We start from the raw sequence: 114029 nt of genomic DNA, 5'->3' as shown, positions 1-114029 counted from the left end.
AGGCGGCGGCCACCCGGGCACTGCCGCCACCACGCTAGGCCGAAGGTCCTTCGAGTGGTCCCTGACAGCGCCGCACGGCCACCGGACTCGACCGCGAACGGGTTAAGCCGGCGAACGGGCAGAGCCCACTGGCCTCGCCCCGACGAGTACGGACGGCCAGTTGGCGCCATACGTCCAGGCCTGCCCGCGCAGCGGGACCGGGACTCCTCCAGGACGGGCGGGTCTCCCAGGCGATTCGGCTCGGGTTCAGCGCTGTGGGAACCGGTGCTGTTCGATCAGGCGGACGAAGTCGTCCCAGTACAAGGGGCCGGGCTGCCGGTCCGGGCCACCGAGGGCAACTCCGGCGATGTGCTCCGCGCCGGGGGCCCCTGCGGCCCGCACGAGCGCCGCGCCGGTGCCGAGCGCGGCCACCGGTTTGCCGTGCCGCAGTGCCTCGTTGACGAACCGGACGGCGTCCGGATTCACGACGAGCGCGTCCTCTGTGCCGTCCGGGACGACCACGGCGTCGTACAGCACCGAGGCAGTGGTCGCCAACGCCCGGTCGACCTCCACGTCTTGGCCGTTGCTGCCGCCCACGCTCCCGCCGTGCCGGGCCAGAGTCTCCACCGTGGCACCCTCGGCCTGCAGGCCGGTGCGCGCGGCACGCACCTGGGCGGCGTCCACGCCCTGCGCCACCAGGACGGCGACCTTGCGGGTTCGGATGCCCGTACCGCGCAGGTTCTCCAGGCTCAGCGCGGGCGAGACCCGCTCCCCTGCTGCTGTTTCGGCCTCGCCCTTCTCGCGGGACCGATCGGGCGCGGGCTCGCCGATACGGCAGGCGACCTCCACAGCAAGCTCCTCGTCCACGCGGGTCAGATTCGCAACCATCCGGCGCCGCACGACCTGGTCCCCGACCTTGCCGAGCTCGAAGGAGAACACGGCGATGATGTGCTCCCGCTCCCAGTCGGCCATACTGCGCCAGAACAGCGCGGCCTGACTGTAGTGGTCGGCGAAGCTGGGGCTGCGGCGACGGATCGCACGGCCGTCGACCTGCTCCTGGTAGTGCTCGAACACACCCTCGGACAGTCGGCTGCCACCCAGGGTGGCCGGGCATCCACCGCCGACCGAGTTCGGCGCGTAGCTCGTCCCGGGGTGGATCACCTGCTGGCCGTAGCCGTCGCGCTGGTTGGTGTGCACCTCGGTAGTGCGCCGAACCCGGGAGTCGCGCCATCGCGGCTGATATCCCGCCCCCAAACCGGGCACCCGCGAAAGCAAGTGCAGCATTTCCTCCGCATCGGCGAAGGACCGCATCGGAGGAGGGGGAAGAAACGGAGGTCATGGTGATCGTCCTCGGAGTCATCCTCCTTGTCATCGGATTCGTCACCGGAATCGGCATCCTGTGGACCATCGGCATCGTCCTGGCCCTCATCGGCCTCATCCTGTGGATCATGGGCGCGGTCGGCCACGAGGTCGGCGGCCGCCGCCACTACTGGTAGGCACCAGCGAACCAGCCACTGGCCCTGTGGAGGCAGCGCAGCCCTGCTGGGCCACGACACCAGCCATACGCCGCACACGTGGACGGTTCGGTTCAGGCCGTGTGCCTGCACCGGTTCTCCGTTGGTCAATGACCTGGCGTCGACGCCGGCCGTGCCGACTCCGGTCGCCTTGCTGCCGGTGACACGAGCCTTTCCGCATCCGTCAGGGGCGCAGGCAGGACGATGCCGCCGCAGGCAGGACGATGCCGCCGGGACTCGCCAGCGGCACCGTCGCTGCTGCAGCGTGCGGGTGAGGCGGATCACAACGGGCTCAGTGACCGGGTGCGAGCGTGGCGGCGGCTTCGAGCATCAACCCGTGAACGAACGCTTGGGGCAGGTTGCCGCGCAGCTGGCGTTGGGCGACGTCGAACTCCTCCGCATAGAGGCCGGGCGGACCGCAGGCTGCACGGTTGCGTTCGAACCAGCGCACCGCATCCACGTCGTTGTGCTGCTGATGCTCCGCCAGGGCCATGACGAATCCGCACAGCAGGAAGGCGCCCTCGGCGTCCTGAAGAGGCCTCCTGTCGTGGCGGAACCGGTAGACGTAGTGGTCCTGCACGAGATCGGCGCGCACCGCTCGCAGGGTAGCGACGGTGCGCGGGTCTTCGGGAGGCAGGGCGCCGCGGATGGCGGGCAGCAGCAGGGCCGCGTCCACGCCCGTCCGGGTCGGGGAGCGCTGCCACCGGCCGGTGGGATGCAGGCAGTCGGCGGAGGTCTCCGCGAGGATCGCATCCGCCAGCGCCTGCCAGCCGGCGGCGCGCCCGCTGCCGGCCCGGGGTGCTGCGGCGGCGATCGCTCGAAGGGCGGCCGCGCAGATCAGGCGGCTGTGCGCCCACCGGTCGTCGTGCAGTTCCCAGATCCCGGCGTCCGGCTCGCGATGCCGGGTGGCGATCACGTCGGCGGCGGTGAGCGCGGCGTGCCAGCCGTCGGGGTCGAGCCGGTCGTGGCGGGCGGCGGCGGCAAGCAGCAGCAGGCTCTCCCCGAACACGTCGAGCTGGAACTGGCGGTTGACGTGGTTGCCGACGACGTCGAAGCCACCTGGGTAGCCGGGCAGGTCGAGGGTGCGCTGGTCGGGTACCGCCGCACCGGTCACGGTGTAGGCGGGCGCGAGAGCCGGACCGTGTTCGAGCAGACGGGCGGTGACGAACCGTACGGACTCGTCCAGCAGCGCGTGCGGCCCCGCGGCGGCGACGGCCTGGCCGATGTAGGCCTGGTCGCGGATCCACACGTACCGGTAGTCGTAGTTGCGGCCCGTCTCGGCGCGTTCGGGCAGGCTGGTGGTGGCCGCTGCCACCGTGCCGCCTCCGGGACCTGTGAGGCCGGCCAGGACGCTGTAGGCGTGCCGGGCGTCGCGCCGGCCCAGCGTGTTCGCTAGGTCGGGCACGCGCGCGGTCCAGGCCGCTTCGGTGGACCGCCACAGCACGTCGGCCGCCTCCGGTTCGGGCAGGGGCCGATCGGAGATCTCCAGGACGAGGTCGTGGTGCTCACCGGTCTCCAGACGCATCATGGCGGACAGCGCCGCATCGCCCGGCCGGGCGTCGGGCGCTCCGCTCCAGCGCACATACAGTTTTCCGGCCCGTGCCGTCCAACGCCCCTGCCCGTCCCGGCGCACCTTGCGCAGCCGGTGTGTGCCGAATCCGGGGGCCGGGTGCAGGTGGACGTCGAGGCGGGCGTCGCCGTCGACCGCCAGGATCCGGCGCAGCACCACCGCACGGTGCCGGTCGCCGGGGTAGGCGAGGGCTTCGCGGCATTCGACGACGCCGGTGATGGTGATCCAGCGGCTGCGCCAGATGAGGCTGCCGCTCTCGTAGTAGCCGCCCCAGACGAACGGGTCCGTGGGGGTGACGGTGTACCAGCCCGGGCCACCGATCAGGGTGGCGAAGACGGCGTCGCTGTCCCAGGTGGGTGCGCACATCCACACGATGTCACCGCGCGGTCCGACCAGGGCGCCGCGCTCGCCGTCCGCGAGCAGGGCGTAGTCACGCAGGGCGTGAGGGGCGGGAGAGCCCTCGATGGGGGCGGTCACGTTCTCGTCTCCTGGGGTACAGCGGTGCGGGCCGCGTGTCCGCGGCCGGATGGACGCGGAGCGCCGGGAACGTGCACGGTCTGCGGAGGCCGGCGGCCGTCGTCGAGAGCGAGCCGGGTCTCCTCAGGCGCGGACACGGTAGCGCTCCGCCACCTCGGTGCGGAGGGCCAGGCCGAGGCCTGGCTCCCCGCTGTGGCCCGGGCGGACCAGTCCCCCGTCCGGGCTGAGGGTTCCCTCGAAGAGGAGGTTCTCGATCCGGACGTGGTCGTGGAACCATTCCAGGTGCCGCAGGTTCGGCACGGCGGCCGCAGCGTGTGCGTGGACGTGCGGGGCGCAGTGTCCGGACAGTTGGAGTCCGTGGGCCTGGGCCAGGGCCGCTGCGCGCAGCCAAACGGTGATGCCGCCGCAGCGGGTGACATCCGCCTGCAGGCAGTCCACGGCCGAGGCCATGCGGGCGAAGTAGGGCAGGTCGTATCCGTACTCGCCGGCCGCGACGTCGCAGGTGACGGCGTCGCGGACGTGGGCGAGGCCGGTGAGGTCATCGGAGGAGACGGGCTCCTCGAACCAGCTCGCCCCCAGGCCGGCCAGCGCCCGTCCGACGCGGACGGCCTGTTTGCGGGTGTAGGCGCCGTTCGCGTCCACGTACAGGGCGGCGTCGTCGCCGACCGCCTGCCGGGCCTGCTCGGTGCGTTCCAGGTCGCGCCGTTCCCGGCGACCCCAGCTCTCGCCGATCTTGATCTTGAATCGGTGGAAGCCCTGTTCGACCCAGCCCGCGAGCTGCTCGGCGAGTTGCCGGTCGGTGTAGGTGGTGAAGCCACCGCTGCCGTAGAGGGGAACCTCGCGGCGGGCGGCGCCGAGCAGGTCGACCAGGGGCAGGCCGAGCAGGCGGGCCTTGAGGTCCCAGAGGGCGATGTCGACGGCTGAGATCGCGCCGGCGACCAGCCCCGGGCGGCCGACGTTGCGCACCGTGCGGCTCATCGCCTCGTTGGCGGCCGGGACGTCGAACGCCGGGCGGCCGATGACCGTGTCCCGGAGGTGCCCGGTGATCACCTGGGCGGTGGCGGGGGCGCCGTAGGTCCAGCCCAGGCCAGTGGTGTCCCCGCTGCGGGCACCGACGAGGATCATGGTGGTGGAGTCCCAGGCGAGAGTGCCGTCGGCTTCCGGAGTGTCGGTGGGGACGTCGAGGACCTGCACGTGCAGGGCCTCCACGGTGTCGGCGACGGTCATGGCGTCTCGTCGGCCGCGTGCTGGGCGGCGGCGCGGGCGAACTGCAGGAAGTCGGCGCCGGCCAGGGCGGCCAGGGTGGCGGTGGCGAGCCTGGTGGCGCGCGGGGCGAAGACGGACCCGGCAGTGCCTGCGGTGGCGACCCACAGGCCGGTGCAGAACGGGCAGGTGACCAGCTCGCCGACGGCCTTACGGGCTCCGGTGCCGCGCACGTCCTCCTCCAACTCGGCCGGGCCGGATGTGCCTTCGAAGCGGGTGAACGGCGCGCGCAGCGGGCTGGTGACCGGGTCCTTGGCGATCAGGCGGGAGAGCTGATGGGTGGCCAGCGCGTTCAGGGCGACGTCCCACGGAGTCGGGCAGGGCAGCTCTCGGCGAAAGACCCGGGCGGCTGCGGCGGTGCCGAGCACCGCGGTGGCGTAAAGGGCCATGAGACCGGTGTAGGCCGCGAGCGGGCGGTCGTTGTCGCCGGTGTAGGCGCGGGCTTCGCGGTGGAGCCGCTCGTGCAGGGACCGCATGGTCTACCTCCTCCTGGCGCGATGGCGCCGCACGGCGGCAGCACCGGCCGCCGCCAGGCCTGTCATCGCGCCCGCGACACCTGCGGTCAGCAGGCCGGCCACCGCGTCGCGGGGTTGCGGGCGCGGGATCGTCTTCTCGGGATGGTCGGCGGGCAGCGGCCCGTCCAGCGCCAGGGCGAGGGCCTCGGCCACGTGCACGGCCAGCCGTCCGGTTGAGGACTGTTCGATCTGGGTGCGGCAGCTGAAGCCGTCGGCCAGGACGAAGGCGCCGGGGGCGGTGTCGCGCACGGCCGGGAGGACGCCTTGCTCGGCAATGGCCTGGGACAGGTCGTAGTGACCTTGCTCAAAGCCGAAGTTGCCGGCCAGGCCGCAGCAGCCCGCGTCGAGCACATTCGCGTCCAGGCTCGCGCGGCGCATCAGCTCCCGGTCGGGGTCGGTGCCGAGGACGGCGTGCTGGTGGCAGTGGGTCTGCACGGTCGCCGCCCGGCCGATCCGGGGCGGTTGCCAGCCGTGGGGGGTGTGGTTGACGAGGTGTTCGGCGAAGGTGCGCGTCTGCGCGGCCAGGCGGGCGATGTCCTGGTCGCCGTCGAGCAGGTCGGGGGCGTCCGCGCGGAAGACCGCGGTGCAGGAGGGTTCGAGCCCGATGATCGGGGTGCCGGCCTCCAGCCATGGGCGCAGGGTCCGGATGGTGCGTTCGAGGACGCGACGGGCGGTGGCGAGCTGCCCGGTGGAGATCCAGGTCAGGCCGCAGCACACCGGCCCCTCGGGTACGGCGACGTGGAAGCCGGCGTCCTCCAGGACGCGGACGGCGGCGTCGGCCACGTGCGGCTGGAAGTGGTTGGTGAAGGTGTCCGGCCAGAGCAGGACGGTGCGCGGATCGCGCGGATCGGGCTCCGCCCAGCCCTGCCGATGCCGGATTTCCTGGAACGATTCGGCGGCGAAGAGAGGTGCGGCGCGGCGCGGGTCGATGCCGGCCATCCGCTTTCCCAACCGTGCGAGGCCGGGGGCGTGCAGGGCGGCATTGGCCAGGCCCGGCGCCGTGCGGGCCAGCCGTGCCCACAGCGGGAGCCAGCCCATCGCGTAGTGGGCGGCCGGGCGCACGCGGCCCTGGTAGTGGTGGGCGAGGAACTCGGCCTTGTAGGTGGCCATGTCGACGCCGACCGGGCAGTCGGACTTGCAGCCCTTGCAGGCCAGGCACAGGTCCAGTGCGTCGCGGACCTCGGTGGAGCGCCATGCGCCGGTGACCGGGGAGTCGTCGTGGCCGCCGAGCATCTCGAACAGCAGCCGTGCCCGGCCGCGGGTGGAGTGCTCCTCCTCGCCCGTCGCCCGGTAGGAGGGGCACATCACCCCGCCCTGGTGGGTGCGGCAGTTGCCGATGCCCACGCAGCGCAGTACCGCGCGGGTGAAGTCGTGGCCGTCATCGGGATACGCGAAGTGCGTCCGCTGCGGTTGGGGCCGCCAGCCGGCGCCCAGGCGCAGGTTCTCGTCGACGCGGTGGGGGTGGACCACCTTGCCGGGGTTCATCCGGTCGCCCGGGTCGAACAGGGCCTTGACCTCGCCCATCGCCTCCACGAGCGCGGGGCCGAACATGCGGGGCAGGAGTTCGCCGCGGGCCTGCCCGTCACCGTGCTCACCCGACAAGGAACCGCCGTAGGAGGCGACCAGGTCGGCCGCGTCGAACAGGAACGCCCGGAACGCCTCGATGCCCTTGCCCTCGCGCAGCTCGAACGGGATCCGGGTGTGGACGCAGCCCTGCCCGAAGTGCCCGTACAGGGAGGCCTGCTGGTAGCCGTACCGGTCGAACAGCCGCTCCAGGTCGCGCAGGTAGTCACCGAGCTTCTCCGGGGCGACGGCGGAGTCCTCCCAGCCCTCCCACGTCTCGGAGCCGTCCGGCGGGCGGGCGGTCACGCCCAGACCCGCCTCGCGGGCCCTGAGCATCTCCTGCTCCCGCGGGGGATCGTCGGACAGCGCCACCGACGGGTCGCCCTCGTCGCGGCCGATCGCCCCCAGCAGCTCGTACGCCCGCGCGTCCGCCTCCTGCTTCGTGTCGCCGGTGAACTGGACCAGCAGCCAGCTGTCGCCCTCGGGCAGGCTCTCCAGCGAGTCCAGGTAGGCGTGCTCCTCGCGCATCAGCTGCGCCATGCGCCCGTCGATGGCCTCCAGCTGGGTGGGGCGGCTGTGCTCGAGCAGGTCGGGGACGGCGTCGGCGGCCTTGTAGATGTCGTCGAAGCCCAGGACCAGCAGGGCCTCCGCCGCCGGCACCTCGACCAGGTGCAGTTCGGCGTGCAGGAGCGTCACCAGGGTTCCCTCGCTGCCGACCAAGGCGCGGGCCACGTCGAAACCGTGCTCCGGTAGCAGGGCGTCCAGGTTGTAGCCGGAGACCCGGCGCGGGATCTTCGGGTACCCACGCCGGATCTCGGCCAGGTGGCGCCCGGTGATGTCCCGCAGCCCTTGGTAGAGCCGGGCGCGCGGTCCGGCTTCGGCCGCGATCCGCGCGTACTCGTCCTCGCTGGTGGGGCCGGCCCAGAACCGGGTGCCTTCGTAGGTGAGGACTTCCAGGCGGTGGACGTTATCGGCGGTCTTGCCGTAGGCCTGGGCGGACGCCCCGCAGCTGTTGTTGCCGATCATGCCGCCCAGCGCGCAGTGGCTGTGCGTGGACGGCTTCGGCCCGAACATGAGCCCGTGCGGAGCGAGTTGGAGGTTGAGTTCGTCCAGGACGATGCCCGGCTCGACCACACAGGTCCGTGCTGTGGGGTCCACCGAGACCAGGCGGTTGCAGTACTTGGTCCAGTCGATGACCACCGCCTCGTTGGTGCACTGCCCCCCGAGACTGGTACCGCCTCCGCGGGACAGCACCGGGGCGGCGAACCGGGAGCAGACACCCACTGCGGCAGCGCCGGCCTCGACCGTGCGGGGCACGACCACGCCGAGCGGGACCTGGCGGTAGTTGGAGCCGTCGGTGGCGTACGCGCCGCGGCTGCCCGCGTCGAAGCGGACCTCGCCGTCCACCTCGGTCCGCAGGGCCCGCTCGAGTGCGGCCAGATCCACCTCCTGGCGCCCGGACACCGGTCAGCTCCGTCCGCTGCCGGGCAGAAACTCCTGGACCTTCGCCTTGACGCCCTGCTGGACCACCGATCCCCGGTCACTGTCGCCCCTGAGCACCGACAGGGCGGCAGCCTTGATCTGGTCCCAGGTGGCGTGCGGCGGGATCGGTGGCACCGCCGGGTCGGTGCGGAAGTCGATGACGAACGGCCGGTCCGCAGCCAGTGCCTGGCGCCACGCCGGCTCCACGTCCTCCGGCTTCTCCACCCGTACGCCGCCCAGACCGAACGTCCGGGCGATGTCGGCGTAGCGCACGTCCGGAAGGCTCTGCGAGGGTTCGAACTGCGGCGCGCCCTGCATCGCCCGCATCTCCCAGGTGACCTGGTTCAGGTCGTGGTTGTTCAGCACCGCGACGACCATGCGCGGGTCGGCCCACTCCCGGTAGTACTTCGCTGCGGTGATCAGCTCCGCGAGGCCGTTCATCTGCATGGCGCCGTCGCCGACGATCGCGATCGCGGGCCGGTCCGGGTGGGCGAACTTCGCGCCGATCACGTAGGGCACCCCCGGCCCCATGGTCGCCAGCGTGCCCGACAGCGAGCCGCGCATGCCGCCGCGCATCCTCAGGTGGCGGGCGTACCAGTTCGCCGCGGACCCCGAATCCGCGGCAAGGAGCGCGTTGTCGGGCAGCAGCGCGTCGAGGGTGTGGACGACGTATTCGGGGTTGATCGGGTCGGCGGACACATCGGCTCGGCGCTGCATGACCTCCCACCAGCGCGCCGTGTTGTCCTCCACCGTCTTGCGCCATGTGCCGTCCGACTTGCGCTCCAGCAGCGGAAGCAGCCGGCGCAGCGTCGAGCCGGCGTCGCCGACGAGGTTGACCTCGAACGGGTAGCGCAGCCCGATCATGGACGGGTCCAGGTCGATCTGCACCGCGCGTGCCTGGTCGAACTCGGGCAGGAACTGGGTGTAGGGGAAGCTGGAGCCGACCACGAGGAGGGTGTCGCAGTCGCGCATCATCTCGTAGGACGGGCGGGTGCCGAGCAAGCCGATCGAGCCGGTGACGTACGGCAGGGTGTCGGGCAGCGCGTCCTTGCCGAGCAGGGCCTTCGCCACCCCGGCGTCGAGCAGGTCGGCGACCTGCTCGACCTCGGCCCGGGCCGAGCGGGCGCCCTGCCCGATCAGCATCGCGACCTTCTCCCCGGCGTTGAGGATCTCCGCCGCCCGGGCGAGGTCCGCCTCGGCCGGTACCGGGGCGTAGTGCGGGACGCCGAGGCTGGAGGGGACCTGCTTGAACGCGTGCGCCGGCGCCTCGTAGTCGAGTTCCTGGACGTCGGCAGGGATGATCACCGCGGTGACCGTGCGGCGGGTCGCCGCGATGCGCATGGCGCGGTCCAGCACGTTGGGCAGCTGAGCCGGCACGGTGACCATCTCGCAGAACTCCGAGGCCACGTCCTTGTACAGGCTGAGCAGGTCGACCTCCTGCTGGTACGAGCCGCCCATGGCGCTGCGGTCCGTCTGCCCGACGATCGCGACGACCGGGACGTGGTCGAGCTTGGCGTCGTAGAGGCCGTTGAGCAGGTGGATCGCACCCGGCCCGGAGGTGGCTACGCACACCCCGGTGCGGCCGGAGAACTTCGCGTACCCGACGGCCTGGAAAGCGGCCATCTCCTCGTGCCTGGCCTGGATGAACCGCGGCCGGTCCTCCGCCCGGCCCCAGGCCGCGAGCAGCCCGTTGATGCCGTCCCCGGGATAGGCGAAGACGTACTCCACCTCCCAGTCGCGCAGTCGCTCCAGCACGTAGTCGGAAACCTTCATCACCGAACTCCTCCACAGCGCGGGCTGGCTCCTGGTGGGCGGACGAGCCCCGGAGAGCGGCTAACCGCTCGCGCCGCGATGAAACCGCCGTGGGTGAACCGCCCGGTGTCCCGCGCAGTATCACCTGCCGGCCCGCAGGCCGCGGGCAGGCATGCCGGGCACAGCACAGTCGCTGCCCCGGACGGGGGCCCGGCGGCGACCGGTCGAGGTTCCGGTGGAACGGATGGCCCAGCCCCACGGCCGAGAACAGGCGGCTGCGAGTGTCGCGTTCAGGGCCATTCGCCGGGTATGCGCCTTTTTGAGATACGGGTGGTCCGTCAGGGACCGGACACGAGGAGGCGAAGCCGATGGCTGTGAGACACGTCCTGATCGAGCGGGCTCCGCAGGCGGTGTGGAGCGTCTTGGGCGATCCGACCGCGTACGGCCGGTGGGTGCCCGGCACGGAGCGAACCCGCCCGGGTGAAGGCCGATGGCCTGCAGTCGGGTCGAGCCTGCGCTACACCGTCAGCGCCGGCCCGTTCCGCTTCGAAGGCCACACCGCCGTACGTGTGTGCGACAGTGGGCACCGGCTGGAACTGGAGGCTTTCGCCGGACGGCTCGGCACCGTCCGGATCGCCATCGAGCTGATCGCGTGGGGCGACGCCACCCTGGTGATCGTCGACGAGCACCCGCTGCGGGGCCTGGGCGGGAGCCTCCACACGGCCCCCGCGGACCTGGTGCTGGATCTGCGCCACCGTCGGCTGCTCGCCCGCCTCGCCCGCACGGTCGAGCAGGCGCCCCGGGCGGCCGACCTGGAAACGTCCGCGCCGGGGGGAGGTCCGTCATGGCCGACGCCGTCGTGATCGGGGCCGGGCCGAACGGTCTGGTCGCCGCGAACGTGCTGGCCGACGCCGGCTGGAAAGTAGAGGTGCTGGAGGCCCAGGATCAGGCCGGCGGCGCTGTCCGCAGCGACCGCGGCGTCCACTCCGACTACGTCAGCGACCTGTTCAGCTCGTTCTACCCGCTGGCGGCCGCCTCGCCGGTGATCGCGGCCCTGCGCCTCGAAGAGCACGGCCTCGCCTGGAGCCACGCGCCGATCGTGCTCGCCCATCCCCTGCCCGACGGCCGCTGCGCCCTGCTGCAGCGCGGGCCGGAGGCCAACAGCGACGACATCGGGCGGAACTTCGGCCGGCCGGACGCACTCGCCTGGCGACGGCTGTCACAGCTCTGGCAGGACCTGGACCCGTACCTGGTGAGGGCGATGTTCGCGCCGTTCCCGCCGGTACGCGCCGGCCTGGCGCTGGCCTCGCGTCTCCGGGCGCCGGGCCTGCTGCGGCTGGCCCGCTTCGCGGCGCTGCCCGTACGGCGACTGGCCGAGGAGGAGTTCGACCGGGACGGCCCGGGGCTGCTGCTGGCTGGCTGCGCGCTGCACGCCGATCTGCTGCCCGAATCGCCGGGCAGCGCCGCCTTCGGCTGGCTCATGGCCATGCTCGGCGAGCAGTACGGCTGGCCGGTACCGGTCGGCGGAGCACGCGCCCTCAGCGGCGCGCTGGTGCGGCGTCTGGAATCGCGCGGAGGCACGATCCGCTGCGGTACCCCGGTCAGCGAGGTCGTCGTCCGCGCCGGCCGCGCGCTGGGCGTCCGCACCGCCCAGGGGGACTACGTCCGCGCGCGCCAAGCCGTGCTCGCCGACGTGCCCGCCCCGCACCTGTACGGCCGCCTGGTCCAGGAAGGGCACCTGCCGCCCGGATTCCGCGACGCCGTACGCCGCTTCCAGTGGGACTTCGCGACCGTCAAAGTCGACTGGGCCCTCGACGCGCCGATCCCCTGGACCGCCGAGCAGGCGCACCGGGCCGGCACCGTCCACCTCGGCGCCGACTGGACGGAACTGAGCGACTACGCACTCCAGGTCAGCACCGGCCGTCTGCCGGCCCGCCCCTTCGGGCTGCTCGGCCAGATGACCACCGCCGACCCGTCCCGCTCACCCGCGGGCACCGAGTCGGCCTGGATCTACACCCACGTCCCCCAGCACATCGCCGACGACCTCGGGCCCGACGGCATCACCGGGTCCTGGGACGACAGGGAAAGCGAAGCCATCGCCTGGCGCCTGGAAGCACAGGTCGAACGCTTCGCCCCCGGCTTCACCGACCGGATCCAGGCCCGGCGCGTACTCACCCCGCCGGTACTGGAACACCTGGACCAGAACCTGGTCGGCGGGGCGATCAACGGCGGCACCACGGCCCTCCACCAGCAGGCACTCCTGCGCCCGGTACCCGGCACGGGGCGGCCCGAGACCCCCATCCAGCGCCTCTACCTCGCTTCCGCCTCGGCCCACCCGGGCGGTGGCGTGCACGGCGCCTGCGGCGCGAACGCCGCCCGCGCCGCGCTGCGCGCCCAGGGAGCCCTGACTGGCCGGCTGCTGCGACCCGTCCTGGCCGGCGCCCAGCGGGCCCTGGCCGATACGGGCGGGAGGTGAGGCCGCGCGACGCCGTCGGCCGGACGGGACGCCGAGACGGGACCCGCAGCCCGGGCAGGCCGGGATTGCAGGGGCTGTCATCGCGGGGGGCGGCCACCGCCGCCGAGGTCACCCTGCCCGGACACGGCAGCCCGGCGCGCGGCGGCCGTGCGGCGCAGCACGACCTGGGGCAGGACGAGCCAGCTGGTGGCGAACCAGACCAGACAGGCCGCGCTGAGGCCCCAGGCGGCGGCCGGGTTGCCGGTGGCGGTGCGCAGCAGGAGCAGCAGCGCGGCGGCGATGGTCAAGGCCAGGGTGGTGAGTCCGATGGCGATGAGGCGACTGGCGACGTGGACCAGTTCGGGTTTCATGCCGTGGCCGGTGAGGAGGCGGTGGAAGGCCACGGGCGCGATCAGGGCTCCGGTGGCGACGGCGCCGAGGACGACGGTGGCGACGTAGAGGTTCTTGTCGAAGTCGGGCAGGGCGGCGAAGCGCGGGGTGAAGGCCACGCCGATGAGGAATCCGAAGAGGATCTGTGCGCCGGTCTGGCACACACGGACTTCCTGGAGCATTTCGCTCCAGAGCCGGTCGGCCCGCTGCTGGGGCGTCTCGTCCCGGCCCGGTGCGCCGTCGTTCTTCGTCAACGAATCCTCCCCGCCTACGGGCGGTGCTTGTAGCGGCTGGCCCGGACCCGTACGCGCAGCAGTTACTCGCCATGGGGCGGGGCGATGGAGCGGGGTGAAGGCGGCGGCGGCCAGGACCGGCGCTGGTTACTGAGAGACGCAGGTCAGGGGCGGTCCTCGTGGTGGCCGCACAGCCACGCCAGCGCCTGGTAGGTACCCAGGGCGTACGCGGCGTCCGTACGTTCCTCCAGGGCATCGCGAAGACGGACCGCGGCGGCCTGGCATTCGGCCAGCAGCTGCGCCCGGCACGGCCCGGTGGCCCCGAGCGCGGCAACAGCGGTGACCGGTGCCGCAATCTGGGCTCCGGTGGCCCACCGGTAGGCCCCCAGGACCCCGTGGTCGAACCCGCCCCAGGGCTGGGGGCGCCGACTGGCGGTCTCGATCGCGTCGAACACCTCGTCCAGCAGGCGCACCCCCACGGCCGGGATCGTTGTCTCATCACTGGTCATGCCCGCAACCTACGACGACTCGCGGCCACCCGCCGCCGGGCCCAACAGCCGGATAGTGGACCGACAAGGTTCCGAGCTATCGGAAGCGGCGCAACCGGGTGAACCGCCCTGCCAGCCAGCGGCCCAAAAGCCGAACGCGGCATCGCCTCGGCGGTCCCGCGCCAAGCCCTCGAACGCTCCGCGGCCCCACTCTGAACGGCGCTTTCGCGCTGCGGCGGCGCCGGACCACAACCGCGCGCTGCCCCCGCCGGATCGCTCAGTCGCTTTCCGCAGGCAACACGATCCGGCGTACCTGCCCGGCCTCCAGCTCGACGATGACGGCCAGCACCGGATGCAACCAGCGCACCATCGACCGCGCGCCCGGATGCGGCTGCCGAAGCAGCCCGGCGACCAGCGCCCCGAGCTCCACCCGCTCCCACTCGGAGATCTCCCCGGTCACCAGCCGCCGACCGTCGGTGAGCACCACCAGCAACCGCTTCCACTCACCCGGTTCGCCGACAGCCCCAGTCACCCAGCCCTTCACCGTGACCCGCCCGGGCGCCGCTCCAGCGCGGACGGCACGAGCATCAGCAAACTCCCTCCGTACACGAGACGCGATCATCCGAGCATGCCACCACACATCGTCGGAGACGATCCGCGCGGCGGCTCTGGCCCGCCGTTTCTCACAGGTCCGTGATGAGCAGCAGTTCGCCGGAGGACCTGCCCCGCCCGGTGTGCATACCTGCCGGACAGGGCCGGTGGTCCGCTCCGGCCGTGTGCTCTTGGCGCTACCGGCAGGCGGAGAAGCACCGTTGCAGATGGCTTCGGCGCGCGCGGCCCTGTCCGGCCTTCCGAGCTCCGCCTACGTGACAGCGACATGCAACACACCTCGAAAGCAAGGGAGTTGTGCAGATATCCGGCCTGCCGACTGGCGCGTGGGCGCTGGGGTAGGCGCGTTGGCATGCGTTGGCCCACCGGAGGCCGACGCACACAGCCGTCGCAGGAGGGTGATCCGATGCAGAAGTCCGCTGTCCGCCCGATGCCCGTCACGTTCCCCGACAGCCCGCTGCCCGACGTCCCGGTCGACGTGGAGCTCCGCTTCGACACGACCCTTCCGTATGCGGCATGCCTGGTGTTCCCGCTGACCCCGTGCAGCTGTACCGGCTCCGACGCCGAGTTGTGCTGGTACTTCAGCCGGGACCTGCTGGACGAGGGGCGCCACGTCCCCACCGGCACCGGGGACGTCAAGATCAGCCCCGGATCGGCCGGCGAAGTCCTCATCACCCTGCAGGGCCCAGACGGTCGGGCAGTGCTCAGCGCCCCGGAGGACGCCGTGGCCGCCTTCCTCACAGACTCGTTCACCCTGGTGCCCGCCGGATCGGAAGCCGACCACCTTGATATCGACTCCGCCATCGCCCGGCTGCGCGCCGCCGACTGATCGCACCCCACCGAGGTCGTCTCCGTCCTGCGCCGCATCGCCACCACACCGTCCACTGCAGCGCGTGAGGCGGCGCGCCCGCCAGCCACGGCGCACCGAGGAACCGTGAGCACCCCCGCCCTCGACACCCTGCCGTTCTACTGCCCCGTCCCGGCCGCCATCCATCCGGAGGCCGACGCCGTCGAGCAACGGGCCCAAGCCTGGGTCGACGCGCCCGCGGCCGACTGCTCGGCCTAACGGGGCTTGCCGCCATCTCGGGCGGCGGCGTCCTCGGCGGCCACCTGGCCTACGGACAGGCCGCCGGCCCCAACCGGGCTGCCACCGCTCCCCGACTCGCGCCCACCGACTGGGGCCGACTCGGCCCGGTCGACGACTTCCCACCGGGCGAACCCGTCCGCAGGATAGCCGGCGACCTGCCCGTGGTCGTCGTCCGCGAGGGCGAGCGCTGCCACGTGCTCGCGGAGCGCTGCGCCCACCTGTCCGGCCCGCTCGCGGACGGCACAGTGGCCGACGGCTGCCTGCGCTGCCCGTGGCACGGCAGCGAGTTCCGCCTGCGTGACGGCGAGGTCGCGAGCGGCCCTGCCACCTCGCCGCAGCCAGTGTTCGAGACCCGATTGCTCTCCGGGCACCTGGAGGCACGACTGCCCGGCGCCGGCTGACCAGCCGTCCACGTCCACACGGTGTACGGACCGGCCCAATGGGCAGACGCATCCACGCGGGCCCGATCCGTGGCCGATCCGCGCGCCCGCCACGCGGAGGAGGACGACATGAACCCGGTCGAACGCGCACTGCGCTCGGTGGACGGCTACCAGCAGCGCCACCGGCCCACCGCCATGATCCTCGGCGTGATCAAGAAGTACGGCGACGACCGCGGCGGACTACTCGCCGCGCTCATCACCTACTACGGCTTCCTCTCCCTGATCCCGCTGCTCCTCCTGCTCAGCACCGTCCTCGGATTCGTCCTGCACGGCAGCCCCGGCGCACAGCAGTCCGTCCTCAACTCCGCCCTGGCCGACTTCCCGATCATCGGCGACCAACTCCGCCAGAACGTCCACTCCCTCCAGGGAAGTGGGTTCGCCCTGGCCGTCGGCATGCTGTTCATGCTCTACGGAGCACTCGGCATCGCGCAGGTGCTCCAGCACGCCATGGCCGAGATCTGGAACGTCCCCGGCGTGCGCCGGCCGGGCTACTGGCCGCGCCTGGTCCGCAGCCTCCTGCTCCTGCTCGTGCTCGGCTCCGGCCTGGTAGTCGGCACCGGGGCCGCATCGGTCGTCGCTGCCTCCCTCGGCGGGCCCGCCGCCCGCATCGGCGGTCTGATCGTCTCCGCGCTCCTGAACGCCGCCCTGTGCCTGGCCTGCTTCCGCGTGCTCACCCCCCGGGTGATCCCCACGCGCGCGCTATGGCCGGGCTGCGCGGTCGCGGGCCCGCTGTTCACCGTCCTCCAGGCCTTCGGCTCCCTGCTCGTCGTGCACGAGCTGCGCCACGCCGGGCAGGTCTACGGCTTCTTCGCCACCGTGATCGGCCTGCTCTCCTGGCTCTTCCTGGCTGCGGAGATCACCGTGTACGCCGCCGAGACCAACGTCGTCCTCGCCCGCCGCCTGTGGCCGCGCAGCCTGCTCCAGCCGCCGCTCACCGACGCCGACGAACAGGTGCTGAGCGCGATCGCCCACCAAGAGGAACGCCGCCCCGAACAGCAAGTCGACGTCGCCTTCAACGACGACGACCCACGACCGGGCGCCAACGACGACGGAACCGCGGGTCGACCCCACGGAGGATGACGACCCCCGCCGCCCTGCCGGATGCGAGGATCCGGGGATCGCACGGTCAGAACCGTGCTGGCCGACGATTGACCTCATACCAGGAACAGCCGGGGACGATCCGTACACAAGATCGAGCCCGCCATCACGCAGAGCCGGGGCAGCGGCCAAGGGGGCAGTGTGCTGGCGCTCGCGGCCTGACCGCCAGCCGACCCGCTCGCCTCACACGTGGCGGGTATCGGTGACGGTGTCAGCGGCGGGGGTGGCCGGCCGCGCCGAAGGCGGGCTACCGTCCCGCGCCCAGGGCGCGGATCCCGCCCGTCCGCCACCCGGACCCGCTCGCGCAGTGACTCGTGGACCCGGTTCCACATGCCGTCGGCCGTCCAGGCGCGGAACCACCGGTAGGCCACGTCCCACGGGGCGAGGTCGTGCGGCACCAGCCGCCACGCACACCCGCTGACCAACACGTACAACACGGTGTCCACGACCAGCCTGCGCGGGAACTTCAACGACCGCCCTCCCCGACGCGGATCCCGCTCCGGCAGCAGAGGCTCGATCACCAGCCACTGGGCATCCGCCAACGACGAGTCGCAGGAAGGCTTGCACGCGCAGACACGCATGGCGGTGATCGTCGCGGACGCCTCGCCCGCGACGATCACCGCCAGTGCATCACGCCACGAAGTTGATCAATTACCCAACGCTTTCTCAGGCCCGAAGGTCCGCACGCCCCGGTGGGCGTGCGGACCTTGTTCGGCGTCTGGTTGCTCAGCGAAGGTCGACGAGGCGGTGCTCGGTTCCCTTCGGGTCGGCGGGCATGGACCACAGCGGGCAGACCGGGATGGTGGTGCGGTCGCAGTCGCTGCTGGTCAGGGTCTTCTGCAGGTGGTCGTACGCCGCGCAGCCGCCTCCGCAGGTGGAGCTGTGCGAACAGGTGCGACAGTTGGCGGAGATGGTGTTCACGAGGGTGAGTTCGCTGATCCCGTCCTGGAGGCGGGGGTGGATCGCTCCGTCGCGGAATTCGCCGTAATGGAGTTCGGTGTCGAAGAACGCCGAGCAGATGTACACCCTGCCGTCGGGGAAGATCGCGAGGCGTTCGAGGTTTCGGGCGGTGCAGCCGCCGTAGCCGGCGGCCCGCAGGGCGGGGAGCTGGTCGGCGGTGGCGAACGCGGGCGGGTAGAAGACGCGCACGCGGCGGCCGGCCGAGGCTTCGCGGATCTGGCCGCACAGCTGCACCCACTCGTCCGGGGGGATCTGGAGGTGGGGCTTGTCCAGGCCCAGACCGGTGGGGGTGAAGTAGTGGAAGGAGAGCATCTCCAGGCCGATGGAGTCGGCGAGGTCGATGGCGTCGAACACGTCAGCCCGGTTCGCAGTGGTGACGGTGAAGATGGCGCGGGTCTGGAAGCCGTCGGCGACGGCGCGTTTCATGCTGGTGAGCAGGGGCCGCCAGGTCTTCTCGCCGCGCATCTGCTCGTGGGTCTCCTGGCGGGCGCCGTCCATGGAGAAGGAGAAGGAGTCGAGGCAGCCCTGCAGCAGGGGCCAGGTCTTCGGGGGGATGAGGCCGTTGGAGGTCAGGACCACCTTGTAGCCCTGCTTCTTGCAGATGTCGAGGATGTCGCCGAACCGGGGGTGGGTGGTGGGCTCACCGCCCAGGAGGTAGACCTTGTACTGGCCGTAGGCGACGCGCAGGCTGGAGAGGATGTCCTCGACCATGGCGGGGGTCATGCGCCGCTCGGCGTCGAGTCGGGTCCCCATGTAGCAGTGCTTGCAGCGCAGTTGGCATTTCTCGGTGATGTAGAGGAACAGGAACGGTTCCTTGGCCGCGGTGGCATGCGCGGCGGCGTGTACGAGGGTGTCGGTCACGGTCTCGTCTCCCTTGTCAGCGCAGGACGTGCAGCGAGTCGGCTTCGCGGGCGCCCCAGGCGGAGACCGTCCACAGGATGCACAGCGGGGTGGTGTCGCGGTCGCAGGAGTAGAAGTCCTCATCCTTGTAGGCGGGGATCTGGGAGTAGGCGGGGCAGCCGCCGCCGCAGGTCTCCGTGTTGGGGCAGCCGGTGCACACCGGGTCGGCGATGAGGTAGGCGTTGAGTTCGTTGTTCGGGTCGGGGTTGAGGACGAGCCGGTCGCCGTCGAAGGTGGCGTAGTGCCAGCCGTCGTCCATGAAGACGGGGCAGGCGAAGACGGTGCCGTCCGGGTAGACGTGCGGGCGGTCGAGGGTGCGGGCGGGGCAGCCCGGGTATCCGCGGTCGAACCACGCCTCCTGGTCGTCCGCCTTCACGAAGGTCGGCGGATAGTAGACCGCCAGGCGCGGCTCGGGCGGGAAGGCTTCGATCTCGGCGCAGAATTCCATCCACTCGGTGGGGCTGAGCGGTTGGAGGAAGCGGCCTCCGTTGCCGGTCTTGCCGAGGTTGTGGAAGCTGAGGGTGTGGGCGCCGAGTTCGGCGAGGAAGGGGACGAGGTCGAGGGCACGCTCGCGGTTGGTCTGCGAGACGGTGCACATCACGCGGACCTGGTAGCCGAGTTCGCGGGCCTGGGCGATGTGGCGAACGACCTTGTCGTAGTTGGTGGGGTTGCCGCGGATCTTGCGGTGGATGAGCGGGTCGGCGGACTCCAGGGAGAAGTTGAAGCTGTTCAGGGTGCCCGGGGGGATCTTGTCGAACAGGTCGTCGTCGAAGTCGCCGTTGCTGCTGATGGTGACCTGGTAGCCGCGATTGCGGCCCTCGGTGACGATCGTGGGCAGCTCGGGGTGCATGGTGGGCTCGCCGCCGAGGAGGTAGAGCTTGTCGTGGCCTCCGGTGATCCGGAAGTAATCCATGATCTTGACGGCCTGCTCGACGCTCATGGTGTTGGCGGCGTTGAGGCGGTCGTTGCCCACGTAGCAGGTCTTGCACCGCAGGCTGCAGGCGGTGGTGGGGTAGAGGAAGACGAACCGTTCGCGGGTCTGCCGGTAGATCGGCAGGCGGGTGGTGGGCATGCCGAGGGAGACGGCGGTCATCGGTGTCCTTCCGGTTCAAAGTGGAGGAAGGCGAGGCACTGAGCGGTCAGGGGTGCCGTGAGGGTGTCGGCGGCGGGCAGCGGGCAGCCGATGCCGTCAAGAGCCGGGGAGGTGACGGGGCCGGCATGGTGCAGGGCTTCGAACCGGGCGGGCAGCTCGGTGCCGAACCAGCGTTCCAGGCCGATGCCGACAGGTGTGTCGGTCCAGGCCACGGTGGCGGCACGGGACTGCCACAGGTCGGCGAGCCGCTGTTGGGGGCTGCCGGGAGGCAGTCGCAGCCGGCCTTTGTGTTCCTGGATCCGGGGCATCGGCCAAGCGGAAAAGTAGGCCGCAGCCCGGGCTTCGAGCGCCGGCAGGAGGCCCGCCGGGTCGTGGACGGCGATCTTCGGGTCGGCGAGGAACTTGAGAACCACGTCGCCCTTGCGGAACACCGACAGGGGGCAGTCGGCGAGGTAACAGGCGGACCGCTGAACCGCCGGCACGGCTGCGATGCAGTCTTCCGTGAAGGCCAGCAGGGTGTTCAGGGTTCCGAGGGTGAGGATTTCTCCGCAGTGGTCGAAGTCGAGGCCGGCGGCCTGGTGGACCTGGCGCAGGCGTTCGGCGAAGAGCCGTTCCCGCTCGTGGTCGCTGCGGACGGTGATGACGAATTGGTCGATGTCGCTGGTCGGCTTGTTGGTGCCGCGTGCGTACGAGCCGCCGACGAAGGAGCACAGGAGGTTGTCGCCGAAGGTCTCGACGGCGGCTCGGCTGGCCTCCGTGACGGCGAGGAGGGCGGTCACGCGGCCAGCCCGGTGGAACGGCCAGGACGGCCCGTGATCGCTTCGGCTGCAGCAAGCCCGCCGACCGCGGCCTGGAGGATGCCCTGGGCAAGGCCGGTGCAGTCGCCGGCCGCGTACAGACCGGGGGCCGTGGTCTCCAGGCCGTCGGTGAGCTTCAGCTCGTCCCAGAGGTTCTCCAGTTCGAGGCCGATCACCGCGACCTGGGAGGCGATGCGGCCGGGCAGTGCGCCGCCGGTGAAGTAGGCCATCAGGTCTTCGAAGGCATCGCACAGAGCGGTGTGGATGTCCTGGGGCAGGATGCCCGCGAGGTCGGCGACCTGGTAGTCGCGCAGCGAGGGGTGGAAGCCGCTGAGTCTGGCGAACTGCTCAAGTTCCTTGCAGGCGAGGGAACGGCTGCGGAAGTCGGGATACCACTGGAGGACGGGCTTGCCCGGCCGGTCGGTCCTCAGTGCCCGGTACGGGACGAGGAGGTTCTCGTCGACCCAGGCGGTGGTGCGCGGGCTGCCGTCAGAGGCTCGAAGCTGCGCGAGGAGGGCGAAGTTCGCCGTACTGCCCCTCTTCGCCTCGGGGATGACGTGGCCGTCGAGGAGAGTGTGCTCGCCGTAGTCCGTGAACTTGATCCGGCCGCCCCCCGGACCGGCGCAGAAGCAGAACGTCTTGATTTTCACGCCGTTGGTGACGATGGTGGTCTTGAAGTCCTCGTGGATGTCGGACCCGCGCTGCAGCAGTGCGGTCGGGGCCTCGAAGCGGACTCCCACGGAGGGAGCGGGTGCGGAGAACGAAACTCCGAGGCCGCGGAGGGTCTGCTGCCACCAGCGCTGGCCCCGCCGCCCGACCGCGACCACGACCGAACTCGCGTGCACAAACTCGCTGCTGCCGGACCGGCCGACGACTTCGGCCCGCCACGCTTGTCCGAGCGGCTGGAGGCAGCTGACCTGTGTCTGCATCCGTAACTCGGTGCCAGGAGCGGTGGTGATCCGACGGTGGAGCCGTTCGATCAGCGTCCGGACGTGCGCCGCGCTGAGCGAGGCCACCGGGTAGTCCTTGACCGTGAACGGTCCGAGGGCGGGGAGGGCTCCGTGGAAGGCGGGCAGGTCCTCCTCGCCGCACAGCCTCCGCAGCGCCCGATCGGCGAGTTCTTCGGCTCGGTCAGCACCGAGGAGTTCGGCCAGCCGCCGGCCGCTGGGGAACCGCGAGAGCTTGACCCCGTCTCCGTAGTGGATCGAGCCGCCGAAGCCGGAGATCACGTTGCAGATGCCCTGGCAGCCATTGCAGGAGCGCAGGAGATCCACCGGGCAGGTGCGACGCAGGTGGGTGCGGCCGGCATCGACCAGCAACACCCGGGACCCGTTCTCAGTGAGGCGATCGGCGGCGATCAGCCCAGCGGGGCCGGCGCCGATCACCAGCGTGTCGACGATCGTGGTCAACTGTGCCCTCCGTACTGGTTCTCGATCCAGAAGGAAGCAGCGCGAGCTGCCTCGACAGCCGGCCGGTTGGCGTCCTCGATGAGGTCGGTCACGGCCGGGTGGTGCAGGTGCTGGTAGTTCGAGCGGTCGTGCAGGACGGGCGTCGCGCACAGGTCGATGACCAGCGATCGGGCTGCGGAATCCGCGAGGCGCGCGATGTGGTCGCGATACTGGGGCGTGAGCCCGGAGGTCGCGAGCACCAGGTCGAAGCCGCTGTCCCGTACGGTGTCGGGTAGTTCTGTGATCCGCAGAACGGTCGCCTTGGCGGCGCCGGACCGCAGGAGTCGGCGAAGCTTCTTGGGGCTTCGGGTCAAGACGAAGACTCGGCGGTCGTCGCCGAGTTCATGTGCGACGGCTTGGGCGAGCATGCCGCCGCCGACGATGACCAGGTTGCGCGAGTGGGTGGCCGACGCGTCCAGCAGCGTTCGGACAAGGTCGCGGTAGTCGAGCCGGGCCCGGAGTCCGAACCGGCGCCGTGCCTGACTGGCCAGCAGGAGTACCTCTGCCCCCACCGGTCGAAGAGGGTGGCCAGCGGGCAGCCGGTCGAAGGCCGAGTGAACCTGCTGGAAGACGAACTGCTCCCCGAGGATCAGGGACATCGCGCCAGCGGCGATCCGGGCCAACCGGGAAGCTGCGGCCTCGTGGCCGGCGATCCGTCGGCTGAGCCGGATCGAGAACGGCGCGGTGACCGCTTTCGCGGGCTCGGCCTCGTACCACTCGACGCGGTGGCAGGTATGCAACAAGAGCCCGGTTGGCGAGTCCGTGCCGACCACGCCGTCCAACCGCGGAATTGATGCTCCCAGTTCCTCCAGCGAATGGGTAGTGACGTCGTTGAAGGCGCACCACGCGATCCGACTTATGGTGCCTGCCGAGCCGATCCTGTCGTCACGCGTGGGATCAGCAATCTGGGCCATGAGTACCTCCTCAGTTCCAGTGGTCCGGCGCAGGCGAGTCTGCTCCGCGTCAGCCGTTCCGTACGGAGGCCGGAACCGGTCAGCCGCTTCAGCACAGCGCAGGAGATGACGGGGGTTTCGGGCGACCAGCCGTGCACCTCGTCGGGAATGTGCGGTGAGCGGTGGACCGGCCGCTGCCCGGATTTGCCGCGCGGCTGACCAGAGCGCTTTCAGGTGGGTCGCTGACTCGAAGGGGCCAGGACCAAGGCATGCCGAAGTGGAGGTGCGCCACTGGCCAAGGCGGCCTGCGCCGAGCAGACACTGACCGCATCACGATGATGGCGCTGCGTCAGATTGATGGCAAGTCTTCGTGATTGGAAAATTTTTCCTACTCGACAGGCTGCATGAGAGCTGAGGGGCTTACCCACTACGATCAACCTGACCCTGGAGGTGCTGATGGCCGACCAACCCAACCCCCGACGTCGGCGGCTCGGCGCGGAGGTGCGCCACCGGCGGCAGGAACTCGGATGGTCGCTGGACGCGGCCGCCACGCAGCTCGGCTACAGATCAGCGAGCACCGTCCACAAGATCGAGTCCGGCGACCAGCAGATCACCCTCCAGAAGCTCCCGCACCTCTTGGCCGTCCTCGGGATCACCGACCCGGCTGCCCAGGCGTTCTGGAACGAGCTGGTCCTCAGCGCAAACAGCAGCGACTGGAAGGAACGGTTCCCAGGCGACGCCGATGACCCTTTCGGGAACTACTACACCGACATTGAACTCGCCTCGTCGGCCTTCCTCTGGTCACCGACAGCACCACACGGACTACTCCAGGAAACGCTTACCGAGCGCACGATCATCGAGGCCGGCCGCGCCTGGGACAACGAGTCCGACGTCGATCGCTTCGTCGCCGTGCGCTCCGAACTCCGCAAGCGGGTTCTCTCCCGACAGCCACCACTGGTGATCACGTCAGTGCTCACCGAAGGCCAACTCCGGCAAGAGATCGGAGGACGCGCCGGGCTGCACCAACAGATCAAACACCTCGCCACGCTGGCCAGAAGCAGCCCTGTGATCACCATCCTGGTGATCCCGTTCTCTGTCGGGGCGCACGCCGGGATAGACGGGCCGTTCATGTTGATGACGTTTCCGACCGGCCGCACGAGCGTCACCATCGAGGGCAGGCGCGCCGCCCTGCACATCCACGAGACCGATGTCGTCAGCGAGTACCAGCGCGTTAGCGAACACCTCACAGACGACGCGCTGTCGCCCGAGAAGTCACTCGCCTTCCTAGATCAACTCGCCGAGGAATACGCATGACCCCCCACCACCCCGACTCCGTCACGGCAAATCTCACCGCTGGTTGGCTGGCCCAACAACTCGCAGCAGCCCACTGGCAATCCGCAAGCACCGGCGGCTCCAACTGCGTTGAGGTTGCCCGGCTGCCCCAGGCGATCACAGCGATCCGCGACTCGCTCAACCCACAGCAAGAGCCCCTCGTTCTCTCTGACCAGAAGTTCGAGGATTTCGCCCACACCATCATCAACGGCAAGCTCCGCATGGCTACTCATCTGTGCGCTGACCCCATCACGGCAGACACCAAAAACGAGCTTCCGCGAGGCTGGCTGGCTCAGCAACTTGCGGGAGCACAGTGGCAATCGGCGAGCACCAACGACTCCGACTGCATCGAGACCGCCTTCCTGCCCCGCGCAATCACCGCTTTCCGTGACCGGCGCAAAAATTCCTTGATCTTCGCAGCCTCCGAAATCAACGACTTCGCCGACGGCCTCGCTAACGGAAGATTCCACAGATAGCCCCCTGCCGCGGGCTTTTCTCCAACGGGCCTCGTCGCCCTGTGGTTGGACTGGGCCCGCGGGTCGTCGCTGTTGCGGTAGGCCGGTCCGATGATGTCCAGGACAGCGGCGTGCCACTCGGTGACTCTCTCCCGCTTCGTAGGCGGCGTCGATGGGCGTCAGCTCGCGCCAGCCTCGCTCCTTCGCGCTGGCGATGTCCTCGGCGTCGTGCCTACGCGGAGGGCGCACAGTGGGCTCCATGCCTACTCCTTCCGACGGTGCGGGTGGCGTTCAACCTGCTTGAAGAGCGTGGACCACCCGCGCGGCCTCCCGGCGCGCGGGCCCCGCTCGCGGGTCGTGCGGGCCCGCGTGCGGCCCAACGATCTTCGCCATCGCACAGAGCTGCATCAGCATTCCGTCCCGGCTCTCAAGGTCTGCCCGGCGCTACCGCCTGACTCGCTCCGCGAGTGCCGGTACGGCGAGAGAGGCGGCGTACAGCGACGCCGCGTCGAGTCCGCGTGGCGCCATTCCCCAGTCCTCTCAGTCGAACAGGCAGAACTCGTCGGGGCCGGTGATGTTCGCCCAGTTCAAGTCCGCGTGGGCAAGGCACCACAGTTCCGCCCTGGTGTCGTGCTCTCCGGGGAAGGCAGCCCCGATCGTGTCGGCGATCAGCTTCCGGGTGATCTGCTCGGTGTCCGGAGTCGCCGTCCGGGCCGTGCGCCGCTCGGCAAGTGCGTTCAGCGAGGCGTTCAGCGAGCACCACCACCCCTCCGGCAGCTCCGGGTCGACGGTCACCACCGCGGCCCCGACCGGGCCGTCCGGCAGCAGCGAGGTCTCGTCCACCCGCCAGATCGCCTGGTCTCGTGGGTCATGCCACGTTGCCGACCCGGACCAGCGGGGCATCGCAACGCCGACCAGTGCTGCGGCGGCTTCTGCTCCGCCCCAGCCCTGTTCGAGGGCTCGCGCCCACGGCCGCCGTTCCACCCGGACCCAGCTGCCTCGGTCGGTGGGCACTCCGACCGTCCGGCGCTTGCGCACCATACCGGTTCGGTCCAGCCGCGTGTCGAGGTGCTGCTCGGCCTGGACCAGTACGTGCTCGACAGGGTCGTGCCGTAGGTCCACGGCCTACCGGACGGGTCCGGGGGTGGCGGCCTGCGGCGGGGTGATCCCGGTCAGCTCGCGTGCCTGGTCGGCGAGCAGGGGTGTCAGGTCGGGGTAGTAGCCGCGGTCGGCGGCCTGGAGCATCTCCGCGAGGGCGATCAGCTGGCCGACACGTCCGGCGGGGGTGTCGAGAATGTCGGCGAACTCCTCGCGGGTCCGCTCGGCGGCCTCGGGGACGAGAAGGCTGCTGACCCACAGGACGGCGGGGTCGTAGCCGACCGGGACCAGGCCCCAGCGTTCCCAGTCGAGGATCATGAGCGGCCTGGCGGTCAGGTTGGCCCACTGCAGGTCGCCGTGGCCGGTGACCCGCTCGATGCTCGCGGGGGCCGGGATGCCGAGGTACTTCGGGAAGGCCTCTTCGACCCATGCCTGGCGCGGGGTGGTCTTCGTGCCGGGTGCCTGTGCGAGGCCAGCCAGCGCGTCTTTCAGCGCGGTCCACCAGCCGTTGTCCAGGCCGGGGTCGTGGCGAAGGTCCTGGGTGGTGGAGACCGCAGGGTCTACCAGGTCGAAGACGTCAGCCTGGTAGAACCAGCCGGCTTCGGTCCAGTCCGTGGTGTCGTGGAGCCGGGGTCGGGGAACGGAGGCGGGGACGAGCTGTTCCGCGCCGAGGGCGCCCTGGCCGGTCGGCCGGGGCGCCCGGTGGCGGCTGCTTCTGGAGACGCGGAGCCAGGTGTTCTCGGCCCGGCGGCCGACGGTGGTGCCGGAGGTGCCGAAGGTCGGCGGTCCGGTGCACACGAGGCCGAGGAACGCGGCGGCCTTCTGGTGTGCTGCTGTAAGGCTGTGCCGGATTTCGTCATCCGGTTGAAAGGACATCGAGCACCGTCCTGAGTCGCTCGTCGGGGATCGGTTCGGCTAGAGCCGCCCTGGCATCGTCCCAGTGGCGCCGGGTGCTGGTCGAGGCGAGGACCACGTCCAGTGCTGGGCACGCTCCGACGACCTGGAACGCGGCGGCGTGTGGAGTCGATCCCTGAGCGATCAGGTTCACCAGTTCGGGTGTCATCAGGCTCGGCAGTTCGCCGCCGTGCAGTGGGGCGGACCCGAAGGTGGTGACCCCGGCGTCGCGCGCGTGGATCAGCGGCCCGTCACCGTCAAGGGCCAAAGCGAGAGGCTCGGCCATGACGAGGCTGACCGGCATCTGCACACCGGCGAGGTGGTGGTCCGTCGATCCGGCGGCGTCCCGGGCCAACCCGGTCAGCTCGGCGACGGTGAACGCCTGCTCGGTGAAGCCGGACCAGGTGGCCACGCCGTAGCCCCCGATGCGGCCAGCGGCCGCGAACTCTTCCAGCACCGCGAAGGCGGCCCGGAGGGTGTGGTGCAACTGCTTCCGGTTGTGGCTCAACCGCTCGGGGTTGTGGACGAAGACGAGGTCGGCGCGGCCGAGGACGGCGAGCGATTCCTCGGTCTGGGTGCGGACGTCCTCTGGGGCGAGGCTGTGGCGGCTGTCCGGGTGGAATCCGGTCTTCGTCGTCACCCTGGCGTCCGGGTGGTCGGCGAGGGCGGAAGCGAGGTCGTGATGGGCCTGGCCGTGGGCGTAGTTGGGGGCGGTGTCGATCCATCGGGCTCCGGCCCTGAGGGCGGTGCGCGCCGCCTCGCCGGCGGCGCGCACCCGGTAGGTCCCCAGGCCGAGGACGGGGCTCATCGGCTGGCCTCGACGACGGCGAGGGCCTGGCCCCGGACGAGGGCATTCAGCAGGTCGGCCATGTCCGCGGCCTTCAGGCCGGCGGCGTCCGCGAGTTCGCCGATGGTGGAGGCTTCCCCGGTCAGCAGGATCTGCAGAGCGGGGGCAGCGCGCTCGGCGAAGTCCCACGCTGTACCGGCGGCGGACAGGGTGACGGTTCCGGTTCCCGGGTTGCCGGTGAGTTCGGCGCGCGCGGCGGTGATCCGGACCGTGATCGACCTGTCCGGGGGAAGCGAGTTCACGTAGGGCAGGGACGGGGCCGGGCGGCCGAAGTGGGTGGTGCCGGTGGACCTGGCCCAGTGGTCGATCAGGTCGGGATCCGACAGTGCGGTGAGCACCGCGGTCCGTAGATCGGTCAGGTAGGCGGCCTTCTCGGTCGGCGAGGCGTGGAGCGGGACGTCCGTCCGTACGGCCGAGCTCTCGTGCAGCTCGTCCACCAGCCAACCGAGGAGGATGGCGCCGGTCTGGGCGACGAGTCCGAAGGTGAGGTGGAGCGATTCGGTCCCTTGGTCGGCGGTGACGCTGTGCCACCATCCGCGCGGCAGGTACAGGACGTCGCCCGGGTGGAGGACGAAGTCCGCGACCGGCTCGCCCTCGGGTTCCTGCGGGGCTTCCACGTCGCGGAAGGTTGGGGCCTGCCGGGTGGGTTCCCACAGCCGCCAGTGCTTCGCCCCATACTGCTGGACTACGACCACCGCGTGGTCGTCCCAGTGCCGGCCGAAGCCCTCCTGCTCGGTCCACGAGGCGTACACGTTGGTCTGCACCGGCGTGCCGATGAAGCGCTCCAGCGCTTCGGCAGCGGCGCGGATTGGCGGGTGGATCTCGTCGATCGCGTCCACGACGAGGGAGGCGCCTTCGGCGAGCTGGGCGTGGAGCTGGGCGGGGTGCAGCCGGTTCCAGGTCGCCCCGCGCCGGTTGGTGCTCGGGGTCGAGTACCGGCCGACCGGGACGGCCTGCCCGTCCATCGACAGCCGTAGCCTCGGCGGGTCGAGACGATGGGTGGCGAGGATCGAGTTCAGATCGTCCCACGACAGGAGTGGAGCGGTGTCGGCGTCTTCTGCGGGGAAGACGGCGTAGGAGCGGTGCAGCGCCTGGGTGAGGAACCGGTCCCCACCCAGGCGCGCCGCCCACGAGGCGGTCTCAGGCATCGTGGGCGGTCTCTCAGGTGTCGTTCTGGTCGGACCGGCCGCCGGTGTTGTCGGACGGTACGTCGGCCCGGGAACGCGCGGCCCTGATGCCGCGGACGGCGACCAGCAGGCCGCCTTCCTCCTTCGGCTGAACCGTGGGTGCGGTGCTCTCCATCGGGTCTCCTCTCGCTGAATCGTGCTCGGCCTTCCGGGGAATCGGAAGGGAGCGCGGCGGTCCTCACGGACGACGTGTCCGGCACCGTCTCAGGGCGCCGGAGAGCGCCTTGCTCCGATCGGGCCGCCGAGCGCCCCAGTCTTCCGAGCTGCTCGTGACAGGGCCATGCCCTCTGCCTGTCATCTCGGCGGTCTGTTCGCACGGGAGTGTCACCGGGGTGTCATCTTCGCCACGATCATGCTCGCGACCTGCGGTGTCTCGACTACGTCGCAGTGGTGGACTGGCCAACGGACGCCTGTTCTCGGCAGGATTCCGGGCATGAATATCTTGGTGGTCGGCGGTGGCTGGTTTCTGGGCAAGGCCGTTGTCGAGGAGGCGCTAGCACGCGGCTGGGCCGTGACGACGTTCAACCGGGGCCGGTCCGGTGTGGTGCTACCCGGTGTGCGGCAGGTGCTCGGCGACCGTACGTCGTCCGAGGATCTGGCCCGACTCGCGGCACAGGGCCCGTGGGACGCAGTGATCGACACCTCTGCCGCTGAGCAGCCGCCGCGGGTGGTGTTGGCGGGGGCGAGGGCGCTGGAGAGCGCGACCGAGCGCTACGTCTACATCTCGACGGTGTCGGTGTACGCCGGTTGGCCGGACCACCCGCTGGCGGTGGGCGATCGGCTGATGGACGGCCCTGCCGACGCCGACAGCGAGTACGGCAAGGACCCGGAGGGTTGGCTGGGCCCGAATCTTCACTACGGGCGCCAGAAGGCGGGCGGCGAGCGGGCGGTGCTCGCAGCTTTCGGTGAACAGCGGTCGTGGCTGCTTCGTCCCGGGGTGATCCTCGGCCCCGGCGAGTATGTCGGCCGGCTCCCGTGGTGGCTTCGGCGCGCCGAGCGCGGCGGGCAGATCCTGGCTCCCGGGTCGGCAGGCAAGGGAATCCAGCCGGTCGACGTCCGCGATGTCGCGCACTTCGCCGTCGAGCTTGCCGAGCGCCCTGGCGGCGGGGTCCACAACGTGACCGCACCGATCGGACGGGACACGATGGACAGCTTCCTTCAGGCGTGCGTAGAGGCCACGGGCGGCCGGGGTGAGCTGCGCTGGGTTACGGACAGGGTCCTGCTGGAGCACGGCGTCCGGCAGTGGACGGAGCTGCCGCTGTGGCGGACGAACGATGGCGTCTGGCTTGTCGACTCCAGCTCGGCGTACGCCGCAGGATTCGTTTGCCGTCCCCTTGAGGAGACGGTGCGGGACACCTGGGAGTGGCTCCAGGCCGGCAATGTGCCGGTTCCGCATCCCCGGGCATCCGCCCACGGAATTGACGCGGACCGGGAACGAACGATCCTTGCCGCTGCCAGTTCCTTGCGGTGAAGGAAAGCGGGGTGGGGCGGACCGGCACATGGCGGTGCGCCCCACCCCGCGGGGGTAGCCGTGTCCAAAACCATGGCCCGGGGGCCGCAGCGGGCGGCCAAAAGCCGCCCCCACCCGACCAAGCGCGCGGGGTGGGGGGGGGGGGGCGCCCGGCCCGGGGCGGGCCCCCCCCACCCCGCTGGGGTAGCCGTGACCTACTCGATGGCCAGTCGCCCGACGCTGCCGCCGAACTGCCTCGGCGCAGCGACTCGGGTGTACTCCTCCAGCACCTCCCGAAGCTCCCTGGCCACCTGCGACGTCCCGATGGACTCCGTGGTCAGCAGCTTGCCGACGTGGACCACTCGTTCGACGAGGCCTGCAGCGCGCCGGTCCGGAGCAAGCGCCGCGATGGGCTCCAGGACGTCGGCGGCTTCCTCCACTTCTCCGTCGAGGATCAGCGCCGACGCGAGGTCCGCCCGCGCCTCGGCCTCGATCCGGGGAGTCCTCTGCCCGGCGGGCAGCCCCGCCTGCAGTTCCAGCACCAGCCGTGCGTGCCGCTGCGCACCGGCGCCATCGCGCAGGAGAAGGAGCGTCGTACCGTGCGAACGGGCGATCCGCTCGGGACGGTGGAGGAACTCCCCCGCAACCTCGTCGTGGAGATCGTCGCGCTCGACGGTGTCGACGTCGCGGAAGCGCTCGACGGCTTCCGCGGCTCGTCGCTGATCTCCAAGGTGGCCATAGGCCCTGGCTTCGATGGCGGCGATTCGAACGCGGCCGGCCGTACCGACACCGGGAAAGGAATGCGCCTGACGGATGAAGCGGATCGCTTCGCTCGGCCGGCCTTCCCAGTAGGAGAGCATGCCGAGTGTGCCGGCCGCGAAGGCGGCGAGCGGAGTGAAGCGGGTGATCTCGGCGTACATGCCTGCGGAGCGGGCCAGTCGACCGGCTTCGCCGAATGCCCCGAGGTCGAAGGCGGTCATGGCCAGCAGCGCCGTCGTCTGGCCGAGGGCGATCAGCAGGTGCTGCTTCTGCTCGGGGATGTGGGTGCGGTCCAGCAGGGCTTCGGTGTCCGTCCGAAGCTGCCGGGCCTCACGAAGCACGTCGAACGGCGGCCGATTGTTGTAGGTACGGGCGAGTCGGCGGACATCTTCCTGGACCTGCTCTATGGAGAGGTCGGAGAGGAAGGCGGACGCCACGGAAGCAGCGTGGTCGGATGCTTCGCGTGCGGTCATCGCGAGCTCCCTTTCGAGGTCTTGCCGGGATAGTGCGGTGGGGCCTCCCTCAGGCGGCGGCGCCAGGAGTTCGGCGATCGGCTTGTTGAACATGCGCTGAATCGTCTGGGAGAACACGCCGGTCGGCCGGCTGACCGTTCCGGCGACCCAACGCCTGTACGTCGCCTGCGACATATCCAGGTCGCGGAACCGGTGGTCCTTGAGGGTTCGCGCCAACTCGTTGCCAGCACCTCGAAGTTCACGATGGAAGTCGGAAAACTCCCACCCCGAACTCTCTATCAGGACCCCCAGTAGCGTCTTGCTCGACATGTCGCGCCTCCGCCCCGTGGTGTCGGTCACAGCCCAGCCGCCGCCGATTCGGGGAGAGCCTGAATCTAGCAATACCCGCTGATGAGCCATCGCGTTGCCGGTTCTGACGAGATGACACTCCGATGACATGTCACTGCCTCACCGCCCGATCAGATGACACCTCGGTGTCGTGGCGCTGCTCCAACCGGAGCGGGACAGTTGGTGGCCGATCGCCGAGTCACATTTCGTCACGCGACCCGGTCGTCTCATCTTCTTCAGCCCCTCGGCCGATCCGGTTGAGCCGGCCGTGCTTCTTGGCGCCCTCGGTCTACCGGGCGACGGGGAGTGCGGCGCCAACGGACCGGCATTCCTCGAAAGGACCCGGCAATGGATGCTCCGGTCGCCCTTGACCCGGGCCGATTCGTCCGGCACCCCGCGGGCCACGACAGCGACCTCCGGGTCGCCGTGGAGGAGTTTCGGCAGGGTCGATGGATAACTGCCCGCGCGCTGCTTGCCAGTTCATGGGGCGACTGGCCCGCGTGGACGGCCCGGACCCAGGTCCTGGCCGCCGTCGCTGCACGGAGTGACGTGCTCGACCACATGCGGCGCGAGGCTCCGGACAGCAGCGGGTTGTCGACGCTCCTCGCGCGGACGGCTGTCGCACGAGCCCTCCAGGCCGTCAGCAACCGGGCGGACCCACGAACAGTCGTGGGCCTGGAGCGGTCGGCACGGGAACTGTGCTGGGAGGCCGCCTCCACCCTCGCCGACGATCCGGTGCCGTGGATCTGCCTACTGGAACTGGCACGGTTGGATCCCTCCCTGTCCCGTCCGGAGCACCGGGCCGCAGCGCCCGACCAGATGCTCCCGCGCGGTCCATGGGGCCTTCTCGCACAGGTCCGACGCGCGGACCCGTGGAGCAGGGAGGCTTGGCACCAGATGCTCCGCTTCTGGCTCGCCCGCGGCACCCCCGGCACCGCGAACGATTTCTTGGCAGCCTTCCTCCCGAGCGCACCGACGGGCTCGCCCCTTCACGCTCTGCCGCTGTACGTGTACGTCGACCGCTATCAGCGGGCGGAGCGCAAGGGCACAGCCCAACTGCAGTGGACGAAGGACGAAGGAGTCCGTGCTGCGGTGCTGCGGGCGTACGAGCACTGGTCTGCGGCATCCGGCGGCCAGGGCCGGTGGCCCGTGGCGGACGAGAGCCACCTCGCGCACGCACTCTGGGCAAGCCGACTCCCTGTCCAGGCTGCGGAGGTGTTCACGGCGATGGCGCCGTTCGTCTCCTCCCACCCCTGGGTGAGCGTCGGCGACCGCCCGGACGACCTCTTCCGCCAGGCCCTGGCCCAGTCGTTCGCCGCCACCCGCTGAACTCTCCGCCCCAGCCCGTCCGACGGCCGGGCCGACCCCGCCGACCTTGCTCCGGAGGCCTCCACGTGCCACGTTCTGAACACAACCCCCTCTCCCCCGAGGACGACAACCACCTGCAACTTCTCGGGATCACGCCCGAACTGACCCGTCGGATGGGCCCCTTCGGGAACTTCGCGGTCTCCTTCTCGATCATCTCCGTCCTCAGCGGCTGCATGACCCTCTACGGATACGGTCTGGTCACAGGCGGGCCGGCGGTGATGATGTGGGGCTGGCTCGGGGTCGGGCTCGCCGTGCTGCTGGTCGGCATGTCACTGGCCGAGGTCACCTCCGCCTACCCCACCAGCGGCGGCCTCTACTTCATGGCCCTGAGACTGGGCGGCCCTCGATGGGCCTGGGGGACCGGCTGGTTGAACCTGCTCGGCCTGTTGGGAGCCATCGCCGGCATCGACTACGGCGCCGCCTCGTTCATCGCAGCATTCGCCGGACTCCAGTGGGGCACCGAACCGAATCCGGAGCTGGTCCTTTCGATCTTCGCCGTCATTCTGCTGCTCCACGCCCTGCTGAACGTCGTCGCCGTCCGTGTGGTGAGCCTGCTCAACAGCATCTCGGTGTGGTGGCACGTGCTGGGCGTGCTGGTGATCGTCGGCGTGCTCGCAGTCGTCCCCTCCCACCATCAGTCCCCCTCCTGGGTGTTCACGCACTTCGAGAACGGCACTGGCTGGTCGAACCCGGTCTATGTGAGCGCGACCGGGTTGCTCCTGGCCGGCTACACGTTCTGCGGGTACGACGCCAGCCTTCACATGTCGGAGGAGACGACGAACGCGCGGGTGGCCGCGCCTCAGGGCATGGTCCGCTCGATCGGGATCTCCCTGGTCGTCGGATTCGTGCTGCTGGCAGGCCTGCTGTTCGCCGTCCGGGACTACTCGGGGGCCGCCGCGGCTGGCGTTCCACCGGCACAGGTCTTCCTGGACGCGCTCGGGCCGAACGGCGCCAAGAGCTTGCTGCTCGTCGTGATCGGGGCCCAGCTCTTCTGCGGTTCGGCTGCGGTCACCGCCTGTTCGCGGATGATCTACGCGTTCTCGCGCGACAACGCGCTTCCGGGTGCCGGCACTTGGCGCCGGATCTCGTCCCGCAAGGTGCCGGTGCCGGCGGTGTGGCTGTCGGTCGTGGTGGCGTTCCTACTGGCACTGCCGTCGTTGTGGTCGACGACGGCCTACGGAGCGGTCACCGCCGTCAATGTGATCGGCATGACGCCCAGCTACATCATCCCCGTCTACCTGCGACTGCGGCAGCGAGACGGGTTCATCCCGGGACCGTGGCACCTGGGCCGGTGGAGCAGGCCGGTGGGTACCGCCGCGGTGGCGTGGGTGGTGGTGCTGATGGTGCTGGTGTGCCTACCGCAGCGCTACCCCGTGACGGTGGAGACGTTCAACTACGCTCCGTTGACTCTGCTGATCGTCCTCGGGCTGGCGGCCCTCTGGTGGCGGATGGCCGGCCAGCGGTTCTCCGCGCCGGTCGTCGAGGACCCGCACCTGGCCGAGATCGAGGAGCAGATCGTATGAGGGCGACGATACGGGCCGCCCGCATCCGCGCGGCCAAGCCCCCGGCCCCGTCGGCAATTTCGCCGGCCGGGCCGCTGGAGCAGCTGGTTGCCGACTTCGGTGTCGACACCGTGCTGCTGGCGATGGTCGACGTGCAGGGCCGGCTCAAGGGCAAGGAGTACTCCGCGAGGACGGTGGTGGAGCGGCTGCGGTCGGGTGCGCTGTCCCCGGAGATGTGTGGGTATGTGCTGGGAACCGACCTGGCTATGACTCCGCCGAGCAGCGGGCCGTTCACCTGGGCGAGCGGCTTCGGCGACATCGGTCTGCTGCCCGACACGAAGCGGGCCCGATTGCTGCCGTGGCTGCCGGGCACCGCGCTGGTGCTCGCCGAGCCGATCAGCGGCGGGTGGCCCCACCCACTGGGCCCGGGCACGGTGCTGAGCGAGCAGCTGCACCGGCTCGCCGGGCTTGGTGTGGTACCGGCGGTGGGGATCGAGACGGAGTTCGTGCTGTACGAGGGAACCACCCGGGATGCTGCGGCCGCAGGCTGGCGAGAGCTTCGCCCCGTCGTCTGGGACAACCGCGACTACGCCCTGGACCAGCCGTCGACGGTGCGGGAGTTCGGCCGCCGGCTCCGGGAGGTCCTCGCGGGCTCGGACATGCCGGTCGAGGCCGTCAAAGGCGAGGGCGGTGCCGGCCAGATCGAGGTCACCTTCCCGTACGGGGAGGCCCTGGCAGCGTGCGAGCAGCACGTGCTGTTCAAGCACGCCGCGAAGACGATCGCGGACGAAGCCGGTTTGATGGCGTCGTTCATGGCAGCCCCGTCCACCGGGGTCGGCAGCGGCCTACACCTGCATGTGTCGCTGGCCGACTTCGACGGCCGGACGGTGTTGGCCGCCGACCCGGCCGACGGGACCGAACTATCGGAACTGGGCGAGCAGGCGGTGGCCGGGCTGCTGACGGTGCTGCCCGAGGTCGCTCCGTTGTGGGCGCCGTACGTGAACAGCTACAAGCGCTTCGCCGACCACTCTTTCGCTCCGGCCCGGCTCGCCTGGGGCCGGGACAACCGCTCGTGCGCGGTGCGGGTGGTCGGGCACGGCCGCAGCCTGCGACTGGAGGTCCGCCTGCCGGGCGCGGACGCCACCCCGATGCTCGCCCTGGCGGCGGTGATCGCCGGTATCCGGCACGGCATCGAGGCCAGCCTCAAGCCCCCGCCCGCCACCAGCGGCGACGCTTACCAGCATCCTGACGCGCCGCTGGTGCCGCAGTCCCTGGCCGAGGCGCTCGACGCCTTCGAGACCAGCGAACTGGCCGGGGACCTCTTCGGCGAGCCGGTCGTCGCGCACCTGGCGCGCGTCGCTCAGATGGACCTGGACCATCACGCCGCCCGCGTCACCGACGCGGAGCTGGAGCGCGGTCTCGCCCAGGCATGAGCCCCGGGCCGCTCACGGCGCCACACCCCCGGACCCGCGACCGGCCCGGTCCACCCCACCCCTCACCCTGCTGGAGGACTCCATGGAAAGCATGGACGCCGTTTCCGTCCGACCCCGCGCGAAGGGTATGGCGAAGCCCGCCCCCGACCTGCTGGCCAAGGCGCACCTGGTCGACGTCACCGCGCCCGGCCAGGAGGGTCTGGCGTTGTGGCTGGCCGACCGCGGCCTGGACGTCACCGGCAGCATCGGCCCCGCCGACCAGGACAGCGCCGCCGCCGGCCGGCTGCGCGAGGCCGGCGTGGGCGTGGTGGTCGGCTTCGACGCGTGCAACGTCCAGGCGGGCCGGACCTGTGTGGTGTGGTCGGGGGTGGTGGCCGCTGCGCACCCCGAACTCGACCGGGCTCAGGAGCTGAAGCTGCCGGTGCTCGCCCGCGCGCACGCGCTCGCGGTGCTGACCGCCGGGTTCGGCGGTCAGCTCGTGGCCGTCGGCGGCAGCCACGACACCGCGACGGCGGCGGCGGTGCTCGCCGTCGCGCTGGACGACGGCCACACGGGCTGGATCCTCAACGCCCCCGCCCGCAAAGGCCTGCCGGGGCACAGCGGCGACCGGCGGCTGGTGGTGGACCTGTGCCCGGACACCACCACTCACGAGGCCTCTCCCCTCGGGTCCTGGAGCTACGGCCCCGGCGCCGCGACCTTGTACCGGCGGCCGCGACCAGCGGTCACGCTGATCACCAGCGCCACCCGGAACGCGCCGCATTTCGAGGACACCATCGAGGCGCTGAACGACGCCACCAGCCTCGCCCGTTCGTCGGGCACGGTGGTGCTGCCGCTGTGGGACAAGGGCGCCAAGATCGTGCACGAGAGACTCACGGACCGGCCCGAGCCCAACGTGGCGGTGGTGACCGTCGGGCTCGCCGAGGACTGCGACGTGTGGGTCCTCACGCCCCGGTGGCTCGGCGGTGACAACCTCCTCACCCTCCACTATCGGGGCACCCGGCAGCAGTTCACGGTTCCGGTCGTCGGCCGCCACCACGCCCTGGCGGCATGCGCCGCCATCGCCACCGCCCTCGTGGCCGGCGAGGACCCGCAGACGGTGGCGGACCGCCTCGCCGCCTTCCGCGGCGTCGAGCGCTCGCTGGCCGTGCTCGGCACACGGGACGGGATCACCGTCGTGGACTCCCGCGCCCGGCACCCGCGCGAGGTCGCCCAGGATGTCACGGCCGCCCGGATGCTCTCCGAGGGGGACGTGCTCGTCGTCCTGGAGCCGGACGGCGTCGCCCGCACCACCGCCCATGCCGTCGAACTCGGAGCCGCCCTCGGCGACGCCGATCATGTCCTGCTCCTGCCGGTCAGCACGCCGCTGGCCGGACACGACGGGCCCGACCCGCTGGACGCCGTCGAGCGGGCCGCTGTCAGGGCCCTCGGCCCGGGTACGGTCCACCGCGTCCGCTCCGGCCCCTGCGAACCGGGCCCCGAGCAGCGGGTCTTCGAGATGACCGCGGAGGGCGATGTCGTCCTGGTCGTCGGGACCGGCCCCCATGCCGAGCGGCTCGGCCCCCGCCTGCTGGACCGCCTCGCCCAGACCGATGCCCTGGGCGCCAGCCGCCCGTGAGCCGCCCAACATTCACCGGAGACACCACCATGACCGCCACAGCTCTTCCCGCCCACACCCTGACCGGGCAGCAGATGCACCTGCTCGGCCACATCGCCGCCGAGTCCAACCTCCGCACGATCGCGGCCGACCCCGAACTCACCCTGGAGCGCGCCGAGGTCGACGCCACCGTCACAGAGCTGCTGACGGCCACCGGCACCCGCACCGCGCCCCAGCTCGTCGCCTGGGGCACCGCGCACCGTCTGATCACCGACACCGCGCAGCCCTGCGTCGCCCTCTGCGCCGACATCCAACTGCCCCGGCGCCTCGACCTGGTCCTGGTGGGCTGGGTCGGGGGGCGCACCGCCCCGGAGCTCGCGGCCGACTTCGACGTCACCGCCGCCACCGTGCGCGGTTACGGCAAGGACCTGCGTGCCTGGCTGGGCGTGCGCACCCAGATCCAGGCGAGCATCGCCGCCGTCCTCGCCGGCCTGGTCCGCCTCAGCGACATCGACCCCACGTGGCCCGCCGAGCCTCTGTACCACGCCGCGCCACGCGGCCAGGCCGCGTGAACTCCCGCCCCACCGGCGGCCGGGCCGCGATCGGAGCCGTCTGCTTCCTCCTCGGGGTCCAGGTCGGCTTCGCTGTCCTCTACCTCGTTCAGCACCGCACCCGGCTCACCCAGCCGCTCTACCTGGCGGTCTTCGCCGTCGCCGCCTTCGGCACCCTGGCCGTCACCGACCGGCTGATCGCCGCTCGTTCCACGCCGAAGCGCCGGACCAGTTCCTCCCAGAAGGACCCGCCTCGGCCGACCGGTTGAGCACCCGTTCCACCGCACCACCCCATGGCGGCCGTTTCGGGCCAGGGCCGCACCCCGACAACCTTAGACAGTAGATGAGCACCAGCACCTTACGACCTGCCGACGGACTGGCGGCCCGCGATCTGGACCGCCACCTGATCAACCGCGCGGGCGTCATCGTCGATGCCAACGCCCTCATCCAGCTGCCCTCCGACCGCCTGTCCGGCGCCGAGCCGTTCCTCCTGGCCACAGGCGCCCCCGTGTCGGCCACCGTTCCCGCCCCGCTGCTGCGGCTGCTGATGCGCGCGGGCTCCATCGCCGTCCCCTGCGCCCTGGTCACCGAGCGGCTCGGCCGACACGTGAGCACCATGCTCGCCGCCAAACGCGTCACCAACGTGTGGTCCGCCTCCGTGTCCGCGGCAGAACACCGCGATCAGGGAACCAACCCCTACCGGGCGGCGGCCGGCGCCCTCGGGCTCCCGGTCGAGACCTGTCTGATCATCGCCACCGATCCGACGCTGCACGAGGCCCGGACCAGCAGCGCAGGCCGCCTCCTCACCAGCGGCTCCGGAACCCTCCGCTTGGCCGCCAAGAGCACCGACAAGCTCAGCCAGTTCGAGCGCGACGTCGCCGTGCAGCTCGCCCTCGGGCACACCTACGACGGTGTAGCCGAGCAGCTCGGCTGCTCCTCCAGCGGCGCTGCCAACCTCATGTCGCGGATGATGCGCCGCCGTGGTCTCACCGACCGCACCCGTACCATCGTCGACCTCATCAACTCCGGCCTCCTCGACACCGCCGAACTGCGCGCGGCACTGCCCGACACGCTCCCGAGAATCACTGCGCGGGAGCACGAGGTACTCACCCTGCTTGCCGCCCACGAGCTGTCCACCGTCGCGAGGTTGACCGGCATCGGCCAAGCCACGATCGGCAGCGTCATCACCCGAGCCGCCAACGCCATCGGGGCCAAGACTCGCACCCAGGCCGTCATCATGGTCCTCCTGCTCGGCAACAGCAGCCCGGCAGCCGTCTCCGGCAGTGCCCGATGAGGCTGGTCGAGTACCCGCAGCACTACACCCTTGACGGCAACCCGACGCTGTACCTGGACCGTTCGGGCGCCGGCCGTCCGGGCTGGCAGAGAGAGGCCATCGCCCTCCTGGAAGCGGCCGGCTTCACCGGCACCGTCCTCAACCCCCGACCCGCCGCCCACGCGGAAGCGCCGTCCGGCTGGCAGGAGCACAACCTGCGGCGCTTCGGCGCCGTCCTCCTGTGGTGCCCCACCGGCGGGCAGCAGGTGCGCGACGTCCGGCAGCGGCTCCTTCGCCTCTCGCGCACCGCGCTGGTCGTCGGCTGCGACCACACGGAGCGCGGGCAGCGTTTCGTCCACGCCGAACTGCTCCGCACGATGCCGCGGTTGGCTGTCGCCGCCGACCTCGCCGCCGCCGTACGGGCGGCTCTCGACCATCTCAGCGCCCCGGACGCGCCCCAGACCTGAAATCCCCTTCGACCCACCCCCGTCAGGAACACCATGCCCACCGCCGCACTGCCCCGCCGTTCCCGGCCCCTCATCGAGGACCACGGCCTGATCGGCAGCACCGCCACCGGCGCCCTCATCCGCAACGACGGCACCATCACCTGGGCGTGCCTGCCCCGGTTCGACTCCTCCGCCGTCTTCGCCACCCTGCTCGGCACCGAGGAGCACGGCTTCTGGCGCCTCGGCCCCACCACCGCCGGCGAGCCCGCGGCGGCCGACCGGCGCCGCTACCGCGACGACACCATGTCGCTGGAACACGAATGGGACACCCCCACCGGCAGCGTCAGGGTCACCGACCTCATGCCGCTGGGCACCAAGACGCCCCAGATCATCCGCAGCGTCGAGGGCCTGAGCGGCACCGTGACGATGACTTCGACGTTCCGGGCCCGCCCCGGCTACGGCGCCCACGCCCCCCTCTACACCCGCACTTCGCGAGGCGCCACCGCGCGCCTGGGCGCCACCGTCCACCCCGACTCCTACTGGCTCGACGGCCCCCACCACGCCATCACCAACGCCGGTGCAAGCTCCGACTTCACCATCACCGCCGGCGAGCGCATCGCCTTCACCCTCACCTGGTCCCCCTCCTCCCACCCGACCCCCGACCCGCACAGCCCCCGCTCGGCGCGCACCCGCACCGAGGTGTCCTGGCACGAATGGGCGTCCCGCTGCGCCTACCAAGGCCCCCACCGGGAAGCGGTCGTCCGCTCCGCCCTCGTCCTCAAGTCCCTATGCCACCCGGGCGGCGGGATCGTCGCCGCCCCCACCACCTCCCTGCCCGAGCAGATCGGCGGCGAACGCAACTGGGACTACCGGTACGTGTGGCTGCGCGACTCCGCCCTGACCGTCATCACCCTCGCCCGCCTCGGCCACACCGGGGAAGCCGAAGCCTGGCGCGACTGGCTGCTCGCCGTCCTGGACCCCGACGTCTCGAACTTCCAGATCCTGTACGGCATCCACGGTGAGAACAACCTGCCCGAAAACGAGTTGGACCACCTGCCCGGCTACGAGAACTCCCGGCCCGTGCGGGTTGGCAACGGCGCCGCCGGACAGCTCCAGCTCGATGTCCCCGGCGAAATCGCCGACGCCCTCCTCGCCGCCGAGGACGCCGGCCTTCTTCCCGCGCGCGACGCCGACGCGATGCTGCGCGCCCTCGCCCGCTGGACAGAGGACCGATGGGCCGAGCCGGACGAGGGCATCTGGGAGGTCCGCGGCCCGCGCCGGCACTTCGTCCACTCCAAGGTCATGGCCTGGGTCGCGATCGACCGCACCATCACCCTCCTGCGCCGCCGCGCCTCCACCACCGCCGACCAACTCGCCCACTGGCGTCGGCTGCGCGCGCTGATCCACGCGGACGTCTGCGAGAAGGGCTACGACCCGGAGCGCAACACCTTCACCCAGTACTACGGCGGCAAGGAGCTGGACGCCTCGCTGCTGCTGATCCCCCAGGTCGGCTTCCTGCCCCCGGACGACAAGCGCGTCATCGGCACCATCGAGGCGATCCAGCGCGAACTGTCCACCGAGGACGGCTTCGTCCTGCGCTACCCCACCCACGACGAGAGCGGCAACAACGTCGACGGCCTCTCCGGCCACGAGGGCGCCTTCCTCGCCTGCTCGTTCTGGCTCGCCGACGACCTCGCCATGATCGGCCGGGTGCAGGAGGCCCACGAACTGTTCGACCGGCTGCTGGCGCTGCGCAACGACCTGGGCCTGCTCGCCGAGGAATGGGACCCCCGGCTCAAGCGCCAGGTCGGCAACTACCCGCAAGGCTTCAGCCACCTCGCCCTGGTCAGCGCGGCCCTGCGGCTGACCGCCAGCGACGCCGCGCACCTGCCGGCCCAGCGTGCCCAGCCCGCCGGGGCGCTCCCCGAGCGGGAGCAGGGCACACTCACGGTCGTGGGTGTCCGGCAGGGGTGCGGCTGATGACCGTCCCCGTGCCGTCCGTGTCCAACCGCATCACCGGCACCCGGAGCGGTCCCGTCGTCCAGGCCGGCCGGGTCGGCGACGTCCACTTCCACCCCTCCGCGCCGCCGCGGCAGGTTCCCCGGCAACTCACCGCGGTCACCCGGGTGTTCACCGACCGCGAGCACGACGAGGCCGCCCTGGACGGGCTGCTCACCGGCCTGCCGGAGGGCACCGCCCCGGTGATCGTGATCACCGGGGCCTGCGGGATCGGCAAGCGCGCCCTCGCCACCCGCTGGAGCCACCGGCACGCCGAGCGGTACCCGGACGGACAACTCCTCGTCCGGCTGCGCGCCGACAGCGTCGGCGGCCCGGCCCCGGCCGCCGAGATCGCCCGCTCACTGCTGCTCGGCCTCGGCGAAGGTCAAGGAGGGCACCTTCCCTGGCAGGCAGCCGACTTGCAGGCGTTGTGGCGCTCCACCGCGGCGACCCGGCGGCTGCTCGTGATGCTGGAGGACGCCGCCGACGCCGACCAGGTCCTGCCGCTGGTCCCCGCCAACGCCGACTGCCTGGTCGTCGTCACCAGCCGCTCGCCGATGCCCGCGCTCGCCGCCCACGGCGCGCACCACCACCATCTGGCCCCGCTCACGCCCGTCCACGCCGTCCGGCTGCTCGCTCGGATCCTCGGCGAGGACCGGGTGCGCGCGGAGCCCGCCGCCACCGAAGCCCTCGCCCGTGCCTGCGACGGCAACCCGTTGGCCCTGAGCCTGGCCGCCGGCGAGGCCGTCCTCGTCCCCGCGCGCCCGCTCGTCCACCACCCCGCCCTCATCGCACCCGACTTGGAGAGCATCCCGATGACCACCGCCCTCGCCCTCACCTCACTGCCCGAGCCCGAGGCACGCCTGCTGCGACTCGCCACCCTGATCCCCGCGCCCGACCTCGACCACTTGGCCGTGGCCGCCGCCACGGCCACCCCCGCCGCCCAAACCCTGAACCTGCTGCACGAACTCTCGGCCCGCCACCTGCTGGAGCACACCGGCCGCCAGAGCGCGCGCGGCGACGTCTACCGCATCCGCCCCGAGGTCCGGGAACTGCTCCGCAACCCGGCCGACGCCCGCCGGCGCGTCGTGCAGTGCTACCTCGACCACCTGATCGCCACCGCCCAGGACACCGTCCAGCGCCTCACCCCGCACCACCGCATCCTGCCGCGCCAGCACCGCCACCACCCCGCCGAGCCGGTCCCCATCACCGACGACCGCACCGCGCAGGACTGGCTGGAGACGATCGCCCCCGCGGTCCTGCCCGCCCTCGCCGCCGCCCACGAACTCGGCGAGCACCAGGCGGCCACGGTCCTGGTCCACGACCTGTGGCCGCTCTTCCACCGCCTGCGGCGCACCGACCTGAGCGTCACCTGCCACAAGCTGGGGCTGAACTTCGCCCGGCTCTGGGGCCACCGCCTGGCCATCTACGAGATGACCACCACCCTCGCCATCTCGCACAAGCGCGCCGGAACACACCAGGACGCACTCCGGCTCTACGAGGAGGGCCGCGCCCTCGCCACCGAGGACCAGGACCCCAGCCGCATCGCCCAGTGCACGGCCGGCATCGGCGCCACCCTCTACGAGACCGAGCAGTACCCCGCCGCAGAACCCGAACTCGCCCGCGCGATCGAGCTCTACACCGACCTCATAGACCGGCGCGGCGCCGGCCTCGCCGAGATCCTCCTCGGCTCCGCCGCCGCCCGCCAGAGCAACACCGACCTCGCCCTCCCGCTGCTCCAGCAGGCCCTCACCGACCTCGAATCGCTCACCCCGCCCGACCCTCTGAACGTCGCCCGGGCGAAGGTCTTCCTGGGCGAGGCACAGTCCCTCGCCGGCCAGCACGACCTCGCGACCACCACCATCACTGAAGCACTGCGGGCGTTCGCGGACCTCGGCCACCGCCACTGGACGGCCCACGCCACCGAGTACCTCGGGCAGGCCGCCGAACGCACCGGACAGACCGAATCCGCCGCCGACTGGTACAGCTCCAGCCAGGACCAGTACCGGAACCTGGGCGCCACCCGCGACGTGAAACGCCTGCACGACCGGCTCCTCGCACTTCTGAACCGGTGACCTGTGCCCACCCACCGCGCCGAGCAAGTACCGGCCTCCGCACACTTCCCAGGATGACGAATGATCCTCCGCCCCATGGCAGCAGCCGCGCTCCTCGCCTACTTCGCAACGATCGGCTCCTCGGCACCCGCTCGGGCCGCCGAACCGGACATCCCGACCGCCACCGGCGTGGTCGGCCACGGACCCGACGGCGAGCTGCTCGTCGCCAGCTGCGCCACCCTGCGCCGACCACCTGAAGCCCGAAGGAGCACCATCTCCCAGTCCCCGCCCGGCCAGCGCCGAGACGAAGCCGACCCCGCGGCCGAAACGGACCAGCCCACGGAGGCAGCGGCCCACGAAGAGGAGTCCGCCGTCGATGGCGGAGCTGGGCCTGGACCCCGCGCCGTCCGCTCCGCATACGCGGAGGTCCGACGATCGCCATCGCGCTGACAGTCTCGTCCACGATCAGGCCATCCGCCTATTGGAGTTCGGGCAGACAGCGGTGCAGCCCTGTCCTCGCGGAGGAGGCCACGGACCTTGGGCGGGCGCCCGGTCACCGCTAAGCGACCGGGCGCCGATGAACATCAACCGCAGGTCACGACGCGCGGTTGCCCGGCCGGCGGCGCTGCCTGGTCCGGCGCCGCTCGATACCGTGCCGGCCGCTCACCGGCGGCCGCGGCTTCGGCGCGCGGTCGAGCCGGGCCTTCGCCCGCTTCAGTTCGCCCAGCCGCCGGGACGACCGCCGGGACCGGCGCTGACGCCGCACCGCCGTCCCCGATGGCTCGCTGGGCGGGAGCTGCGCGGCCCCTCGGAACCGGCCCTTGACGATCTGCAACAACCACTCCGATACCGCGGTCACGAGGAACACGATCACCTTGACGGTGACCTCCTCCGACCACGGCAGCTCCATGAACTGCATGATTTCCTCCAGTAGACGACAAGCTGGAGGGGTGGAATCACGCGGCCAGGCTGACGTCCAACTCGCAGACGCCCACCCCGAAGCGGCTGGCCGCGCCGGTGCGCCCGGGTGCCCTGGGGATCAGCGGTCTCCGGAGGCGGGTGATTCCGCAGGCAATGGCCAGCGGCTCCGGCAAGCCCTCGGCATCCAGCCGCAGCGTCGTCGGCGCGACCTCCCGGAGAGGAATCCGACGGGCTTCCAGCGCGGCTGCGAGTTCGTAGCCGGATTGCAGAACGGCCAAAGCGCTGGAGTATGCCTTGGCCTCCACCACCCACGGCACTGCGGCGTCCGAATAGGTAGTGGCGGGATGGATGCCATGAAGCGCGTAATCGTGCAGCGCGCCGAGGAAGGTCAGCGGGACACGGCGCCACCTACCGGGCTCCAGCAGCGTGCTGACGCTGGAGCTCCGATGCTGCCCATCGACCACCACGAGGTCGACTACTCGATGCACTGCGTTGCTGAGCATCATCAGGCTCGCGGGCGCGCCGCTGTCCTTCACAACCGAGGGGGGATATGCGGTGGGAGCCCCGCGGAGCCCGGCCAGGATGTCCTCGGAGAGCTCGTACCAGACCGTCTCTCCGATGGCCCGAGGGGCCATCACAGCCCGTTCGTCGATCGGCACTACGGTCACTCTGCCGGGCGCGCCTGCGTACGAGCGGGCGGTGATGCGCTCCAGCTCGATCAGCCTCATGGCTGACACGATAGCTGAAACGGCAAACGGTCTTGGCCGGACCGCGGCGCACCTCACTCTGGCGCCGACCGCAGGCATCTAACCAGTCTCTCGTAGTCGGCCGCCCGCGCACCTGGCCCTCCTTTGCCGGCACTGAACCCGAAGGAGTCCCTATCTGAGGCTGCAACCCGGACCGATCCCTGAGGTACTACCCCTAAGGGCGTAGACACGCTCGCCAGCGGGCATGGCACGGTCGTAGTGCAACGTCATCAGCCGTGAGAAGGTACCAAGCATGAGTGCCCTAAAGTTCATCCTCAATGTCATCTGGTTGGTTTTCTGCGGCATTTGGATGGCTCTTGCCTACGTGCTTGCCGGAATTATCTGCTGCCTGCTCGTAATTACCATCCCATTTGGCATTGCCTCGTTTCGGATTGCCGGCTTCATCCTGTGGCCGTTCGGGCGCACGGCGGTGGAACGGCCGGACGCCGGGCCGGCGTCGTGCGTGGGGAACGTCATCTGGCTGGTCTTCGCCGGGTGGTGGCTGGCGATCGGGCACCTGATCACCAGCATCCCGCTGTTCCTGTCGATCATCGGCATCCCCTTCGGCTGGGCCAACCTGAAGATGATCCCGATCTCGCTGATGCCGCTCGGCCGCGAGATCGTGCCGACCGACCAGGAGTGGGGCGCGCGGTAACCGCCACGAGCACCGATGGCCGACGAGGACGGAGATCCTCGTCGGCCATCACTGTTTGCGCCGGTCAGGCCCGTGGCAGTGCCAGCCGGAAGCGGAGCGGCGAAAGTGCGCCATGCTGAGCGTCTGAACACGATCCCGTTCGGCATCGCGTCCTTCCGGATCGCCGGGTTCATCCTGTGGCCGTTCGGGCGCACGGCGGTGGAACGGCCGGACGCCGGGCCGGCGTCGTGCGTGGGGAACGTCATCTGGCTGGTCTTCGCCGGGTGGTGGCTGGCGATCGGGCACCTGATCACCAGCATCCCGCTGTTCCTGTCGATCATCGGCATCCCCTTCGGCTGGGCCAACCTGAAGATGATCCCGGTCTCGCTGATGCCGCTCGGCCGCGAGATCGTGCCGACCGACCAGGAGTGGGGCGCGCGGTAACCGCCACGAGCACCGATGGCCGACGAGGACGGAGATCCTCGTCGGCCATCACTGTTTGCGCCGGTCGGGCCCGCGGCAGAGCCGGGCGGACGCGGAGGGGTGAACCTGCTCGGCGAAGTACTTCCAGGGCGAACGAGCCCGCGGTCTGGTCCCGTTGACTGGATGTCTGTACAGTCAACCGCCATGGCGGCCGAAGCCCTGGAGCCCGCGTGTCACCTCGCTCACCTCATGTCAACGCCCGGTTGCGGGAAGCGTCCCGCGAGCGGATCGTCACCGCCGCCATCGACGTCCTGGCCAGGAAGGGCTTCCACCAGGCCACCGTCTCCGACATCACCGAGCAGGCAGGTGTCTCGCGCGGGCTGATCAGCTACTACTTCCCGACCAAGCACGCACTCGCGGACGAGCTGCTGGACCGCTACCTGGAGGGCGTCCACCAGGTCCTGGACGTCGAGGGCACTCCGGACGAGCGGTTGTCCGCCATCATCGACCGCGCACTGCTGGCGGCCCACCGCACGCGCCACGTCCAGCAGATGGCCCTGGGCCTCATGATCGATCCGGGGACGCATCCGCTGTACGCGGCGGCGGAGGCCAGGAAGGACCGGCTGCTCGCCGAACTGGAGGAACGGCTCCGCGAGTTGTTCCACGCCCGCGGCGCCGAGGACCCCCACCTGGAGGGGATCATGCTCCGCAGCCTGCTGGAAGGCGTGACGGTCAAACTCGTCATCTACGCCGACCAGTACCCACTGGAGCCGATCCGCCGCCGGATCCTTGCGATGTACCAACTCCCGTGCCCGACAAGCGACCTGATCGAGAGTCACCCCCGGCCGGCCGGGCCGATGCGCGCCACCGGCGCGCCGCCCGAGCCGACCGGCCCGTCACAGTGAACCCACACGGCCGGGTCACCCACCGCGCCGGCACGTTCTGGAGACGCGTATGACGTCCGCTGATTTCGCCGTCGCGGCAGCGACGGCGGCCGACCGGCTGTCCGGGACCGGACCGCCGGCCGTCGCCCGGCCACCCGCCGTCACCGGCCCGTTCCCGATGGAGACGGTCGGGCGGGCGGGCGAGCTCGCCGAGGTACTGGCCGTGCTCGAACGGCCGGACGTCGACGGCGTGCTGCTGTCCGGGGCGCCGGGGATCGGCAAGAGCCGGCTCGCCGAGGAGGTCGCGCTCGCCCACCGGACCCGCACCGGCGGAACGATCGGCCGGATCGCGCCGGCGCCCGGGGACGGCTGGGCGGACGGCCTGCGCCGCTGGATCACCCGCACCCGCGAATCCGACGACGCCCCGTCCGTGCTGGTGCTGGACGGCGCGCGACGCGACCCCGACCGGCAGGTCCTGGCCCGGCTGGCCCGGGCGCTGGCCGGGACGGGCGTCAAGGCCCTGGTCACCGCGCGCCGGCCGGTGGCGCAGGACGGCTTCGCACACCGGAGCGTTCCCCCGCTCCCGGTGCCGCTGGACTGCTGCGCCATCGACGTCGAGGCGTTGGCCGCGGTGCCCTCCGTGGAGCTCTTCGTGTCCTGCCTGCGCGCCTTCAACCCCGCTTTCCAGGTCGGGCGGCACAACCAACTGGCCGTCGCCCGCGCCTGCGTGGAACTCCACGGCAACCCCGGGGCGATCGGCCTGGCCGCACGGATCGCGGCCCTGGAGGGGCCGGAGGTCCTCTGGGCCGCGCTCGACGGCCAGTCCCGGACCGGAGCGCCTCCGGACCGGCCCCGGCCCGCCATCGACGGCCTCGCGCGACTACTGGACGCGTACGGCCCGGACGACACCGAACCCGAGGCGCTGCGCGGCCTGAGCCACGCCGGACGCCGACTGCTCGCCTGCGCCCGCGTGTTCAGCGGCGGCGCGGGCCCCGAGTCGCTCCGGCAGATCTCCGGGGTCGGCCTCGACGAGTACCCGGCCGCCCTGGAGTCACTGCTCGGCCGGCACCTGCTCCGCCTCTCCGCGCTTCCCTCGGGCCGTCTCGACGGCTACACCCGTACCCGGCTGCACCTCACCTTCGGCCGCTGGTCGTACCGGCCGGACAAGCAGACGGGCGAGTCGGCGAACGGGCTGGAGGACGTCCGACTCGCCCACGCCCGGCACCACGCCCGGCTGGCCGGATCCACCGTCCGCCTCATGACGGGCGGCCCGCAGGCCGGCGGGATCATCGCGTTCCGCAGCGAGGAGGGGAACATCCGCCGGGCGCTCGACACACTGGTCGTCGCCGGGCTCGCGGAAGAGGCGCTCGACCTCGCCGAGCTGTCCCGGGTGTACCACTACGCGATCGGCACCCCGTTCGACTGGCCCGCCGGACTGGCCTCGCTGGGCGGCCCCGACGCCGACCGGGACAGCCGGCGGCGGGTGGCCCTGCTGCTGGCCGAGGCCGCCGTCCGCAACGACGAGCCGGAAACTGCGCTGGCCGTCCTCGACGGGGTTCGGCCCGGCGACGCGGGCCACGAGGCCCCGGCGGACGGGGGGTTCACCGTCAGGATCAGGCACCTGCGCGGGATCGCCATCACCCCGAGCCGCCCGGACGAGGGGCTCGCGCTGCTGCACCAGGCCATCGAACCGGGCGCCGACGGCGGCCACCTGGCCCGTCGCCGGCTGCTCGACACCGCGCTGGCCGAGTTCCTCCACCGCTCCGCGGGCACCGCGGCCGCGCTCGCCACCCGCGCGCTCGCCGAGGCCATCCAGGCCCGGGACAACCTGGTCGCCGGCCTCGCACTGCTGCACCTGAGCGCGTTCGCGGCAGCGGCGGGACGAGCGGCCGACTCGACCAACTACCTCGACCGCGCACTGGCCACGCTGCGCCCCCTCGGAGCCCCGGCCGCGCTCGGCGCGCTCCTCGCCCTGATGGGCAGCCCCCTACTGCCGGGCCCCGCCGCGCGCGCCGCCGCGGTCGCCCGGGCGCTGGGCTGCTTCCACACCGTCCGGCGCCACCTGCTCGACGACCCGACGGAACCCGACTTCACCGTCGGCCGGGTCGAGCGGCGGCTGCTGCTCGGCGACCGCGAGTCGCTCGCCGCCATGGCGGCCGGTTCTGCGGTCGAACTCCCGGACCTGATCCGTGACTTCGCGCTCGGATGCGTCGCCGCGCGGACGCCCGGCGACCCGTCGGAACCCGTTCCGGACCGGCCCGCCGCGCCTCCCCGGGCCACGGCGGCCGAGCCGTCCACCGACGCGGTGCTGACGCCCCGTCAGAGCGAGGTCGCCCGGCTGATCGCCGAGGGCCTGAGCAACAAGCAGATCGCCCGGCAACTGACCATCTCCGAATGGACCGTGGTGAACCACATCCGCGAGACCATGCGCAAGCTCGGCTGCTCCTCCCGAGTGGCGATCGCCGGCTGGGTCCACCGCACCGCGTCGACCCCCCGGGAGCGCTGAGCGCCGAACGCCGCCCGCCGGCACGGCCCGAGGACCGTGCCGGCGCCACGACACTGAGCCGAAGGCTCAGTTGCAACCCCTCACGATGACGGTGACCAACAGCGAGATCGGGATCGTGATCGTGGGCGTGAACCCCTCCGTCCCGTCGGGGATCGACACCAGGTCGTTCCGCGCCGCGTTCGGCGTGGTGTAGGCGGAGTAGCCGCCCATCAGGTCACTGCTGTCCATGATGACTCCATTCGTTCGCACATTCGCTGCCGGTTGCAGCACCACTGGGACCCCGCCCCTTCGGGCTCGGTCAGGTCGGCGGGCGGTACGGGGCGCGGAGCCCCACCCCGCCACGGGATCGCGGCAGCACGGGGTCCGTGCCGTGCGGGCCCGAGCCGGACACTCGGAGCGCCCCTCCTACAGGAGGGACATGGTGGCCGGGCTCACGATGATCGAGATCACCGAGATGAAGGTGACGACGGGCGTGAACCCCTCCGTCCCGTCGGGGATCGACACCAGGTCGTTCCGGGCCGCGCCCGGCGAGGTGTAGGCGGAGTAACCACCCATCAGGTCGCTGCTGTCCATGCTGACTCCGTTCGATCACACGTCCGCTGCCGGTTGCAGCACCATCAGCACACCAGCCGCCGCCCGCACCCGCCCAGAGGCAGACAACTGCGCCACCGGGGAGGCGGATCCGGCCCTCCCGCCAGTTCCCTGCCGACACGTCCGACGGTCCGGTCGGAAACTCACCGTTGCGCGCGCCGTCCGGCAGGGACGTGCGGCGCACGACCCCGTCCGGCAGGGCTCTGCCACCCCGCCGCGGGCCGTGCCTGGCAGGACCGTGCGGCTGCCCGCCGGGGGGCGGCGCCGCCTACGGTGGCTCCCATGGCAGCGACGATCACCGCGATCCGGGACACGGCCGGAACGCCGACGGGGCCGGTCCCCGACACGGACCCCACCGGCGTCTTCGCACCGGTTCCACTCGACCACGTCCCCGATGTCGTCCAGGCTCTCGAACGCCTGGGCGTGGCACCGTTCGCGGACCGGACGCCCATCAGCCGGCCCGGACGGAACGACAACTGGGCGGGCCCGACCACCGACGGCCGGGAGGTGTTCGTGAAGCGGCTCGCGCAGCCGCTCGCCGCCGAACGCTTCGACCGGGCCCGCGCGTTCGAACAGGTGCTGGCCGCCGGTCGCCCTCCGGAGCACTGGCACTCGCCGGCCTTCCTCGGCGCCGACCCCGGGGCCCTGCTGCTGGTGCACGAGCGCCTGGTCGACGCGGTGCCGGGCAACCTGCTCGCCGATCAGGGCCGGTTCGACGCCGCGCTGTCGCACCGGGCCGGCCTGGCACTCGCGGAACTGCACCGCATGCCGGTCCACCCCGCCGACCTGCCCGAACCCGCCACCGAAGGGCGGCAAGGGTCCACCGCCCGGCTGGTCGAGCTGACCGCCGAGGACTACGCCGCCGCCAGCGGGGGCGAGTTGGAGGTGTGGTCGATGCTGCAGCACGACAAGCGGGTCCGGGCCGCCCTGCGGGAACTGGCCGGGTCGAGCGCGGCCGCGCCCGCGGTGCCGATCCACGGCGACCTGCGGCTCGACCAGTTCCTGCTGTCCGGCGACGACCTGTACCTGACGGACTGGGAGGAGTTCCGGATCGCCGACCCGGCCCGGGATGTCGGCGCGTACGTCGGGCAATGGCTCCACCGGGCGGCCGTCGGAATGTTCGCGGGCCTCGGACCGGACACCCCGGTCCCGCCCGCCGAGGTCCACGAGGCGCTGATGCGCAGCGGCGCCGAGCGGCTCGACGCGGTGCGTCCGCAGATCGCCGCGTTCTGGTCCGGATATCGCCGGGTTCGCTCCGAACCCGCCGCCGACGAAAGGCAGTTCACCGCTCGGGTGACCCGGTACGCGGGCTGGCACCTGTTCGAGCGCACGATCGCCACGGCGACCCTGACCCACCGCCTCACCGCCGTCCTCCGCGGGGCCGCCGGGGTGGGCCGCAACGCGCTGCTCGACCCGCTCCGGTCCGCCGAGGTGCTCGGCCTCGTCCAGGACTGACCGCGGGCCCCCGCCCACTCGTACGGATCGACAACGGGATCAGGAGACGATCGTGTCCCATCAGCATTCCCCGGCCCCGCTCTCCCCGGCCCTGCGCGCGGCGCTCGGCGGCCTGCGGATCACCGACGGCACGCCGCGGGTCGAGGTCGACGACGACCTGGTGGTCGCCGCGGACACCTGGGGCGAACTGCGCTCGGCGCTGGCCGGCCTGCTGTACGAACGCTGGCACGCCGGCATCGTGCACCAGGAGGGCCCGGCCCGGATGCCGCGGCGCAGCGAGACCTTCGAGCGCGAGCTGATCGCGGCCACCGGCCACACCCGGACCGTCGCGCCGGGTGTGCTCCGCTCGCCGGTCGAGGCCGCCGACGGCGGGCCGGACGCTCCGGTGCGGGTCGAGTTGGGCCGGGTGCTGGTCGGCGTGCGGCCCGGCGCGGTGCGCTCGGACGGGCCGCCGGCCGTCGGCCGGCCCTGCCTGGTCGAGCTTCCGGCGGTGCGTCCGGCGCTGTCGCCCGGCTTCCTGCTGGTCGACGGGCCCGACGGTTCGCTGGTCCGGGCCGGCGAGTTGCTGCGGCTGTACGTGCACCTGGCGGAACCCGGTGCCGCCCCGCCGGTGTGGCGGGCCCTGCTGGAGCGGCTGGCGGGCCTGGGTGTGCGGTACCGGGCGAAGGTGCTGTCCCGTCCGTGGTCGTATCCGCGACGGGACGCCGCGGTGGTGTACCTCGACGCCGCGGACGCGGCCGTCGCGCCGATGCTCGCGGACACCGTGGCGGGCCTTCCGGGAGTCGCCGGGGGCGCGTCGGTCTTCGCCTCCCCGCTGTGCCCCGGTGTCGCGCTCGCCTGGGAGCCGCGCGACGAGCGGGACGGCTGGGGCGGGCGCAGCTTCGGCCAGCACCGGGCGGCGGCGGTCGCCGACGGGGTCGTGCGCCGGGCGACCGATCCGGCGGGCCCCTCGCTGGAGGAGCAGGTCGCCCGGGCGCTGCGCGAGGCGTCGGCGTCCCCCGCCGAGCCGGCCCGCAACCTCGGCTCGCCCGCCCTGCCGGCCCCGGCCGCGCCAGACGCGGAAGTGCCGGATGCGGACGTGCCGGATGCGGAAGCGCCGGACGCGGACGTGCTGGTCTGAAGTGGCGGGGATGACGAGTTCGCGCAAGGTCTCGGTGCTGTACCCCCTCCAGGTCCAGGACCCGCGGGACGTCCTGCCGCTGGCCGAGCTGGTCCGGGAGGGGGTCGCCGCGCGGCTCTGGCTGGGCCAGTCCCTGGCGTTGGAGTCGCACCATGTGCTGGCGTACCTGGCGGGTGCGGGCTGCCGGATCCCGGTCGGCCTGTCCGTGGCGCTGACGGCGCTCCGGCATCCGTACGACGCGGCAGTGCAGGCCCGCACGCTCGGCGCGCTGACGGGCCATCCGCCGGTGGTGGGTTACGGGGCGGGCGAGCCCGGCTTCGTGGCCGCGCTGCACGGCGCGCCCTACGCCCGTCCGGCGGCGGCGGTGGCGGAGTACCTGGACGTCCTGCGCCGGCTGCTGCACGAGGGGCGGTTGGACCACCACGCGGGGCCGCTGTTCCCGATGCGCGGGGCAGTGCTGCCCGGGATGTCGGCGCCGGCCGGAACCACGCCGCCGGAGGTCGGCGCGGGTGTGCTGCGCCCCGGCATGGCCCGGGCGGCGGGTTCGGTGGCCGACACGGCGATCACCTGGCTGACGCCGCCCGCCTATGTGCGGGACGTCCTGGCCCCGGCGCTGGAGAAGGGCGCCCGCGACGCGGGGCGGGAGCGGCCGCGGATCGTCACCGTCGTCCATGCCGTGCTGGACCGGCCGGGGCGCCATGCGATGGTGCTCGCCCAGCGCGGGACCAGATTTCACCTGTGTGCGCCCCACTACGTGGACATGCTGCGCCGGGCGGGTCTGGACCTCGACGTGTCCGACCCGGTGTCGTCCGCCCGGGAGTTGGTCGAGGAGGGTGTCTTCCTGTTCGGCGGTCTCCGAGAGATCCGGGCGGGCATCGAGCGCCACTTCGAGGCCGGCATCGACGAAGTGGTGATCAACCCGGTCGCCGTCGCGGAGTCCTACGGCGTCCCGGCGGCGGTCGCCGACCTGCGGGAGATCCTGGAGGCCTGCAGCCCGGACCGGTTCCCGAGGAACACCCCCTGAGGGCCCGCGGCGGGAGGGGAGGCGCGGGCCCGTACGGGACGGCGGTCACCCCGTGAGCCGTCCCTCCAGGGCGCGCAGGTCCGCGGTGAGCGCGGTGCGCACCTGGTGGGACAGCAGCGGGCCGGTCAGGCGGAAGCCGCCGCGGACGCGGATGCGGGCGAAGGTGCCGGCCTGGGTGGGCTCGAAGGTGTAGGTGACGCGCATGGGCATCGGTCCGGCGACGGAGACCATGTCGAGGAGCGTCGGCGGGTCGTGGCGTGCCACGCGCAGCACGTACGGGAAGGTCCGGCCCAGGAAGCGGGCGGTCCGGGTGATCTCGGCGCCCGCGCCGAAGCCGCCGGTGCCGGCCTCCCGGGTGAGGGTGGCGTCGCGGATGCCCTGGGTCCACTCGGGGTCGTGGCGCCAGTCCATCGCGTAGGCGGCGACCGTGGCGGGCGGGAGGGGGATCAGGCGTTCCACTGTGACGTCGAGGGGCATGATCACACTCTCCCGCCGGGCGGGCCACCGCGCTCCCCGGACGCGCCCGGGCGGAGGGGCGCCCGGGCCCGGGCCGGGGGTCTACAGCCCCAGGATCCGCTGGGCCTCCGCCCGCATCTCGACCTTGCGGATCTTCCCGGTGACCGTCATCGGGAACTCCTCGACCACGTGCACGTAGCGCGGGATCTTGAAGTGGGCGAGCCGGCCGGCGCAGTAGGCGCGGACGGTCTCGGCGGTGAGTGGCTCGGCGCCCTCCCGCATCCGGATCCAGGCCATCAGCTCCTCGCCGTACCTGGTGTCGGGGACGCCGATGACCTGGACGTCGAGGATGTCCGGGTGGGCGTGGAGGAACTCCTCGATCTCGCGCGGGTAGAGGTTCTCGCCGCCGCGGATCACCATGTCCTTGATCCGGCCGGTGATGGCGAGGTAGCCGTCCTCGTCCATCACCGCGAGGTCCCCGGTGTGCATCCAGCGGGCGGCGTCGACGGCCTCGGCGGTGCGCTCGGGCTCGCCCCAGTAGCCGAGCATGACGGAGTAGCCGCGGGTGCACAGCTCGCCGGGCTCGCCGCGCGGGACGGTGCGGCCGGTGGCCGGGTCGACCACCTTGGCCTCCAGGTGCGGGCCGACCCGGCCCACCGTGGCGACCCTGCGCTCGACCGGGTCGTCGACCCGGGTCTGGGTGGAGACCGGCGAGGTCTCGGTCATGCCGTAGCAGATGGACACCTGCGTCATGCCCATCCGCCCGATGACCTCCTTCATCACCTCGCTCGGGCAGGGCGAGCCGGCCATGATGCCGGTGCGCAGGCTGCCGAGGTCGTAGCGGTCGAAGTCCGGGTCGGCCAGCTCGGCGATGAACATGGTCGGTACCCCGTACAGCGAGGTGCAGCGTTCGGCGGCGACGGCGGCCAGGGTGGCGCCGGGCTCGAAGGAGGGGGCGGGGATGACCGTGCAGGCGCCGTGCGAGGTGGCGGCCAGGTTTCCCATCACCATGCCGAAGCAGTGGTAGAAGGGCACCGGGATGCAGATCCGGTCCTGCTCGGTGTAGTTGAGCAGCTCGCCGACGAAGTAGCCGTTGTTGAGGATGTTGTGGTGCGAGAGCGTCGCGCCCTTGGGGAAGCCCGTCGTCCCGGAGGTGTACTGGATGTTGATCGGGTCGTCGGGGGCCAACTCGCGCTGACGCTCGGCGAGTCGGGAGGGGTCGGCCCGCCTGCCGGCGGCGGTCACGGCTTCCCAGGCGGGGCTGCCGATCAGCAGGACGCGCTCCAGCTCCGGGCAGCGGTGGCGGACTTCCTCGATCATCCCGGCGTAGTCGGAGGTCTTGAAGCGCTCGGCGGCGACCAGCAGCCGGATGCCGGCCTGGTTGAGCACGTACTCCAGTTCGTGCGAGCGGTAGGCCGGGTTGACCGTGACGAGGATCGCCCCGAGCTTGGCGGTGGCGTACTGGGTGAGCGTCCACTCGGCGCAGTTGGGGGCCCAGATGCCGACCCGGTCCCCCTTGGCGATCCCGAGCTCCAGCAGTCCGAGTGCCAGGGCGTCGACGTCGGCGGCGAGTTCGGCGTACGTCCAGCGGCGGGCGGTGGCCCGGTCGACCAGGGCGTCGCGCTCGGGGAAGGCGCGCACCGCGCGGTCGAGGTTCCCCCCGATGGTGTCGCCGAGCAGCGGGACGTCCGAGGTGCCGCAGGCGTAGCTGCGCGGGGTCGGCGTGGTCGGCACGAGCTGGCTCCTGGGGACGGCGGTGCGGGACGGGGACCATGGTCGCGGGCCCCGGCCCCGCGCCGCCACCCCCGAACGGGGGTGCGCACGCGGCGCTGGGGCCGGCCGTCGCGGTCGACGGACGGCCCCAGCGCACGGGGTCACTTGTTGATGCAGGTGTTGCCGGTGACCGGGTTGAGGAGCGAGATGATGCCGATCGAGTTCCCGCAGACGTTGGCCTCCAGGTTGATCGGAACCTGGATCACGTTGCCGGACAGGATGCCGGGCGAGCCGATGGCGGCACCGTTGGCGGTGGCCTCACCGGCGGAGGCGGTGCCGGCCCCGGCGAGGACCGCGGCCGCGGCGAGGGCGGTGGCGGCGAAGGTGGTACGCATACGCATTGCGTCACTCCTTGTGAGCAGAGCGGGTCGAAGTGTGACGATCACACCTCGCCCACGATCACAAGCGATCAGCTCCTCCGCACGCCGGATTGCCCCGTCCTAGGGCGTGTCGGCCTCCCGCCCCACCCGCGCCGCCGCCGCGGGAGCGGCGACGTTCAGTGATTCCAGCAGCTCCCGGGCCGGATGCAGCCCGGGCTCGGCCGCCACCGCGCGGTGCAGCAGCCCGAGGGCGAGCGGCTCGTTCCCGGCCGCCAGGGCGTCCAGCGCCCGGTTGTAGTCGATCCGTCCGGCGTAACGCAGCCGGAACAGCACGGACAGGTCCTCCCGGCAGGAGGGGCAGCGCAGGGTCTGCGGATCCGCCGGGACCCTGCACAGCGGGCACGGCACCTCGGGCGCGTCCGGGATCCCCTGGACCCCCGGGGCCGCCGGGACCTCCGGCACCTGCGGGAAGGCGTCCACGGCGCTCATCGCGGCCCCGCCTCCTCGGGGCGGACCGGGCCGAGCGACTCCTGGGCCGGCTCGCTGCCCAGCTCCCGCTGCGCCTGCGCGTACAGGGCCAGCAGGTTCGACATGTGGGTGTTGACCTCCGCCATGTTGGGTGCCTCCACCGCCTCGTCCAGCCCGCGCAGCTCGGCCATGATCAGCTGACCCAGGGCGGGCGAGACCATGTTCTGGGTCACGTAGACGTTGCACATGGTCAGCATCCGCATGGTGTGCCCGAGCGCGTCGCACAGCTCGTCCGCCCGCTGGGCCGCGCGCACCGCGCCCTCCCAGTCGGCCGCCTCGCGGCGCAGCCGCAGCTCCGCGGCCACCGACCGCAGCCGGTCCAGGTCGCTCGGATCGAGGTGCTTCTCGCAGTAGTGGATGAACAGGCTCAGGTACGCCTCCGAACCGCGCACCCAGCGCTGGGCCTTGAGCTGCTGCTGGGCCCGCTCCAGCGCCGCGTCCACCGACCGGCCCCGGGTCTGCCCGGCCGCCAGGTCGTCCAGGCTGTCCATCAGCCGCTGCGCCTCGCGCATCTCGGCCTCGGTCAGCTCGCCGCCCCAGCGGTCGGTGAAGGACTCGATCTGCCGCTGCTGCTCCTCGACCTGCACCTTCAACTCGGGGTCGAGGGTGACCCGTTCCAGCTTGACGGTCTTCTCGGCGCCGCCCTGGATCCGCACCGACAGCGTGATGGTGCGGTCCCGGTCGAGGCCGAAGGAGACCTCCACCGGGGTGCGGCCGCCCAGGCCCTCGGGCAGCCGCAGGGTGAGGTGGCCGATCAACTCGTTCTGCTGGGCGATCTCGTGCTCGCCCTCGTAGACCGCGATCTCCAGCCGCTGCCGGCCGCTGCCGGAGACCACGAACTCCCGGCTGACCGGCGAACTCGTCGGGTAGCTGGTGTTCTTGGGGATGATGACGGCGAGGCGGCCGTCGTTCAGCTCGATGCCGAGGTTCTTCGGGGTGATGTCGAACGGGTTGGTGACCTGCGCCAGCTCGCCGCAGCCCGGGCAGACCTCGCAGCCGGGCGGGTTCACCAGGCCGCAGGAGGCGCAGCGCAGGCCCACGTCCTCGGCGGCGGTGCCGGCCACCCTGGTGTGGCCGGGGGCGGCCGAGTTGAGCGGCTCGCCGCACAGTTCGCAGGCGGTGACGCCGGGGGCGGCCGGGGTGCCGCAGCGCGGGCAGTTGCCGCCGTGCACCACGGCGGTGGCCCGGGTCTGCCGCGGGACCGTCCCGCCGGCGCCGGTGGCGCCCGAACCGTCAAGATCTTGCTCGCACTTGGGGCAGGCGGCGGCGTCGGCGTCGACCGGGATGTGGCAGGTCGGGCAGGAGACCCGGGCGCCGCCGAGCAGGGTGGTCGCGCAGTTGGCGCAGTTGGAGGCGGACAGGTCCCCGGGGGCCCGGCACTCGGGGCACTCCACCTCGCCGACCAGCGCGGACTGGACGGCCGCGCCGAGCGCCACGCACTGCATCGGGTTGACGCCGCGCCGGATCCGGCGCGGGCCGAAGACCTCGCCGAGCCGGCGGGCGACCAGCGGGATCGCGGTCGAGCCGCCGACCAGCACCACCTCGTCGATGTCCCCGACCGTCAGGTTGGCCTGCATGATGGCCTTGTGGGTCAGTTCGATGGTGCGCTCGATCCGGGCCTCGATCAGCTCCTCGAAGCGGGCCCGCTCGAACTCCGTCTCCAGCACCAGCTGCCCGGCGCCCAGGCCCGGCAGGATGACCTCGGAGGACTCCTGGTTGGAGAGCTCGATCTTGATGGTCTCGGCGGTGGCGGCGATCTTCGGACGGTCGCGCAGGTCTGGCTGGTACTCCGCGCCGTACTCCTCGCGGATGTCCTCCAGCAGCGCGGTGGTGATTCCGCGGTCGAAGTCGTCGCCGCCGAGCAGGTTGTCGCCCTCGATGCCGAGTACCGAGACCGAGCCGGGCACCAGCAGCAGGATGGAGATGTCGAAGGTGCCACCGCCGAGGTCGTAGACCAGGACGGTCCGCCCCTCGTCGCCCGCCTCGGAGGTGATGCCGTAGGCGAGGGCGGCGGCGGTCGGCTCGTTGATGATCCGCAGCACGTGCAGGCCGGCCATCCGGCCCGCCTCCTGGGTGGCGGCGACCTGCCGCTCGCCGAAGTAGGCGGGGACGGTGATGACGGCGCGGTGGAAGGGCTCGCCGAAGCGCTGCTCGGCGTCCTCCTTGAGGCGGTGCAGGATGATCGCGGAGATCTCGATCGGAGTGTACGAGCGGCCGTTGAACCAGACGTTGACGTCGCCGTCGGTGCCCGCGGTGACCTTGTAGTCCACCTCCTTCAGGGCCGCCTGCACCTGCGGGTCCTTGAACTTGCGGCCCATGAAGCGCTTGACCGAGCGGATCACGTTGACGCCGTCGACGGCGATCCGGCTGCGCGCGGTGGAGCCCACCAGCAGCTCGCCCTTGCGGCCGCTGCCGACCACGGAGGGCGTGGCCTCCTGGTTCTGCCGGTTGAAGATGATCTCCGGCTCGCCCCGGCGCAGGTGGGCGACCACGGAATTGGTGGTGCCCAGGTCGATGCCGAGTGTGCGGTACATGTCGTTCCCCTCTTGCCCCTCGTGGTCCTGGCTACTTCTTGCGCTTGGCCTGCTTGGCCACGGCCTTGCCCCGGCGGCGGGCCCGGGGCGGGGCCGCCTTGGGCTGGGCCCGGGTGATCGGGTCGACGGCGGCGGCGGGCTCGGTCGCGAACGCGGCGGCGATGGCGGGCGGGACGGCCCCGGCGGCCCCGGGCGCGTCCGGCGCCTCGGGCTCGACGGGTGCGGCGGTCCCGGCGGCCTCGGCGACTTCGGTGACCTCGGTGGCTTCGGTGGCTTCGGGCAGCTCCGGCTCCGGGATCGGCGGCGGGAAGTCCTCCACCGCGGCCTCCACCGGCCCGCCCCCGGGCTCCGGCCGCGGATCCGGCTCCGGCTCCGGCTCCGGCACGGCGACCACCACCTGGGCCCGGCGCAGCACCTCGTCCCCCCAGAAGAACCCGGTCACCACCGTCCGCACCACCGTTTCCGGCGCCACCCCGGCGTGGGGCTCGGTGCCCACGATCTCGGTCAGGTCCGGGTCCGCCGTCATGCCCTCCAGCCGCATCGGCCGCACCCCGGCCTTGGCGAGTTGCCCGAGCAACCGCCGCCGGGTGGCCTCCAGCCCGGCGCCGCGCCCGAGCGCCACCAGCTCGCGGTCCAGGCCGAGGGCGGCGAGCGCGTCGTCCACCTCGACCAGGATGCCCAGCAGTTCACGCTGCTCGGCCCGGGCGGTCTGCTTCTGCTCCGTCAGCTTGCTCCCCAGCAGCGAGGCCCGGAAGAGCAGCCGGCCGAACGCCTGCTCCAGGTCGACGTCCTCGACACCGGGCGGGATCTCCAGCCGCCGGTGGCCGTCGAACGCGTCCGCGGCGGGCGTGCCGGTGGGTGCGTCGGCAGGTCCGTCGGCGGGCGCGCCGGAGCGTACGTCGGCGGGCGGGTCGGCGGGCGTGCCGGTGGGTGCGTCGGTCATTCGGGTACCTCGATCTGCGGCAGCACGGACAGGTCCGCCGCGTAGCGGACGGGGACGGGCGGTTCGGGGTCGGCGCCGCCGGGGGCGGGCTCGGCGAAGTCGGCGGCCAGCTCGGCGCGGTGGAGGGCGGGCAGGGCGGCCGGCGGCAGCGGTGGGCGCTCGATCACCAGCAGCGGCTCGGCGAGCGCGGGGGCGAGCAGCTCGGCGGTCTGGTCGACCGGCTCGGGCGGGAGGGGCTGCTGGAGGTCCGCCTCCAGGCGCCGGTCCGGGTTGCGCAGCAGCGCGGCGGCCTCCTGGATCTGCTGGCGGGTGTACCGGCCGGCCCGCATCGCCGGTCCGACGGCGAGGTTGATCTCGCGCACGCCGGCCGTGAGCGGGATGCCCAGGACCTCGTACGGCGACGGTTCGTTCAGTGGCATGGCGGGCGGTCTCTCTCCTCACGGTGTCGGGGACGGCTCGGGGCGGCGGCCCGGGTGACGGCCCGGGTGCCGGCCGCGGTCTGCGGCGTACGGTCTGGGACGAAGCCGACTTCCTTGCGGTTGCCGTCAGCGGAGCGAGTTGATCCGCAGCTGCATGACGCGCAGCTCGACGTCGTCCGGGCTGTACTCGACGGCCTGGCGGGCCAGGTCCCGGGCCTCGCGCAGCTTCCGGGCATTGGCCTGCTGGACGGCGAAGGAGCCGTAGACGATGCCGAGTTCGCCGCGCAGCTTGTCGGTGTCCTCCGCGGTGCCGGACAGTTCGAGAGCCTCTTCCAGCAGCCGGATCGCCGCGCGGTAGCGGCGGCCCTCGTAGTGGCTGATGGCCTTGCCGCGCCAGAGGCTGACCATCAGCCGGCGGATGTCGGTGGAGTCGTCGTAGGACCTGGCCTTCTGGAGCATCGCGGCCTGGTCGGTGAACGGCTGGTCCTGCATGCCGTCCACCACGTGGTTGGCGAGCATCACCGAGACCCGGCGCGGGGCCTCCTGCTCGACCCCGCCCTCCCATTCCGGGTCGGCGCGCAGCGCCTCGGCCATCCACTCGACGGCGCGCCGGCGGTCGTCGGCGAAGGCGGCCGAGCGGGCGAGCTGGCGCAGCACGAAGGCGAGGCCGAGCCGGTGGTCCGGATCGGGGTTGAGTTCGATCAGCGCCCGCCAGGCTTCGGCGGCCTCCACGAGTTCCGCGTCGGTGGCGTCGGCGTGGCTGAGCTGGCCGGCCCGGTTGCCGAGGGCGGCCTCCAGGAAGTGGCGGGCGGTCGGGTCGCCGGGTGCCAGCTCCAGGCTCTTCTCCAGCAGGGCGACGGCGCGGGGGTAGTCCTTGTCCTCGTTGTTGATCTTGCGTGCCCACTGGGCGTAGGTGGCACCGAGGTCGCCCTGCACCTCGGGGTCGTCGGGGGCCAACGCCAGGGCCTTCTCCAGGAGTTCGGCGGCCCCGGCCTGGTCGTCCAGGTTGTTCTTGAGCAGCGCGCGGGCCGCTCGCAGGCCGGACTCGGCGGCGATGGCGGCGGCGTCGGCGGGCAGCCTGGCACCGGGGACGGACCGGGCGCGGGTGAGGCTCTCCAGGGCCTCGCGCCAGTCCTGGTTGCGGTGGTGCTCGCGGGCCTGGCTGACCAGGGACTCGCCGAGCAGCGACTGCCAGTCCTCGCCGCGCCGCTGTTCGGGCACCGCGTCCAGGGCGGCGACGGCGGCGGCCTGCCGGCCCTGGAGCTGCAGGTAGCGCTGCGCGCCGAGGTCGCCGAACAGGCCGAGGGCCCGGGTGGGCGCGGGCGCGTCGGAGCCGGCGGGCCGCCGCCAGGCCTGTACGGCCTGCTCGAAGGCCTCGGCCCAGCCCGGGAGTTCGGGATCGTCGCGGAGCAGCCCTTCGAGGGCGGGGCCGAGCGCGAGACGGCGGGCCGGGCGGCCGGGCAGGGTGATCCGGATGTCCTCCTGGGCGAAGGCGTCCGCGCAGTGCGCCTCCATGCCGAGGCGCAGCGTCCAGGCGGTGACCTCGTCGCCACTGCGCCCGGCGGCCCGGTCCAGGGCGCGCAGGTCGTCGCGGAGGCGGTCGATCAGGGCGGCGCGGGCGGCGGCCAGCCGCTGGGGTTCGGCGGTGCGGCCGGTGATCCGGGCGGACTCGGTCCACAGCTCGGGCTGGTGCAGGGCGGCGACCAGGCAGCCGAGCGTCCAGGCCCAGACCTCGTCGCCGGGGGCGTCGGCGGCCTCGGGGACGCCGGGGGCATCAGGGGAATCAGGGGTGCCGGTGGCAGCGACGGCGACGGCGAGCCGGTAGCCGGCCAGGCCGAGGGCGTGCAGCAGCCGGGGGTGGGCCGGGTCCTTGACCAGCAGCTCGCGGTAGACCTCCCAGGCCTCGCGGTGGCGACCGTCGAGGGCGGCCTGGTGCGCCTCGTGCTCGGCCAGCAGGACGAGCGCGCCGGCCGCCCGCTCGCGGCCCGGCAGCTCGTCCCCGGGGGCGAGTCGGAGCGCCTGGCGCAGGTCGACGGCGGCCGGGCCGAGCCGCCCGGCCGCGAGGGCGGCGCCCGCCCGGCGGACCAGGACGGCGGCGCGGGCCGTCCCGGCGTCCGCGGGCAGACCGGCCAGGGCCTCGTCCAGCCGGCCGAGTTCGGCGCGCAGCAGGGCCAGGTCGAGCCGGACGGGCGCGGCGGCGGCGCCCTCGCCGAGCGCCTCGGCCCAGCGGGCGAGCACGGGTTCGGCTTCTTCGGGGGTGCCGGCCCGGCGGGCGCAGTCGAGGACGGCGCGCAGGGCGGGGGCGGCGCAGCGCACGCAGCGGGCCGAGCCGGCGGCCTCGGGGGTGTGCTGGTGGTCGGGGCAGGCCTCGCGGCCGCAGCCGCCGCAGGTGCCGGCGGCGGGGCGGTCGCAGAAGGCGCAGTCGGCGGTGGGCGCCGTGCCCGCCGCCGTGCCCGAGGCCAGGAAGTACCGGTACCAGTCCAGTGCGGCGGCCCAGTTGCCGGCCCGTTCGGCGAGCAGGGCGCGCAGCCGGGCGGTCGCCGGGTCGCCGGCCGGGTCGGGCGGGCCGAGCAGGGCGATCGTCCGGGCCGGGCGGCCCGCCAGCAGGGCGACGGCGGCCAGGTGGTAGCGGTCGCGCAGGCCACTGCCGGCGTCGAGCAGGGTGGTGACCGGCTCCGGGGTGCCCTCGGCCAGGGCGAGGGCGGCCCGCAGCCGGGCCTGGCGGTGGGTGAGGGCGCCGGGCAGGGTGTCGGCGAGGGCGAGCGCGGCGGCGGCGCGGGCGCGCGGTTCGGCGTGGTCCCGGCCGGTGACCAGCAGGTGGGCGGCTTCGCGCAGGGCGGCTTCGCGCAGGGCGGCCCGGTAGCCGGGGGCGGCCGGGTGCTCGGCGGTGGCCTGCTGCCAGAGTTCGCGGGCGGCCGTCGGGTCGGTGGCCAGGCGGGTGCGGGCGAGCCGGTCGCGGGCCAGGGCCCGGCGGGGGCCCAGGTCCTCGTCGTCGAGCGACTCCCAGCGGGCGAGGGCGCCGGCCGGGTCGTCGGCGCGGACGCGGGCGAGGCCGTGGTGGAAGGCGGCGACGGCGGTCCAGCGGCTTCCGGGTTCGGTGTCGGCCTCGGCACGCAGGATCGGCTCGGCCTGTTCGGCCTGACCGGCGGCGAGCAGGGCGGCGCCGAGCCGGACTCTGGCGGGGCGCCAGTCGGGGGCCCCGCCGAGGCCGGCCCGGTAGTCGGCGGCGGCCTCGGCGGGGCGTTCGGCCCGCTCGTGCACCAGGGCGAGGCCGAACCGGGCCGGGGCGTGGTCGGGCCGGACGGTCAGGGCGGCGGTGAACTGCTCCCGGGCCGGTTCGTCGGCGCCGAGCAGCAGGGCGAGCCGGCCGAGGGCGTAGCGGGGGCGGGGGTCGGTCGGGCTCTCGCCGGCGGCGGCCGCGAGGTCGGCCCAGGCCTCCTCGGTGGCGCCGAGGCGCTGGCGGGCCAGGCCGCGGAAGAGCAGGGTGTCGGTGCGCAGGGCCGGGCCGCGCCCCCATGGGGAGGGTTCGCCGGGGCCGCGGCGCAGGGCCTCGTCGAAGGCGGTGACGGCGGGTCGGTCGCGGTGCAGGGTGTAGAGCTGGGCGCCCCAGCGGAACCAGAGTTCGCCGCTGCCGGTGGGGGCGGCGGCGGCGAGCAGGGCCTCGGCCTCGTCGGCCCGGTCGGTGGCGCTCAGCAGGGCGGCCCGGGCGAGCACGGGCCAGTCCCGGCCGGGCAGGGCGGCGAGGGCGGCGGCGGTGACGTGTTCGCGCTGGTCGGGGGCGCCTTCGCGGCAGCGGTGCTGCAGCCAGTCGACGGTACGGGCGGCGGTTTCGGCCTCCTCGCCGGGCTCGGCGCCCTCGGCGGTGGCCCGGAGGAAGGCGAGCAGCGGACCGAGGTCCCCGTCGGGGGCCCGCATCCGTTCCTCGGCGAGGCTGCGCAGGCTCCACCGGGGCAGCTGCCGGGCCGGGTCGGCGAGCAGCGGGTAGGCCTCGCGGTGCAGGGCGAGGGTGGCCTGCTGGTCGCCGGTGGGGACGGTGGCCTCGGCCTGGCCGAGCAGGGCGAGGCCGCGCTGCGGGCGCAGTTCCTCGGGGGCGTCGGCGAGTCGGCGGGCCAGCCGGGCGTAGCGGCGGCGGGCCTGGGCGGCCCGGCCGGCGGCGAGCCGTTCGGCGGCCGCGGCCAGGGCCTTCGTCACCGTCGCGGCGTCCAGGGTCCGTCGGCGGCGGGCCAGGACGACGGCGGCCGCACCGGCCAGCGCCAGCACGACCAGCAGCACCGCTATCAGTGCCATGCACCGTCCCCCTGTGTTCGGACACCGACCATCGCATGATCAACTGCCTTTGGGCGATCATGAGTTGACGTCGTGTCGTGATGTTGCCGGGCGCCATCAGAATAGGCCCTCGATCGGACGGACGAACAGGAAAGAGCACTATCCTGGGCATCGCGTCGCCGGCGGAACGGCAGCACGGCAGCGGCTCAACAGCAGCGCGCCAACAGCGCGTCCACAGCGGTCAGTAGCGTCGGGGGTCGTGTGTCGGAGTCGCGTTGGGTGCCCGGGCTCCGCTTCGGGCCGGAGTTCGACCCGGAGCAGTACGAACTCCTGGAGTTCCACCACCGGGGCGGTGAGGCCGAAGTGTGGCGGGCGGTGCGCACCGGACACAACGGGCGCAAGGAACTGGTCGCCGCCAAGATCATGCTGGAGCGCGACCCGACCGAGGTGCGGCGCTGGCTCGGCCGCTGGGACGACGTCTCGCACAACGCGCACCGGCTGGGCGTCACCGACCTGGTGGTGCCCAGCTTCCTGCTCGGCCCCTCCCCGCACCGGCCCGGAACCCCGCCCGGCGGCGCACTGCTCGGCTACCAGATCTCGCCCTGGGTCGAGGGCGTGCCGCTGCACACCTGGGCACGCGGCCAGCACGGCGGCCCGTCGGCGGTGGCGGAGGTGCTGACCCGGCTCTGCCGGATCGTCGACGAGCTGCACCGCAAGCGCTGGGTGCACCGCGACATCTCCCCCGCCAACGTCCTGGTGGACGGCCAGGGGCAGGTCAAGCTGATCGACCTGACCTTCCTCGCCCCGCTGGACCACACCCTGACCGTCGCGGTGTTCACCCCCGGGCACGTCCCGCCGGAGGCCGAGCAGGTGGGCGGCTTCCCGACCACCGCCAAGGACCTGTTCGCGGTCGGCACCCTCGCCCGCATCCTGCTGCTGCCCGACCACGGCCGGCTGGACCACCGGCTGGCCGCCGAGCAGGCCCGCGCCGAACTGCTGGCCGCGGGCTACGGCGAGGAGTTGGCGCGCTGGGCCTGCGAGCCGCTGGCCCGCGAACCGGACCGCCGCCCCTCCCCGCTCGGCCCGTGGGCCGCCCGGGGCCGCGAACTGCTGCGCGGCCACCGGCCGGTGGCGCGCACCGCGGGCCTGGCCGTGCTGCCCGACCCGGCCGGGGGGCCGCTGGTGGTCACCGGCGGCGCCGACGGCACCGCGCTGGCCGGGCCGGGCAGCCGCGACCGGCGCCTTCCGGCCGGCCAGGGCCTCTCCGCCGTACGGGAGTTGAGCGCCGGATGGGCCGGGCCCCAGGGCGAGCTGGTGGTCTGCGCCGAGGACCGCGGCGGCACCCTGTGGGTCGGTACGGCGACCGGCTGGTGGGAGGCGGCGCGCGGGGTCAACGGCCTGGCGGGCGCGGTCGGTTCGACCGGGGAGATGACGGTCTGGACGGCGGTCGGCGGCGCGCTGCGCTCCTACCGCTGGGCCCCCGGCCGCACCCTGACCGGGCAGGAACACCCCGGCTGCCCGGCCGACCGGGTGCTCGCCGCCGAGGAGGAGCGGCCCGGCGCCTGGCTGCTGCTGGTCGAGCACCGCGAGCGGGTGCTGAGCTGGCGGCCCGGCGCCGTGCGGCCGCCCGTCCCGGTGGGCCCGGCCGGTCCGCTGCGCGCCGGGGCGCTGGCCCGCACCTCCGCCGGACCGCAGGCCGCCACCCTGCGGGCGGACGGCTCGGTCCAGTTGCACACCCTCGGCGCGGCCGGGGCGGGCACCGAGATCGGCGACGGCGAGCCCTCGCTCGGCATCGCCATGGTGGGCCACCGCGGCGGCCCGACCGTCGCACTGGCCGGCGCGGGCGGCGTACGGCTGCGGCTGCCGGCCGGCGGCGCCTCCCGTCGGCCGCGCTGGTGGCGGCCCACGCTGCGCCCGGCCACCCGGGTGGCGCTGGCCATGGGCGACGACTGGCGGCTGTGCCTGGCGGCGGTGGTGGAGGGCGAGTTGCAGGTGTGGCAGGAGGACGCGGCGTACCGCTGGCAGGCGGTGGGGCTGCCGGAGGACTGATCGGCCGGACCGACGCCGAGGCCCCGGAACCCATGGCGGGGTTCCGGGGCCTCGGCGGAAGCGGGGCCTCGACGGAGGCGGCCGCTCAGCGGAAGCGGCGCAGCCGGAGGCTGTTGCCGACCACGAAGACCGAGGAGAAGGCCATCGCGGCCCCCGCGATCATCGGGTTGAGCATCCCGGCCGCGGCCAGCGGCAGGGCGGCGACGTTGTAGCCGAAGGCCCAGAACAGGTTGCTCTTGATGGTGCCCAGGGTCTTGCGGGAGAGCCGGATGGCGTCCGCCGCTGCCAGCAGGTCGCCGCGGACCAGGGTGAGGTCGCCGGCCTCGATGGCGGCGTCGGTGCCGGTGCCCATCGCCAGGCCCAGGTCGGCCTGGGCGAGCGCGGCCGCGTCGTTGACGCCGTCGCCGACCATCGCCACGACCTTGCCCTCGGCCTGCAGCCGCTTGACGGTGTCGACCTTGTCCTGCGGCATGACCTCGGCGATCACGTGCTCCGGCGCGATGCCGACCTCGGCCGCCACGGCCTCGGCGACCAGCCGGTTGTCGCCGGTCAGCAGCACCGGGGTCAGACCCAGTGCGCGCAGCTTGCCGATCGCCTCGGCGCTGGTCGGCTTGACCGCGTCGGCGACCTCCAGCACGGCCCGGGCCTCGCCGTCCCAGCCGACCGCGATCGCGGTGCGGCCGGCCGCCTCGGCGGCGGACTTGGCCTCGGCCAGCGTCCCGGGCAGGTGCTGCGACCAGGCGTTCAGCAGGGCCTCCCGGCCGGCCACCACGGCGTGGCCGTCCACCACGCCCTGGACGCCCAGGCCCGGGACGTTCTCGAAGCCCTCGACGGCGGGCAGTTCGCCGGCCTTGGCGGCGGCGGTGGCGATCGCCCGGGCGATCGGGTGTTCGGAGGCGTGCTCCAGGGCGCCGGCCAGGCGCAGCACCTCGGCCCGGTCCACGCCCTCGGCGGTGTGCACCGCGAGCAGGGTCATCTGGCCGGTGGTGACGGTGCCGGTCTTGTCCAGGACGATGGTGTCGACCTTGCGGGTGGACTCCAGCACCTCCGGGCCCTTGATCAGGACGCCCAGCTGGGCGCCGCGGCCGGTGCCGACCAGCAGGGCGGTCGGGGTGGCCAGGCCGAGGGCGCACGGGCAGGCGATGATCAGCACGGCCACCGCTGCCGTGAAGGCGGCGGTCCAGCCCTCGCCGGTGCCCAGCCAGTAGCCGAGGGTGGCCACCGCGAGGGTGATCACGATCGGCACGAAGACCGCGGAGATCCGGTCGGCGAGGCGCTGCGCGGCGGCCTTGCCGTTCTGCGCGTCCTCGACCAGCCTGGCCATCCGGGACAGCTGGGTGTCGGCGCCGACCCGGGTGGCCTCGACCACCAGCCGCCCGCCCGCGTTGACGGTGGCACCGGTGACGGCGTCCCCGACCCCGACCTCGACCGGAACGGACTCGCCGGTCAGCATCGAGGCGTCCACGGCCGAGGCGCCCTCGACCACCACGCCGTCGGTGGCGATCTTCTCGCCCGGCCGGACCACGAAGCGCATCCCCACCGCGAGGTCCGCGATCGGGATGCGCAGCTCGGTTCCGCCGCGCAGCACCGTCACGTCCTTGGCGCCCAGTTCCAGCAGCGCCTTGAGCGCGGCCCCGGCGGTGCGCTTGGAGCGCGCCTCGAAGTAGCGGCCGGCCAGGATGAAGGCGGTGACGCCGGCCGCCGCCTCCAGGTAGATGTTGGACGAGCCGTCGCTGCGGCCGATGGTGAACTCGAAGCCGTGCCGCATGCCCGGCATCCCGGCGTCGCCGAGGAACAGCGCCCACAGCGACCAGAGGAACGCGGCGAGGGTGCCGAGCGAGACCAGGGTGTCCATGGTCGCGGCGCCGTGCCGGGCGTTGGTGAACGCGGCCCGGTGGAACGGCCAGGCGGCGTAGGTGACGACCGGGGCGGCGAGGGTCAGCGACAGCCACTGCCAGTTGTCGAACTGGAGGGCCGGCACCATCGCCATCGCGATCACCGGCACGGCGAGCGCCACCGCGGTGAACAGCCGCTGGCGCAGCGGGGCCAGTTCGTCGGCCGGCCCGGACCGCTCGGCGCCGCCCCCTTCCGCGGCCGGGGGCGCGGGCAGCGCGGCGGTGTAGCCGGTGGCCTCGACGGTGGCGATCAGGTCGGCGACCTCGACCCCGCCCTCGAAGGAGACCTTCGCCTTCTCGGTGGCGTAGTTGACGCTGGCGGTGACCCCGTCCATCCGGTTGAGCTTCTTCTCGATGCGGGCCGCGCAGGAGGCGCACGTCATTCCGCCGATCGAGAGTTCCACCTCCGCGGAGGCGGGTGCCTGGGTAGTCATCGTCGCTCCTCGTGACGTCGTCGTGCGGTACGTTCGGCGGCCGGGGCCTTCATACCTAGGAGGGGTATCGGGCAGTGCCGGGTTCCTTTATACCCCCATGGGGTATCGGCCGCAAGGCTTGAGCGATACCCCTGGCAGGTATTTTCCCCGAGCGGCGACCGCTTGACTCGATACCCCCATGGGGTATTCACTCAAGGGCGTCGCCCGGCTCATGCGGGCCTGAGCGCCCGCCCCGTCCCCGCCCCCCTTTCGCTCCGCGCCACGAGGAGAAACCGCGCCATGAACACCCCGCTGCGCATCACCGCCTTCGCCGCCGGACTCGCCGCCGCCTTCGGCCTCGCCCTCGGCGCCGGCCACGCCACCGGCAGCGGCGGCCCCTCCCCCAAGCCCGCCACGGCAGGGCACGCGGGGCACACCCAGGAGACGGGCGGCGGCGCCAAGCACCTGCCCGGCGGGCTCCAGATCTCCGAGCGCGGCTACACGCTCAGCGTCGAGAACCCTTTCGTGACCGCCGGCTCCCCCACCGACCTGCGCTTCCGCATCCTCGGCAGCGACGGCAAGCCCGTCACCGCCTACCAGCAGGAACACGAGAAGGACCTGCACCTGATCGTCGCCCCGCGCGACCTGTCGACCTTCCAGCACCTGCACCCGGCCCTGTCCGCCGACGGCACCTGGAGCGCCCGGACCGCCGTCCCCGCCGCCGGGGAGTACCGGGTCCTCGCGGACTTCACCCCGGCCGGCGCCGCCGAGGGACTCACCCTCGGCGCCGACCTGCACGCCGCGGGCGACCTGCGGCCCGCCCCGCTGCCGGAGACCGGACGGACCGTCACGGTCGACGGCTACACCGTCACCCTGGGCGGCGACCTCACGCCCGGGCGCAGCGGCAGGCTGACCCTGAGCGTCAGCAAGGACGGCAGGCCCGTCACCGACCTCCAGCCCTACCTCGGCGCGTACGGCCACCTCGTCGCGCTGCGCGCCGGCGACCTCGCCTACCTGCACGTCCACCCGGACCCCGGCGCCCCGGGCCCGGAGATCGGCTTCACCACCACCGCCCCGAGCACCGGCGGCTACCGCCTCTTCCTGGACTTCAAGCACCAGGACACCGTCCGCACGGCGGCCTTCACCGTGACGACGGACGGCGCCGCCGCCCCGGCGGCCGGGGAACCGGGCGGCGACCACCAGCACTGAGCAGGCCCGCACGAAAGGTGTCGGGCGATCCGCGAAGGGATCGCCCGACACCTTCTCTGTTCACTGGAACGGGCGCCGATCGGCTTGCCTGAGCACGGAGAGAAGAAGAGCTTCGGCGTTGCCCGGAGTGACCGCCCGGAGCCACGACTCGGCGTGGGGATCAGGTGCAGCCGGTGCCGCCCGGACCGCCGAAGAAGATGTACTCGTTCCACGGATCGGGAGCACTGCCGACGAATACGGTGAAGCAGTTCGGCGATGCCTGGACTCCGGTCAGCTTCGCGAACTGGGACGTGTTGTCGGTCGCGAAGTAGTAGATGTCGCGCTGGTAGGCGGCGTACTGCCAGCCGCTCTCGGCGAACGCGCCACTGCCCATCGGCGGCCACGCCACGTTGTTCACCACCTCACCGCCGTAGTCGACGTCCTGGGCGTTGCTCGCGAGCTGGCCGCCGCCGAACAGCGAGCCCGGGTAGTAGCCGACCGCGTTGCTCGCCGTGGTGCCGCCCAGATAGAGCCACCAGTTCCCGCCCGAGAGGTAGTAGGTCACCTCGAGCTCGTACTGTGCGCCGCCCGAGACGCTCACCGGGCCGATCGTGCCACCGATGGCCCAGGCGCTGTTCGTCTGGACGAACGCCGAGCAGTCGAGGTTGTAGCACCCGGTGTTCTGGTAGCCGTCGGCCGTCCAGTAGATGAAGAGCACCGGCTGGGTGGTGCCGTACTTCGCCGGGTAGACCTGACAGCCGCACTCGACGGTCTGCACGGGTGAGCCGCCGGCGTACCAGTGCTGGGAGAGCGAGAAGATCTCCGACCCGACGCCGGGGTCCCAGATGTTGACGAAGTCGTGACCGCCGAGGTTGTCCACCACTTGGAAGGCATGCGCGTACTTGTGGATGCCCGAGTCGGCTTCAGGAGGGCTCAGTCTGGGGTGGCGGCCTTCCCCCTGCGGATACTTCCGGTGGAAGTTCTGCACGCTGCCGCTCCTCGCCAGTTCCTCAAGGGTGACGCGACGCATCGCGATCGTACCGGGCGGGCACGACATCGCGTGGCCGAACTTGTCCAGCCGGTCGGACCGCAGCTGCGGCTGGATCGGCGTGCCCTGGCCGGCGCTCCGTGGCCGGGCCACAACCGGAGCGTCGGGCGGTGCCGGGGGAACGCTGAAGCTGCCTCTGAGGGCGGGCTGGCTTTCGATCGGCACGCAGTCGAAGACCTGCCCATTGGTGTCGACGAAGCTGTGAGTGACCTCGACACCCGCATAGATGTTCCTGATGTACTCCACCATCGCGGAGAAGGAGTCCGCGTCGGTCGTGCCCGCCAGTCCCCGGCGCACAAAGTCCTCGTGCCGGGCCGAATCCATGGAGTCCATGAACTTGGCGAAGCTGGGGAAGGCCGGGTCGTCCTGCGGCGCCATGGTCGATTCTCCCTTCGATCACTGCGCGTAGTGATCGGGTGACAGTTCCCCTCCCTCCACGCTAGGCCCGCATCCGGCCAGTGTCCTGCCAGGGAGCGGGAGTTGTGGACCATGCAACATTCCCGGCGTCCGAACGTCCCTGTGCGGGAAGTCGGCCCGTCCGACGTCCCGCACAGACCTCCTGCCGGACGGCCGCCCACGCGGGGGCGCGGACGCCGGGGACCGCGTCGGGCGACGCGGCCCCGGGGCGCGGGGTGCGCGGGGTGGCCGCCGGGAGCAGCGGGCCGACGGCGAGGACCGCCCAGCCGGCGCCGAACACGCGGCGGGCGCCGCACCGCGGGCCGTCAGTCTGGTCGAGGCCGCCACGCTCCCGCTGCCCGGGCTGACGGCCCTGCAGACACTGGACTGGCTCGCGGTGTCCGCCGGGCAACGGCTGCTGATCGCCGGCGCCGCCGGCGCGGTCGGCGGGCTCGCCCTGCAGATCGCCCGGGCCCGCGGCGTCGAGGTCGACACCCTGGTCTCCCGGGACGGGCAGGCCGCCTTCGCCCGCGAGCACGGCGCCCGGCTCGCCTCCACCGACCCGGCCGCCTTCCGGGCGCGCGGCTACGACGCCGTCCTCGACACCTTCGGGGCCTTCGCGGCCCCCGGGCCCCTCGGCTCCCACGTCACCGGGGCGGTCGCGGACGGCGGCCGTTACGCGTCGATCGCCACCCAGGCCGGGCCCGCCCCCGACCTCTCCGCCCGGGGTGTGCGCAGCACCGTCCACCAGGTGCGCGAGGACGGCGCCGGGCTGGGCGAGCTGGCCCGGCTCGTCGACGACGGCGCCCTGCGGCTCCGGGTGCACGCCACCTACGGCCTCCAGGAGGTCCGGGCCGCACACGAGCGGTTCCGCGAGGGCGGGCTGGCCGGGAAGATCGTCGTGACCTTCTGAGCCCGCCGTCCCGGCCGGGGCGGTGGGCCGCCGGGTGCGGCGGTCGGCCGGCGGCCGGGACGGTGGCCGGGGACGGTGGCCGGGGACGGTGGTCTGTGCGGTGGCCGAGGCAGTGACCAGTACGGCGGCCCGGATCAGCCTGCCGCCCGCGGGAGTTCGCCGACGCGGTCGACCGCCCCCTTCGCGAGGACCGCGGACGTGCCGACCACCGTCCCGGCCGGCCCCGCCTCGCCGGCCTCGCTGAGGACCGTGCGCTCGCCGAGGAACGCGTACGTGGTCCGGTCGAAGACCCACTGCGTCTGCCGCCCGTGCGCCGTACGGGCCACGGCGACGCCCTCCCGGCCGGCGGCGTCCCCGGCCGACGGGACCACGGTGACCCCGGGGATCCGCTCGGCGGCCCGGTAGAGCGCGGCACTGACCCGCGGCGGTGCCCAGGTCTCGGCCAGCAGGTCGCCGATCGCCGCGAAGGCCCGCTGGTCCGGGTCCTGGCCGGCACCGCCCTGGCCCGCACCGCCCTGGCCCGCACCGCCCTGGCCCGCACCGCGGGTCTGCTCCCGGATCAGCCTCAGCAGGGCGTCCGGGTCGGTGGGCAGCGAGGCGACGTACGCGTGGGTCGGTTCGCCGATCGACGGGCCGCTCCCGCGCGAGGCGTCGGGCCGCGGCGACGCCCCCGGCCGGTCGAGGAGGAGGACCGGCCCGTCCTCGCCGAGCCGGGTGTCGGGCCCGCCCTCCTCGCGCAGCAGGCCGGGACGGCTGCCGTCGGCGGACAGCCAGACCTGCCGGGTGTGCGCGGGAGCCATCGTCACAGGGCCGCCCGCCGCACTCTGCGCGGCGTAGGCCACCCGGCTCTCGATGAAGACGAACCGGTCGGCGCCGACCGTCGGCTGCTCCGGCCCCGCCGCGGCGGCGAGCGCGATCCGGTCGAGGAGCCGAACCGCTTCGGAGGCGACGGCGGCACCGCCCTGCGCCACCGTACGGTCGCGCCCGGCCGTCCCCGCGCCCCCGAGGTCCACCGCCAGGACACCGGCGACCGCGAGCGCGCAGGCCAGCGCCGGCACCGCGATCCGGAACCTTGCCGGACGCCGGAACGGGGCCCGCGGGGCGGAGCGGCGGCCCGGCGGCTCCGCGGATCCGGCGGCCCGGCGCAACACCCGTTCCCTCAGCAGCAGTTGACGATCCGCACCCAGGCCGGGCACCGCCGGCGGCGGCAGCAGCTCGGCGAGCTCGCGGCGCTCGGACTCCTCGGACACGTCCGATCTCCCGCGTTCTCTTGGCTCCGGGCGCGGCCTGCCGCGCCATGGGGTGGCGTTCATCCGTGGCCCTCCTGGGTCGACGGCCGGAGCGCGGGGAGGCGGCCCGGTACGGGCAGGGCGGGGGCGGCGGCGCGGACCCTGGCGTGCGCCCTGGCCGCGGCTCTGGCCTCGGCATGGGCCTCGGCCTCGGTGAGTTCGCGCAGCCGGGCGCGGGCCCGGGACAGCCGCGAGCGGACCGTGCCGACCGGTGTGCCGAGCGCCTCGGCCGCGCTCGCGTAGTCCAGTCCGGCCCACACCACGAGGGTGAAGACCTCCCGGTCGCGGCGCCGGAGCCGGGCGAGCGCCCGGCGCGCGGCACGCAGCTGCTCCAGGTCCGCGAGGTGCGCGACCAGGTCGTCGGCGAAGTCCGGGACCGAACCGCGCTCCGGGATCCGGGCGAGCGCGAGGTCACGGCGCCGACGGGCACGGGCATTGCGGCGCATGACGTTGGTCGCGATCCCCAGCAGCCACGGGCGCAGCCCGTCGCCGTCGGGGTGCAGCCGCTCCCGGCCGCGCCACGCCTCCAGGAAGGTCGTCGAGACGACGTCCTCGGCCTCCGCCCAGTCGCCCGTCACGCGCAGGGCGTAGCGGTACAACACCTGGGCGTGCTCGTCGTACAGCTCGCCCAGGACGTCGGGGTCGCCGCGGCGAAGACGCGTTCTCATGAGTGCTTCCACACTCTGCCCTGCCCGGTCCGGCGCCCGGGTTCCGGTGACATGGGTCACAGGAACTCCCCCGTCCGTCCGAGCAGTACAGGACATGACCGCAACCTCCGCTGCCCGTTCCGCACGCCGCTCCGCCGCTCGTTCCGTCCCTCGTTCCGCCGCCCGTTCCGTTCCTCGCCGGAACGCCCTCCGGGTCCTGGCCGTCGCCGTCGCCCTGGTCGGCACCTCGACCCCCGCCCTCGGCGGCACGGCCTTCACCGGCACGGCCTTCGCCGCGGAGCCGGAGACGTACACCCTCACCGTCAAGCACCTGGACCGCGCCGGCCGCGCGACCGCGCCGTACCGGACCAGCGTCACCGGGATCTCGGGCCCCGGCGCCGACACCTCGGTCCAACTGGACGCCCCCTCCGGCACCACCACCGTGCGGCTGCCCAAGGGCCGGTACCTGCTGGACAGCAATCTGACCTCGGGTCTGGAGCCGGGCGGCACGATCTGGACGGACTGGATCGTCCAGCCGCGCCTCGACCTCGACCACGACACCACCGTCACCGTCGACGCGCGGACCACCGCCCTCGTCGACGTCCGGCCGCCGGACGACACCGCGCGCTTCCGGCACAGCGGGATGTTCGTCGAGGTCACCCACGAGGGTGCCACCCGGACCGTCAACGTCGCCAACGGGTCGCCGAACCTGCGCGTCGCCCACCTCGGACCGGAGACCGAGGCCGGGGAGGTGAAGCAGTGGTTCGACGTCAACTGGGAGACCGGTACCGGCGGCTACCTGCTCGGCAGGACCTTCTCCGGCACCCGCGCGCTGACCGGGCTCAGCAAGCACTACTCCGCGCGGGAACTGGCCACCGTGAACATCCGCGGTGCCGCCGGACCGGGCGGCGCCGGCACCGCGCTCGTCAGCCTCCAGCCGACCGACGGAGCGAGCATCGGCGAGTCCCGGAGCATCTCCACCCCCGGCACCGCCACCTTCCTCGTCGCACCCGAGCGCGGCACCTGGGACATCGGCGTCACCGTCCCCCGCGCCGACGGCAGCAGGCCGAACCACTACACCGCCGACCGCCTCGCCGTCCGGGCCGGCACCACGACCACCCACACCTTCGACGGCCCCGTCTTCGGCCCCGCGCTCACCGACCGGCCCGCCGTCTCCCGCGACGGCGACCGGATCACCGCCGACGTCCCGCTGCTCGCCGACGGCGACGGCCACGCGCCGTGGACCCCGTCGTTCGACACCGCCTACACCTCGCTGTACCGCGACGGCGTGCTGGTCGGTGCCGCGTCCGGCGCGGCGGGACGCGGCGAGTTCACCGTGACCCCCGGCAAGGCCCCGTACCGCCTGGCCGCCACCGCGACCCGCAAGGCCGCGGCCGGCGCGACCACCCGCGTCAACGCGTCCTGGACCTTCACCTCGGCCGCCACCACCGGGCCGACCGCCCTCCCGGTGAGCGTCGTACGGTTCTCCCCCGAGCTCACCCCGGCCGGCACCGCGACGGCCGGCAGCCCGCTGCGCATCCCGATCACCGTGCAGGGCGCCGCCGCGGACGGCCGCACCCGCTCGCTGACCGTCTCGGCCTCCACCGACGGCGGCGTCTCGTGGACCCGCCTCCCGGTCGAGGCCGGCGCCGTCACCGTCCAGAACCCGCCGGCGGGCACCGCCGTCTCCCTGCGCGCCGAACTCACCGACGCCGACGGCAACACCCTCGACCAGACCATCACCGACGCCTACCGCACCCGGTGACCCCCACCCCCTCCTGACGGTTCGGTCGGTCCCCGGAGGTTCCGGCCGCATCGACGCGTCCTTGAAACGATGCCTCTCGGCATGCCGAGAGGCATCGCCGCGATTCTCCCCAGGTGCCCGGGTCAGGCGGGGGTGGCGGTCAGGGGGCGGGCCGTCGGGTTGAGGTTGCGGTGGATCTCCAGTGCGGCGGTGGAGCGGTTCAGGGTGATGTAGTGCAGGCCCGGGGCTCCCTCGTGGAGGAGGCGCCCGGCCATCCGGGTGGCGTGGTCGACGCCGATGCGGTGGGCCTCCGCGCGGTCGCCGCGGGCCGCTTCCAGTCGTCGTGCCAGGCCGGCCGGGAAGGAGGCGCCGCTGAGCTCGGCGAAGCGGCTGATCTGGCGCACGTCGGTGGCGGGCATGATCTCGGGGATGACCGGGGTGTCGCAGCCCGCCGCGGCCAGCCGGTCGCGCAGCCGCAGGTAGTGCTCGACCTCGAAGAACATCTGGGTGACGGCGTAGTCGGCGCCGGCGCGGCACTTGGCGACGAAGTGCCGGATGTCGCCGTCCCAGTCCGCCGAGCGCGGGTGGCGTTCCGGGAAGGCGGCCACTCCGACGGTGAACGCGCCGCAGTCCTTGACCAGTTGGACCAGCTCGGCCGCGTACCGCAGGCCCTGCGGGTGCGGCTGCCAGGCGCCGTTGGGGTTGCCCGGCGGGTCGCCGCGCAGGGCGAGGACGTCGCGGATGCCGGCGTCCGCGTAGCGCCGCAGGACGGCCTGGAGTTCGGCGGTGGAGTGGCCGACGGCGGTCAGGTGGGCCACCGGGCGCAGGGTGGTCTGCGCGGCGATCAGCTCGGTGGTGCCGATGGTGCGGTCGCGCGAGGAGCCGCCGGCGCCGTAGGTGACGGAGACGAAGGTCGGCGCGACCGCCTCCACCCGCCGGATCGCCGCCCACAGGGCGCGTTCACCGGCTTCGTCCTTGGCGGGGAAGAACTCGAAGGAGTAGGTCCGCTCGCCGGCCGCGAGGATCTCGCGCAGGCCGCGCGGGGCGGCGGGCCGGGTGCTCTGGTCCATGGGGTTCACCTCTGGTGATGGTGGTGGTGTCGGTCGTCCGGGGGATGCGGGGCAGCGCCTCCACCTTGCCCGGGACCCCGCAACAGGACTGTCACAGCGCCGGGTTGACGTCCGCGCCCCCGTCGGACAGCGCTGCGGCGGCCGGACGGGAGGGGTCGCGGGGAACTCTCTTCATTACCCTAGGGGGGTATGGTATGTTCACCAGCGAAGCAGCCGCCCGGACATCCCGGCCGGCGCCGGGCATCCACGACAGGAGCACACCCATGAGCGAGACCACCGTCACCGTCGAGTCCGCCGCCACCGAGACCTCCTCCTGCTGCGGCTCGTGCGGCACCGGCGCCGGCGCGGCCCCGGCCGCCGAGTCCGCCCGGACCTCGGTCTTCCAGGTGAAGGGCATGACCTGCGGCCACTGCGTCACCTCGGTGACCGCCGAGCTGAAGAAGCTCGACGGCGTCGACGACGTCGCCGTGGACCTCGCCACCGGCAAGGTCACCGTCGGCAGCACCCGGTCGCTCACCGACTCCGAGGTGGCCGCCGCCGTCGACGAGGCCGGTTACGACCTGGTCGGCCGCGTCGAGGGCTGACCCACGGACGTCGGCCCGGGCGGGCACCACCCCGCCCGTCCGGGCCGACTCCCCCCCTGCCGCACCGCCGGTAGGGTGTGAGCACGCCTCACCGCACAGGAACCGGAGACGGCCATGGCCAGCTACAGCTCCCACAAGGACGACTTCCTCAAGCGGCTCCGCCGCATCGAGGGCCAGATCCGTGGTCTTCAGCGCATGGTCGAGCAGGACACCTACTGCATCGATGTCCTGACCCAGGTCTCCGCCGCCAGTCGCGCCCTCCAGTCCTTCGCCCTCCAACTCCTCGACGAGCACATCGAATGCTGCGTCCGGGACGCCATCGCCGAGGGCGGCCAGGAGGCGAGCACCAAGATCCGCGAGGCCAATCAGGCCATCGCCCGCCTGGTCAGGTCCTGACCCTCGTCAGCGACGCAGGCTCCACCCCGGCTCCCGGCCGCTCGCGCGCCGGGAGCCGTCGCCGTTACGGGGTGGGGGTATGCTCGACGGCCATCCGGCCTCTGGAGCAGCCGACTTGACGGATCATCCGCGTCGTCGATCGACGATGCCCCGACGGGCCGACGCCCTCAGACCCGGTCGAGCGGGCGGTGCGGGCCGTCGGGCAGCTCGACCGCGACGGTGTCGCCGGGCCGGACCGGGCCGCCGGTGCGGACGATGCCCATGATTCCGGCGCGGCGCACGATCGTGCCGTCCTCGGCGCGGCCGACGACCTGCTTGAGCAGGCCGGGCCGGTAGGCGTCGATCTGGGCGCACGGGTTGCGCAGACCGGTGATCTCCACCGCCGCCTCCGGGCCGATCCGCAGCACGGCGCCGACCGGCAGGCCGAGCAGGTCCACGCCCTCGGTGGTGATGTTCTCGCCGAGCGCGCCCGGTGCCACGTCGAAGCCCGACTCGCCGAGTTCGGCGAGCAGTTCGCGATGGATCAGGTGGACCTGGCGCAGGTTGGGCAGGGTCGGGTCCTGGGCGACGCGGGAGCGGTGCCTGACCGTCACCCCGGCGTGCACGTCGCCCTCGACGCCGAGTCCGGCGAGCAGCGTGATGCCGTCCCGGTTCGGCTTGGTGAACGAGTACTCGGCGTTGCTGCTGACCGCCACCACGGTGCCGCTCATGTTCCGGACTCCCTTCGCGGACGTTCGTTCGATCGGCGCTGGGGCACGCCACCGCGCGGTCGGCCCTCCGAGGGTGCCCGCAGCAGCGGCAGCACGACCTCGTCCAGGATCTCCTCCACCACCTGGTCCGGTGCCACCGTCCCGCCCGTCAGGAAGGCGTCGCGCAGCAGGTCGAGCGGGAGCGAGACGACCCTCGGGGTGATCCGGTCGGGGTTGATCTCGCCGCGGGCGGCGGCTCTGCGCAGCATCGTCTCCAGGGTGTTCACCGGGCCGTCGGAGGTCAGCGAGCCGGTGAAGCGGGCCCGGAGTTCCGGGTCGCGGAGCAGGTCGACCAGGAAGGCGTGCACGGCCTCGCCCGGCAGGTCGTCGAAGCGGTGCAGCAGGCTGCGCATGAAGAGCAGCATGTCGGTGCGCAACTCGCCGGTGTCCGGCGGTTCCTGGAAGTCCGGGGCGTTGTGGCCGAGGGCGGCGATGACCAGGGCGGGGCGGTTCGGCCAGCGTCGGTAGAGCACCGGCTTGCTGGTCCGGGCGCGGGCGGCGACGCCGTCCATGGTGAGCCGGTCGTAGCCGTGCTCGACGAGTTCGCCCCAGACGGCGTCCAGGATCGCCCGTTCCAGTTCGTCGCCGCGTCGCCGCACCGGCTTGCCCTGCTCCACGGGTTTCCGCACCCACCCCTCGTAGATACGTTGCGTTTCTTGTGGGCCCGAGTCTACAGTCGGAAGCAGGAAACGCGCCGTATCTTATGGCCGGACGGCCGAGGGGGATCCGTCATGCGCACCGTTCACAGCACTCGCCCCGCCCACCCCGACCGTGCGACCGAGGTCCTGGTGGCCGGCGCCGGCCCGGTGGGCCTCGCGCTCGCCCTCGGCCTGGCCCGCGCCGGGGTCGCCTGCCGCGTCGTCGAGCGGGAACCGGGCTTCCGCGACCGGGGCGTGCGCGGCAAGGGCGTCACCCCGCGCACGCTGGAGGTCTTCCACGACCTCGGCGTCGCGGACGCGATCCTCGACCGGGGCACGCTCAACCTCAAGGTCCGCACCTACGAGGGCGACCGGATCACCGGGGAGGTCGACCCGGCGCCCACCAACCGCCCGACCCCCGACCGCCCGTACAACGGCATGCTGCTGCTCGCCCAGCACCACACCGAGGCCGTGCTGCGCGAGCGGCTCGCCGGGTACGGCGTCACCGTCGAGACCGGCACCGAGCTGGTCGGCCACACCCAGGACGCGGACGGCGTGCTCGCCACCCTCCGCCGCGACGGCCGCACCGAGCAGCTGGGCGCCCGCTACCTGGTCGGCTGCGACGGCGGCCGCAGCACCGTCCGCAAACTGGCCGGCATCCCCTTCCTCGGCGAGACCTGGGACGAGGAGCGCTTCCTGATGGCCACCCTGGACGTGGACGGCCTGGACGCCGACCGCATGCACCTGTGGAACCACCCCCGACTGGGGGTCGGCGCCCTGGTGCTGGTCCCGATGCGCGAGGACGACACCTGGGCCGCGCACGTCCTCGTCGAACCGGACGGGCACGGCGAGCTGCCGGCCCCGACCCCGGAGACCTTCCGCCGGCTGTTCGCCGAACGGGCCGGTCTGCCCGGGGTCCGGCTGCACGAGCCGACCTGGTCCACCGTCTGGCGGCCGACGGTCCGGATGGTCGAGCGCTACCGCGACGGCCGGGTGTTCCTCGCCGGGGACGCCGCGCACTGCCACTCGGCGGCGGGCGGCCAGGGCATGAACACCGGCATCCAGGACGCGCACAACCTGAGCTGGAAGCTGGCCGCCGTGCTGCGCGGCGCACCCGAGGCACTGCTGGACAGCTACCAGGCCGAGCGGCTGCCGGTCGCCGCCGCCGTCCTGGCCGCCACCTCCACCCAGCACCGCAGGCTGTTCGGCGCCGACGGCGCCCGCGCCCTGACCGACCAGTTCCGCACCATGGCCAACACGGCGGGGGCCGACTTCACCGGGCTGTCGGTCGGCTACCGAGGCGGGCCGCTCGGCCGCGACCTCGACGACACCACCGGCATCCGGGCCGGCGACCGCGCCCCCGACGCGCCCTGCACCACCGCCGACGGCACGCCGGCCCGGCTCTTCGACCTGTTCCGCGGCCCGCACCTCACCCTGCTGACCGTCGGCGAGCACCCGGCCCTGGCCGGACCGGCCGGCGGCCCGGACCTGCCCGCCGACTCCACCCCGTCCGGCCCGTCCGGCCTGTTCGATCCGTCCACCCCGTCCGGCCCGTTCGATCCGCCCGCCCTCCCGGGCCTGCGCCGGGCCGCCGTGCTCGACCCCGGCGGCCACGTCGCCCGGGCGTACGGGCTGCGCGGCGACGCCGTCGTGCTGGTCCGCCCGGACGGCTACGTCTCACTGACCGGCGCCACCGTCGACCGGGCCACCCTCGCCGCCCACCTGGCGGACTACGCCCCGGTGGGCCGAGCCCGGCCCTGAGCCCCGCTCGTCGGCGTCGGCGAGCCACAAGTACACCGGTGCGAGCCCGAGTTCGATCGCCATCAGAACCAGCTGGAACCAGTGCGGCCGGCCGTCCAGCACGATCGACAGCACCCGCGCGAGGCCGCCCAGCAGGAGCACCGCCGCCAGCCACCGGACCGTCCGGGCGGGCACCGGCGCCTGCCGGGCGGCCCGGATCCAGGCGACGCCGTACCCGGCGAAGACCGCGCCCATGAAGCGGCCGAAGCTGCCGACCGTCGGACCGGCGTCCGCGATCCCGGGCATCGCGGCGTTTCCCAGCAGGATGTGGAGGAACCCGATCGCCACGCAGGCGATCCCCATCGTCCACGTGAGCACCCGTAACGCCTTGGCCATGACCCACCCACCCGTCAGAGGTCTGGTTGACACGTGTCTACCAACCGTGCCCCACCAAGCTAGCGCCGACAAGTAGACATGTGTCAAGTAGCCTGGCCCGCATGCCAGTCCACGAACCACGCCGTCGGCTCACCCTCGCCGAGCGACGCGCCCAGCTGCTCTCCGTCGGCGCCCGAATGTTCGCCGAACGGCCGTACGAGGAGGTGCTGATGGAGGAGGTCGCCGAGCGGGCCGGAGTCTCCCGCGCACTGCTGTACCGGCACTTCGCGAGCAAGCACGACCTCTTCGCCGCGGTCTACCGGGAGGCCGCCGACGGCCTGCTCGCCAAGACCCGCTTCGACCCGGCCGACACCCTGATCGAGCAGCTGGTCGAGGGCATGGACGCCCACCTGGACTACTTCATCGCCAACCGGCACGCCGTGCTCACCGCCAACCGGGTACTGGCCGGGGACCAGGTGATCCAGACGATCATCGCCGAGGAGCTCGACGCCCTGCGCGGCCGGCTGCTCGGCGTCCTCCCGCTCGCGGACGAGCGGGCGCGACAGGCGGTGTCACAGGTCCTGCGCGGCTGGCTGGTGTTCGTCCGGGTGCTGGTCATCGACTGGCTGACCGAGGAGACCTGCACCCGCACCGAGCTGCGGGACGCCTGCATCGGCGCCGTACTGGGCGCCCTCCGGCCGCTGCTGCCCGCCGATCAGGCACCCGACCGGGGGCACCGAGGGCATATCATCGGGGCGTAACGGGAGAAGCACCGCAAGCCTCCAATTGCCTATGAATATATGACAATTAGCGCTTCGACTCCCCTCGACCAGCCGGACCTCCGAACCCCGTGAAGGGACCCATGGACTCCGTCGCAGCCGACCCCCGGACCACCCTCCCCCCACTCCACCGGCTCCCCCTCACCCCTGCCCAGCCGCCCCACCCCACCACCCTCCCGGACGGCACCCCCGCGTGGCTGATCACCCGCTACCACGACGTCCGGCAGGTCCTCGGCGACCCCCGGGTCACCCGGGCCGACCTGCATGACGTCGGCACCGCGGGTGCCACCGCCGACGTGGCCGCCAACCCGGCGTCCCTGTTCAACCAGGACGGGCCCGCCCACCGCCGGCTGCGCGGCACCGCCCAACGGGCCTTCACCCCGCGCGCCATCGCCGGCTGGCAGCCCTGGGTCGCCGCCGCCGTCCAGCAGTCCGTGGACCGGCTGGTCGCCGCCGGCCCGCCGGCCGACCTCGTCCCCGCGTTCGCCCGGCCGGTGCCGTTCGCCGTCACCACCCGGCTGATGGGGCTCGACGGGGACGGGCCCGACCACCTGGACGAGGAGCGGCTGCACCGCTGGACGCTCGCGCTGCTCGCCCAGGGCGAGGACCAGGCCGAGGGCCGGAACAAGGACCCACACGGCACCGAGACCGGTCACGACGAAACCCTCGCCGAATTCGGCGCCTTCATGGGCGAGTTGGTCGCCCGCCGGCGCCGCGAGCCCGGTGACGACCTGGTCAGCCGGCTGGTCCGGGCCGCGGACCAGGACGGCGGCGTCCCCGAGGACTCCCTCGTCTTCCTGGTCGCCGGGCTCACCGCCAGCGGCAACGAGAGCGTCGCCGGGGCCCTCGCCAACGCCCTGCTCTACGTGCTCGGCGAACGCCCCGAGCACTGGCCGCGCCTCGCCGACCCGGGCATCGCCGAACGCACCGCCGAACGCCTGCTGCACTACATCCCGCTCGGCGACGACGAGGCCACCATCCGCCGGACCACCGCGCCGATCGAGGTCGGTGACGTCACCATCCCGGCCGGCTCGGTCGTCGCCGTCAGCCTCGGCAGCGCCAACCGCGACCCGGCCGTCCACCCCGAGGGCCTCGACGCCGACCTCGGCCTGCCGCTCGCCGCCCCCACCCTCGCCTTCAGCGCCGGCCCCCACTACTGCATCGGCGCCTGGCGGGTCCGGCTGGAGATGCGCGAGTCCCTGAACCGCCTCGCCACCGCGCTGCCCGGCCTGCGCCTCACCGTCCCGGTCGCGGATCTCGCCTGGCAGCTCGGCGGCACCACCCGGAGCCCGGCCCGCCTCCCGGTGGACTGGTAGCCGCGTCCGGGAGCGCGGTCGGCGCCCCGCTCGGCGTCAGCCGTCGGGCAGGGCGCTCGGCCACCGCTCCCGGCGCCCCTCGACGCACTCGGCGTCGCTGCGCCGGTGCTCATGCTCCCGCCGGACAGCGGCTGTTCCTCCGCACCGTTCGCCCGAACGGCTCATCCGAACAGCCCGTCCCCCAGCGTCCCACCCTCGGGCGCGCCCGGCAGCACGTAGGCCACCGCCGAGGCCGTGTGCTCGACGAAGGCGTTGAGGGCGTCGCGGGCGGCCAGCCGGTTCTGGACCCGGGTGAACTGGGCCGGGTCGCGCATGAAGGCGCAGAACAGCAGGCCGCGGTCGCCCGGGCCGTCGTCGTAGCTGTAGCCGCGCCGCAGCATCCGGGCGCCGCCGTCCAGCCGGGGGCTGGAGAGGCGGACGTGCGCGGTGGCCGGGATGACGTACGAGCCGTCCGGGTTCTTGGTGTAGATGTCCGGCTCGTCGTGCTCCGCCGTGCCGGTGAGCGGGGCGCCGTCGCCGGCCCGGCGGCCCATCACCTGCTCCTGGCGGTCCCCGGAGAGGGCGGCGAAGGCGGCGGTGTCCATCCGGATCCGGCGGTAGACCAGCGTCGTCCCGTGCTCGTACGGTCCCGGCGGCCCCCAGACCCACTGCCCGCTGTCCGTACCGTCCGGGTTCGCCGTGCCGTCCTTGAAGCCGAACAGGTTGCGCGGGGTGGCGCCCCCGGCCGTCCGGGCCAGGAAGCCGGACTGCGTCCAGCGCACCGTCGCACCGGCCGCCCGGGCCGCCTCGCCCACCTGCTCGGCGACCACGGACAGCGGCCAGCGGTCCACCGCGCACAGCTGGACCACCAAGTCGCCGCCGCCGCGCGCCGGGTCGAGCCGGTCCCCCGGGAAGGCGGGCAGCTCGGTCAGCAGGGCCGGCGGAACGTTCAGCCCCAGCCGGGCGGCGAGGCCCGGCCCGACCCCCACCAGGCCGCTGAGCCCGGCCGGCCGGCCGTCCCGCAGCCGCGCGTCCGCCGGGCGGGCGGCCGCCGCCTCGGCCAGCACCCGGGTCAGCCCGCCGAGCAGGCCGCGCAGGGCGGCCCGCCCGTCCGAGGTCGCGGCGGGCGCCAGGTCGAGGGCCAGCAGCTGGGTGGCCGGCTGCTGCGGGGCCGTCACCCCGGCCTGCCGTTCGCCGTGGAAGGGCACGGCGGACGGCTCCGGCGCCGCCGCCGGCCGGCCGGGGTCCGCCCGGCCGTCGCCGCCACCCAGGGCCAACGCCGCGGCCCCGGCACCGAGTCCGGCGGCCGCCACCGCCCCGCCCGTGATCAGAGCCCTCCGACCCACACCGGTCCTGACGGTCGGTGTCCGGTCCTGCGCCTTTCCGGCTTCGGCATGCATGGGCGACATTGGAGACGATAGAACACGCCGTATGCAACTTTTGACCACCCGTCACCCCGGCCCGACCGCAACACCCTCACACGGGACCCGAACCGTCAGGCGCCTGCCCGCGCTGCTCGCCGCCGCCGTCCTCGCCCTCGCCGGCTGTTCCGCGGGCGGCTCGACCTCCTCCGACGCCAAGCACCCGAACGGCACGGTCATCCGGGTCCCGCAGCACTTCCCGACCGTCCAGCAGGCCGTCGACGTGGCCCGCGAGGGGGACACCGTGCTGGTCGACCCGGGCACCTACCGGGAGAGCGTGCGCCTCACCAAGCCCAAGATCGTGCTGCGCGGCACCGACCGCAACACCGTGGTCCTGGACGGCGGGCTGCGGCTGGTCAACGGCATCACCGTCTCCGGCCCCGGCTCGGTGGTGGAGAACCTCACCGTCCACGGCTACCTCGCCAACGGCGTGCTGTTCACCGGCGTCACCGACGAGAAGCTGCAGCAGCACGGCGCCGGCGGCTCCGCCTACGACCCGCTGGACACCGTCCGCTTCCCGCCCGTCCAGGGCTTCCGCGCCAGCAACGTCACCGCGTACAACAACGGCCTGTACGGCATCTACGCCTTCGACGCCCGCGGCGGAGTCATCGAGGACTCGTACGCCTCCGGGGGCGCCGACTCCGGCATCTACGTCGGCCAGTGCAAGCCCTGCGACACCCTGGTGCGGGGCAACACCGTCGAACGCAACGCCGTCGGCATCGAGATCACCAACGCCTCCGACAACCTCACCGTCGTCGGCAACCTGGTCCGCGGCAACCGGGTCGGCGTCACCCTCAACTCCAACGACCTCGAAGCGCTCGCCCCGCAGCACGGCGCGGTGATCGCGGGCAACGTCGTCACCGACAACAACGCCACCGACACCCCCCAACAGGCCGACGGCGCCTACGGCATCGGCATCGGGATCGGCGGCGGCACCGTCAACCAGGTGCAGCGCAACCTGGTCCGGGGCAACCGCGCGGCCGGGATCCTCGTCACCGACCCGCCCGGGCACCCGGCGAGCGGCAACCGCGTCGAGGACAACCGGGCCACCGGCAACGGCACCGACCTGGTACTCGCCTCCGTCGACCCGGGCAACTGCTTCACCGGCAACCAGCCGGCCGTCCAGAGCCCGGACGGCCTGGAGGGCCTGGCGGGCTGCGCCGTCCAGGGCCGCGGCGCCCCGCCCCTCGGCCGGACCAGCCCGGTCCAGTCGCCGCCCGGCATCCCGTTCAGCCAGGTCCCGGCCCCGCCGGCCCAGCCGTCGCTGCCGGACCCGACCGCGCCCGGCCGCCCGGCAACCGACCTCCCGGGCCCGGTCGACCCCGGCGCCTACCCGCTGCCGGAGTCCGCGGACGCCGTGCCGAAGCACTGACCCCGGGGACCCCGGGCGCGACCGGGGGCGCGCGAGCGCTCGCGTCGCGTTCGCGTCCGGCTTCGCGTTTCGCCCGCCCCGCTCCGCCGGCGCCCGCCCCGCCCCGGCCGGGCGGGTCGGGCGGGTCCGGGCGGGTCGGGCGGGCCTGGCGGGCCTGGCGGGCCTGGCGGGTCGGGCGGACGCGGCCGGGACCCGGCCGGATCCACCGAGGCCCACCGGACACTCCGGACACCGGCGGATGAGCCCGACACCCCTCCCGACACGGACAGTTCTGGACACCTCAGGCAGTTCGGAAACCGCCCGAACGACCCTCCGCGGACATGACATACTGCGTCGGTGACCTCAGCCGACCTGGCCGCGAAGCCCTCGAAAAGCCGTCCTCAACTGGGCCGGAAGTTCCACCTGCTGTGGTCCGCGTCGGCGATATCCTCGGTCGGCGACGGCATGCGGGACTCCGCCCTGCCGCTGCTGGCGGTGGCCGTCTCCGACTCCCCCGGCGCGGTCTCCGTGGTCTCCGTCGCCGCGTCCCTGCCGTTCCTGCTGATGTCCCTGTACGGCGGCGTGCTCGCCGACCGGGCCGACCGGCGACGGCTGATGTGGACGATCGACGCGGCGCGCGCCGCCGTCGTCCTGGGCTTCGCCTGCTGGATCTTCGTCGCAGACCCGCCGCTGGTCGCGCTCGCCGCGCTGGCCTTCCTGCTCGGCTGCGGCGAGACGGTCTTCTCCAACGCCGCCACCTCGGCCGTCCCCGAGCTGGTCCGCCCCGACCAGCTCGACGCCGCCAACGGCCGGATGCAGGCCAACATGCTCGTCGGCGGCAACCTGATCGGCCCGCTGCTCGGCTCGGCGCTGTTCGCCGTGGCCGCCGCCGCCCCCTTCACGGTGGACGGCGTGTCCTTCGCGCTCGCCGCCGTCCTGGTCGCCGCCACCGGCCGCTCCACCGCGCCGCGCACCCGGGCCGACCGCCGCCCGGTGCTCACCGAGATCCGCGAGGGCGTCGACTGGCTGTTCCACCACCGCGACGTGCGGATGCTCGCCGTGCTCTCCACCCTCGGCGCGCTCGCCTGCTTCATGGGCACCACCATGATGGTCCTGATGGTCACCAGGGTCATCCACGCACCCGCCGCCGCCTACGGCATCGTGCTCGCGGCCGGCGCCATCGGCGGCACCGCCGCGAGCACGCTGGCCGGCCGGCTCAGCCGGCTGCTCGGCCGGGGCACCCGGATCGCCCTCGCCTTCCTGCTGATGGGCGTCTCGCTGATCCTGATGGGCCTGAGCACCTCGGTGGCCGAAGTGGCCGCGCTGTACGGCGTGGTCGGCTTCGGGATCGTCACCTGGAACATCCAGGCGATCTCGCTGCGCCAGCAGGCCGTGCCGAAGGAGCTGCTCGGCCGGGTCAACAGCTGCTACATGCTGCTGAGCCGCCTCGGCATCATGGCCGGCGCCGCCCTCAGCGGCTGGATCGCCTCCGCCGTCGGCATCCGCACCCCGCTGCTGATCGGCGGCGGCCTGCTGCTCGTCCTGCTGGTCGCGGTGCTGCTCCTGCTCCCGCGGATGACCGCGCTGGAGGCCGTCCCGGCGGGCGCCGCGTCGAACTCCGGCGCCGGCGTCGGGGCCGGGTCCGAGGCCGAGTAACTCCGGCGCCGGGAGGACGGCTTTCGCGTCCTCCCGCTCAACGGCCCCTGCCGGCCGGTATGGTGACCCGAGGGGTGGCGCCGGGAAGACTGGTCGGTGCGCAGCACCGCATGCCCTGAGGAGAGCCGTGAACGCCAACCACCCCACCGCCGCGGACCGGTCGACCGCCTCCGACACCCCCGATTCCTCCGACTCCCCCGCCGTCTCCGGCTCCCCCGTGGCCTCCCGCGCCGAAGCGCCGCCCGTCGGCCTCGGACCCCTGGTGCGGATCGACGGCGGCTGGTTCATCGGCGACCACGAGAGCACGGCGCACCTCGCCGTCCTCCCCGGGGGATTCGAGCACCGCGTCGCCGGGCGGGATCCGTTCCTGGTGCCGTGGGACCGCCTGATGAGCCTGCAACTCGGGTTCACCCGCGGCCGGTTCCCCAGCACGCCGGTCGGCGGCCTCCTGAACACGTACGACGGCGCGATCGGCGCCCACGGCTCCTGCCTCAGTGCCATGGTCCGGCACCCCTACGACCTGTGGCGGCCCCGGTTCGTCCACCACGGGTGGTGGTACCCGGCGCCCGAGCTCACGGTGCTGCGCCAACTGCTGGGGGACATCGTCGACCTCGGCCACGTCGAACGGCTCGGTGACGACGCCTGGCTGACCTCGGCCGTCGAGGAACTGGCGGCGGACCGCCACCTCCGGAAGTGGCGGACCGGCAAGGCCGTCATGGAAGGCGTGAAGGAGATCATCACCCGCGGGGCGTGACCTCCGCCCGGCGCCCCGAACTCCCCATGGACAGGTCAAGTCGTTGTCCGTAGAATTCTTCTGACGGGTCGACAGATCTGGGTGGCCGTGACGGCGCAGCCCCGGTCGGCCCGTACCGGGTGATGCGGCGAGGCCGCGACCCCCGACGCCGAGCCGGGCGCCGGATCGCTCCCCCGTCGATCCGGCGCCCCTCCGCCCGAATGTCGCGCTCGGGGCACGTCGTACCACCCGCCGGGGCCGCGATCACGCCGCCGCTTCCGAGGGCCTCTTCTCTTCCTTCGGACGTCGCGCTTCCTTCGAACGTCGCGCTTGCTTCGGACGCCGCTTCCGCGAGGCGTCGCCCTGCGCCGGTTCGCCGGTGATCCGCAGCCGCCCGGCGCCCCCGAGGTGGGGGAACTCCCCATCGGGAGACGGGGGTTAGCCCCATGGCCGATGACTTTCGCACCGGGATAGCGTCGTCGGGTCCGCCCCGCGACGGGGCCGTTCAGGAACGCCCTCCAGATCTGGGGAATGACATGCGCCAGCAGCCCGGCCGTCTCGCGTCCTTCGTCGTCCTCGCGGCCGCCGCGGGCGGTCTCAGTGCCTGCGGGTTGGCTCCCGACAACACCTTCGACGACGACGCCGCGGTGAGCGGGACGATCACCGCGGTGAAGCTCGACACCACCTCCGGCGGCGTGACCCTGCGCGGCAAGGACGGCCTCGACAAGGTCTCCGTGCACCGGTCGGTCAGCTACCAGGACGACAAGCCGGGCGCGACCAGTCGGGTCGAGAACGGCGTGCTGGTGCTCGGCGGCTGCGGCCAGCACTGCTCGGTCACCTACACCGTCGACGTCCCCGCGGGGCTGCCGGTCAGCGGCCGGACCTCCTCCGGCGCGGTCAGCCTCTCCCGGGTGGGCGCCGTGCAGGTCTCCACCCACTCCGGGGCGGTCGACCTTGACGGGGTGAACGGCAGCACCGAGGTGACGACCACCAACGGCGCCATCACCGGGCGCGGACTGAACGGCGACCGCATCCAGGCCGAGACCCACAACGGCGCGATCGACATCACCTCGACCAGGCCGCAGGACGTCTCCGCGTCGACCTCCAACGGCGCCATCACCCTGCTCGTGCCGGCCGCCGCGTACAAGGTGTCCGCGAAGAGCGACAACGGCCACCAGGACATCGGGGTCTCCGACGACCCGTCCGGCCGGTACCGGCTCACCCTGAGCACCAGCAACGGGCGCATCACGGTCAAGCAGGCCTGACGATCCCCGCAGCGTGCTGCCGCCCGGCGGTCCGTCGGGCGGCAGCACGCTGTCGGCGTTCCGGGCGAATCCGGCGGGGGCTTCGGCCCTTGTCGCGAGGAGGCCCCTTCGCGCGAGGTCGACAGCAGCGGTGCCGAGCCGCCCGCACGGCCCGGCGCCCCGGCCGGCCATCGACCACCGGGGTCACAGGCCCAGGTCGACGGCCAGGCAGTTGTAGAAGTTCCAGGAGCTTTCGGGGTTGTACGCGGCGTTCGCCGCGCCGCCCGGGCCGCCCGCCGCCTCCTCGGTCATGTCCTCGAAGCGGATGCGCTCGGGAAGGATGCCGTAGCGGGCGTGCCGCGCCTCGGCGGCGGGGTCGCCCGCGGGCTGCTTGCTCATGGCCACTCTCCAGACCGGCGGTCAAGGACGGGCGCCCGCACGGCGCCGGGGACGACCTTCAGGGTGCACCGTGCATCGTCACCCGTCAAGACGGTGATGAAATTCGGGCAAAGCGCCCGCGCCTCACACACGCCTGGCCGATTCCGCACCCCCGACACCTTGTCGAAGATGCAAGGATCCTCCCCCGGCCCATTCCAACCTTCCGCTGGCGGACCTGAGTTGTCGGGTGGCCCGGCGTGACAACGCGGTACGGCGCCCCTCGGGCGCCGCGCCCTTCCGCCCTCAGGTGTCACCATCTTGACAGGTGACGATCGGACACGGCAGTCTCATCACCCGTCAGGACGGTGATGACTTCGGCGCTGCCGGCCGCCCCTTGCGGGCCGCCGCCCGCGCCACCGCCCGCCGACGACCCGCCCCGCACCCGCCACCCGGCACCGTCACCCGGCGGTGCCGGGCACGGGCCTGCGCAGGGGCCGGCCGCGGGGCGCGACGCGCCGGACGGACCGACAGGAAGGGGACGCGGGGCCACGTGGAACCGATCAACGGGAGGATCGTCGGCCGCGAGCACGAGCAGCGGGTGCTGTCCGGATTCGTGACGGCCGCCGAGGGCCGCTCCCTCGTGCTGCGGGGCGACGCCGGTGTCGGCAGGAGCACCCTGCTGGAGCACGCCGCCGGGCTCGCCGCCGACCGGAACCACCGGGTGATCAGGGCGTGCGGCGCGGAGGCCGAACGGGAGCTGCCGTTCGCGGGCCTGCACCAGTTGCTGCACCCGCTGCTGGTCGACCTCGGCCGACTGGACGCCGTCGACCGGGCGGCCCTCGACGTCGTGTTCGGCCGCGGCGGAGGCCCGTCGCCCTCGGTCATGGCCCTCGGCGTCGCCGTCCTCGGCCTGCTCTCCCGCGCGGCGTCGCGGCAGCCCCTGCTGCTGGTGCTCGACGACGGCCAGTGGCTCGACGGCCCCAGCACCGAGGTGTGCGGGTTCGTCGGGCGGCGCCTGACCGTGAGCCCGGTGAAGCTGCTGGTCGGCCTGCGCTCCGACGTGCCCTGCGACTTCGACCGGGCCGCGCTGCCGCCGCTGCCGGTCGGCGCGCTGTCGGGGCCGGCCTCGGAGCAGCTCCTGGCCCTGCGCCATCCCGGCCTGGACCCCCGGATCCGGCGGCTGGTCCTGGACGAGGCCCGGGGGAACCCGCTGGCCCTGGTGGAACTGCCGCCGCAGGTCCTGCGCACGGCCCCCGCGCTGCCCGACGGCCGGGCGGCGGGCGGCCGGCCGGAGCTGCCGGGGTGCGCGGGCGTCCCGCTGCCCCGCCGGCTGCGGCACGTGTACGGCGCCCGGATCGGCGCGCTCGGCGAGGCCGTCCGCGCGGAGCTGCTGCGCGCAGCCCTGGACGGCGTCGCCGCGGGCGCGGCGCCCGGTCGCGCCCTCCGCGCGCACTACCGGATGACGGGCGCCGAGGCGGCCGCGGACAGCGGGCTGCTGGACGTCGACCCGTCCAGCGGCGAGTTCGTCTTCCGGCACCCCCTGGTGCGGTCGACGGTCGTCCAGCTGGCGACTCCCGGTGAGCGGCGCTCGGCGCACGCGGTGCTCGCGCGGGTGCACCGCGAGGACCCGGAACGGCGCGCCCCGCACCTGGCGGCCTCGACGGTCGGCCCGGACGAGGCGGTCGCGGCCGCGCTGGAGAGCGCCGCCGGCTCGATCACCCGGCGCGGCGGGGCGGTGGCCGCGGTGACCTGGCTGACCCGGGCCGCGGAGCTGAGCGGGAGCCGCGCGGAGCGGTCCCGGCGGCTGGGCGACGCGGCCTTCGTGGCCGGTCACGCCGGCCTGCTGGACCGGGCGCGGCAGCTGGCACGCTGCGACGGCGGGTCCGGCGCGGGCGCCTCCCCGGCCTCGGTGCTCGTGTCGGCGTACGGCGCGCTCCACGAGGACGGGGACGTCCGGTCCGCGCGGCGCCAGGTCCTCGCCGCGATCGAGGGGATCCGCGACAGCGGTGGGCACGAGCCGACCGAGGCGCTCACCCGGCTGGTCGACCTGCTCCTGACCGTGAACCGGTACGCCGCCGACGAGGCCGGGTGGGAGCGGACCCACGAGCTCCTCGCCTCCCTGGGCGACCTGGTGCCGCCGACCTCCCGCCTCTGCCAGGACGCCTGGAGCGACGTGGTCCGGCGCGGCGCCGGGGTGCGGGAGCGGGTGGAACGCGCCTTCGCCGGCCCGGACACGCCGCAGCCCTGGGACCTGGCCCGGCTGTCGGTCGCCGCCCACCACGTGGACGCCCTCGGCCGGCTCCGGCCGCACCTGCGACGCGGCGTCGAGCGCGAGCTGCGGACCGGGGCCGCCACGGCCGGCCTGACCATGCTGCACCTGATCATGCAAGACCAACTGGCCGCCGGGGAGTGGGACGAGGCCGAGCGGACCGGGGAGCGCGGCCTGGAACTGGCCGCCGTCCACCAGCACCCGCTGCTCGCCCACCAGACCCGCGCGCACCTCGGCCTGCTGGCCGCGATGCGCGGCCGGGCCGACCGCGCGCGGGAGCTCCGGGCCGACGTCGACGCCTGGGCCCGCCCCCGCGGCGTCGGCCTCCTCACCCAGCTCGCCGACGCCGTCGGCGCCGCCGCCGCCCTCGCGGCCGGCGACTACGAATCCGCCTACCTGCACGCCACCGCGATCACGCCGCCCGGCTCCTTCGCGCCCTGCGCGCAGCAGGCCTCCCGGACGCTGCTCGACCTGGTCGAGGCGGCCCTGCACACCGGCCGCCGCGAGCAGGCCCGCCAGCACGCGCTGGCCGCCCGGGAGGCCGGCCTGCCCGGCCTCTCCCCGCGCCTGGCCCTGGTCACGTACGGCGCGCTCGCCATGACCGCCACCGACCCGGCGGAGGCCGCCGAGTGGCGCCGCCGCGCCGAGGGCCACCCGGCGGCCGGCGCCTTCCCGTTCGAGCTCGCCCGGATCCGCCTCGCCCACGGCGTCCGGCTGCGCCAGGCCCGGGGGCGGAAGGCCGCACGGTCGTCGCTGACCTCCGCCGCGGAGGCGTTCGAGCGGCTCGGCGCGGCCGGCTGGGCCGAGCGGGCCCGGGCCGAACTGCACGCCACCGGCGCCTGCCCGCCGGCCTCCCCCGCCCGCGGCGCGGCCCGTGTCGCGGCCCTGACCTGGCAGGAGCGCCGGATCGCGGACCTCGCCGCGGGCGGTCTGACCAACAAGGAGATCGGCCTGCGGACGCGGCTGTCCCCGCGCACCGTCGGCTCCCACCTCTACCGGGCGTTCCCCAAGCTCGGGATCACCTCCCGCGCCGCCCTGCGCGACGCCCTCGACCGGATGCCCGCCGCCCCGGACGCGTGACTCCGCCGTACGGCGGCGGCCCCGGGCACTCCCCCATGAATCGTCACCACCTTGACAGGTGACGGAGGCTCATGGAAATCTTGCGTCACCGGTCAGAGCAGTTACTTTTGATGAGGACATCCACCATGGCAGTCGTACGGTTCCATCTCGTCTCCACGCTCGGCACGGAGGACGTCATGGCGGTGCTGACCGACTTCGGCCCGTCCCGCGCCGAGGCCTGGCCGAGCATCGACGCCGAGCACTTCGAGGTCCACGCGCTCGGCGACACCTGGGCCGAGGTCACCGAGGGCACCTCCGCCGCCTGGGAGCGCGCCCGCTACGAGTGGGAACCGGGCGGCGACACCGTCACCGTCACCACCCTCGACTCCAAGCTCTTCGGCCCCGGGGGCGGCTGGGTCTTCCGGATGACCCCCGAGGAGAACGGCACCCGGGTCGACGTCCAGCTGACGCGACAGCCGAACACGCTCAAGGGACGGATGCTCGCCGCGCTGCTCCCGGTCGCCGCTCCCCCGGCCCTGCGCAAGTCCTTCGCGGGACCCCTTCGGGTCGAGTGACCCCGCACCGAAGGGGCCGACAGCACCGGCTTCCGGCCCCTTCGGCATGCCCCGGCCGGGGCGAAGGCCGCTGCCGCCAAGGACAGTTGTGGTCGACACCCACCGGGGCGCGCACCCGTCCGGCCATCCGGCCGGCCGGCGGCCCCTGCTACAGTGGCCGTGACCTGTAGTCGTGTGATCGAGGAGTGGCAGACGTGGCGGGTGACGACGACATCTCCGGGTGAGACCCGGATCTGACGGCCACCGGCCGGTGCTTCAGGAGCGCCGCCGAAGTGGTCGGCTTCGTCGTACCCCTTTTCCGCACGTCTGCCCAGGGCAGAGGTCCATCTTCCTGCCCTCATTCCCTTCGAGGTCATCCCCATGTCCGACGCTGCCGTCGTCTGCTCCAACGTCTCCTTCGCCTGGCCCGACGACACCCCGGTCTTCCACGACCTGTCCTTCACCGTGCCCGCCGGCCGGACCGGCCTGGTCGCCCCCAACGGCTCCGGCAAGAGCACCCTGCTCAAGCTGATCGCCGGCGAACTCAAGCCCGCCACCGGCTCGGTGACGTCCACCGGACGGCTCGGGTACCTCCGCCAGAGCCTGCCCCTGACCTCCGGCCTCACCGTCGCCGAGGTGCTCGACATCGCCGGGATCATCCGGGCCATCGACGCCGTGGAATCCGGGGACGTCGACGAGCGGCACTTCACCACCATCGGCGACGACTGGGACATCGAGGAGCGCACCCGCGCCCAGCTCGACCGTCTCGGCCTGGCCGACCTCACCCTGGACCGCAGCCTGAGCACGCTCAGCGGCGGCCAGATCGTCTCCCTCGGCCTCGCCGCCCAACTGCTCAAGCGCCCTGACGTGCTGCTGCTCGACGAACCGACCAACAACCTCGACGCACACGCCCGGCACAAGCTCTACGACGTGCTGGAGGACTTCAACGGCTGCCTGCTGCTGGTCAGCCACGACCGCGCGCTGCTCGACCGGATGCAGCACATCGCCGAACTCGGCAACGGCGAACTGCGCTTCTACGGCGGGAACTTCACCGCGTACGAGGAGGCCGTCCGGGCCGAGCAGGAGGTCGCCGAGAAGAACGTCCGCAACGCCGAACAGGAGCTGAAGCGGGAGAAGCGGGAGATGCAGCAGGCCCGCGAACGCGCCGATCGCCGCCAGAGCAACGCCGCCCGCAACCTCAAGAACGCCGGCCTGCCCCGCATCTTCGCCGGGAACATGAAGCGCGGCGCCCAGGAGTCCGCGGGCCGGGCCGGCCAGATGCACGCGGCCCGGGTCGGCGAGGCCAAGGCCCGGCTCGACGAGGCCGGGCGCGCCCTGCGCGAGGAGCAGCGCCTCTCCCTGGAACTGCCCGACACCCAGGTGCCCGCCGGGCGCAACCTCTTCCTCGGCGAGGGCCTGCAGGTCCGCCACGCCGGCCGGCCGGTGTTCGCCGAGGGCGGCGTCGACCTGAGCGTCCGCGGCCCCGAGCGCATCGCGCTCACCGGGCCCAACGGCGCCGGGAAGAGCACCCTGCTGCGCCTGGTCACCGGCGAACTCGCCCCGGACAGCGGGGAGATCAAGCGCAACGACGGACGGATCGCCTACCTCTCGCAGCGCCTGGACCTGCTGGACCTCGACCGCACCGTGGCGGAGAACTTCGCCGCGTTCGCCCCCGAGCGGCCCGAGACGGAGCGGATGAACCTGCTCGCGCGCTTCCTCTTCCGCGGGGCCCGGGCCCACCTGCCGGTCGGGGTGCTCTCCGGCGGCGAGCGGCTGCGCGCCACCCTGGCCTGCGTGCTGTGCGCGGAGCCGGCCCCGCACCTGCTGCTGCTCGACGAGCCCACCAACAACCTCGACCTGGTCAGCGCCGGCCAGCTGGAGAGCGCCCTGAACTCCTACCAGGGCGCCTTCCTGGTGGTCAGTCACGACGAGCGCTTCCTCGCCGAGATCGGGGTGAACCGCTGGCTCCGGCTGGCCGACGGCACGCTGAAGGAGACCGGGGCGCCCGCGGTGTGATCCGCCGACGTGCGACGCGGCCCGCCGAGGCACCGTGCCCGGCGGGCCCACCACCCCCCACCTCGGAAGGTTCCCCGTGCTCCAGCACGCCCTGATCGCCCACGACCTCGTCCGCGACCTCGGCGGCCGACGCGTCCTCGACGGCGTCGGCCTGACCGCCGCCCCCGGCCACCGGATCGGCCTGATCGGGGAGAACGGCGCCGGCAAGTCCACCCTGCTGCGGGTGCTCGCCGGCGTGGACGAACCCGACGCGGGAAGCGTCTCGCGCCCCGCGGACCTCGGCTTCCTCCACCAGGAGATGCCCTTCGAGCCCCGCGCCACCGTCGCCGCCGTCCTGGACGACGCGCTGCGCGAGGCCCGCGAGGACCTCGCGGAGCTGGACCGGCTCGGCGCGGAGATCGCCCGCCTCCCGGAGTCCGACCCCGGCCACCCGGACCTCCTGGACGCCTACGGCAGGCGCCTGGAACAGGCCCGGTACCGGGAGTCGTGGGACGCCGACCGCCGGGCCGAACTGGTCCTCGACGGGCTGGGCCTGGACGCCCTCGGGCACGACCGCACGCTCGGCTCGCTGTCCGGCGGGCAGCGCGGCCGGCTGGCGCTCGCCGCGCTGCTCGTGCGACGGCCGGCCGCGCTGCTGCTGGACGAGCCGACCAACCACCTCGACGACGGCGCCGCCGCCTTCCTGGAGGAGCGGGTCCGCGAACTGCCCGGCACCGTCGTCGTCGCCACCCACGACCGGGCGTTCCTCGACGCCGTCTGCACCGATCTGGTCGACCTCGACCCGGCGGTGGACGGACCGGTCCGCTACGGCGGCGGCTACCGCGCCTACCTGGGCGAGCAGCGCGCCGAGCGGGAGCGCTGGGAGCGGCGCCACGCCGAGGAGCAGCAGGAACTGGCGCGGCTGCGCCAGTCCGCCGGCGTGACCGCCCACCTGGTCGCACCGGACCGGGGGCCGCGCGACCACGAGAAGATGGGCTACGGCCACCGGGCGGGCCGGGTGCAGAGCCAGGTCTCCCGCCGGGTGCGCAACGCCACCCGGCGGCTGGAGGAGCTGGAGCGCGCACAGGTCCCCGCGCCGCCGCGCCCGCTGCGGTTCGCCGTCCGGGCGCTGGCGGCGGAGGCCGAGGCGCCGGGTGCGGAGGCCGAGGCGGCGGTGACGATGGCGGAGGTGGTGGCGGACGTCAACGCCCCGGCCGCGGACGCCGGTGCGCCGATCGCCGGCACCGGGGAGGACCCGCGGCCGCTGGTGTCGCTCCGGGACGTCCGGGTACCCTGCCGGCTCGTACTGGACGCACTGGAGGTGGCGGCGACCGACCGGCTGCTGGTCACGGGCGGCAACGGGACGGGCAAGTCGACGCTGCTCGCCGTCCTCGCCGGGCACCTCGCCGCCGAGGGCACCGTCCGCCGGCGCCCCGGGCTGACGGTCGGGCTGCTCACCCAGGACACCGTGTTCGACCGGCCCGACCGCACCGCCCGCACCATCTACCGGCTGGCGCTGGGAGCGGCGCGCGCCGAGGAGGTGCCGCTCGGCTCGCTGGGGCTGCTGCCCGCGGCGGACCTGGACGAGCCCGTCGGCCGGCTGTCCGTCGGGCAGCGCCGACGGCTCGCACTGGCGCTCCTGGTCGCCGACCCGCCCGGACTGCTGCTGCTCGACGAGCCCACCAACCACATCTCCCCACGGCTGTGCGACGAACTGGAGGAGGCCCTCGGCGCCGGTCCCGGCGCGATCGTCCTCGCGAGCCACGACCGCTGGCTGCGCCGGCGCTGGCGGGGCCGCGAGCTGCGGCTGGACCCGGCCGGCGCCACGCGTTATTGCACCTCGACACAGTCACCTGTCAGCATGGTGATGTGAACCTTGACCATGTCTTCGTCTGCGGGCACCCGGCTCTGGACTTCGCGGCCACGCTCCGTGCACGACGCACGGTCCGGTTCGAGATGTTCGTGACGCCGGAGCGCCTGAACGCCTGGTACCTGGACTGCGGGCTGGTGGACACGATCACGCCCGGTGACGAGCACGACGTCCGCGAGGCGACGACCGTCCGCGAGGCGATCTACCGGCTCGTCACCAACCGGCGGCTCGACGAGGCCTTCGACCGCGAGGCGCTCGCCGTGCTCAACGCCGCCGCGCGAAAGCCGCCCGTGACACCGCAGCTCACCATGACCGGGCGGCACAACGAGGCGACCCCCGAGCAGGCGCTGGCGACCGTCGCGCGCCAGGCGGTCGAACTCCTCAGCGGCCCGGACGTCCCCCTGATGAAGGAGTGCGGCAACCCGGAGTGCACCCGGGTCTACATCGACCGGTCCCGGGGCATGCGCCGCCAGTGGTGCGGCATGGAGTCCTGCGGCAACAAGATCAAGGCCGCCGCCTACCGCGCGCGGAAGAAGACGCCGTCCGCCGCGGGCGCCCGGTAGTCCCTCCACGACCGCACGCCTCGGCGGCCGGACCCCGGCTTGGGTGCCATGCAGCACCATCCACGCCGAGGGGGTGAACGGTTGTGACCCGCCGTCCGGACCGGCCTCTGCCCGGTGACCTGCTCGCGGAACTCCTGGGCCGGCACGACGAACCGTGCCCGGCGAAGGAACTGCGGGACGAACTCATGGAGAAGCACCCGAAGCGCGCCCCGACGCCCCGGGTCGTGCGGTGCGGTGCGATGCGATGCGGGAGTGTGGGCGGGTCCCGTGCGGGACGGGGGAACAGGCACGGGACCCGCCGTCAGGGGGTGCGGCTCAGGCGGCGACGCCGGCGTGGATGACGACCGGGATGTTGCCCCGCGTGGCCTTGGAGTACGGGCAGATCCGGTGGGCGGCGTGCGCCAGCTCCTCGGCGGTGGCCCGGTCCACGCCGCCGAGCACGGGACGGAGGACCGCGGAGAGCGCGAACTCGTCGTCGTCGCCGTGGGTCAGCGTGATCTCGGCGGTGATGGTGGTGCTGGTGAGCCGGATTCCGCGGTCGCCGGCCGCCCGGCGAAGGGCCCCGAGGAAGCACGCGGCCCAGCCGGCCGCGAGGAGCTGCTCCGGGTTGGTCGCCGTACCGCCGCCGCCGAACTCCTTCGGAGTGGCGAGACCGGTCTCCAGCAGCCCGTCGGAGGAACGGACCCGGCCGCCGTTGCGGCCCTCACCGTCGACGTCGACAACGGCGGTGTAGCTGACTGCCATGACTGGTGCTCCCCATCTGGATCGAATCGGCGTCCGACCCGTCACGGTGACGCACTCACACCTTCGCAGCGTCACCGGTCGAGCCGGTGACGCAATGATGGCAACCCCACGCGTCACCAGTCAAGCCGGTGACGCATGTCGACGGCCTCCGCACCCGCCGCCGAACCGCCCGCGGGAGACCGGCCCTGACGCGACGCCAGGCCCGAGCGATGCCGGGCCCGAGCGACGGCGGGCCCGGGGCGGATACCACACAGCAGGCGGAAAGCCGGAGAACATGCCGAAGCCGAACCGCCCCGAGGCCGGTACGTGCTATGGCCGACCGGCCGCACACATGCCATGCTCTCCGAGGCGACGGATGGGGACCGACCGGCGGGGGTACCGTGGAGTTCCATGTGCTCGGAGCAGTCGAACTGTCCGTCCACGGAAGGCCCGTGGCGCTCGGGACCAACAAGCTGCGCTGTCTCGCCGCGGCACTCGCACTCGACGTCGGCCGACCGGTACCACTGGACACCCTGATCACCCGGCTCTGGGGCGACGAGCCCCCGGCCAAAGCCCGGGAGGCCGTGCACTCCTACGTCTCCCGGCTGCGCTCCGCGCTCCGGAAGGCACAGCACGCCGACGACGGCGCGCCACCCGCGGTGATCAACCGCAAGTCGCACGCCTACGCCCTGGACACCGATCCGAACCGGGTCGACTGGCCCCGGTACGTGCGGCTCGGGCGACGCGCCCGATCGCTCGCCGACGCGGGCAACGACCGCCAGGCGCTCGAACTCCTGCGGCGCGCCGACGACACCTGGCGGGGCGAGCCCCTCGCCGGCCTGCCCGGCCAATGGGCCCGGGCCACCAGAAGCACCATGCGCGACCAGTGGCTCGCCACCATGCTGACCCGCTGCGAGGTCGAGCTCAGACTCGGGCACTTCGCCGAACTCGTCCCCGAACTGGCCGCGTTGGCGGAACAGCGACCGACCGACGAGCGGGTGGCGGGCCACCTGATCACCGCGCTCTACGGCTGCGACAGGTTCGCCGAGGCGCTGGACGTGTTCCGGCGGACCCGGCGGGAACTGCTGGAGTACCTCGGCGCCGAACCCGGCGAACAGCTCAGGGCACTTCAGCAGCGCATCCTCCGCCGCGCCCCGATCGGCGAGATCCTGACCCGCCCGGGACGGCCCGTCGCTGCGCCCATCGCCGCCGAGCACGGCCCCGCGCGCAGCAACTACCTCCCCGTGCGGCACCGGATGGTGGGCCGCGACGCCGAACTCCGGCACCTGCTGTCGGCGCCCACGAGCGGCTCGCCGGACAGCGCGGGCGGCTGCATCCGCGCGGTCTCCGGCATGGCCGGCACCGGGAAGACCAGCCTCGTCGTCACCGCCGCGCACCTCCTCCGGGACCGCTTCCCGGACGGCCGGTACTACGTCGACCTCCGCGCCAACGGCGGCGCCCAACAGCCGCTGGACACCGAGGCGGTGGCGACCTTGCTGCTCAGACAGTTCGGGGTCCCGGCCGCCTCGATCCCCACCGACCGGGACGAGCTGGCCTCCCGGTGCCGCGGCCTGCTCGCCGAACGCCGGGCCGTGGTCGTGCTCGACGACGCCCGAGGGCCCGGACAGGTCCGCCCCCTGCTCCCGGGCAATCCCGCCGCCTGCATCCTCGTCACCAGCCGTCACCGGCTCGCCGAACTCCCCTGCAGTCCGCTCTACCTCGACCCCATGTCGCCCGAGGACGCGGCCGGACTCTTCGTCGCACTGGCCGGAAAGGAACGGACCGGCGATCCCGCCGAGGTCGATGCGCTCGTCGAGCGGTGCGGCGGGCTCCCGCTCGCCGTCGACCTGGCGGCGAGCCGGTTCAAGGCCCACCCCACCTGGTCCCTGGAACACTTCGTGCGGCGGCTGTCCCGCCGCAGCGGCCGGCTCAACGAACTCCGCCACGGGCTCGAAAGCGTGGCCCTGGCCTTCGACGTGTCGTACCGCTCGCTCTCCCGCACCCAGCAGGAGGCGTTCCGCCGCCTCGGCCTGCACCCCGGCCCCGACCTCGGCCCCGACACCGCCGCCGCCCTGATCGGACGCCCCCTGCGGGAGACCGACCGGATCCTGGAGAGCCTGCACGACCTGCACATGCTCCAGGAGAACTCGCCGGAACGGTACGTGCTGCACGACCTCCTGCGCGAGTTCGCCGTCGATCTCGTCACGGCCGAGGAACGGCAGCAGGCTGTACGGCGACTCATCGGGTTCGCGCTGCGGGCAGCCGATCGAGCCGACCGCACGCTCAATCCCCGGCGATTCCGGCGGACCGTCCCCGAGCTGCCGCAACTCGCCCCCACGGGAGGGCTGGTGAATGAGCTGGCGGACGAGCTCGACTGGCCCGACGACAAGGCGATCAAGGCCTGGCTGAGGGCGGAACTCCCCGGCCTGGTCTCAGTGGAGGCTCATGCCAGAGCCACCGGCCTGGGCGAGGAGGCCGCCTGGCTCGCCCATGTCCTCGCCGAACTTCTCGACTCCGAGGGGCTGTGGCGCGAGGCCGACGAGATGCACCGAGCCGCGACCCACCACTGGCACAGCCGGGGTGAGGACATGGCGGAGAGCCACGCCCTCCTGGCCTTGGCCTCGATCCGGATCCACACCGCCCGGTACACCCTCGCCGAACGCGCCGCCGAACGCACACTCGCCATCGCGCGAGCGGCTGGCGACGCCGGGTGCGCTGCGGAGGCGATGGAGAGACTCGCAAGGATCCATTGGAGCCAGAGCGATCTGTCGACTGCACTGTCGATGCAGCGCCAGGTCGTCGAGGTTCACCGAAAATCGGGCGACGAATGGAACAGAGCCCGATGCCTGAACAATCTCGGGGCGGTCCTCATACATCTCGGCGACACCCAGGAAGCGTTGGAATCGTTCACCGAGGCTCTGCCTTTGGCTGAATCATTGAACGATTCGCGCCTCCGGCTCCAGATTCTCGGCAATCTCGCCGGAACGCATATCAACGCCCGGAATCCGGATGCCGCCCGCGATGCCTTCGAACAGATCCTGGCCATCGGGGAAGACATCTTGTCACCGGACAACCTGGCAATCATCCGCATGAACCTTGCGGGTTCCCTGCCGCTCCCCGCCGAGTCAGCCCGCGCCACCGAACTCCTCCGGTCCGCACTCCACACCTTTCGCCAGACCGGGAACCGTCAGGACGAGGCCGACGCGATCAACGGGCTGGGAACTGTATACCTGGAGACGGGCCGGAACGACGCCGCCCTGGACCGGCACGCGCAGGCCCTCGAACTCGCCCGATCGATCGGCGCCCAGCGCGAGGCGGCCGCCGCACTGCGCGGACTCGGCCGAGCCGAGCACGCCCTTGACCGGACATCCGAGGCGCTCAACCACCTCCAGCAAGCCGTCTCCCTCTCCCGGCAGATCGAGGCGACAGAGGAAGAGGCCCACGCCTGCGAGGCGCTGGCCGAGCTGCAGTTGCAGGCCGGACAGGTTGCCGCGGCCCGCACGACACTTCAGCGCGCCGTTGAGCTCGCCGAGTCAGCTCGCCTGCCAGAATCGAAAACAATGCGCAATCTTCGCAACAAATTCGATCAGCAAACCGAATAAAACTCGCCAAGTTGGCTCAATGCCAACTCCTGGCAGGTTCGATTTGGCGCACGGACCGACTGTCATGCAATCATTCCCGATAATCCGCTCAAACGATCATCGGGAAAGAATTTTCGTGAGCAAATTTGTCCTGTACGCGGCGGCCATCGCAGCCATAGTCCTGCCCTCGCCCGCCGTCCCCTCGCATGGCGCTTCCGACGTCCCTGCGACAACGTCGACCATTCAGGCCTGGAAGCCGATCTGGGCACTCCAGGCGGAGGTCGACGCCCCCGCCACCGGGATCGAACCCGCTGCCGGTACGGCCGCCTGAGGCACCCTGGTGACCCGGCCCGCCGCCTACGACGAGGCGGCGGGCGGGGTTCACCAGAAGCGGCGGTGCAGCGCCATGTGCACGGTGTCGACGGCCTGGATCAGCGCGGCCCGGGTGGTGCCCGTGGGATGGATCCCGCCGACGAGCAGGAAGCCGTGCATCACACCCTGGTAGCGCGTCGACACCACCGGCACACCGGCCGCCCGGAGCCTGGCCGCATACGCCTCGCCCTCGTCCCGCAGCACATCGGCCTCCGCCGTGACCACCAGCGCCGGCGGCAACCCCACCAGCTCCTCCAACGACGCCCGCAACGGCGCCGCCGTGGCCCGCGTACGCAGCCGCGGTTCGGGCAGGTAGTCGTCCCAGAACCGGCGCATGTGGTCACGATGCAAGAAATAACCGCTGGCGAAACGACGGTACGAGCCGGTGTCGAAGTCCGCATCGGTGACCGGGTACAGCAGCACCTGCTGCGCCAGCCGCACATCGCCGCGCTCACGCGCCAGCAGCGTCAACGCCGCCACCAGATTGGCCCCCGCGGAGTCGCCGACAGCCGCGATCCGGCTGCCGACGAGGCCGATCTCGTGGCCGTGCTCCTGGATCCAGCGGGCCACCGCGTGGCACTGCTCGACCGCCACCGGATAACGCGCCGCGGGCGCCCGGTCATAGTCGACGTAGACGACGGCGGCGTCGGTTCCGAGGGCGAACTTCCGGATCAGCCGGGCGTAGCAGGCGGCGTCGCCCAGCGACCAGCCGAGGCCGGGCAGGAACAGCACCACCGGACTCGGCTCGGCGGCACCGACCGGTCTGGTCACCTGGACGTGCACCCGCCCGGTCGGCCCGCAGGGCAGTGCGAGCCACTCCGAGGTGGTGCCGTACGGATCGTCCGGGTCCCCGCTCCCCGTCCCGCCCCCGCCGCCGCCGCCCCCGGACGCGCCGTCGCCCGGGGCGCTGTCGGACACCGCGAACGAGAGGTCCGGCAGTTCGTCGGCGGACCGGCCGACCCGGGCGTCCAGGAACTCCTGGAGCGCCCGGTCGAGCACCGGTCGCCGGTCGGACAGGGGGGTGGGGTCGGACAACTCTCTGCTCCTGGCTTCGGTCGACGGGCACGGTGGCTCCGTGTGTGCCCCGGCCGTGGTGGCCTGGTCGTGCCCTGCGGCGGGCGGCCGGCTCCTCAGCCGGCTTCGTCGTACGGGCGTGCCCGCCACTCGCGCGGCGGGACGCCGTAGGCGGCGCGGAAGGCCCGGCTGAAGTGCGCCGGGTTGGCGAAGCCCCAGCGCTGGGCGACGGCCGACACGGTGGGCGCGGTGCGGCCGCGCCGGGCCAGCTCGCCGGCGCAGGCGTCCAGGCGGAGCCGCTGGACGAGGCGGCTCACCGTCACGCCCTCGCCCTCGAAGAGCCGGTGCAGGTAGCGCACGGAGATGTGGTGGGCCCGGGCGATCCGCTCGGGCGACAGGTCCGGGTCGCCCAGGTGGCGGTCGATGTACTCCCGCACCCGCCGGACCAGGTGGGCGTTCCGGGCACCCGGTCCGTCGGCCTCCCCGGCCGGTACCAGCTGGGCGATGAGGGTGCTGAACAGGCCGGCGACGCTGCCGGCCAGCCGGTCCCCGACCGGGTCGGGATAGGAGTGCGCGGAGGCGGCGAGAACACCCAGGAAGGGCAGGATCACCGGTCCGCACCCGTCGGTCGGGCCGACGGCCGTCGCGGAGGCGTGCCGCAGGTCGCGCTCCGGGACCCCCAGCAGGCGGCGCGGCACGTGGAACAGGTGGGTGCGGAACCGCTCCGGGTAGTCCACCGCGAACGGGCGCGCCGTGTCGTAGAGGACCAGCCCGCCCGGCGGCACCTCCGCGCGGCGCCCGTCCTGCTCCAGGACGGCCCGGCCCGACACCTGCACGCCGACCCCGACCTGCGGCTCGCTGTGCGGCGTGCGCGCGATCAGCGCCGCCGTGCGGGAGAGCCGGGCCGCGTCGGCCTCCAGCGTGGAGATCCGCACGTACCCGAGGCGGTGCGACTCCAGGAGTCCGTCGAACGGCCGCCCGGTGAGCGGGCGCACCTCCAGCGGCACCAGCGACCGCGACACCGCTCCGCTCCAGAAGGCCGCCTTGTCGCGGTCCGCGACCGACGCCGTCGTCACCCGCAAGCCCATCTGACCGTCCTTCCGCCGGAGTCCTGCGCACTCTCAGCGTGGCCCGCGGGCGCGGCGGGCCGGTAGGTCATCTGACTGTCGTCCCGGGGCGGTGCGCCGGGAAACCCGGCGGGGTGGCCGGGGCAAGCCGGCCGGGCGGACGTTTCCCCAGGTCAGCCGCCATCGAGGGCATGGGCGAGCGCGGCCCGCGAGGTGATGCCGAGCTTGGGGAAGATCTTGTAGAGGTGAGCCCCGACGGTACGGGGCGACAGCCGGAGCTGCCGGCCGATCTCCTTGTTGGTCAGGCCGGTCGCGGCCAGCCGGGCGATGCGCAGCTCCTGGCCGGTCAGCCCGGACGGGTCGGCGGCCGGTCCGTCCTGCGGCAGCGCCACGGAGTCGCCCGCGGCCCGCAGTTCCTCCTCGCACTGCGCCGCCCAGGGGGTGGCCCGCAGCCGACGGAACACGTGGTGGGCCGCGCGCAGCGTCTCCCTGGCCCCGGGCCGGTGGCGGCGGCGCAGCCACGCGCCGTGGGCGAGCCTGAGCCGCGCGAGGTCGAACACCCACTGCTCGGCGCCCGGTACCGCGTACGCGGCGAGGTAGGCGGCCTCGGCCTCGGGGTCGTCCGCGGCCAGCGCGGTGGCGGCCGCGCACAGGAAGGCGTGGCGTCCGGAGATCTCCGCCGAGCGCGCCGCGGCTCCGGCCGCGAGGTGGGCGCGGGCCTCGTCGAGGCGTCCGGTGTGCACGGCGGCCGTCACCAGGTCGAGGACCAGCGTGTGGTGCCACGGCTGGCCGCCGGGCAGGCGCCCGGGCGGGGTGAGTTCGCAGAAGTGCGCGTACGCCTCCTCGTAGCGCCGGTGGGCAAGCGCGGCCAGGCCCCGCAGATGGGTCAGGCGGTCGAGGACGTACCGCATCCGGGCGCGCGTGGCGACCGGCCCGATGGTCCGCTCGATCTCCTGGAGCCCGGCCACGTCGCCCCGGCCGGCCAGGAAGTGGGCGTAGTACTGGCGGAACATCAGGCCGTTCGTGTGGTAGCCGAGCTCGTCCGCCTCCTCGGCCTCGCGCAGGCAGACGGCCGCCCGGTCCCAGTGCCCGAGCAGGTAGTCCTGGTGGGCCTTGGCCTTGGCGACCGAGCCCTGGGTGGCGTAGCCGTGCAGCCCGGAGAAGCGCTGCCACAGAGCGCTGTCGGGGTTGTCGAGCGCCGAAGCGGTCCAGAGCAGCAGCCAGGCCGCGCCGGCCTCCTGCTCCTCGGTCATGCCGTCGGCGGTCGCCAGCAGGGCGGCGGCCGCGTCCGGGCCCGGCTCGGTCCAGGCCCGCAGACAGAGCCGGCCCACGTCGGAGACGTCGTCCCGGTGCCGTTCCAGGGCGCGCCAGGCCCAGGGGTCGTCCGTGTACGTGGCGGCGAGGAGCAGCTTGAACCAGGCCTGTTCGACCAGCCCCCCGAAGGTGTCGGCGCCCGGCGCGGTCAGCGCGTCGAGGGCCGCGGGCAGCAGCGCGGCGGAGGACTCGAAGTCGACGCGGTGGCTCTGGTCGGCGTAGACCACCGCGTACGAGAACAGCGGGGCGATGTCCTGCGGGACCGTGCTGCTCCTCAGTTCCTCCACCAGGGCCGCGGTGTGGCGCAGCTGCCCGCCGCGGGCCGACATCACGGCGGCCCGGGTGAGCCTGCGGACGCGGTCGCAGGAGCTGGGGCTGAGGACGGCGGCGCGTTCCAGCAGGAGGGCGCCCTCCGCCTCGCCGCCCCGGCGGGCCAGCTCGTGGCCGGCCTCCTGGAGGCGGTGCGCGAGGTCCTCGTCGGGCAGCAGGGCGGCGGCCGCCTCGTGGACCAGTCGCCGGGGGTCCTCCGGTGCGAGGGCCTCGGACAGCGCGCGGTGGGCCTCCCGGCGGGCGGTGTCGGAGGCGGCGGAGACGACGGCGGTGCGTACCAGGGGGTGCCGGAACACGAGCTGTCCGGCCTGGTCGAGCCGGGCCAGGCCCTCGGCCTCGATCCGTTCCAGGATCTCCCGCGCGTTCTCGTCCGCGAGGGCGCGGAGCCACTCGGCGCTGCCGGAGTCCGGGCCGGTGGCCAGGGCGCCGAGCAGCAGCAGGCGGCCGACCTCCGGCGTCACCGTGCCGAGCCGTTCGGCGAACATCCGTTCCAGCTTCCGCCCCAGGGGCAGCCGTTCGGGCAGCGGGGCGGCTCCCCGCTGCTGGGCGTCCGCCAGCTGGCGCGGCAGTTCGACCAGCGCCAGCGGGTTCCCGGCCGCCTCGGCCAGGACGCGTTCCCTGGCGGGCACCGCGAGTTCGGGGTAGCGGGTGCCCAGCAGCAGGGCCGCGTCCTCGCGGGGCAGGGCCGGGACGTCGACGGCCTCGGCCGACCAGGTCTGGGCGGCCGGTCCGTTCGCGCGGCTGGCCCCGACGATCACCACCGGCAGTTCGGCGCACCGCCGGTGCAGGAAGGCGAAGACGGTCGCGCTCGACGAGTCGATCCAGTGCAGGTCGTCCAGGACCAGCAGCACGGGGGCGGTCCGTACCGCCCGCTCCAGCAGGGCCAGTGTCGCGGCGCCGACGGCGAAGCCGCTCGGAGTGCCGGAGCGGATGCCGAAGGCGCTGTCCAGGGCCTCGCGCTGATGCGCGGACAGCGCGTCGGAGTGCTGGAGCAGCGACCAGAACGCCTGGTGGAGGGCCCCGAACGCGAGGTCCGTCTCCGCCTCCGTGCCGACCGCGCGCAGGACGGTGAACCCGCGCTCGCGCGCCAGTCGCTCCACCCAGGCCACCAGCGTGCTCTTCCCGACACCGGCGTCGCCGCGCAGCAGGACGGTGGACCCGCTCGCGCCGTCCACGGCCTGGACCAGCGCCGCGGTCAGCAGTCCCGTCTGCCGCTGCCGCCCGACCAGGACCGGAAACCGTCTGTCCTCCGCCACTGGTTCCTCTCCCTCGGGCCGGCCGATCCGCTCACCGGGCGTCCCAGGCTACCGCCCGCCGGAACCACCGTTCCGCTGCCGGTACGGCCCCGGACCCCGGCGGCCCGGCCCGTCGACGGGCACCGTCGCCGGCGGTCCCCGTGCCGCTGCCGCCGGGGCGGGGCGGGGACGGAGCCGTCCCGGTCACTCGCGGTAGAGCAGCACGGTGAGCGCGGCCAGCACGGCGCTGGCGACCAGGGCCCAGGCGATCTGCCCGTGCAGGACCAGCAGCGCGCCGGGGACGGCGCCGGCGAGCATGGTGACGACGGAGAGGATCTTGCGGCGCTGGCGGGGGGCGGCGCCCCCGGCCGGGCGGGAGTCGGCGGCCAGGCCGGTCAGGGTGAGGGTCAGCACGGTGGTGGTGAGGTCCGGTACGCCCAGGCCCCGCACGGTGGCGTTGCGGATGCCCATCGCCAGGGCGAGCAGGGCGATCACCGCGTACTGCGCGAACCCCTCGGGGCTCCGCACGAAGAGGACGGCGGCGGCCGCGGCGTGCAGCACGGCCTCCAGGGCGAAGGCCGCGCGCAGTCGTGCGGGTCGCCGGGTCGCGCCCTGGCGGGTGGCGATCCGGCCGGCCACCCCGGCGCCGAGGAGAAAGGCCGCGAGGGAGGTCAGGGAGCCGACCACGGAGAAGCCGGGCGCTCCGGCGAGGGCGAAGGCGACGACCACGACGTTGCCGGTCATGTTCGCGGTGAAGACGTGGCCGAGGCCGAGGTAGCTGACGGCGTCGATCAGGCCGCTGACCAGGGTGAGGGCGAACAGGGCCAGCGCCAGCGGGTGGCGGTCGTGGATCTGCGGTCCGGACGGCTGCGGCGGCGGGGGTGTGGTCACGACGGCTCCTCGTACGGAAGGGGGCTGCGGGCGGGGGCGCCGCCCCGGGCCTCGGCGAGCGGCCCGGGGCGGCGCCCCGCTGCGGAACTGACGGCGCCTCGGGGGAATCAGAGGAAGCAGGGGTCCGTCGGCAGCTGGGACTGTCCGGGCAGGGCGAGGCCGCGGGCCGCGCGCCAGGCGTGCTGCTCGCCGGAGGCCGCCACGGCCTCCAGGACGCCCTCGGCCTGGCGGACCCCGGCAGCCAGGCTGGGGGCGGGGGTGGCGTGGTAGCCGCCGAAGCGGGTGACCGGGCTCCAGGAGGGCGTCACCTCGGGCAGCTCCGGGGCCAGGCCCTCGTGCTCCCCGGTGGCGTGGACGATGCGTCCGCCGACGACCGTCAGCACGGACTCGATGTGCGGGATGTCGGCCTCGGGCACGGTGAAGTAGTCGGCGTCGAGCAGCGCGAGGTCCGCGTAACTGCCGACCGTCAGACGGCCCTTGACGTCCTGCTCGCCGGTGAGGCGGGCGCCGCCGAGGGTGTAGAGCTCCAGGGCCTGTTCGCGGCTGAGGCGGTTGTGCTCGGCGGCGAGCCGCCGCCCGGAGACGGCGCGGCCGGAGACCAGCCAGTGCAGGGCGACCCACGGGTTGTAGGAGGAGACGCGGGTGGCGTCGGTGCCCGCGGCGACAGTCAGCCCGCGGTCGAGCATCGCGCGCAGCGGGGGTGCTTCGGCGGCGGCGGGGGCGCCGTAGCGGGAGACGAAGGCCTCGCCCTGGAAGGACAGGCGGTTCTGGACGGAGACGGCGCCGCCGAGGGCGGCGATGCGGTCGAGGCTTTCGGGGCTGACGGTTTCGGCGTGGTCGAAGAGCCAGCGGTTGCCCTGGGGGAAGAGGCCCTCGGCGGCGAGCTTCTCGAAGACGGCGAGGTCGCGGCGGATCGTCTCGTCGTAGGTGGCGTGCAGGCGGAAGCCCCAGCCGTTCTCCATGAGGATCCGGACGGCCTTCTCGAACTCGCTCTCGTAGGCACCCAGTTGCGGCCTGGGCTCGGTGAAGTTCTCGAAGTCGGCGGCGGCCCAGGTGAGGTTCTCCCCCGCGCCGTTGAGGCGCAGCCACTCGTCGCCCTCGCCGGGGCGGACGGTGTTGACCCAGCGGGTGAGGTCGTCGAGCTCCTGACCGGCGGTCTGCGGGAAGAGGTGGTAGGCGATGCGCAGGCTCAGCTCGCCGCGGCGGGCGAGTTCCATGACGGTGCCGTAGTTCTCGGGGAAGCTCTGGAAGCCGCCGGCGGCGTCGATCGCGGAGGTGAGGCCGAAGCGGTTCAGTTCGCGCAGGAAGTGGCGGGTGGAGCCGATGCGGTCGGCCTCGTCCAGGGTGGGGGCCTTGGCGAGGGTGGAGTAGAGCAGCAGGGCGCCGGGGGCGGCGATCAGCAGGCCGGTGGGCTCGCCGTCGTGTCCGCGCACGATCTGGCCGCCGGCCGGGTCGGGGGTGTCCCGGGTGAAGCCGGCCGCGCGCAGGGCCGCCTTGTTGAGCAGCGCCGACTGGTAGAGGTGCAGGACGAAGACGGGGGTGTCGGGCGCCGCGGCGTTGAGCTCGGCCAGGGTGGGCAGGCGCCGTTCGGCGAACTGGTCGGCGGACCACCCGCCGACCACCCGCACCCACTGGCCGGGCGGGGTGCGCTCGGCCTGCAGGCGCAGCATCGCCAGGGCCTCGCGCAGCGTCGGCACGCCGTCCCAGCGCAGCTCCATCACGTAGTTGAGGCCGCCGCGGATGACGTGCAGGTGCGCGTCGTTGAGTCCGGGGACGGCCCGGCGCCCGAGCGCGTCGACCACCCGGGTGCCGGGGCCGACCAGCGGAGCGACGTCCGCGTCGTCGCCGACCGCCCGGATCAGACCGTCCCGGATGGCCACAGCGGTGGCCCGGGGGCGGCGCGGATCGTTGGTGAACACCTTGGCGTTGCGCACGACGAGGTCGGCGGGCTGCTCGGGAGCACCGGGGCGCACCCCGGCAACGGGCATGGTGGACAAGGGAAGTCCCTTCGTTGGGTGGTGTTTCGGCGCAGGCCTCGCAGCGAACCTAGGCGGACCGCGGCGGGCGAGGTTCTCCGCAGCGCATCGCCAGTTGCCCGGCAGCGCACTTCACCGTCCGACGGTCCGGTTCCCGTGGATCCGCCCGTGGCCGTGCGTTGTGGGAACAGTCCCGGGCGCGCAGCGAGCAGAACCCCGCACGGGCCGCGGGCTAGTGTCGTCGACGTACCGCCCCGCCGATCCGGCCGGGCGCCTGACGCAGTGTCATGTTCCTGTGTCGTTCCCCGCATTCACGAGAAGAGAGAGCCGTCATGGTTGACTTCGCGAACGTTCACGCCGCTCCGAGCCCGGACCTGCTGACCCCCGACAACGCGATGATGCTGTTCGTCGACCACCAGCCGCAGATGTTCTTCGGCACCGGCAGCGGCGACCGCACCGCGATCATCAACGCCACCGTCGGCCTGGCCAAGGCCGCGAAGATCTTCGGCGTTCCGACGGTGCTGTCCACCGTCGCCGCCGAGTCCTTCTCCGGCCCGATCCTGCCGCAGCTGCAGGCCGTCTTCCCCGAGCAGGAGGTCGTCGACCGCACCAGCATGAACGCCTGGGAGGACGAGGCCCTGGTCGAGGCCGTCAAGGCCACCGGCCGCAAGAAGATCATCCTCTCCGGCCTGTGGACCGAGGTCTGCCTCGTCCTGCCCGCCCTGTCCGCCCTCGACCAGGGCTACGAGGTCTACGTCGTCGCCGACGCCTCCGGCGGCGTCAGCCCGCTGGCCCACGAGCACGCCCTGCAGCGGATGACCGCCGCCGGCGCCGTGCCCGTCACCTGGATCCAGGTCCTGCTGGAGCTCCAGCGCGACTGGGCCCGCACCGAGACCTACGTCGCGGTCACCGAGCTCGTCAAGGAGCACGGCGGCGCCTACGGCATGGGCCTCGTCTACGCCCAGTCCATGATCAACCCGCACGCCGCCGGCTGACCGAACCCACCCGACGGAGTCCGACATGAACACCGGCCTACTCCTGCTGCGCGTGGTCGTCGGCCTGTTGCTCGCCGGGCACGGCGTCCAGAAGGTCAGCTTCCACCTCGGCGGCGGCGGACTGGAGGGCGGCACCGCCGAGTTCCGGGGCGACGGCTTCCGCGGCGGCAGGCTCACCGCGCTGGCCGCCGGCGTCACCCAGGTCGGGGCCGGGCTGATGCTCGCCCTCGGCCTGCTCACCCCGCTGGCCGCCGCGGGCGTCATGGGCGTGATGACCGTCGCTCTGACGGTCAAGTGGCCCCACGGCCTGTGGGTCCAGCACGACGGGTACGAGTTCCCCCTCGTCCTGATCGTCACCGCCGCGGCACTGACCGCCACCGGCCCCGGCCAGTGGTCGCTCGACGGGGCCCTCGGCCTCGCCGCCTGGCCGCTGTGGTGCCTGCCCGCCGCCGTCCTCGCCGGCGTGGGCGGCGGACTCGCCACCCGCCTCGCCCTGCACCGCACCTGACACCCGCGCGACGCGAACGGGCTCGGGCCCCTGGAAGGGAAACCCTCCAGGGGGCCCCGCCCCGTCGCGGGGCCCCCCCCCCCCCCCGAGGTAACGCCCCGGGGGAAGACCCGGGGGGGGATAAAACAAAAC

General features: G+C 73.1%; 95 protein-coding genes and 3 pseudogenes. 49 read left to right on the top strand and 49 right to left on the bottom strand.

What is annotated here, in order from left to right; all coding sequences use genetic code 11:
• Positions 1-246: 246 nt before the first annotated feature.
• The gene (locus ACFVVA_RS19690; RefSeq protein ID WP_387691113.1) at positions 247-1176 is read right to left on the bottom strand and encodes a catalase-related domain-containing protein; all 930 of its coding nucleotides are present in this window, start codon (positions 1174-1176) and stop codon (positions 247-249) included.
• A gap of 143 nt (positions 1177-1319) precedes the next feature.
• On the opposite strand from ACFVVA_RS19690, the gene ACFVVA_RS19685 reads away from it, so the two are divergent.
• The gene (locus tag ACFVVA_RS19685; RefSeq protein WP_380460921.1) at positions 1320-1475 is read left to right on the top strand and encodes a DUF6131 family protein; all 156 of its coding nucleotides are present in this window, start codon (positions 1320-1322) and stop codon (positions 1473-1475) included.
• A 310-nt stretch (positions 1476-1785) separates the two neighbouring features.
• Here the strand turns inward: ACFVVA_RS19685 and ACFVVA_RS19680 are convergent, their stop codons facing one another.
• The 5 genes from ACFVVA_RS19680 to ACFVVA_RS19660 form a co-directional block, all read right to left on the bottom strand.
• Positions 1786-3540, bottom strand: coding sequence for a glycoside hydrolase family 15 protein (locus ACFVVA_RS19680; protein ID WP_387691111.1), 1755 nt, complete (start codon positions 3538-3540; stop codon positions 1786-1788).
• Positions 3541-3663: 123 nt separating this feature from the next.
• Positions 3664-4767: an enolase C-terminal domain-like protein gene (locus ACFVVA_RS19675; RefSeq protein ID WP_387691109.1), complete on the bottom strand. Its 1104-nt coding sequence runs from the start codon at positions 4765-4767 to the stop codon at positions 3664-3666.
• A complete protein-coding gene (locus ACFVVA_RS19670; RefSeq protein WP_387691107.1) occupies positions 4764-5279 on the bottom strand; it encodes a DUF1360 domain-containing protein in 516 nt (171 codons plus the stop codon). Before ACFVVA_RS19670 ends, ACFVVA_RS19675 begins: the two co-directional genes overlap by 4 nt.
• A 3-nt stretch (positions 5280-5282) precedes the next feature.
• Complete coding sequence (locus tag ACFVVA_RS19665) at positions 5283-8345, bottom strand: FAD-binding and (Fe-S)-binding domain-containing protein (protein WP_387691105.1); 3063 nt, start codon at positions 8343-8345, stop codon at positions 5283-5285.
• Between the two features lie 3 nt (positions 8346-8348).
• Complete coding sequence (locus ACFVVA_RS19660; RefSeq protein WP_387691103.1) at positions 8349-10136, bottom strand: thiamine pyrophosphate-requiring protein; 1788 nt, start codon at positions 10134-10136, stop codon at positions 8349-8351.
• A gap of 347 nt (positions 10137-10483) precedes the next feature.
• Between ACFVVA_RS19660 and ACFVVA_RS19655 the strand changes: the two genes are divergently transcribed.
• The gene (locus ACFVVA_RS19655) at positions 10484-10978 is read left to right on the top strand and encodes an SRPBCC family protein (RefSeq protein ID WP_387691101.1); all 495 of its coding nucleotides are present in this window, start codon (positions 10484-10486) and stop codon (positions 10976-10978) included.
• Positions 10960-12591 (top strand): phytoene desaturase family protein, encoded by a 1632-nt coding sequence (locus ACFVVA_RS19650; RefSeq protein ID WP_387691099.1) that lies wholly within the window; start codon positions 10960-10962, stop codon positions 12589-12591. The genes ACFVVA_RS19655 and ACFVVA_RS19650 overlap by 19 nt, the downstream gene beginning before the upstream one ends.
• Positions 12592-12668: 77 nt before the next feature.
• Here the strand turns inward: ACFVVA_RS19650 and ACFVVA_RS19645 are convergent, their stop codons facing one another.
• From ACFVVA_RS19645 to ACFVVA_RS19635, 3 genes are all read right to left on the bottom strand, one after another.
• A complete protein-coding gene (locus ACFVVA_RS19645; protein WP_387691097.1) occupies positions 12669-13214 on the bottom strand; it encodes a DUF6328 family protein in 546 nt (181 codons plus the stop codon).
• 143 nt (positions 13215-13357) lie between these two features.
• Complete coding sequence (locus ACFVVA_RS19640; RefSeq protein WP_387691095.1) at positions 13358-13702, bottom strand: hypothetical protein; 345 nt, start codon at positions 13700-13702, stop codon at positions 13358-13360.
• A 256-nt stretch (positions 13703-13958) separates the two neighbouring features.
• On the bottom strand, positions 13959-14213 hold the full coding sequence (locus ACFVVA_RS19635; protein WP_387691093.1) for a hypothetical protein: 255 nt from the start codon (positions 14211-14213) through the stop codon (positions 13959-13961).
• A 483-nt stretch (positions 14214-14696) separates the two neighbouring features.
• On the opposite strand from ACFVVA_RS19635, the gene ACFVVA_RS19630 reads away from it, so the two are divergent.
• The 4 genes from ACFVVA_RS19630 (at position 14697) to ACFVVA_RS19615 (ending at position 16897) form a co-directional block, all read left to right on the top strand.
• Positions 14697-15119, top strand: a complete 423-nt coding sequence (locus ACFVVA_RS19630; RefSeq protein ID WP_387691091.1) for an SsgA family sporulation/cell division regulator — start codon at positions 14697-14699, stop codon at positions 15117-15119.
• 105 nt (positions 15120-15224) lie between these two features.
• Positions 15225-15356 (top strand): hypothetical protein, encoded by a 132-nt coding sequence (locus ACFVVA_RS19625; RefSeq protein ID WP_387691089.1) that lies wholly within the window; start codon positions 15225-15227, stop codon positions 15354-15356.
• Positions 15320-15778 carry a Rieske (2Fe-2S) protein gene (locus tag ACFVVA_RS19620; protein WP_387691235.1) on the top strand — a complete coding sequence of 153 codons (459 nt, stop codon included), beginning with the start codon at positions 15320-15322 and terminating at the stop codon, positions 15776-15778. Before ACFVVA_RS19625 ends, ACFVVA_RS19620 begins: the two co-directional genes overlap by 37 nt.
• A 108-nt stretch (positions 15779-15886) precedes the next feature.
• Complete coding sequence (locus ACFVVA_RS19615) at positions 15887-16897, top strand: YihY/virulence factor BrkB family protein (RefSeq protein ID WP_387691087.1); 1011 nt, start codon at positions 15887-15889, stop codon at positions 16895-16897.
• Positions 16898-17178: 281 nt separating this feature from the next.
• Here the strand turns inward: ACFVVA_RS19615 and ACFVVA_RS19610 are convergent.
• The 6 genes and pseudogenes from ACFVVA_RS19610 to ACFVVA_RS19585 form a co-directional block, all read right to left on the bottom strand.
• Positions 17179-17496: pseudogene (locus tag ACFVVA_RS19610) on the bottom strand (transposase); the annotation flags it as partial.
• A 145-nt stretch (positions 17497-17641) separates the two neighbouring features.
• Complete coding sequence (locus ACFVVA_RS19605) at positions 17642-18736, bottom strand: radical SAM protein (RefSeq protein WP_387691085.1); 1095 nt, start codon at positions 18734-18736, stop codon at positions 17642-17644.
• Between the two features lie 16 nt (positions 18737-18752).
• Positions 18753-19868 (bottom strand): radical SAM protein, encoded by a 1116-nt coding sequence (locus ACFVVA_RS19600; RefSeq protein ID WP_387691083.1) that lies wholly within the window; start codon positions 19866-19868, stop codon positions 18753-18755.
• Positions 19865-20647, bottom strand: a complete 783-nt coding sequence (locus ACFVVA_RS19595) for a nucleotidyltransferase domain-containing protein (RefSeq protein WP_387691081.1) — start codon at positions 20645-20647, stop codon at positions 19865-19867. Before ACFVVA_RS19595 ends, ACFVVA_RS19600 begins: the two co-directional genes overlap by 4 nt.
• Complete coding sequence (locus tag ACFVVA_RS19590; protein ID WP_387691079.1) at positions 20644-22074, bottom strand: FAD-dependent oxidoreductase; 1431 nt, start codon at positions 22072-22074, stop codon at positions 20644-20646. Before ACFVVA_RS19590 ends, ACFVVA_RS19595 begins: the two co-directional genes overlap by 4 nt.
• A complete protein-coding gene (locus tag ACFVVA_RS19585) occupies positions 22071-23027 on the bottom strand; it encodes a hypothetical protein (protein ID WP_387691077.1) in 957 nt (318 codons plus the stop codon). Before ACFVVA_RS19585 ends, ACFVVA_RS19590 begins: the two co-directional genes overlap by 4 nt.
• Positions 23028-23462: 435 nt before the next feature.
• Between ACFVVA_RS19585 and ACFVVA_RS19580 the strand changes: the two genes are divergently transcribed.
• Both ACFVVA_RS19580 and ACFVVA_RS19575 read left to right on the top strand, forming a co-directional pair.
• Complete coding sequence (locus ACFVVA_RS19580; protein ID WP_387691076.1) at positions 23463-24320, top strand: helix-turn-helix domain-containing protein; 858 nt, start codon at positions 23463-23465, stop codon at positions 24318-24320.
• Positions 24317-24814: a DUF397 domain-containing protein gene (locus ACFVVA_RS19575; RefSeq protein WP_387691074.1), complete on the top strand. Its 498-nt coding sequence runs from the start codon at positions 24317-24319 to the stop codon at positions 24812-24814. Before ACFVVA_RS19580 ends, ACFVVA_RS19575 begins: the two co-directional genes overlap by 4 nt.
• Positions 24815-25084: 270 nt before the next feature.
• Here the strand turns inward: ACFVVA_RS19575 and ACFVVA_RS19570 are convergent.
• The 5 genes and pseudogenes from ACFVVA_RS19570 to ACFVVA_RS19550 all read right to left on the bottom strand — a co-directional run bounded on the left by ACFVVA_RS19570 (position 25085) and on the right by ACFVVA_RS19550 (position 28934).
• A pseudogene (locus ACFVVA_RS19570) lies at positions 25085-25915 on the bottom strand (hypothetical protein).
• Between the two features lie 3 nt (positions 25916-25918).
• Complete coding sequence (locus ACFVVA_RS19565) at positions 25919-26767, bottom strand: hypothetical protein (RefSeq protein WP_387691072.1); 849 nt, start codon at positions 26765-26767, stop codon at positions 25919-25921.
• On the bottom strand, positions 26748-27593 hold the full coding sequence (locus ACFVVA_RS19560) for an aldo/keto reductase (RefSeq protein ID WP_387691070.1): 846 nt from the start codon (positions 27591-27593) through the stop codon (positions 26748-26750). Before ACFVVA_RS19560 ends, ACFVVA_RS19565 begins: the two co-directional genes overlap by 20 nt.
• Complete coding sequence (locus ACFVVA_RS19555) at positions 27590-28780, bottom strand: cupin domain-containing protein (protein ID WP_387691068.1); 1191 nt, start codon at positions 28778-28780, stop codon at positions 27590-27592. The genes ACFVVA_RS19560 and ACFVVA_RS19555 overlap by 4 nt, the downstream gene beginning before the upstream one ends.
• 13 nt (positions 28781-28793) lie before the next feature.
• The gene (locus ACFVVA_RS19550; protein WP_387691066.1) at positions 28794-28934 is read right to left on the bottom strand and encodes a hypothetical protein; all 141 of its coding nucleotides are present in this window, start codon (positions 28932-28934) and stop codon (positions 28794-28796) included.
• Between the two features lie 318 nt (positions 28935-29252).
• Here ACFVVA_RS19550 and ACFVVA_RS19545 point away from each other — a divergent pair, with 318 nt between their 5' ends.
• Complete coding sequence (locus tag ACFVVA_RS19545) at positions 29253-30290, top strand: NAD-dependent epimerase/dehydratase family protein (protein WP_387691065.1); 1038 nt, start codon at positions 29253-29255, stop codon at positions 30288-30290.
• Between the two features lie 194 nt (positions 30291-30484).
• On the opposite strand, the gene ACFVVA_RS19540 is transcribed toward ACFVVA_RS19545, so the two are convergent.
• Positions 30485-31810 (bottom strand): DNA-binding protein, encoded by a 1326-nt coding sequence (locus ACFVVA_RS19540; protein WP_387691063.1) that lies wholly within the window; start codon positions 31808-31810, stop codon positions 30485-30487.
• A 915-nt stretch (positions 31811-32725) separates the two neighbouring features.
• Between ACFVVA_RS19540 and ACFVVA_RS19535 the strand changes: the two genes are divergently transcribed.
• From ACFVVA_RS19535 to ACFVVA_RS19490, 10 genes are all read left to right on the top strand, one after another.
• Entirely contained in the window at positions 32726-33157 is a 432-nt protein-coding gene (locus ACFVVA_RS19535) for a hypothetical protein (protein WP_387691061.1), read from the top strand.
• A 65-nt stretch (positions 33158-33222) separates the two neighbouring features.
• Positions 33223-34719: an amino acid permease gene (locus ACFVVA_RS19530; RefSeq protein ID WP_387691059.1), complete on the top strand. Its 1497-nt coding sequence runs from the start codon at positions 33223-33225 to the stop codon at positions 34717-34719.
• Positions 34716-36131 (top strand): glutamine synthetase family protein, encoded by a 1416-nt coding sequence (locus tag ACFVVA_RS19525; protein WP_387691057.1) that lies wholly within the window; start codon positions 34716-34718, stop codon positions 36129-36131. Before ACFVVA_RS19530 ends, ACFVVA_RS19525 begins: the two co-directional genes overlap by 4 nt.
• 127 nt (positions 36132-36258) lie before the next feature.
• Positions 36259-37746, top strand: a complete 1488-nt coding sequence (locus tag ACFVVA_RS19520) for a Mur ligase domain-containing protein (protein ID WP_387691056.1) — start codon at positions 36259-36261, stop codon at positions 37744-37746.
• Between the two features lie 29 nt (positions 37747-37775).
• On the top strand, positions 37776-38297 hold the full coding sequence (locus ACFVVA_RS19515; RefSeq protein WP_387691055.1) for a hypothetical protein: 522 nt from the start codon (positions 37776-37778) through the stop codon (positions 38295-38297).
• The gene (locus ACFVVA_RS19510) at positions 38294-38545 is read left to right on the top strand and encodes a hypothetical protein (RefSeq protein ID WP_387691053.1); all 252 of its coding nucleotides are present in this window, start codon (positions 38294-38296) and stop codon (positions 38543-38545) included. The genes ACFVVA_RS19515 and ACFVVA_RS19510 overlap by 4 nt, the downstream gene beginning before the upstream one ends.
• 74 nt (positions 38546-38619) lie before the next feature.
• Positions 38620-39570, top strand: coding sequence for a hypothetical protein (locus ACFVVA_RS19505; RefSeq protein ID WP_387691051.1), 951 nt, complete (start codon positions 38620-38622; stop codon positions 39568-39570).
• Positions 39567-40016 carry a hypothetical protein gene (locus tag ACFVVA_RS19500; protein WP_387691050.1) on the top strand — a complete coding sequence of 150 codons (450 nt, stop codon included), beginning with the start codon at positions 39567-39569 and terminating at the stop codon, positions 40014-40016. Before ACFVVA_RS19505 ends, ACFVVA_RS19500 begins: the two co-directional genes overlap by 4 nt.
• A 33-nt stretch (positions 40017-40049) precedes the next feature.
• Positions 40050-41975, top strand: coding sequence for a glycoside hydrolase family 15 protein (locus tag ACFVVA_RS19495; protein ID WP_387691048.1), 1926 nt, complete (start codon positions 40050-40052; stop codon positions 41973-41975).
• Entirely contained in the window at positions 41975-44068 is a 2094-nt protein-coding gene (locus tag ACFVVA_RS19490; protein ID WP_387691046.1) for an NB-ARC domain-containing protein, read from the top strand. The genes ACFVVA_RS19495 and ACFVVA_RS19490 overlap by 1 nt, the downstream gene beginning before the upstream one ends.
• A gap of 574 nt (positions 44069-44642) precedes the next feature.
• On the opposite strand, the gene ACFVVA_RS19485 is transcribed toward ACFVVA_RS19490, so the two are convergent.
• Positions 44643-44966, bottom strand: a complete 324-nt coding sequence (locus ACFVVA_RS19485; RefSeq protein WP_387691044.1) for a hypothetical protein — start codon at positions 44964-44966, stop codon at positions 44643-44645.
• Between the two features lie 37 nt (positions 44967-45003).
• Complete coding sequence (locus ACFVVA_RS19480; RefSeq protein ID WP_387691042.1) at positions 45004-45696, bottom strand: hypothetical protein; 693 nt, start codon at positions 45694-45696, stop codon at positions 45004-45006.
• 271 nt (positions 45697-45967) lie between these two features.
• Between ACFVVA_RS19480 and ACFVVA_RS19475 the strand changes: the two genes are divergently transcribed.
• The 4 genes from ACFVVA_RS19475 to ACFVVA_RS19460 all read left to right on the top strand — a co-directional run bounded on the left by ACFVVA_RS19475 (position 45968) and on the right by ACFVVA_RS19460 (position 50161).
• On the top strand, positions 45968-46369 hold the full coding sequence (locus tag ACFVVA_RS19475) for a YccF domain-containing protein (protein ID WP_387691040.1): 402 nt from the start codon (positions 45968-45970) through the stop codon (positions 46367-46369).
• A 15-nt stretch (positions 46370-46384) separates the two neighbouring features.
• On the top strand, positions 46385-46792 hold the full coding sequence (locus tag ACFVVA_RS19470) for a YccF domain-containing protein (protein ID WP_387691038.1): 408 nt from the start codon (positions 46385-46387) through the stop codon (positions 46790-46792).
• 242 nt (positions 46793-47034) lie between these two features.
• Positions 47035-47676 (top strand): TetR/AcrR family transcriptional regulator, encoded by a 642-nt coding sequence (locus ACFVVA_RS19465; protein ID WP_387691036.1) that lies wholly within the window; start codon positions 47035-47037, stop codon positions 47674-47676.
• Between the two features lie 49 nt (positions 47677-47725).
• Entirely contained in the window at positions 47726-50161 is a 2436-nt protein-coding gene (locus ACFVVA_RS19460) for a LuxR C-terminal-related transcriptional regulator (RefSeq protein WP_387691034.1), read from the top strand.
• A gap of 66 nt (positions 50162-50227) precedes the next feature.
• Here the strand turns inward: ACFVVA_RS19460 and ACFVVA_RS19455 are convergent, their stop codons facing one another.
• Positions 50228-50389: a hypothetical protein gene (locus ACFVVA_RS19455; protein ID WP_387691032.1), complete on the bottom strand. Its 162-nt coding sequence runs from the start codon at positions 50387-50389 to the stop codon at positions 50228-50230.
• A 177-nt stretch (positions 50390-50566) separates the two neighbouring features.
• Positions 50567-50734: a hypothetical protein gene (locus tag ACFVVA_RS19450; protein ID WP_387691030.1), complete on the bottom strand. Its 168-nt coding sequence runs from the start codon at positions 50732-50734 to the stop codon at positions 50567-50569.
• Between the two features lie 300 nt (positions 50735-51034).
• Between ACFVVA_RS19450 and lxmK the strand changes: the two genes are divergently transcribed.
• Genes lxmK through ACFVVA_RS19435 form a run of 3 tightly spaced genes read left to right on the top strand, consistent with a single transcriptional unit; the run spans position 51035 to position 54351 of the window.
• Complete coding sequence (gene lxmK / locus ACFVVA_RS19445; protein WP_387691028.1) at positions 51035-52207, top strand: class V lanthionine synthetase subunit LxmK; 1173 nt, start codon at positions 51035-51037, stop codon at positions 52205-52207.
• Positions 52208-52259: 52 nt separating this feature from the next.
• Complete coding sequence (locus tag ACFVVA_RS19440) at positions 52260-53327, top strand: T3SS effector HopA1 family protein (protein WP_387691026.1); 1068 nt, start codon at positions 52260-52262, stop codon at positions 53325-53327.
• A 10-nt stretch (positions 53328-53337) separates the two neighbouring features.
• Positions 53338-54351: an LLM class flavin-dependent oxidoreductase gene (locus tag ACFVVA_RS19435; RefSeq protein ID WP_387691024.1), complete on the top strand. Its 1014-nt coding sequence runs from the start codon at positions 53338-53340 to the stop codon at positions 54349-54351.
• 45 nt (positions 54352-54396) lie between these two features.
• Here ACFVVA_RS19435 and ACFVVA_RS19430 read toward each other — a convergent pair whose 3' ends face one another.
• The 8 genes from ACFVVA_RS19430 to ACFVVA_RS19395 form a co-directional block, all read right to left on the bottom strand.
• On the bottom strand, positions 54397-54828 hold the full coding sequence (locus tag ACFVVA_RS19430; RefSeq protein ID WP_387691022.1) for an SRPBCC family protein: 432 nt from the start codon (positions 54826-54828) through the stop codon (positions 54397-54399).
• Between the two features lie 81 nt (positions 54829-54909).
• The gene (locus tag ACFVVA_RS19425; RefSeq protein ID WP_387691020.1) at positions 54910-56541 is read right to left on the bottom strand and encodes an AMP-binding protein; all 1632 of its coding nucleotides are present in this window, start codon (positions 56539-56541) and stop codon (positions 54910-54912) included.
• A gap of 140 nt (positions 56542-56681) precedes the next feature.
• A complete protein-coding gene (locus ACFVVA_RS19420) occupies positions 56682-56921 on the bottom strand; it encodes a chaplin (protein ID WP_380547606.1) in 240 nt (79 codons plus the stop codon).
• A 99-nt stretch (positions 56922-57020) separates the two neighbouring features.
• Positions 57021-57389, bottom strand: a complete 369-nt coding sequence (locus ACFVVA_RS19415) for a hypothetical protein (RefSeq protein WP_387691018.1) — start codon at positions 57387-57389, stop codon at positions 57021-57023.
• The gene (locus ACFVVA_RS19410; protein WP_387691016.1) at positions 57386-59962 is read right to left on the bottom strand and encodes an Hsp70 family protein; all 2577 of its coding nucleotides are present in this window, start codon (positions 59960-59962) and stop codon (positions 57386-57388) included. The genes ACFVVA_RS19415 and ACFVVA_RS19410 overlap by 4 nt, the downstream gene beginning before the upstream one ends.
• A 31-nt stretch (positions 59963-59993) precedes the next feature.
• Positions 59994-60905 (bottom strand): nucleotide exchange factor GrpE, encoded by a 912-nt coding sequence (locus tag ACFVVA_RS19405; protein ID WP_387691014.1) that lies wholly within the window; start codon positions 60903-60905, stop codon positions 59994-59996.
• Positions 60902-61324 carry a hypothetical protein gene (locus ACFVVA_RS19400; protein WP_387691012.1) on the bottom strand — a complete coding sequence of 141 codons (423 nt, stop codon included), beginning with the start codon at positions 61322-61324 and terminating at the stop codon, positions 60902-60904. The genes ACFVVA_RS19405 and ACFVVA_RS19400 overlap by 4 nt, the downstream gene beginning before the upstream one ends.
• Before the next feature lie 126 nt (positions 61325-61450).
• Positions 61451-65611 carry a hypothetical protein gene (locus tag ACFVVA_RS19395; RefSeq protein ID WP_387691010.1) on the bottom strand — a complete coding sequence of 1387 codons (4161 nt, stop codon included), beginning with the start codon at positions 65609-65611 and terminating at the stop codon, positions 61451-61453.
• A 240-nt stretch (positions 65612-65851) separates the two neighbouring features.
• Between ACFVVA_RS19395 and ACFVVA_RS19390 the strand changes: the two genes are divergently transcribed.
• Positions 65852-67639, top strand: coding sequence for a hypothetical protein (locus ACFVVA_RS19390; RefSeq protein ID WP_387691009.1), 1788 nt, complete (start codon positions 65852-65854; stop codon positions 67637-67639).
• A gap of 85 nt (positions 67640-67724) precedes the next feature.
• Here the strand turns inward: ACFVVA_RS19390 and ACFVVA_RS19385 are convergent, their stop codons facing one another.
• Complete coding sequence (locus ACFVVA_RS19385) at positions 67725-69968, bottom strand: heavy metal translocating P-type ATPase (protein ID WP_387691007.1); 2244 nt, start codon at positions 69966-69968, stop codon at positions 67725-67727.
• A gap of 279 nt (positions 69969-70247) precedes the next feature.
• On the opposite strand from ACFVVA_RS19385, the gene ACFVVA_RS19380 reads away from it, so the two are divergent.
• On the top strand, positions 70248-71156 hold the full coding sequence (locus ACFVVA_RS19380) for a hypothetical protein (protein WP_387691006.1): 909 nt from the start codon (positions 70248-70250) through the stop codon (positions 71154-71156).
• A gap of 160 nt (positions 71157-71316) precedes the next feature.
• On the opposite strand, the gene ACFVVA_RS19375 is transcribed toward ACFVVA_RS19380, so the two are convergent.
• A complete protein-coding gene (locus ACFVVA_RS19375; RefSeq protein WP_387691004.1) occupies positions 71317-72561 on the bottom strand; it encodes a neprosin family prolyl endopeptidase in 1245 nt (414 codons plus the stop codon).
• 415 nt (positions 72562-72976) lie between these two features.
• On the opposite strand from ACFVVA_RS19375, the gene ACFVVA_RS19370 reads away from it, so the two are divergent.
• On the top strand, positions 72977-73492 hold the full coding sequence (locus tag ACFVVA_RS19370; RefSeq protein ID WP_387691002.1) for a zinc-binding dehydrogenase: 516 nt from the start codon (positions 72977-72979) through the stop codon (positions 73490-73492).
• A gap of 134 nt (positions 73493-73626) precedes the next feature.
• Here ACFVVA_RS19370 and ACFVVA_RS19365 read toward each other — a convergent pair whose 3' ends face one another.
• Positions 73627-74742, bottom strand: coding sequence for a CU044_5270 family protein (locus ACFVVA_RS19365; RefSeq protein WP_387691000.1), 1116 nt, complete (start codon positions 74740-74742; stop codon positions 73627-73629).
• A 59-nt stretch (positions 74743-74801) separates the two neighbouring features.
• A complete protein-coding gene (locus ACFVVA_RS19360) occupies positions 74802-75449 on the bottom strand; it encodes an RNA polymerase sigma factor (RefSeq protein ID WP_387690998.1) in 648 nt (215 codons plus the stop codon).
• Positions 75450-75543: 94 nt separating this feature from the next.
• On the opposite strand from ACFVVA_RS19360, the gene ACFVVA_RS19355 reads away from it, so the two are divergent.
• Positions 75544-77193 carry a serine protease gene (locus tag ACFVVA_RS19355; protein ID WP_387690996.1) on the top strand — a complete coding sequence of 550 codons (1650 nt, stop codon included), beginning with the start codon at positions 75544-75546 and terminating at the stop codon, positions 77191-77193.
• A 122-nt stretch (positions 77194-77315) separates the two neighbouring features.
• On the opposite strand, the gene metF is transcribed toward ACFVVA_RS19355, so the two are convergent.
• Positions 77316-78242 (bottom strand): methylenetetrahydrofolate reductase [NAD(P)H], encoded by a 927-nt coding sequence (gene metF, locus ACFVVA_RS19350; RefSeq protein ID WP_387690994.1) that lies wholly within the window; start codon positions 78240-78242, stop codon positions 77316-77318.
• Positions 78243-78505: 263 nt separating this feature from the next.
• Between metF and ACFVVA_RS19345 the strand changes: the two genes are divergently transcribed.
• Entirely contained in the window at positions 78506-78826 is a 321-nt protein-coding gene (locus ACFVVA_RS19345; RefSeq protein WP_387690992.1) for a heavy-metal-associated domain-containing protein, read from the top strand.
• A gap of 114 nt (positions 78827-78940) precedes the next feature.
• Positions 78941-79222, top strand: coding sequence for a metal-sensitive transcriptional regulator (locus tag ACFVVA_RS19340; protein ID WP_224282060.1), 282 nt, complete (start codon positions 78941-78943; stop codon positions 79220-79222).
• 167 nt (positions 79223-79389) lie between these two features.
• On the opposite strand, the gene ACFVVA_RS19335 is transcribed toward ACFVVA_RS19340, so the two are convergent.
• A complete protein-coding gene (locus ACFVVA_RS19335) occupies positions 79390-79932 on the bottom strand; it encodes an MOSC domain-containing protein (protein ID WP_380355564.1) in 543 nt (180 codons plus the stop codon).
• Positions 79929-80600, bottom strand: a complete 672-nt coding sequence (locus ACFVVA_RS19330) for a TetR/AcrR family transcriptional regulator (protein WP_387690989.1) — start codon at positions 80598-80600, stop codon at positions 79929-79931. Before ACFVVA_RS19330 ends, ACFVVA_RS19335 begins: the two co-directional genes overlap by 4 nt.
• 102 nt (positions 80601-80702) lie before the next feature.
• Between ACFVVA_RS19330 and ACFVVA_RS19325 the strand changes: the two genes are divergently transcribed.
• Entirely contained in the window at positions 80703-82370 is a 1668-nt protein-coding gene (locus ACFVVA_RS19325) for an FAD-dependent monooxygenase (RefSeq protein ID WP_387690987.1), read from the top strand.
• Here ACFVVA_RS19325 and ACFVVA_RS19320 read toward each other — a convergent pair.
• Positions 82287-82745 carry a DUF4345 domain-containing protein gene (locus ACFVVA_RS19320; RefSeq protein ID WP_387690986.1) on the bottom strand — a complete coding sequence of 153 codons (459 nt, stop codon included), beginning with the start codon at positions 82743-82745 and terminating at the stop codon, positions 82287-82289. The genes ACFVVA_RS19325 and ACFVVA_RS19320 overlap by 84 nt on opposite strands.
• Before the next feature lie 101 nt (positions 82746-82846).
• On the opposite strand from ACFVVA_RS19320, the gene ACFVVA_RS19315 reads away from it, so the two are divergent.
• Positions 82847-83485, top strand: a complete 639-nt coding sequence (locus tag ACFVVA_RS19315; protein ID WP_387690984.1) for a TetR/AcrR family transcriptional regulator — start codon at positions 82847-82849, stop codon at positions 83483-83485.
• Positions 83486-83586: 101 nt separating this feature from the next.
• Complete coding sequence (locus ACFVVA_RS19310) at positions 83587-84819, top strand: cytochrome P450 (protein WP_387690982.1); 1233 nt, start codon at positions 83587-83589, stop codon at positions 84817-84819.
• A 161-nt stretch (positions 84820-84980) separates the two neighbouring features.
• On the opposite strand, the gene ACFVVA_RS19305 is transcribed toward ACFVVA_RS19310, so the two are convergent.
• Entirely contained in the window at positions 84981-86198 is a 1218-nt protein-coding gene (locus tag ACFVVA_RS19305; protein WP_387690980.1) for a Dyp-type peroxidase, read from the bottom strand.
• Positions 86199-86229: 31 nt separating this feature from the next.
• On the opposite strand from ACFVVA_RS19305, the gene ACFVVA_RS19300 reads away from it, so the two are divergent.
• From ACFVVA_RS19300 to ACFVVA_RS19285, 4 genes are all read left to right on the top strand, one after another.
• Complete coding sequence (locus ACFVVA_RS19300) at positions 86230-87591, top strand: right-handed parallel beta-helix repeat-containing protein (protein WP_387690978.1); 1362 nt, start codon at positions 86230-86232, stop codon at positions 87589-87591.
• Positions 87592-87927: 336 nt separating this feature from the next.
• Positions 87928-89226 (top strand): MFS transporter, encoded by a 1299-nt coding sequence (locus ACFVVA_RS19295; RefSeq protein ID WP_387690976.1) that lies wholly within the window; start codon positions 87928-87930, stop codon positions 89224-89226.
• Between the two features lie 127 nt (positions 89227-89353).
• The gene (locus tag ACFVVA_RS19290) at positions 89354-89980 is read left to right on the top strand and encodes a hypothetical protein (protein ID WP_387690974.1); all 627 of its coding nucleotides are present in this window, start codon (positions 89354-89356) and stop codon (positions 89978-89980) included.
• Positions 89981-90495: 515 nt separating this feature from the next.
• The gene (locus tag ACFVVA_RS19285; protein WP_387690972.1) at positions 90496-91224 is read left to right on the top strand and encodes a DUF4097 domain-containing protein; all 729 of its coding nucleotides are present in this window, start codon (positions 90496-90498) and stop codon (positions 91222-91224) included.
• Positions 91225-91407: 183 nt separating this feature from the next.
• Here the strand turns inward: ACFVVA_RS19285 and ACFVVA_RS19280 are convergent, their stop codons facing one another.
• Positions 91408-91602, bottom strand: a complete 195-nt coding sequence (locus ACFVVA_RS19280) for a hypothetical protein (RefSeq protein ID WP_387690970.1) — start codon at positions 91600-91602, stop codon at positions 91408-91410.
• 529 nt (positions 91603-92131) lie between these two features.
• On the opposite strand from ACFVVA_RS19280, the gene ACFVVA_RS19275 reads away from it, so the two are divergent.
• The 5 genes from ACFVVA_RS19275 to ACFVVA_RS19255 all read left to right on the top strand — a co-directional run bounded on the left by ACFVVA_RS19275 (position 92132) and on the right by ACFVVA_RS19255 (position 99891).
• Positions 92132-94930, top strand: a complete 2799-nt coding sequence (locus tag ACFVVA_RS19275) for an ATP-binding protein (RefSeq protein ID WP_387690968.1) — start codon at positions 92132-92134, stop codon at positions 94928-94930.
• Between the two features lie 125 nt (positions 94931-95055).
• Positions 95056-95484: a hypothetical protein gene (locus tag ACFVVA_RS19270; protein ID WP_387690966.1), complete on the top strand. Its 429-nt coding sequence runs from the start codon at positions 95056-95058 to the stop codon at positions 95482-95484.
• Between the two features lie 360 nt (positions 95485-95844).
• The gene (abc-f, locus tag ACFVVA_RS19265; protein WP_387690964.1) at positions 95845-97479 is read left to right on the top strand and encodes a ribosomal protection-like ABC-F family protein; all 1635 of its coding nucleotides are present in this window, start codon (positions 95845-95847) and stop codon (positions 97477-97479) included.
• 76 nt (positions 97480-97555) lie between these two features.
• A complete protein-coding gene (locus ACFVVA_RS19260) occupies positions 97556-99331 on the top strand; it encodes an ABC-F family ATP-binding cassette domain-containing protein (protein ID WP_387690962.1) in 1776 nt (591 codons plus the stop codon).
• Positions 99328-99891, top strand: a complete 564-nt coding sequence (locus ACFVVA_RS19255; protein ID WP_387690960.1) for a CGNR zinc finger domain-containing protein — start codon at positions 99328-99330, stop codon at positions 99889-99891. Before ACFVVA_RS19260 ends, ACFVVA_RS19255 begins: the two co-directional genes overlap by 4 nt.
• Before the next feature lie 315 nt (positions 99892-100206).
• Here ACFVVA_RS19255 and ACFVVA_RS19250 read toward each other — a convergent pair whose 3' ends face one another.
• Positions 100207-100635 carry an Ohr family peroxiredoxin gene (locus tag ACFVVA_RS19250; protein ID WP_387690958.1) on the bottom strand — a complete coding sequence of 143 codons (429 nt, stop codon included), beginning with the start codon at positions 100633-100635 and terminating at the stop codon, positions 100207-100209.
• A gap of 209 nt (positions 100636-100844) precedes the next feature.
• On the opposite strand from ACFVVA_RS19250, the pseudogene ACFVVA_RS19245 reads away from it, so the two are divergent.
• Both ACFVVA_RS19245 and ACFVVA_RS19240 read left to right on the top strand, forming a co-directional pair.
• Positions 100845-101237: pseudogene (locus ACFVVA_RS19245) on the top strand (winged helix-turn-helix domain-containing protein); the annotation flags it as partial.
• A gap of 36 nt (positions 101238-101273) precedes the next feature.
• Complete coding sequence (locus tag ACFVVA_RS19240) at positions 101274-104216, top strand: tetratricopeptide repeat protein (protein ID WP_387691233.1); 2943 nt, start codon at positions 101274-101276, stop codon at positions 104214-104216.
• Positions 104217-104576: 360 nt separating this feature from the next.
• Here ACFVVA_RS19240 and ACFVVA_RS19235 read toward each other — a convergent pair whose 3' ends face one another.
• From ACFVVA_RS19235 to ACFVVA_RS19215, 5 genes are all read right to left on the bottom strand, one after another.
• Positions 104577-105602 carry an alpha/beta hydrolase gene (locus ACFVVA_RS19235; RefSeq protein WP_387690956.1) on the bottom strand — a complete coding sequence of 342 codons (1026 nt, stop codon included), beginning with the start codon at positions 105600-105602 and terminating at the stop codon, positions 104577-104579.
• Between the two features lie 95 nt (positions 105603-105697).
• Positions 105698-106669: a helix-turn-helix domain-containing protein gene (locus tag ACFVVA_RS19230; RefSeq protein WP_387690955.1), complete on the bottom strand. Its 972-nt coding sequence runs from the start codon at positions 106667-106669 to the stop codon at positions 105698-105700.
• 152 nt (positions 106670-106821) lie between these two features.
• Positions 106822-109548, bottom strand: a complete 2727-nt coding sequence (locus tag ACFVVA_RS19225) for an AAA family ATPase (protein ID WP_387690953.1) — start codon at positions 109546-109548, stop codon at positions 106822-106824.
• A 183-nt stretch (positions 109549-109731) separates the two neighbouring features.
• Entirely contained in the window at positions 109732-110418 is a 687-nt protein-coding gene (locus ACFVVA_RS19220; RefSeq protein ID WP_387690951.1) for a YoaK family protein, read from the bottom strand.
• A 107-nt stretch (positions 110419-110525) separates the two neighbouring features.
• Entirely contained in the window at positions 110526-112406 is a 1881-nt protein-coding gene (locus tag ACFVVA_RS19215) for an amidohydrolase (protein WP_387691231.1), read from the bottom strand.
• Between the two features lie 320 nt (positions 112407-112726).
• Between ACFVVA_RS19215 and ACFVVA_RS19210 the strand changes: the two genes are divergently transcribed.
• Positions 112727-113389: a hydrolase gene (locus ACFVVA_RS19210; protein WP_387690949.1), complete on the top strand. Its 663-nt coding sequence runs from the start codon at positions 112727-112729 to the stop codon at positions 113387-113389.
• A gap of 25 nt (positions 113390-113414) precedes the next feature.
• A complete protein-coding gene (locus ACFVVA_RS19205) occupies positions 113415-113897 on the top strand; it encodes a DoxX family protein (RefSeq protein ID WP_387690947.1) in 483 nt (160 codons plus the stop codon).
• The last annotated feature ends 132 nt before the right edge of the window (positions 113898-114029 follow it).

The organism is Kitasatospora sp. NPDC058048 (genome assembly GCF_042885555.1).
Taxonomy (GTDB): domain Bacteria; phylum Actinomycetota; class Actinomycetes; order Streptomycetales; family Streptomycetaceae; genus Kitasatospora; species Kitasatospora lactacystinica.
This window is presented reverse-complemented; position numbering and strand designations above follow the sequence as displayed.

Excerpts from the sequence above, each read along its gene's own strand:
- ACFVVA_RS19340 (WP_224282060.1), top strand. The coding sequence starts at position 78,941 with ATGGCCAGCTACAGCTCCCACAAGGACGACTTCCTCAAGCGGCTCCGC.
- ACFVVA_RS19300 (WP_387690978.1), top strand. The coding sequence starts at position 86,230 with ATGCAACTTTTGACCACCCGTCACCCCGGCCCGACCGCAACACCCTCA.
- ACFVVA_RS19395 (WP_387691010.1), bottom strand. The coding sequence starts at position 65,611 with ATGGCACTGATAGCGGTGCTGCTGGTCGTGCTGGCGCTGGCCGGTGCG.
- ACFVVA_RS19380 (WP_387691006.1), top strand. The coding sequence starts at position 70,248 with ATGAACACCCCGCTGCGCATCACCGCCTTCGCCGCCGGACTCGCCGCC.
- ACFVVA_RS19410 (WP_387691016.1), bottom strand. The coding sequence starts at position 59,962 with ATGTACCGCACACTCGGCATCGACCTGGGCACCACCAATTCCGTGGTC.
- ACFVVA_RS19280 (WP_387690970.1), bottom strand. The coding sequence starts at position 91,602 with ATGAGCAAGCAGCCCGCGGGCGACCCCGCCGCCGAGGCGCGGCACGCC.
- ACFVVA_RS19500 (WP_387691050.1), top strand. The coding sequence starts at position 39,567 with ATGAGGCTGGTCGAGTACCCGCAGCACTACACCCTTGACGGCAACCCG.
- ACFVVA_RS19505 (WP_387691051.1), top strand. The coding sequence starts at position 38,620 with ATGAGCACCAGCACCTTACGACCTGCCGACGGACTGGCGGCCCGCGAT.
- ACFVVA_RS19310 (WP_387690982.1), top strand. The coding sequence starts at position 83,587 with ATGGACTCCGTCGCAGCCGACCCCCGGACCACCCTCCCCCCACTCCAC.
- ACFVVA_RS19250 (WP_387690958.1), bottom strand. The coding sequence starts at position 100,635 with ATGGCAGTCAGCTACACCGCCGTTGTCGACGTCGACGGTGAGGGCCGC.
- ACFVVA_RS19600 (WP_387691083.1), bottom strand. The coding sequence starts at position 19,868 with ATGACCGCCGTCTCCCTCGGCATGCCCACCACCCGCCTGCCGATCTAC.
- ACFVVA_RS19545 (WP_387691065.1), top strand. The coding sequence starts at position 29,253 with ATGAATATCTTGGTGGTCGGCGGTGGCTGGTTTCTGGGCAAGGCCGTT.
- ACFVVA_RS19495 (WP_387691048.1), top strand. The coding sequence starts at position 40,050 with ATGCCCACCGCCGCACTGCCCCGCCGTTCCCGGCCCCTCATCGAGGAC.
- ACFVVA_RS19475 (WP_387691040.1), top strand. The coding sequence starts at position 45,968 with ATGAGTGCCCTAAAGTTCATCCTCAATGTCATCTGGTTGGTTTTCTGC.
- ACFVVA_RS19480 (WP_387691042.1), bottom strand. The coding sequence starts at position 45,696 with ATGAGGCTGATCGAGCTGGAGCGCATCACCGCCCGCTCGTACGCAGGC.
- ACFVVA_RS19525 (WP_387691057.1), top strand. The coding sequence starts at position 34,716 with ATGAGGGCGACGATACGGGCCGCCCGCATCCGCGCGGCCAAGCCCCCG.
- ACFVVA_RS19455 (WP_387691032.1), bottom strand. The coding sequence starts at position 50,389 with ATGGACAGCAGTGACCTGATGGGCGGCTACTCCGCCTACACCACGCCG.
- ACFVVA_RS19420 (WP_380547606.1), bottom strand. The coding sequence starts at position 56,921 with ATGCGTATGCGTACCACCTTCGCCGCCACCGCCCTCGCCGCGGCCGCG.
- ACFVVA_RS19335 (WP_380355564.1), bottom strand. The coding sequence starts at position 79,932 with ATGAGCGGCACCGTGGTGGCGGTCAGCAGCAACGCCGAGTACTCGTTC.
- ACFVVA_RS19675 (WP_387691109.1), bottom strand. The coding sequence starts at position 4,767 with ATGACCGTCGCCGACACCGTGGAGGCCCTGCACGTGCAGGTCCTCGAC.
- ACFVVA_RS19205 (WP_387690947.1), top strand. The coding sequence starts at position 113,415 with ATGAACACCGGCCTACTCCTGCTGCGCGTGGTCGTCGGCCTGTTGCTC.
- ACFVVA_RS19355 (WP_387690996.1), top strand. The coding sequence starts at position 75,544 with ATGACCGCAACCTCCGCTGCCCGTTCCGCACGCCGCTCCGCCGCTCGT.
- ACFVVA_RS19305 (WP_387690980.1), bottom strand. The coding sequence starts at position 86,198 with ATGCATGCCGAAGCCGGAAAGGCGCAGGACCGGACACCGACCGTCAGG.
- ACFVVA_RS19415 (WP_387691018.1), bottom strand. The coding sequence starts at position 57,389 with ATGAGCGCCGTGGACGCCTTCCCGCAGGTGCCGGAGGTCCCGGCGGCC.
- ACFVVA_RS19485 (WP_387691044.1), bottom strand. The coding sequence starts at position 44,966 with ATGCAGTTCATGGAGCTGCCGTGGTCGGAGGAGGTCACCGTCAAGGTG.
- ACFVVA_RS19565 (WP_387691072.1), bottom strand. The coding sequence starts at position 26,767 with ATGTCCTTTCAACCGGATGACGAAATCCGGCACAGCCTTACAGCAGCA.
- ACFVVA_RS19270 (WP_387690966.1), top strand. The coding sequence starts at position 95,056 with ATGGCAGTCGTACGGTTCCATCTCGTCTCCACGCTCGGCACGGAGGAC.
- ACFVVA_RS19405 (WP_387691014.1), bottom strand. The coding sequence starts at position 60,905 with ATGACCGACGCACCCACCGGCACGCCCGCCGACCCGCCCGCCGACGTA.
- ACFVVA_RS19615 (WP_387691087.1), top strand. The coding sequence starts at position 15,887 with ATGAACCCGGTCGAACGCGCACTGCGCTCGGTGGACGGCTACCAGCAG.
- ACFVVA_RS19555 (WP_387691068.1), bottom strand. The coding sequence starts at position 28,780 with ATGCCTGAGACCGCCTCGTGGGCGGCGCGCCTGGGTGGGGACCGGTTC.
- ACFVVA_RS19575 (WP_387691074.1), top strand. The coding sequence starts at position 24,317 with ATGACCCCCCACCACCCCGACTCCGTCACGGCAAATCTCACCGCTGGT.
- ACFVVA_RS19360 (WP_387690998.1), bottom strand. The coding sequence starts at position 75,449 with ATGAGAACGCGTCTTCGCCGCGGCGACCCCGACGTCCTGGGCGAGCTG.
- ACFVVA_RS19650 (WP_387691099.1), top strand. The coding sequence starts at position 10,960 with ATGGCCGACGCCGTCGTGATCGGGGCCGGGCCGAACGGTCTGGTCGCC.
- ACFVVA_RS19285 (WP_387690972.1), top strand. The coding sequence starts at position 90,496 with ATGCGCCAGCAGCCCGGCCGTCTCGCGTCCTTCGTCGTCCTCGCGGCC.
- ACFVVA_RS19640 (WP_387691095.1), bottom strand. The coding sequence starts at position 13,702 with ATGACCAGTGATGAGACAACGATCCCGGCCGTGGGGGTGCGCCTGCTG.
- ACFVVA_RS19540 (WP_387691063.1), bottom strand. The coding sequence starts at position 31,810 with ATGTCGAGCAAGACGCTACTGGGGGTCCTGATAGAGAGTTCGGGGTGG.
- ACFVVA_RS19400 (WP_387691012.1), bottom strand. The coding sequence starts at position 61,324 with ATGCCACTGAACGAACCGTCGCCGTACGAGGTCCTGGGCATCCCGCTC.
- ACFVVA_RS19385 (WP_387691007.1), bottom strand. The coding sequence starts at position 69,968 with ATGACTACCCAGGCACCCGCCTCCGCGGAGGTGGAACTCTCGATCGGC.
- ACFVVA_RS19655 (WP_387691101.1), top strand. The coding sequence starts at position 10,484 with ATGGCTGTGAGACACGTCCTGATCGAGCGGGCTCCGCAGGCGGTGTGG.
- ACFVVA_RS19345 (WP_387690992.1), top strand. The coding sequence starts at position 78,506 with ATGAGCGAGACCACCGTCACCGTCGAGTCCGCCGCCACCGAGACCTCC.
- ACFVVA_RS19580 (WP_387691076.1), top strand. The coding sequence starts at position 23,463 with ATGGCCGACCAACCCAACCCCCGACGTCGGCGGCTCGGCGCGGAGGTG.
- ACFVVA_RS19585 (WP_387691077.1), bottom strand. The coding sequence starts at position 23,027 with ATGGCCCAGATTGCTGATCCCACGCGTGACGACAGGATCGGCTCGGCA.
- ACFVVA_RS19315 (WP_387690984.1), top strand. The coding sequence starts at position 82,847 with ATGCCAGTCCACGAACCACGCCGTCGGCTCACCCTCGCCGAGCGACGC.
- ACFVVA_RS19490 (WP_387691046.1), top strand. The coding sequence starts at position 41,975 with ATGACCGTCCCCGTGCCGTCCGTGTCCAACCGCATCACCGGCACCCGG.
- ACFVVA_RS19215 (WP_387691231.1), bottom strand. The coding sequence starts at position 112,406 with ATGCCCGTTGCCGGGGTGCGCCCCGGTGCTCCCGAGCAGCCCGCCGAC.
- ACFVVA_RS19630 (WP_387691091.1), top strand. The coding sequence starts at position 14,697 with ATGCAGAAGTCCGCTGTCCGCCCGATGCCCGTCACGTTCCCCGACAGC.
- ACFVVA_RS19660 (WP_387691103.1), bottom strand. The coding sequence starts at position 10,136 with ATGAAGGTTTCCGACTACGTGCTGGAGCGACTGCGCGACTGGGAGGTG.
- ACFVVA_RS19325 (WP_387690987.1), top strand. The coding sequence starts at position 80,703 with ATGCGCACCGTTCACAGCACTCGCCCCGCCCACCCCGACCGTGCGACC.
- ACFVVA_RS19470 (WP_387691038.1), top strand. The coding sequence starts at position 46,385 with ATGGCCGACGAGGACGGAGATCCTCGTCGGCCATCACTGTTTGCGCCG.
- ACFVVA_RS19670 (WP_387691107.1), bottom strand. The coding sequence starts at position 5,279 with ATGCGGTCCCTGCACGAGCGGCTCCACCGCGAAGCCCGCGCCTACACC.
- ACFVVA_RS19560 (WP_387691070.1), bottom strand. The coding sequence starts at position 27,593 with ATGAGCCCCGTCCTCGGCCTGGGGACCTACCGGGTGCGCGCCGCCGGC.
- lxmK (WP_387691028.1), top strand. The coding sequence starts at position 51,035 with ATGGCAGCGACGATCACCGCGATCCGGGACACGGCCGGAACGCCGACG.
- ACFVVA_RS19535 (WP_387691061.1), top strand. The coding sequence starts at position 32,726 with ATGCTCCGCTTCTGGCTCGCCCGCGGCACCCCCGGCACCGCGAACGAT.
- ACFVVA_RS19375 (WP_387691004.1), bottom strand. The coding sequence starts at position 72,561 with ATGGCGCCGCAGGACGACCCGGCCTTCCCCAGCTTCGCCAAGTTCATG.
- ACFVVA_RS19515 (WP_387691055.1), top strand. The coding sequence starts at position 37,776 with ATGACCGCCACAGCTCTTCCCGCCCACACCCTGACCGGGCAGCAGATG.
- ACFVVA_RS19320 (WP_387690986.1), bottom strand. The coding sequence starts at position 82,745 with ATGGCCAAGGCGTTACGGGTGCTCACGTGGACGATGGGGATCGCCTGC.
- ACFVVA_RS19230 (WP_387690955.1), bottom strand. The coding sequence starts at position 106,669 with ATGGGCTTGCGGGTGACGACGGCGTCGGTCGCGGACCGCGACAAGGCG.
- ACFVVA_RS19435 (WP_387691024.1), top strand. The coding sequence starts at position 53,338 with ATGACGAGTTCGCGCAAGGTCTCGGTGCTGTACCCCCTCCAGGTCCAG.
- ACFVVA_RS19460 (WP_387691034.1), top strand. The coding sequence starts at position 47,726 with ATGACGTCCGCTGATTTCGCCGTCGCGGCAGCGACGGCGGCCGACCGG.
- ACFVVA_RS19450 (WP_387691030.1), bottom strand. The coding sequence starts at position 50,734 with ATGGACAGCAGCGACCTGATGGGTGGTTACTCCGCCTACACCTCGCCG.
- ACFVVA_RS19550 (WP_387691066.1), bottom strand. The coding sequence starts at position 28,934 with ATGGAGAGCACCGCACCCACGGTTCAGCCGAAGGAGGAAGGCGGCCTG.
- abc-f (WP_387690964.1), top strand. The coding sequence starts at position 95,845 with ATGTCCGACGCTGCCGTCGTCTGCTCCAACGTCTCCTTCGCCTGGCCC.
- ACFVVA_RS19430 (WP_387691022.1), bottom strand. The coding sequence starts at position 54,828 with ATGCCCCTCGACGTCACAGTGGAACGCCTGATCCCCCTCCCGCCCGCC.
- ACFVVA_RS19520 (WP_387691056.1), top strand. The coding sequence starts at position 36,259 with ATGGCGAAGCCCGCCCCCGACCTGCTGGCCAAGGCGCACCTGGTCGAC.
- metF (WP_387690994.1), bottom strand. The coding sequence starts at position 78,242 with ATGGACCAGAGCACCCGGCCCGCCGCCCCGCGCGGCCTGCGCGAGATC.
- ACFVVA_RS19210 (WP_387690949.1), top strand. The coding sequence starts at position 112,727 with ATGGTTGACTTCGCGAACGTTCACGCCGCTCCGAGCCCGGACCTGCTG.